This window comes from Algoriphagus sp. (assembly GCF_030694375.1).
Taxonomy (GTDB): domain Bacteria; phylum Bacteroidota; class Bacteroidia; order Cytophagales; family Cyclobacteriaceae; genus Algoriphagus.
In genome coordinates this window covers 1-115343 of sequence record NZ_JAUXYL010000044.1, presented here as the reverse complement: position 1 = coordinate 115343, position 115343 = coordinate 1, and the positions used below count along the sequence as shown (strand labels likewise).

Sequence of the window (115343 nt, the reverse complement as noted above, 5' to 3'; positions counted from 1 at the left end):
TAAAACAGTTTGAAGGCTCATTAATTTCAAAAGACGGGCAAAGTCTGCTATTTCTGATCAGAAATAATCCCAAGCTCAGCAAAGAACAGGGAGATACTTTATATCATCAGATTAAGGAAGTCTTTTTACAAAGTGAGCTCAAACCACTCGCAGTCGCAGGAAAAATACAGACTCAGGGTGATTTTGTCACCTTGATGCAGGAGGAGTTTAGTCTTTTTTTAGGTGCATCCCTAGTGTTGATTTTAGTGATGCTTGTATTGATTTTCCGGACTTGGTGGGGCGTACTAGTACCTGTTTTGGTTTTGAGCATTGGGATTTTTTGGGCTTTTTCGGTGATTTTGTATTCTGGAAAATCACTCGATATCATGTCGGTGATGCAGCCTACTATTTTTTTGATTGTGGGTTTGAGTGCGCTGGTGCATTATTTCACGCATCTGATAAAAAAAATCAGAATTGGAAAAGGTAAGGAGGAGGCAGTTTATGAGACTTTTCGTGAACTTACTTTTGCGGTAAGTTTAACGATCTTCACCACCGCTGTCGGTTTCTTCTCACTTTATTTTACTTCCATTCCAGCACTGAAAGCATTTGGACTTTGGACTGCCATTGGGATACTTGTCCTCTTTTTTGGGTTGATTGTGATCACCCCCGGATTACTTTATTTATTTCCCATAACAAAAGCGAAAGCCTTTCAGAAACCTGCAAGCCTATTTTGGCAGCGCCTATTTTCATGGATTATTTTGAAAAGGAAACTTGTGCTTTATACATTTTTGGGGATCACTTTGCTATCTCTTTTTTTTGGACTTCAACTCAAAGTCAATGGGTATTTGCTGGACAACTTACCTCTCGACCATCCTATTCAGGAGGATTTTGCTTTTTTTGACGAGCAGTTTGGGGGCTCTAATCCACTGGAGATTTACCTTTCGACAGGGGATAGTGCCAATTCCCTTTTTGATTACGCGGTACTCCGAGAAATAGAAAAATTGGAAACGAAGCTGACCGAGTCTTTTGGAGAAAGGCAGCTCATCTCTCCTGTAAGTCTTGTCAAATCATTAAATCAAGCTCAAAATCGAGGCAGTATTGCTGCCTACAGTTTCCCATCTCAGGGTCAGTTTCTTCGAATGAGCCGATATTTTGATCAGATTCTCAAACTGGATGGGCCGAAAGTGATCAGTTCGAACCAAAAAACAGGCAGGATCAGTGGTCGAGTAGGTGATTTGGGTAGTTTAGAAATGGGAAATAAGCGGGGGGAGTTTCTCCAGTTTGTGAAAAAAGAAATCGACCCTAACTTATTAAATGTTCGATGGACGGGTACAGCCTTTCTTATAGATCATGGACACGAATCCGTGACCCGACAAATGTTTCAAGGCTTGCTCTTTGCTTTTGTAGTGGTGGGAATAGTTGCGGGATTTTTATTCAGATCATGGAGACTTTCCTTCATTTTGCTGATTCCCAATGTTATTCCATTGGTTTGGATGCTGGGCTTAATGTATTTGCTTGGAATCGAATTTAAGCTTACTACCTCGATTCTGTTCACGGTGGCCTTTGGGATTGCGGTAGACGATTCCATTCACTTTATGACAAAACTTAAAACCGAATTGGATCGCGGAAAAAATCTGCTTTATGCAATCAAAAGAACATTTATGGAAGCGGGCCGGGCAATAATGCTTACTTCGGTAATACTGGTTGCAGGTTTTGCGTTGCTTAGTTTCAGCCAATTTGGAGTCACCCACTTCACGGGCTTGCTGATTAGTTTTACGCTTATTTTTGCACTTTTGGCAGATTTATTTTTGCTGCCCTTGTTGCTTTTTCCTCTGAAGAAGGTATGGGACAAAAAAACCGAATCCAGATCTAAGGATTAAAACTATCCCAGGTAAACGTAGCGGTGACAGGATAATGATCTGAGTAATCAACCTCCCGATGGGTATTAAAATGAATGGGTTTTAGACTAGGATCAGCAAAAATGTGATCGATTCTAAGAAAGAACAAGACTCGATTGTAGGTGAATTCAAAGCCTCTTCCGGCCTTTTCAAAGGCATTGACGAGTTTTTCGCTTGTCTTAAAATAGGCGTATGAATACGGAATCTCGTTAAAATCGCCCATTAGTATTACGGGATGAGGACTATTGCTCAGGTGTTCGTAAAGAATGGATAACTGTTGTGCTCTGGCAAGACTGCCGCGGTGCAATTTCCCTAAGGTTTGCCGGTATACCAATTTTGCCTTATCGTAATTATCCAGTGATTCAGCCTCAATCGCCATGGATTCCAGGTGGGTATTATATACTCTAATTGTGTCTCTTCCCACCTGAATGTCAGCAAAGATCGTCCCGTTGCTTCTTTTGTTGTCAAAAACCACTCCTTCGTTTACAATGGGGTACCGAGAGAAAATGATCATTCCAAACGATTTTCTTTTTTCATTCCCGTCTACTATGTGATAATAATGTTCATAGTCGCCATTTTTTCCAATGATTTTGATGGCATTTCTTCCAGCAGAGGTATTATCCTGGTAAAACTCTTGGAACACTTTCACGTCAGCTTGGTGATCCGCAAGCCAGGTAAAGACATTGTCATTATCGTCGGTACCCATGTCCCGGTAAAAAAAACCATGCGCGTTGTAAGTCAGGACTTTTAGCCCTTTGGCATCTTCATTTCTAGAATTTAGCTGGAAAGAAATAAGGATAAATTTATATCCGATTAATAGGGCTAGAAGGGGGAAGAAGGCTGATCTTCTCCATGCTAATGCCAAAACAGCAAACAAAAAGAAGTTGCCTATAATAATGACTGGAATTAAAAACGGAAGCAAACCGGCGTAAGCAAATACCTCCGGTGAGAAATAAACACTCGAGAATATGATAAGTGATATTAAAAATACCAGTCCGGCTATAAATTTCATTTAGGTTGGGTTGAGAGCATCAAAGGGACCCGAACCCAAAAGTGGCAATTTTCGATCCAATTTCCCCATCAATTACTTCAATTGCACTTTAAAGATCCGCTATGGGCAATGAAAAAACGTATCACAGCAGGCTATTCGTCTATCAATAATAAAAATTATCAATTTTAAGTTGAATAGTTGGAATGAGACGATTTGGATTAATTTTACGTACTCATCCTTTAAATTAATCATCTATCTAATGAAAAAGCTGTCCAATATTTGGTTGACTACCCTGATCTGCGCAACTTTTTTCGCTTGTCAGCCTAAGACGACCCAAACTACAGAAGATCAAAATTCAGAAAGCGCTGCGGCCGAAGCAGCAGAAGAAGAGCAAAGACCAAGTCCGCTCGAAATTAAAGAAGGTCAAATCGCCGGTAAGACGATTAAAGTTTATTATGGCTCTCCTTCAGTTAAGGGACGTACAATTTGGGGTGATCTTGTGCCGTATAATGTCGTCTGGAGAACAGGAGCAAATGAGGCAACCTATATTGATATCCCTCAAGACATCATGGTTGAAGGCAAGACTTTACGAGCTGGCAAATATTCCCTCTTCACTATTCCAAAAGAAAGTGGATCATGGACCGTGATTTTTAACTCAGATTGGGAATTGGAACACGGACATTTTCAATATGATGAAAAGAAAGATGTTATAAGAGTTGATGTTTTGCCTTCTTGGGAATCAACTTCTTCTGAAAGGCTTTCTATAACTATCGAGGCTCCCGGGTTGGTAATTCGCTGGGAAAAGCTGAAACTTCCAATTAAGATTCAATAAAAAAGCAATCTTGGACTCCCTAGTCGAACGGCTGGGGATTTTTTTGTGTATTTTTTTATTTAATTCAAATATTACAAAGTGCTTAAGGCACAAAGTCGAAAGTGTATTTATTCTAAACGCAATAAAGCTTATCTACCCATGAAGTATTTTTCATTCTTTCTGGTTTTGGCCATTACCATTGCTTTGGCGATGTTGGTCTCGAGACCTATAGGACAAATTCCCCCTTTGGCTCCTCTTTTGGACCCAAATCATGGGTTTTGGCAAAACACATTAAGCGAAGATCAGCTTGCCGAGGAAGAAATAAACATTGAAAATCTCAGTGCTCCCGTTGAGGTTGTATTTGACAAAAATCTCATTCCTCACATTTTTGCCCAGAATGAACTAGACCTTTATCGGGCTCAGGGTTATGTTACTGCTCAACACCGACTTTGGCAAATGGAGTTTCAAACAATGGCTGCTGCAGGTCGCGTTTCTGAAATCGTCGGGCCGATTGCTTTAGAGCTTGACAGAATGACCAGAAGGAAAGGTCTTGCTTTCGGTGCGGAAGTTGGATTAAAATATATCGAGGAAAACGATCCCGAAACGCTCCGACTGGTGGAAGCTTATACAGATGGGGTCAATCAGTATATTTCACAGCTTTCGGATGCAAAGCTCCCTGTAGAATACAAGATTTTGAATTATCGGCCAGAGCCATGGTCTGCCTATAAATCTCTGCTCCTTCTTAAGTATATGTCAGATATGCTGGTGGGAGATCGGGATTTGGAATATTCCAATCTTCGAAAGCTCCTGGGGGATTCTAAATTGAACAAACTTTTCCCCGATTTTCCAACTGAAAACGATCCTGTAATCGAGGCAGAAAAAGTATGGGATTTCACCCCGATTCCAGTAAATAAACCGGACTCCGTTACTTACCCCGATGATGCACTTCTTCTCGATCCGCTTAGTCAACCTGTTGAAGGAACTGGATCTAACAATTGGGCTGTGGCAGGAAAAAAGACCCAAAATGGGAATCCTATTTTGGCCAATGATCCACACCTAAGCTTGAATTTACCTTCGCTGTGGTATTCGATGCAATTGACCACGCCAACCTATTCAGTAAAAGGAGCCACCCTTCCGGGGGCTTTGGGAGTGATTTCAGGATTCAATCAGGATATTGCATGGGGAGTAACGAATGCGACTAAAGATGCCCGAGATTGGTACAAAATAACTTTTCAGGATGAAAGTCGAAAGGCATACAAATTCGGAGATGAATGGAGAGCAACTGATTTTCGAATTGAAGCAATCAAGGTAAAAGGGCAAGATACTTTTATCGATACTGTAGTCTACACCCATCATGGGCCTGTGGTCTATGATAAAAGTTTTCGAAGTGAAAGGCAAGACGTGAATTTTGCTTTGAAATGGACAGTTCACATGGGGTCCAATGAGCAACGAACCTTTATTCAAATGAATAAGGCTAAAGATTATGCAGACTATAATGAAGCATTGGATTTTTATACTTCGCCAGCTCAAAACTTCGTATTTGCTTCCAAATCAGGTGACATTGGGATGCGGATTCAAGGTAAATTCCCCTTGAAATGGGAGGGACAGGGTAAATTTTTCATGGATGGAGCTGATCCCAAAATGGAGTGGCAGGGATTTATCCCTAATGCGCATAATCCGGCAACCTTAAATCCTGAGCGAGGTTTTGTCTCCTCTGCAAATCAGCATCCGGTAGATCGATCCTATCCCTATTATGTTTTTGACAATTCATACGAACACTACCGAAACAGACGCCTCAATAGGAAGCTCCGAGAAATGAACCAAATCACGGTAGAGGATATGAAGATGCTCCAGTTTGACGATTACAATCTTCAGGCTGCTGAGGGGCTGCCAGTTTTGATCAAACTTCTGGGAACTCATAAAACTGAATCTCCGGATGCGGAGAAATACCTGAATGAACTTAAATCTTGGGATTATTTCGCAGATCCAAATCAAAAAGGACAGACTTTGTATGCGATTTGGTCAGCGGAAACATTTGAAAGTATCTGGAGGGAGTTTATGAATGGTGCTCCTGTTGTTCGTCCAAATAGTTACCAAACTGTGGAATTGTTAAACAAGTCACCCAAAGATTCAATTTTCGATGTCAAATCTCAGGAAGGCATTCAAACGGCGGAATACCATGTTAAGGCAGGATTTGATTCCATGCTTGTAGCGATGAAAAAATGGGAAGCAGAGGAGGGAGATTACACTTGGGCAAACTTTAAAAAAACCACAATACAGCATTTGGTGCCTAATTTTAAGTCTTTTTCCGCATCAAATGTCTACACCGGCGGCGGTTCGGGAATGTTGAATGCAACAGGAAGCAGGCACGGAGCGAGTTGGAGAATGGTTGTGGAACTTGGACCGGAAATTCAAGCTTTTGGGGTATACCCAGGTGGACAATCCGGCAATCCGGGAAGTAGATTCTACGCTAATTTTATACCCATTTGGGCAAATGGAGAATACTTGAGTTTCAATCTAAGATCGATTGAAAATCAAGAAGATGTGCTTTTCAAAACAATACTAAAATAGAATATTTATGAGATTTATATTTTTAACCATTTTGACAGCAATTGTAGTTGTTTTTCTTAACCCAATTACGCCATTTTGGGTAGTAATGATTGGGATAGCTGTGCTAAGTGCCTTAGTATATCCCAATGGTATTGGTGGGTTTTTAGGGGGTGGTCTTGGGATGGGATTAACCTGGCTTGGCCAAAGTATCTATTTGGGAATCACCTCTGCAAGCTCCCTTCCTGACAGGATGGGTGAATTGATGGGCTTGGGTTCTGGAATGACTTTGGTTGCTGTAACTGGGATTATAGGATTTATTCTAGGGGCCTTTAGTGGTTTGACAGGAGTTTTATTTCGTGATTTATTGCAAAAGTCCCCTAAAAACGTGTACAAGGGGTAGGCCAATAGCTCTCAAAAAAATCCTTTTTTTTATTTGAAAAGAGCATTTTAATTTTTTCGATTAACACGAATGAGTACCTTTGTTACTCATTATTTAAAGATTTTTTATGCTTGAATCCCTCATCACGTCAAAGACCCGATTACGTCTATTGATTAAGTTTTTTGTGAATTCAAAAAACCACAGTCATCTGCGCGGTCTTGCTGACGAATTTGGTGAGTCAACCAATGCGATTCGAAAAGAGCTTAACAATCTGACAAGCGCAGGGATTTTGGTCAAGCATTCTGATAAAAATAAAATCGAATACCAAGCCAATATCAGGCATCCATTTTACACCAATATTCGGGACATCATCAGAAAATATCTCGGATTGGATATGCTTTTGGAACAAATACTGGAAAGAATGGGTGAGGTGGAGCAGGTCATACTTACCGGTGATATAGCAAGAGGTAGCGACACGGGTACTATTGACGTATTAGTTACTGGAGATAATTTAAATACAGAATATATCAACCATCTCATCGCCCGATTAGAAGAATTAATTGAACGAAAAGTGATCTTTACCATGGCATCCGGACGGATTTCTTCCGGTGGATTGATCCTTTTTGACCGAGAGGCAGGAATTTAATTTCTACTTCTATAAACTATATGTTTTGCTAGGCGCAATTTGTGACTGAAAGGGCGAAGCTGTAAGTTATGCAAGAAATTACGGTAAAAGGTGTGATTTTAGTGGCGCAAAATGAAAATCAACAATTTTCAAAAAAAAAATAAAGTGAAAGACTCCTGCATGCATTACCTCTCAAGGGTAGTATTTCTCTGGGTTATTTTCTTTCTGTTTTTAGGTTCAGTTTGGGCCCAGAACTTAAGTAATCTGTCTACGCTGAAAGTAGACAATCTCTCGGATGCTCAGATAGAGCAATTGATCAAACGAGCTGAGTCCAGCGGATTGACTCCATCCCAATTGGAAGGAATGGCTAGGGAACAGGGACTTTCGCCTATAGAAGCTAATAAATTAAGGCAAAGGATCATGGGTTTACAAAAAACCACTAATCCACAGAGCGCACAAAATACAACATCAGGACTCAGAGAATCATCAGGCCAAACGCAAGGTGACCTCTTTGACTCTTTGCGAAGGTCAGATCCGTATTACGATCTCACTCCCTTTCAGAAAAAGATTTTCGGTTATAAATTATTTCATAATCGGGATTTGGATTTTAATCCTAGCCTTAATATTCCTACACCGCAGGGGTACATCGTAGGCTCTGGAGATCAGCTTTTAATTGATGTTTACGGGGCTTCCCAAGAGTCTTTTGACGTCAATGTTTCTCCAGAAGGAAGGATATTGATCCCTAATGTTGGTTCCATCCAAGTCGGAGGAGCCTCAATAGAGGCAGCCACTTCTAGGTTAAAATCCTCGCTTGGGCGCATTTATTCAGGACTTTTAGGCTCAAATCCCAACACCTTCATTCAGGTAAGATTAGGAAATATCCGATCGATTAAAGTTTCGATGGTCGGAGAGCTTTCCCGGCCAGGAACCTATACCTTGCCTTCATTTGCTTCGGTATTCAACGGACTTTTTGCCGCAGGCGGACCAAATGAAAATGGGTCTTTCAGGAATATTCAGGTTTACAGGGATAGCAGGCTTGTGGCCACTGTGGATATTTACGAGTTTTTATCAAAAGGGAATTCACAATCCAACATTACCCTCCAGGATAATGATGTGGTGATAGTGCCTCCGGTTCAGGCAAGGGTAGAAGTAGTCGGCCCAGTGAGAAGGGAAGGTTTTTTTGAAGTTAAACCCGAAGATACGCTTTCAGATTTGGAAGTCTATACCGGAGGATTCACCAGCCAAGCTTACAAAGAGCGACAGACGATTAGACGAATAGAGAATAATGAGCGAAAAGTAATTGATGTTTCAAGGGAAGATTTTAACTCCTTTAACCCAAAAGACGGAGATGAAATTCTAATAGGTGAGACCTTGGATCGATTTGTAAATCGTGTTCAGGTTTCGGGGGCCGTCATTCGACCAGGGGAATATGCCCTTGAAAATGGAATTTCTGTAAAGAATCTGATTGAAAGGGCGCAAGGACTCAAGCCAGAAGCCTTTCTCAATCGAGCCACATTATTCAGAACAAGTGAGGATTTGACCCTTGCTGCAATGCCATTGGATCTAAAAGGTATTATGGATGGAACTCAAGCGGATGTACAGTTAAAGAATGAGGATTTACTGTTTATTCCAAGTCGATATGATATTCAGGAAGAAACCTATGTGAAAATTTCCGGGGAGGTCAATATTCCTAGTACTTATCCCTATGCGACCTCTATGACAGTTGGTGATTTGATCCTTCAGGCTGGAGGTTTGCTTCAATCTGCATCGAATTCCTCGATAGAAATTGCACGAAGGGTAAGAGATGCAAGCTCAGGCAAATTGGCCGAACTGTTTACTATTTCAATAAATCCGGATTTAAAACTTTCTGAAGAAGAAAGCAGGTTGCCATTAATGCCATTTGACCATGTTTTCATCAGAAAAAGTCCGGGATTTGAGCGGGAAAAATTGATAAAAGTAGAGGGCGAAATAAATTATCCAGGAGAATTTGCAATTTCCTCAGCCAATGAACGGATTTCAGACGTGATCAAGCGCGCAGGTGGACTTAATCAATTTGCATATCCGAAAGGTGCAAGTTTGGTGAGAAGGACTGTCTATTTCAAAGATGTAACCCCCGAAGAAATTCAGGAGAAAAATATCAGAGCAATCCGGGAAAAAGTTGATCCTGAGCGAAATCTTCATCTTAATCAAGCTGAATTATTGCTTTTCGAACGCTTGGATGGTAAAATCAACGCCATTGAAGAAAAAAAGCTGATCGAAGAGCAAAAGAAAATCTTGGAGAATCTTAACAAAAACTCAATTAGTGACTCCCTTTCAAGGGATTCACTTTTTAACAAGGTTAGGTTTAAAAAACAGGACGTGATTGGAATTAATCTAGAGGAAATTTTGCGGAACCCTGGGACTGGTGAAGATTTGATTCTTCAGGAAGGGGATATTTTGAGGATACCTAAGGAGCTTCAGACCATTAGAATGGTGGGTGAGGTATTAATGCCAACCACCGCAAGGTTTGTCAGAAACAACAATCTTAGAAATTACATTTCCCAAGCTGGCGGCTTTACTGAAGAGGCAAGAAAAAGTAAAACCTATGTTATCTACGCTAATGGGGATGCCCGACGGACTCACTCTTTATTGATGATTAAATTTTATCCTCAAATAGAACCCGGAGCAGAAATTGTTGTTCCAAAGAAACCCCAAAGAGAACGATTGTCTACTGCAGCATGGCTTGGAATTGCTTCGAGTTTGGCAACGCTTGGAATTCTGGTTCAGAGTCTGGTTAATAGTAATTAATAGTTTATGAAAATCGCAGTAGTTGGAACAGGTTACGTTGGATTGGTGTCAGGTGCATGTTTTGCAGATGTGGGAATTCAGGTAACCTGTGTAGATATCGACGAAAAGAAAATCGAAAAGCTTAAGAATGGTATCATGCCGATCTATGAGCCGGGTTTGGAGGAACTAGTTGTCAGAAACTACAAAAGCGGGAGACTGAATTTCAGCACTGATTTGGGTGATGCTATCCAAGGCGCGGAAGTTGCGTTCATCGCTGTGGGTACCCCTCCGGGTGAAGACGGTTCCGCTGACTTGAAATATGTATTGGCAGTCGCAGATGAAATTGGGAGAAAAATGACTGATTACATTGTCGTGGCCACCAAAAGCACTGTACCGGTAACTACAGGTGAAAAGGTGAGAGCCGCCATCAAGGCTGCCTTGAAAAAACGAGGCGCTGATCTTCCATTTGCTGTTGCCTCTAATCCTGAATTTTTGAAAGAGGGAGCGGCTGTGGAAGATTTTTTGAAACCTGATCGAATTGTAATCGGGGTTGATGATGAACGAGCTGAGCAGATCATGCAACGGTTATATAAGCCCTTCCAATTGAGTGGAGACCGGATTATTTACATGGATATTCCTTCTGCCGAGATGACCAAGTATGCCGCCAATGCTATGCTGGCGACCAAGATTTCTTTTATGAACGACATCGCCAATCTCTGTGAGAAAGTTGGAGCCGATGCCAACATGGTAAGAAAAGGTATAGGTTCTGATCCCAGGATCGGTAATAAATTCATTTATCCCGGAGTGGGCTATGGAGGATCGTGTTTCCCCAAAGATGTAAAAGCTATCATCAAAACGGCAAGGCAATATGGCTATGAACTAAAAGTGCTTCAAGCTGTGGAGGATGTAAACGATGCCCAAAAGCATGTACTCGCCAATAAAGTAAAAGCACATTTCGGAGATGATTTGAGTGGACTGACCTTTGCAATGTGGGGTTTGAGTTTCAAGCCAAATACGGATGATATGCGTGAGGCACCTGCAGGTGTGATTATCGATGAATTAAGAGCTGCCGGTGCTAATGTGAAAGCTTATGATCCGGTAGCAATGGAAGAAGCTAAGGCGCATTACATATTTGACAAAGTAACGTATTGCAAAGATGCCTACGATGCATTGGTTGATGCGGATGCATTACTACTAGTAACCGAATGGTCTGAATTTCGAATTCCAAGCTGGCAAGTAGTAGGTAAATTGCTGAAGAATAAGGTTGTATTTGACGGAAGGAATATTTACGACAAAAATTACCTGAAATCCTTGGGCTTCGAACATTACGGAATTGGGTCCAAGTAAAGCAAATGTTTGTCCTCCATTTCATAGTGACATCTACTAAAAAGATATGGTGATAGCAGGAGCCGGAGGACACGGAATGGAAGTCTTTGAAGTATTGAAAAAGTCAAAATTCGGAAATTTCATTTTTTTCGATGAAAATCCTTCAAAATCTTCTCCTTATCCAGAAATCCCCATGATCTCGAATCCGGAAAATCTAAAAAATGCTTTAAAGCAAGATCCGTATTTTGTATTGGGAGTAGGTAATCCTGTGGCAAGAGAAAGATTACATTCCTTTCTTATTTATAGCGGAGGAAAATATAGAACCGTATTGTCTAACAGCTCTCATGTGAGTTCAGACCTTATTTCAAATGGATTTGAAGCGATGGAGTTCAGTTATATTGGCCCTAAATGTAAATTTGGAACTGGAGTACTAATAAATACTAGAGCCAATGTACACCATGAATGTGAGATTGGCTCATTTTCTGAAATAGGGCCAGGAGCAATGCTTTTGGGCGCGGTGAAGGTTGGTGCAAAGTGTAGAATTGGGGCAGGAGCAGTGATACTTCCTGGGTTGAAATTAGGAGATAATGTGGTAGTAGGTGCCGGTGCTGTAGTCACAAAAGACATCGGAGAAAATCAAACTGTAATTGGAATCCCGGCAGTATCACTTCGAAAAACATAAGCATGGAATCGAATTCTAAAAGCAATTCGCAGGATTATACACTGAATTATCTCAAACTTACCCAATCTGTTTTTAAGGATAGGAAGAGTTTGGTGATTTTCTCAGCATTGGGTTTGGTTTTGGGAATTCTGATTGCCTTTACTACACCAAAGGAATATCAGTCCTCTTCCTATATTTTACTTGAATCAGAAGGAGGGGGAAGTAGTTCTTTAGGCCAAATGGGTGCCTTGGCAGGTTTGGCGGGAATAAATATGTCCCAATTGCAATCGGGCCAAATGGCACTCACAGCAGAAATTTTCCCGGATGTGATTCACAGTCGTGATTTTTTGAGAGAAATCTCAAAGGAAAAGTTCAGGTTTGAGTCAAAGGAAGGTCAAATCCAAAGTCTGGAAGAGTACTATTACCAAGAGCAACCTTCCAATGTAGTTAAGAAGACCCTCAGTTTTGTGATCAATATTCCTGCAATGATTGTGGGATGGTTCGCCTCTCCTGACCCTCTTCCTGCTGATCTTGGAGAAGCTGTTGAAAAGCAGGAAGATTACCTCAATCTCACCGGACAGGAATTGTTTGCTGTAGGGGAATTGAAAAAAAGGATTTTGATTGAGCAGAAAGGAAAAATGATCCGTCTGAATGTTTCCATGCCGGAGCCGGTGATTGCTGCTCAGGTTAACTCCATGGTTTTGGACCGTTTGATCGCCTATGTGACTGAGTACAAAGTAGGAAGGCAAAAAAGAAACATGGAATTCATAGAGGAGAGAGTCATTGAAACAGAAAAAAAGTTTAATGAGGCTCAAATGAGATTGGCATCTTTTCGGGATTCCAATCAAGGTTTAATTTCCAGAAGGGTGAGTACCAAAGAGGAGCAACTTGAATTTGAGTTCAACATAGCCTTTAACATTTACAATTCGCTGAAGCAGGAGATGGAACAGGCTGCCATTCAGCTCAAAAAAGAAACCCCTATTTTTACTGTTTTGGAAAAAGCCGCCATACCTTTGGGAGCTTCAAAACCCAATAAGCCTTTGATTCTTATTTTCTCGATTTTTTTGGGATTGTTTGTGGGAGTATTGGTCAATCTTTATAAAGTTTTAATAGAAAATATCAAGTCGAATCAGTGATGACATCCATTCAAATGGTAGATCTCCGTACGCAGTACGAGCAGATCAAAGCAGAGGTTGATCAAGCAATCCAACAGGTATTAGACACCACTGCATTTATTAACGGTCCGGATGTTAAGGCCTTTTCGGCCGAGCTTGCGGACTATACCGGAGCCAGATTTGTTATTCCCTGTGCCAATGGTACCGATGCGCTTCAAATAGCGATGATGGCCTTGGGCTTTAAGCCAGGGGATGAAATCATCGTGCCTACATTTACCTATGTGGCTACGGTGGAAGTGATTGCACTTTTGGGGTTAAAGCCCAAATTTGTTGATGTCCTCCCCGATACCTATGAGTTGGATCCAAAAGCACTGGAAGATTCCAAGGGACCAAGAGTGGTGGGGATAGTTCCTGTACACCTCTATGGTCAATGCTCCAACATGGAATTCATTTTGGATTTTGCCCGGAAAAATAATCTTAAAGTAATCGAAGATACTGCACAGGCGATAGGAGCTGTTTACACATTCTCTGATGGACGTAAAGCACAGGCAGGCACCATGGGCAATGTAGGGACAACCTCTTTCTTCCCCTCTAAAAATCTGGGTTGCTATGGAGACGGAGGAGCGATGTTTACCAATGATCCTGACTTGGCTGAAGCACTCAGAATGATTGCCAATCACGGTCAGAAAAAGAAATATTACCACGATTCGATTGGAGTTAACTCCCGGTTGGATACTCTTCAGGCCGCTATTTTAAGGGTAAAGCTCCAACATTTGGATCGATACTCTGCCTCCCGAAACGAAGTCGCAGATCGGTACGACAAAGCTTTTGTGAACCATCCCAACATTAAAACTCCCAAGCGGGCTGCCAATTCGACCCATGTGTTTCATCAATATACAGTTCAGGTGGAAGGTGCCTCTAGGGACGAGTTGAAGGCTTATCTTCAGGAAAATGGAGTACCCACTATGGTTTACTATCCAGTTCCTTTGCATAGACAAAATGCCTATTTGGAGTATGGGTACAGCGATGGGGATTTTCCAATTGCTGAATCGCTATGCAAGAAGGTTTTGTCTTTACCTATTCACACTGAAATGAAAAGTGAACAACAAGAATTTATAATCAACACCATTAAGTTTTTTTTTACCAAATGAAGGAATATTACGCACATGAAACAGCAATCATAGATGAAGGCTGCGAAATCGGAAAAGGAACCAAAATTTGGCACTTTTCGCACCTGATGCCCAATTGTAAGCTGGGGGAAAACTGTAACATCGGCCAAAATGTGGTGATTTCTCCTGAAGTAGTGTTGGGTAATAATGTGAAAGTTCAAAACAATGTTTCCATCTACACTGGAGTGACATGCGATAATGATGTGTTTTTGGGGCCATCGATGGTTTTTACAAACGTGATAAACCCCAGAAGTGCTGTCAATCGCCGCGGACAATATTCCAAAACCCATGTGGGAAGAGGTGCCTCAATCGGGGCAAACGCCACGATAGTTTGTGGGCATGACATTGGGGAGTTTGCCTTTATCGGTGCAGGTACAGTCGTCACCAAGACAATTCCAGCCTTTGCACTCGTGGTAGGAAATCCATCGAAACAGATTGGCTGGATGAGTGAATTTGGTCAAAAATTGGTTTTTGATGCCCAAGGATTGGCCGCCTGTTCGGAATCTGGCGAAAAATATCAACTCAAAAACGGAGTCGTATCAAAAATTTAATGAGCGAGTCATCATCTATTCAAATAAGGACTTCTTCAGATGGATTTGGCAGAAATGAATTTCAAAAAAAAGTAAAATGAAAAAATTTGCATTAATAGGTGCCGCAGGATATATCGCACCACGCCACATGAAGGCGATCAGGGATACTCAAAACCAACTTTTGGCCGCTTATGATAAGTTTGACAGTGTCGGAGTGATGGACAGCTACTTTCCTGATGCCGATTTTTTCACGGAGTTTGAGCGATTTGACAGGCATGTAGAAAAGCTGAAGCGAAGTGAGCAGAAAATTGACTATGTGAGCATTTGCTCGCCCAATTACCTGCACGATTCACACATTAGGTTTGGTCTGAGAGTGGGTGCCAATGTGATCTGCGAAAAGCCGTTAGTGCTGAATCCCTGGAATATTGAAGCACTCAAAGAGGTGGAAAAAGAACATGGTACGCGGTTGTTCAATATTCTTCAACTTCGATTGCATCCTTCGATCATAGCCTTGAAAGAACGAATTGCCAATGGGCCTGCAGATAAAATTTATGACATAGATCTGGCCTATATTACCTCAAGGGGGCACTGGTATTATACTTCTTGGAAAGGAGATGTAACCAAATCAGGAGGTATTGCTACCAACATTGGTGTTCATTTCTATGATATGCTCACATGGGTTTTTGGAAAAGTGAAAACCAATGAGGTGCACATTCATACCCATGACCGCGCCGCGGGATACCTCGAACTGGAAAAGGCCAGAGTGAGATGGTTTCTGAGCATCAATGCAGATACACTGCCCGAATCGGTAAAAGCCCGTGGAGGAAGGACCTTCCGATCACTGTCCATGGAAGGGGAAGAGATTGAATTCAGTGATGGATTTACAGAACTTCATACACATAGCTATCAGCAAATCCTTGAAGGAAATGGTTTTGGCCTAGACGAAGCTATGAATAGCATCCAGTTGGTGCACGACATCCGGCACATGAAGCCTTTAGGCCTCAAAGGCAATTATCATCCTCTCGCCGCTGGTGAGTTGGCAAAGCATCCATTTGAAAATTAATCTGAATAGAATATGGAATTGAAAGATTCAAAAATCCTTGTGATCGGTGGTGCCGGATTTATCGGCAGTTTTGTTGTTTCCGAGCTGTTGAAAGAAGCAGTAAGTGAGGTGGTGGTATATGATAATTTTGCCAGAGGCAAAAAAGATTATTTGGAAGAGCAGCTCAAAGACCCAAGATGTTCTATTTTCCCAATCGGAGGCGACGTCCGAGAAATCGACATCTTAAATGCTGCCATGAAGGGCAAAGACTATGTAATATGTCTGGCAGCGATGTGGTTGTTGCATTGTAAAGACTATCCAAGGACTGCCTTTGAAGTGAATATTGCAGGAACATTCAATGTACTTGAGGCATGCGTGGCAAACAATATCAAAAAGCTGATTTGGTCATCTTCTGCATCTGTGTATGGTGATGCTGTTGAACTTCCAATGACAGAAAGCCATCCCTTTAACAATAAAAACTTCTATGGTGCAACAAAGATTGCAGGAGAAGCTATGGCTGCTGCTTTTCATGACCGATATGGTCTAGAAGTAATTGGTCTGAGATACATGAATGTATATGGCCCTCATCAGGACCAAACTGCTGCTTACACAGGCGTGGTTCCGATCATGCTCAATAAGATCGAAGCCAATGAACCGCCTACCATCAATGGGGACGGTAGTCAAGCCTATGATTTTATCTACGTAGAGGATGTCGCCAGATGCAATGTTCAAGCTTTGAAAAGCAATACGAAGTTTGGCATGTACAACGTAGGGACGGAAGTCCAAACCTCCATCCGTGAGCTATGCAATCTAATTTTGGAATTGAAAAATTCTAATTTGAAAGTGATATATAAGCCTTATTCTGCTGATGATGCCAGAGCATTGGTTCAAAACAGAATTGGTTCCAGAAAGAAAGCAGAGGAAGAACTGGGTTTTCTTTACCACTATGGTTTGAGAGAGGGATTACTCAAACTGATTGAATGGAGAATTACCACAGGAGTGGATAGAGGCTGATTAATTAATTAACAGATAATTCAGAACTGATGAATTTAACAGAAAAGCGAAATATACCCATTTCGCTACCTATGACTGGAATTGAAGAGTGGGAGGCCACTAAAGAGCCTCTGTTGAGTGGTTGGATAACCAGTGGTCCAAAGGTGCGTGAATTTGAAAAAATCTTTGCAGAACGTCATCAGGTTAAACATGCCTTAGCAGTGACCAGCGCGACTACTGCCCTGCATTTGGCTTTGGTCGCATTGGGGATTGGTCCGGGAGATGAGGTAATTGTTCCTGCATTCACATGGGTTTCTACCGCCAACGTGGTCCTCTATTGCGGAGCTAAAGTTGTCTTTGCAGATGTGGATCCAGTGACTTTTAATATTGATCCAAGTGACCTCAAAAAAAGGATAACATCTAAAACCAAAGCGATTATTCCTGTCCATTTGTTCGGCTTATGTGCTGATATGGATGAGATTAAGAAAATTGCAGGGGCTATTCCTTTGGTTGAAGATGGAGCTTGTGCAGCGGGAGCAGGATATAAAGGAGTTCCTGCGGGTGCTTTAGGCACGATCGGATGTTTTTCTTTTCATCCCAGAAAATCAATCACGACCGGTGAAGGAGGGATGATCACTACCAATGATGACAGATTGGCGGATCTGATGGGAATGCTAAGAAATCACGGTGCTTCCATTTCTGAAGAGCAGCGCCACCATGGTCCCCGACCCTATATATTGCCGGATTTCAATCTGATGGGCTTCAATTATCGAATGACAGACTTGCAGGGAGCTGTGGGTGTAGTTCAATTGAAAAAATTAGATCAATATATCGATGAACGCGAAATTTGGGCTGCTTATTACAAAAAAGAATTGGCGTCAGTGGAGTGGCTGCGCACACCAAGCTTTGGCCATGATTACAAGCACGGATGGCAATCCTTTGCCTGCTTTGTAGATGAAAGTAAGGCCCCTTTTTCCAGAAATGAAATCATGGAAAAATTGCAGGAAATGGGGATCTCCACGCGTCCCGGAACCCATGCAGTTCACATGTTGAATTTCTACAAAGAAACATACCAAATCAAACCGTCTGATTTTCCTGGTGCCCAAGCTGCCAACGATTATTCCATGGCAATTCCGCTACACAATAGAATGAGTAGAGAGGATTACGAATATGTAGTTGCAGCAATAAAGGCACTCTAAAATTATGTGTGGAATAGTAGGGGTCTATAATCTAAATGGAGAGCCATTTGGACTGAGTGCCTTAAAGAAAATGTCAGATGCCATTGCCCACCGGGGACCGGATGGAGATGGTTATTTTACCGAGAACTCTATTGCCTTGGCACATCGTCGCTTGGCAATTTTGGATACCTCTCCAAAAGGTGCTCAACCCATGACCTCGAAAGACGGGAATTGGGTAGTGGTTTTTAACGGGTGTATTTATAATTTCCTCCAACTCAAGCAGGAACTAAGGGCTAAAGGGCATGAATTCGTCTCTACCACCGATACCGAAGTTTTAGTGGAAGGGTTGGCCGCCTATGGTCATTCTTTTTTTGAAAGGCTCGATGGTATGTTTGCTGTAGGGGCCTGGAATAATGCCGAGCAGGCCTTATATCTTTCCCGTGATCGCTATGGCGTTAAACCTCTCTATTATTGGTATACAGGAAGAACGTTGGTATTTGCCTCTGAAATTAAAGCCATAATTGCTCATCCCTCCTTTTCGACTAAACTAAATCCTGAGGCACTGAATGAGTATTTCACATTTCAGAATATGTTCAGCTTTCGGACGCTTTTTGCGGGAGTAAATATGCTACCACCTGCCAATACAGTCAAAATTGATGCGCATACCGAGTCCATTAAACATCATTCTTGGTGGGATTATGACTTTACCAAAACTGATCCAAGTTTAGGCTTTGAGGATGCTATTTCTACAACTGAAAAGTTGTTCAAACAGGCTGTTTCCCGTCAAATGATAGCCGATGTGCCTGTAGGATCATATTTATCGGGGGGAATGGATTCAGGTTCGATCACTGCCCAGGCTTCCAAACACGTAAAGCGGCTTACCACATTCACTTGTGGGTTTGATATGAGTGAAGTCACGGGTGTGGAAGCAAATTATGACGAAAGAAGAGATGCGGAGTTAATGGCAAATTATTTCAAAACCGAACATTATGAGCAGGTTTTGAATGCCGGAGACATTCGATGGTCATTGCCTAGGGTAGTCTATCACCTTGAGGACTTGAGAGTGGGAATGTCCTATCCCAACTATTACATTTCTCGACTGGCCTCCAAATTTGTAAAAGTCTGTCTCCAAGGAACGGGAGGAGATGAACTTTTTGGAGGATATCCGTGGAGGTATTACCGAATTTTTAAATCGGTAAGTCAACGGGAGTTTTTCGACCTCTACTATGAGTTTTGGCAAAGATTAGTACCCGATCAGCAGCGGGAGGAGTTATTTGTTCCGGAAATTCGGAAACAAGTCGATTTTTCCGATCCCAAAAGAATCTTTGAGCGGGTTTTTACTTTTAATGATAAGCTTCAGTACAATACCCCTGAAGATCATATCAACAACTCCTTGTATTTCGAAGCAAAGACCTTCCTTCCCGGTCTTCTGTTGGTGGGAGATAAGCTGAGTATGGCCAATGGTTTGGAGGAGCGCTTTCCGTTTTTGGATAATGAATTGGTCAATTTTGCCCAAAAGATTCCCGTAAACTTTAAGCTGGGAAATCTTGAGCAGATGCTCACAATCAATGAGAATGACTTTAGAAAGCGCAGCAAATCCTATCAGGAATTTGATGACGGTAAAAATGTCCTGAGAAAGGCCATGTTGAAGTTCATGCCCGAAAAAATCATCAATCGCAAAAAGCAGGGATTCTCTGCCCCTGATGAAAGTTGGTACCGTGGGGAAAATGCGGCCTACATCAAAGAACTCTTACTGGATAAAAAGACTGTTTCCTCGGAGTTTATCAACCAAGAATACATACGCAAAATAGTGCATGAGCATATTGATCAGCATATCAACCACCGATTGCTAATTTGGAGTTTTATGAATTTCGAATGGTGGTGCAGGATTTTCCTCAACAATGAGAAAATTGAATGAATCGTAAGGAAAAACTGATTAATACACCCCAAGAATTGGACTTACTCAAGAAATTGGAGACACTCAAGGGTGAATTGGATCAGATGTTCAAGTCAGATTTAAACCGGTCACTTCCCTTTAATGAGTTATTGTTTGATCGCTGGGAGAGAGCAAAAAAACTCGGATTTGGCGAAGGTTCATCAATTTATGATTCCGCATATGTTTTCGGTAATGTGCAGGTGGGAGAAAGAACTTGGATTGGACCTTTTACCATAATTGATGGAAGCGGAGGTTTAGGTATTGGATCGAATTGCAGTATTTCGGCAGGAGTTCAAATTTACTCCCATGACACCGTACGATGGGCAGTCAGTGGGGGAGTTGAACCTTATGAATATGCTCCGGTATCAATTGGTAATAATTGTTATTTGGGACCCAATGTGGTTATCTCTTCAGGTGTATCTCTTGGAGATGGGTGTATCGTGGGTGCAAATAGCTTTGTGAACAAAAGCTTCCCTCCTGGAAGTAAAATCGCCGGAAATCCTGCAAAAGAACTAATAACATGATGAATTTCGCTGGATGAAACTCCTCAAAAAGTTGGTTACCTTGATAGTAACCTTTTTTTGGATCCCCCTTTATTTTATAGTGGCAACCTGTTGGGCAGCTACAATCGGGTTGAGGAAAAGAAGACAAAAACCTGCTTTGGTATGGGGTTCCACGCCTATAATTAATAATAGCTATTGGGCCCGAGCCATGAAAAGCAGCGGGTTTATTTCCGAAACTTATACCACTGATTTTTACTCAAGTATCAATAAGCGGGAAGACTGGGACAGATTGGTGTCAGAAGAATTTTCATGGGCTTTGCATCCGATGAAGCCCTATTTGGGTTTTCTCTCAGGTTTGTGGAGCTATGATTTATTCTTTTTGTCCTTTGATGGATTTTTTCTAGGGAATACCCCTTTTCAATTTTTCCAGAGCTTTTGGTTTCGTTTGGCAGGTAAAAAGGTTGTGGTGATGCCCTATGGTTCTGATTCTTATGTGTATCGAAATATCAGATCAACAGGATTGATTCATGGTTTGATGATGTCCTATCCAAAAGCAGCTTTAAAACAAGACACGATTCAAAAACAAGTTTCCTATTGGTCTAAAAATGCGGATGTTCTTTTCAGCGGAATTATGGGGCCAGATGGATTTGGAAGGTGGGATGTATTGGCACCTACCATTCTTTACATCGATTTGGACCAATGGAAACCCTCCAACCGCAAGAGTAATGCAGATGGGGTAAATGGTTCAGTTCGAATCGTTCACGCCCCAAATCACAGAGGATTCAAAGGTTCAGAGTTTATTCTCGATTCCATTAAAAAATTGCAAGCAGAAGGATTGAAAATTGAATTAATTCTGCTTGAAAAGCTTCAAAACTCCAGAGTAAAAGAAATTCTGAATGAGGAAGCGGATATTTTGGTTGAGCAGCTTATTGCTACCGGTCATGGGATGAACGGATTGGAAGGGCTAGCCTCTGGAATTCCGGTTATTTCCAATATAGAGGATGAATCCTACATGCTCCCGCTTAGAAGATGGTCCTATTTTGAAGAATGCCCAATAGTATCCGGTACCCCTGAAAACCTTGTAGATGTACTGAGGAAATTGATCACTCATCCACATTTGAGAAATCAACTCGGGGATGCGGGAAGGAATTATGTGGAGAAATATCATGGTCTGGATAGTGCCAGATTTGTATTCGGGGAGATTATAGAATTCCTCCAGGGAAATCGGGAATCACTGATCAATCTTTTTCATCCTCTCCTCGGGGAGTATCCCAACAGGAGTCCAAAGATTGTCCATCCCTTAGTTAAAAACAGAATCGTAGATTGAATGTAATCAGGCAATTAGCCAAAGATTCTGCAATCTATGGTGGTGCTGATTTGATTTCCAAGATCATCAGCTTTTTCACTTTTCCATTCATTGCCAAAGCTCTTTCACCTGAGTCATTTGGTTTTCTTGAATTGATTCTCACTTCTACTGCTTTACTTGGTGTAGTTTCAAATTTCGGGCTTAACAACGCTGTTCAACGCTTTTATTGGGACACAGATGTCACCGAAAACAAGAGAAAAGAGATAGTATCCTCTGGTTTGATAACACTCTTTTTTACTGTTTTCGGCGTTTTGTTTTTAACTTTTTCGGGTGTGATGGTGGCTAAAACCTTTTGGAAGCTGGAGGGATTCCCGTTTTCTAACTATGGTTTAACAGCCGCTTTGCTTTTAATGGGAGGTACCCAATGGACCCAGTTTATTCTTGATGTGATCCGGCTTCAATTTTCTCCCTGGAAGTTTTTGGTGATTTCCATGACCTCAAGAGTACTTTCCGCCTTGGCTGGACTATATATGGTTGTATCCTTGGCTTTGGGGATTGATGGTTTGCTGGGGGCCCAGGCTATTGTTGTTCTCTTGGTTTTGCCCATGGCTCTGAATTTTATTCGGAAAGATTTTTCGATCGGGAAGGTTTCCAAGAAATGGTCGAAGGAGTTAATTGAGTTCGGTTATCCCTTTATTTTTTCCTCCTTGGCGTACTGGATTTTCTCCTCTCAGGACCGTTGGATGCTTGCTTCCATTACAACGGTTGAAGAGGTCGGTATTTATTCAGTATCATTCCGTTTTGCCTCCATCATTTTGTTTGTATCAGCAGCATTTGGTCAGGCATGGAGTCCGGTGGCAATAAAAATCCGTACCGACAATCCGGAGAAATACCGAAAAATCTATGGTGATGTGCTCATACTTTTGGTTTTTTCCATAGCTGCACTTGCAGGTGGGCTTGCCTTGTTTTCCGGTGAAATCATCCATTTCATCATGGGTAATGATTATTTGAAGAGTGCTTTACCGATGGCAATTTTGGGATTTGCAATTGTTTTTCAGGCATCGCAACAAATTACCGGTATCGGGATCTCCCTTGAAAAGAAAACCAAATTGTTTGCACACCTCTCCTGGATTACTGCCGGGGTTAATTTTGGATTCAATTGGTTTTTAATTCCCATTTTCGGAGCATTGGGAGCAGCTATAGCGACAGCTTTATCTTACCTTTTTCTTTCCCTTGGGTATTTTTTCTTCACTCAGCGGTATCATCCCATTCATATTTCCTACAATAGGCTGATGGTCTTGATTTCTTTGATGGGGATTGTACTTGTTCTTTCTTTTTTAATGCAAAATGCTTCGATAGAGTGGAAATCAATAGTATTGAAACTTGGAATTCTTGCCAGTTTTGTGGGATTTGGATGGTTTTTATTGCCTATTAAGAATTTTAAAAATGTCTAAAAAAACAAGCGTTTTAGTCACAGGTGCCAATGGACTTCTCGGACGGGAAGTTTGTAATTTATTGATTCAAACTGGACATCAAGTTTTTGGAATAGTCCATTCTCTTCCCAAAATACCTCTCGAAGAAATGAATTATATTCCGATAGACCTTGAAACAAATTGGTCTTTGGAAATTCTTCCTGAAAAAGTAGAGGTGATAATCCATTTGGCACAATCTGCCCATTTCAGGGATTTCCCTGCAAAAGCACTGAGTGTGTTTCAAGTCAATATAGCCTCCACTGCAAAATTGCTCGACTATGGCGTAAAAGTTGGATTAAAATCATTCATATACGCTTCTTCGGGTGGAGTTTATGGAAATGGGGAGCATGCATTTCACGAAAATTCCGCAATTGTTCCTCCTGGACAATTGGGATATTATTTGGGAAGTAAACTTTCTGGTGAGGTATTGTCTCAAAGTTATTCTTCGGTTTTTCAGGTCAGCGTACTCAGGTATTTTTTCATTTATGGTCCAAATCAAAAGAAAGGGATGTTAATCCCCCGTCTGATGGACAGCATAGTTAGTCAAAAACCAATTTTATTGCAGGGAGAAAAGGGCATCCGAATTAACCCGATTCATGTAGAAGATGCTGCGGCGGCTACAGTTGCTTCATTTGCCAAGCACAAAAGCGCTACCTATAATATTTCAGGTCAGGACACACTTTCAATCAAAGAGATCGCTGACCGCATGGGGGAATTTCTCGGGATTTCACCCGTTTACCAGTTTATGGAAGGAGAAGCGAGGGATCTTATCGGAGACAACTCAGCAATGAAAAAAGACCTTCACCTTCCAGAGAAGAAGCTTTTCGACCATTTGCAGCAAATAAAGGACTTGATTGAAAAATCAGATAACTGAGCGTTTTTTTAAATCTTAGCAATGAAAGTACTTCACCTGCCGACAACTGTTGGGGGAAATCCGCAAGGCATCAGTAAGCATCTTCGCATTTTGGGAGTTGATAGTCAGACTTGGGCTTTAAGGCAGAACTATTTGGGTTATCCAGTAGATAAAGTTATTTGGAAGGATTCGGATAATTTTTTCCAACGGGAATGGAAAAGACTAAAAGCATTGGCCTACGTTTTTCAAGATTGGGATGCTATTCACTTTAATTTTGGAACCACCCTATTTATCCAGGAACCTTACATTCCCACTTCATCTCTGGCCCGAAATCTGTTTAGAAAATTCTATGCGGGATATTTGGATCTAATGCAAGGCATTGAACTTCGTGTGTTGAAATGGCGTAAAATTCCACTGTTTGTTCAATACCAAGGTGATGATGCGAGGCAGGGAGATTTTTGCCTGAGAAACTTCAAAATAACAGCAGCAACTCAAGTGGGTTCAGAGTATTATAACGAAAGAACTGACTCCCAAAAAAGAATCCAAATCGAACGAATGGCTCGATTTTGTTTTAAAGTATATGGACTAAATCCGGATTTGCTATATGTACTACCTGTAGGCGCTGAGTTTTTACCTTACTCACACATTTCATTTGAAGAATGGGAGCCTCATTATACGCAACTGCAGAATCGACCACTTCGGATTGGACATGCTCCAAGTAATAGAAAAGGAAAAGGAACTGATTTTGTCATTGCAGCTTTGGAGGAGCTCAAATCCGAAGGATATCAATTTGAATTTGTACTTATCGAGGGAGTATCCAACGCTGAAGCAAAATTAATTTATCAGGATATTGATGTATTGGTAGATCAACTGTTTTTTGGATGGTATGGAGGATTGGCAGTGGAAGCCATGGCCTTGGGTAAACCTGTCTTAGTTTACCTAAGGGAGGAAGATCTTAAATACATTCCAAACAAGATGAAAGAAGAACTTCCTTTCATAAATGTTCATTCTGAGAGTATCAAAGCAGGACTTAAATCCGTCCTAGAACTACCGAGACAGGATTTGTTTGAATTGGCTAAAAAAAGCAGGGACTTTGTCCTCAAATGGCATGATCCTATTGCCATTGCAAATCGTTTAGTGGAGGATTATAAATTGGGTAAACTAGAAAAAGAAAAGTAAATGTGCGGAATAGCAGGAATTCTATCTGATAACCCAAATTTGGTATCCAAGGAGAAGTTGGTGAAGATGACCGATGCGATTATCCATCGAGGGCCAGATGGTTCAGGTCATTGGATCAGCGAAGGAGGTCAAGTTGGTTTTGGGCATCGAAGACTATCCATTTTGGACTTAACCGAAACAGGTGCTCAGCCTATGCATTACCTGGATCGATATACACTCACTTTCAATGGGGAGATCTATAATTACTTGGAGATCAAATCTGAACTGGTCAAAAAAGGATACAAGTTTCGAAGTAATTCGGATACAGAAGTACTCTTGGCGCTGTATGACCTAAAGAAGGAAGCTTGTCTACAAGATTTGGATGGAATGTTTGCTTTTGCGCTGTATGACAACCAAACAGGAGAGGTCTTTTGCGCTCGAGATCGATTTGGTGAAAAGCCATTTTTCTTTACTCAATTTCAGGAGGCTTTTTACTTTGCCTCGGAAATGAAAGAGTTTTGGGCAGTGGGCGTGACAAAAAGTCCCGATCCAGAAATGATATTCAATTACCTGCACTTTGATCTCTTGGATAACCATTCAGATCTGGGGCAGACTTTTTTCAAGGGTGTAAGAAAATTGGCTCCAGGAAATTATCTGATCTGGAAAAAGGGATCCATCAGTGTGAGGAAATACTGGGCCATCAATCCCCTAGCGCAGAATAACTCGATTAGGCTCCAAGATGCCAAAGATCGTTTTCGTGAACTCTTCATCGAGTCGGTAAACCGAAGACTCAGATCGGATGTTTTGGTGGGTTCCAGCTTGTCAGGTGGAATTGACAGTTCATTAGTGGTCTGTGTGATTGATCATTTGCTTAGAGATCATCCTGAATCAATTCAAAATACCTTTTCGGCTAGGTTCAAGAATTTTCACAAAGACGAGGGATATTTCATCGAGAAAGTCAAAGAACAAACTCGGATAAACCCTCATGAGGTTTATAGCGAAATGGACGATTTTGAGGGAGTCTTTGATAAAATTTGCTACCATCAAGAGGAGCCCTTTGGATCTGCTAGTATTCTGGTACAATATCAGGTTTATGAATTGGCCAAAAAGAATGGAGTTACCGTCTTATTAGACGGGCAGGGAGCGGATGAGATTTTGGCAGGTTATCATCCCTATTTCACCACTTTTTTCAATGAAATTCGAAAGCGTTCCGGGAATCAATTCGAGAAAGAATTTTCTGCCTATCGCCAGCTTCACGAAGGGAATACTATCAATGCTAAAATATCTAAGCCTGGATTTAAGCAAGCAATTGCTGCTAATTTTCCAACATTAGTCAATAAAGTAGGAAGAAAAGTGTTGAATACTAAGATGAAAAACTCAACACTGATGGCAGATGATTTCTTCTCCGCTTTTCGCAAGTTTTCGCATAATGACTTCAACTTTGACTTGGGTCATTTGAATAGCCATTTGTATTTCTCGACTTTTGAAATAGGATTACCTACGCTATTGAGATATGCTGACAGAAATTCCATGGCACACAGCAGAGAAGTAAGACTTCCATTCCTGTCCCATGAATTGGTGGAATTTGTATTCAGTCTTCCTTCGGAATTGAAAATCAAAGATGGTTGGACCAAATATTTGATGCGGGCTTCATTTGAGGATTTATTGCCGGAGGAAATCGCATGGAGGAAGGATAAAATAGGTTTTGAACCACCACAAAAGTCCTGGATGGATAATCCCAGTACTCAGGATAAAATTAAGGCATCCAGAGAAATTTTGAGCAAGGAAGGAATTTTGAAAAAAGGGGCGGAGAATTTACCCATTCAGTCGCAGGTGGCTCACAACAAAGGGGATGGTAGCTGGAATCATTTAATGGTAGCTAATCTTTTCTGATATTGAAAAAGCGGGTCCTCATCTTATCTTTTTCCCGAATGCATTCTGATCCAAGAGTGCTTAGACAGATTTCTTTTTTTGAAAGACATGGATTTGAAATTGTGCTTAGTGGCCTTGAATACACCGGAGAAAAGTCTTTTTACCCACTCACCAAAGCAAAATCTCCCTTCTTCCGAGCCTTGAAATTAGGAATCATGGTAGCAAGATTGGCTCGAATTCGCGTGAAAGAATTTTTACGGCATAGCAGCCTGAAGGATTTGAGTTTGTTGCAGCCAACTTTTAATTTGATTTTGGCAAATGATGCCGAAACTTGGCCCTTAGCCGTGGCTTTAAGAAAATCTCATCCTCAGGCCAAAGTGATATTTGATGCGCATGAGCAATATGCCAAAGAATTTAGCGAGATGTTGCTCTGGAAATGGTTTCATAAACGATTTGTGAATTTTGTTTGTAAAAAATACATTCCCATGGCGGATAAGTTTATAACCGTTTGTGATGGGATCGCCCAAGATTATGCAAGAGATTATGGCGTCGAGGCTCACCTGATACTTAATACCCCGGACTATGAACCTAACTTGGAGCCAAGTATTGAGAAGGATAGAATTCAAATTGTTCATCATGGGATAGCCAACCGGAGCAGGAAAATTGAGAAAATGATCCGCCTTATGGACCATTTGGATGATCGTTTTGAATTGAAATTGATGCTAATACCCTCAGATCCTGTTTATTTTCTAGAATTAAAAGAATTGGCGAAGGGAAGACGAATTGAGTTTCTGACCCCGGTTCCCACTCAAGAAATTTCTTCATTTATCAATCGCTTCGATATCGGTCTCTTCATTTTGGAGCCTGTCAATTTTAATTATGCGAATGCCCTTCCCAATAAATTTTTCGAGTTTATCCAGGCCCGCCTGGCAATTGCTATTGGCCCTTCTCCGGAGATGAGCAAAATAGTCCTGGAAGAGCAAAATGGAATAGTAGCTCATTCATTTGATGAAAAAGAATTGGGTGAGGCTTTGAATGCTACTTCCTTGGAAGAGATTAGAGAAATGAAAAAAATCTCTCACCAAATCGCAGGGAAATATTCCAACCATCAAAACGAAAAAGTTATGGAAAGCTTACTTCAGGACTTAGGCCTATTGAATGCAGAGCCTTCTTTGGAATCTATTACTGAATCGAATTGAAAAAAATTCTTTTAGTTTCTTTTTATTTTTCCCCTTGTACACTCACTCCTGCACAAAGGCTAACCTACTGGGCACAGAATTTTTACAAATCCGGATTTTACCCTATCGTTGTAACGCGTATATGGACAAAAGACCTGAAAACTCATCAGGACACCAAAGTGCCCATAGGTGATAAAGTAATAATCGAAAAATTCCCTAATTACGAAGTTCATTATCTCCCTTTCAAACCGGGAATTCTTGACGAAGCTTATAGACGATTTGGTGAAGGAATACTCCGTCCCATTTTTTTAGTCACCAAGTTACTGGATGTATTTTTAGCCCAATTCACGTTGGGATTTACCTCTTTTTCCAATTTTCCAGCCTACTTAAGCCAACTGGTTAAAGCGGAAAAACCTGAAAAGCTCATAATTTCTGGCGAACCGTATTACCTGTTTCGATTAGGATACATGCTGAAAAAAAAGTTGGGTATATGTTGGATTGCCGATTATCGGGATGACTGGAGTACTAATGAGCTCCAGATGGAAAAAGAAGGTGGAGCGGTAAGAAGATGGATAGCCAAAGTGGAGTCTTCCTATGAAAAAAAATGGGTAAGTACGGCCGATTCAGTGATTTCGGTTTCGGAACCCTACACCAAACGAATTTCTGATTTTTTAAATAAGCCCGGAATAACAGTACAAAATGGCTTTGAAGAAAGCCTTTTGGATTTGCCGGAACTGCCACTTTACGATCAGTTTACGGTGATGTACAGTGGTGTACTTTATCCATCACAGGATATCAGGCTTATTTTAGATGTTCTAGAGATGTGTCATGGTGAAGGAAGGCCATTTCGTCTGATTTTTTTGGGAGCTGGATTTGATGTCAAGGAGAAAAGAAGAATTGAATCTTTGGTTCCTGATCAACTTCGATCGCTAGTGGAGGTCACTGATCGCTTTCCGAGACATCAAGCCCTTGAAAAGCTTCAGAAAGCTCAAGTTCTTTTGGGGATCGCCTATGGGTCAATGAAAGGTATTCCTTCCTCCAAATTATATGAATATTTGGCGCTTGGAAAACCTGTATTGCTTTGTCCGACAGATGAGGATGTGATGGAAGAAATTTTGAAGGAATCCGGGCTTGGTTTTTTTGCCAAAAATGCTGATCAGGGAAAAAGCTTGATTTTTGACTTGATGGATCTCTGTCACAAGGAGGGAAGTATTTCTGTATTAAAGCAAGCTTCGAGGAAATCTGTTGCTAAGTATTCAAGATTTCATCAGTTGGAAAAATTAGCGGATGATCTTAGAAAATAGCACTTCAATACCCGTATGGGTGGTCCGGAACTTTTCCAGGGCTGGACTAACATTGGTTCTTTTTTTGGTTTCCTGTACCCAGCTGGTCAGTTTTCAACTGGATAAGGCCCTAATGACTTTGTTGGTTGGGGCGTTGTTGTTTCATTTTTTCTTTTTGGGTAGGAGAGTTCCGTTGAATTCATTTTATGTTCTGATTTTAAGCTTAGGGCTGATTTTAATCTCCTATTTGCTAAACCTGCCGATGTCTTCACTGATCATATTTTTCCCGATTATAGGGTTGGCATTCATGACCCTGATCGCCGAAGAAGATGGGTTTTTGGATTTGATTTATTGGGCATTGTTCATACATATCGTATTGGGGATATTTTTTGTGATTTCAAGTTATGTTTCAGGCATGAATTCCTTTGTGCATCCGATGTATGATAAAGGACTCCCGTTTCTTCATGCAGCCAAAGGTTTCACTACTACTGTTCAAACTTTTGGAACCTTAATAATCGCCTGGTTTTTAATTTATTACTGGAGAAAAGATGAATCAAAACTCGGCTTGATGGATAAACTGGCTTATTTAATCGTTTTTCTAGGTTTGGTACTCACATTCAACAGAAACAGTCTTCTTATTTATTACATCATTTTATTTTTCAAGCATAAGAGAATCTTTTGGGTTAGTGTGATAGCAGGTTTGGGCTTTTTTATTTATTTCTTTGAATTCATCAATAAGCTGATATTCAATCTATCAACCCTTACTTCAAGATCGGATTTGTTGCAGGCATTCCGGATTGCTTTCTTTGAACAGACCGATTGGCTGGGGTACCTGATTGGGCATGGAAATAATATAGTGGATGAGAGTATAGCCAAAGGAACGTATTACAGTACGGGATATATAGAAAACGGGACCTCTGTTCTGCTCTATACCTATGGTTTTATGGGGTATTTCTTTTATTTAATTTCTGTTTTTGTTTTTTCAATTCTGTTTTGGATGAAAGGAAAAGCCTTTTATGCGACGTTGCTTTTTTACATTTTCATAATAGCACAGCAATTCACCCATGAGTTTTATTCAACCACCATCTATATTCTTCTGGCAGTATTCCTGTTGATTTTCAACAAATTCACAAAACTTGAAAGAAAAGCTCATCTTTTTTCACCTGCTGAATAATTACACAGGGAGTCCTCAAGTCCTGAGAAATACAATTCTTGTATCTAAGGAATTGGGTAAAGAGGTACACCTTTACACCAGCAGGGGAGAAGGATTTCTTTCGGGGATTGATGGGATTACCTATCATTCTAATTATTACCTCAGATCCAGGTTTAGAATTCTGACCCTTTTTACCTTTTTTTTAAGTCAGTTTTTTTTGATGCTTTTGTTAGTAAAGTACAAGCGTGATAACTGTACCTTTTACGTCAATACTATTCTGCCTTTTTCGGCAATATTGATGGGTAAATTTCTGAAGAAGAAGGTAATAGTACATGTTCATGAATACGAGATAAGTCCAGGATTGCTGAATGGATTTCTCTTTTGGGTCGTACGGAGGTATGCTGATGAAATAGTTGTGGTTTCAAATTTTTTGGCCCGCAATCCTTCTTTAAGAGGTCGAAACCCAAGAGTAATTTATAACAGTGTAAAGAAAGAATTAGAGTTGAGTGCGAAATCAGGAGACAGGCAAAGAGGCGAATTCAGAATTCTGATGCTTGCCTCTCTCCGTCCTTATAAGGGAATTACTGAATTTTTGGAATTGGCCAGAACTTTGCCTCAATTTGGATTCGACCTGATATTGAGCGATGCTGAACCAGATGTGATGCGTTGGAAATCAGAGCGGATTATACCCTTAAATCTTGCCGTACTGTCTGTCCAAAAGGATGTCATTCCCTATTACCAAAAAGCATCCCTGATTATGAATCTGACCAATAAGGATAAATGCCTGGAAACATTTGGGATGACTGTTCTGGAAGGAATGCAATTCGGACTACCTGCGATCGTGCCGACTGATGGGGGGGTGACCGAACTGGTCGTCAATGGAGAAAATGGGTTTCTTGTTGATTATATCGATCTGGATAATATCGAGGGATTAATTGTCAAAATGGACTCAGATCGTGGATATTGGAAGCAATTAAGCGAAAATGCCATCCGTCGTTCCAAACAGTTTTCCAGAGAAAATTTCGAAAATGAAATGACTAAGTTACTCTCATGAAGGAGTGTATTAAGATTTTTTTCTTTTTACTGTTTTCGACTGCCAGTTTTGGACAAAAGGCACAGATTTACAAATTGGAGAAACTGTATGATCCCCAGCCTTCCGACGGGAATTTCGTTTCCTGGAAAAATGATGGCGTACTTATTCCTATTCGTTATGATGCAAAATCCTCACAGCGGGTAAAAGTCAGCTATTCAGGACCGGATGCGGATATACAGCTGTATCAATTACATGAGGTTTTGGCCGATTTTTCGGCAGGGAACTGTGGGGAAGCTAAAACCAATGGAACCTTTGATCAGGTGAAAGTTCCTGACCGGGCAGAAAAAAGACCTGATTTGACCTTTGATGCTTCTGGGAAAAGTCAGTGGTTGATCCTACAGGTAAAGACGAAATCCAATGCTGCAACAGGAAAATTTCCTTTTGTAATTAATTTTTTGGAAGGGGGGAAAAAGACAGAAATTAAGGGCAGTTTTACTGTAAAGGACAGAGTACTTAAAGACCCTTTACTTTCTGATTTTTATACAGATTTCTGGCAATTTCCCGTTGCAATGGCAGATTATTATAAGCAAAAGCCCTGGTCAGAAGCGCATTGGTTGGAGATCGGTGAAATGTTTGAATTGCTTTGCCAGATCAATCAGCATTCTATTACGACTTCTGTTTTTTGGGATTTGTACAATACCCGAGTTCGTCCCTTGGAAGAAATGATGATTCAGGTAAAAAAATCTAAGTCGGGTGCTTTTTCCTATGATTATACTGTTTTTGATAAGTATGTGGAATTGGCACATTCCAAAGGAATAAAAGGCCAGATTGTGCTGCACAACTTATTTCCCTGGAATGGCTTCTTTTTCTTCTATGACGAATCAACATCGGCTGTCCAGTCAATTCAGACTCAACCGGGGACTCCGGAGTATCAGACTTTTTGGAAGCCGTTTTTGATTGATTTTTCAGCACATTTAGCTAAAAAAGGCTGGAAGGATAAAACTGTTTTATTTATTGATGAGCGAGATCCAAATGTCACCATGGAATTGGCGAAATGGGTAAAAAATATTTCTCCGGGGCTAAAAATGGGCTTTTCTGGTGATTTTTACCCTTTTTTATCGGACTGGATCGCCGATTATTCCATGCCGATGAATGTAGTAGTAGATCCCGGTGAAATGAAAAAAAGGATCTTAAAGTCTCAAACGACGTCCTTGTACACTTCGTGTTTTGAGAAACCCGGCCAACCCAATTTGTTGTTGACATCAGATTATCGGGATATTTATTTTCTTACCCATTTAGCTAAATCAAAAGGGTACAACGGGATGCTCAGATGGGCTTTCAATCTTTGGTCTTCTGATATTATGAACTCTGCTATCTATTCTGATTTGCCCTCAGGTGATGCACATCTGATCTATCCAAATGGCCAAGTTTCTGTAAGGTACCTAGTGCTGAAGGATGCTATCGAGGATTTGAGTAAGCTGGAGACCGTTGCCAAAGTGTCAAATGTGTCCGAAATGACTAATGCCTTGAACCGTTATTTTCTAATAAATATTGAAGCAGAGCGATACCAAATGCTTCAGGCAATGAAAAATTATCTAAATGATTAATAAAAAACTCGCTATTCTGGGGATCGTTGGGGTTCCTTCTAATTATGGTGGCTTTGAGACTTTGGTTGATAATCTGCTTGATCATTTACCCAAATTTTTTGAAGTCACCGTGTTTTGTGAAAGTAAATCTTATCCAGACAAACTGGAGAGTTACAAAGGGGCAAAACTTGTTTATCTAAATAAAAAGGCAAATGGAGCGCAAAGCATAATTTATGATTCTGTTTCGCTTTTGAAATCTTATAAAAATCAGGATTTTATCCTGCTATTGGGTGTTTCGGGAGCAATTATGATTCCTCTACTTATGCCTTTTACCAAAGCGAAGATCATCACCCATATCGATGGATTGGAATGGAAGCGGGACAAGTGGGGATGGTTTGCTAAAAAGTTCTTGAAGTTTTCCGAGTCACTTGCTGTTAAATACTCGGATGGCGTAGTAGCTGATAATAAGCACATTCAGGAATATATAACTTCTGAATATGGTAAAGATTCCTTTCTAATCGCATATGGGGCAAACCACGTAAGTCCCGTAGAGCCGGATTCTTACAGGAAAAAATTCTCATTTCTGGATTCGCCTTATGTTTTTACAGTTTGTAGAATCGAACCCGAAAACAACGTAGAGATGCAGCTGAGGGCATTTAAGGAATGTGAAATAGGCATGCCTTATGTTGTGGTTGGAAATTGGAATGCCAATGACTACGGAATGAAACTTTACCATGAGTATTCCAAAGTCAAAAACATCATTTTGTACAATCCCATCTACGAAATGGAGGAATTGAACGTCTTGCGGTCAAACTGCTTCTTCTATTTGCATGGACACAGTGCAGGAGGGACCAATCCTTCGCTGGTGGAAGCGATGTATTTGAGATTGCCTGTCATTGCATATGGTGTTAATTATAATAAAGAAACCACGTTTGGTAAGGCTTTATATTTCAATGATTTTGAGGAACTAAAGACCTTGCTATTGCAGATTAGGGAGTTGGATCGGGATCAAATGATGGAAGATCTTGCTAAGCTTGCAAAGAAGAATTATTCATGGAAAGCAATTTCGAAGAAATACGTTAAAATGTTTGAGTTATTTTGATCTGTCAATGATTATATGAGGGGTTGTAATTTTGTGTTGTGGATATTTATTTGGGTTTTACCTGGGGTAGTTTCGTCCCAGACTTTGCCTGCCGGTTTCCCGGTTTGGGAAGAAACCGCAAGAAGAAGTCAGCTACTTGGAACTGGATACCACAATTATTCTTTTGCTTCGCGACCATTGGTTTGGGAACAGGCGGTTTCAGATTCTTTATTTTCTCTGGAGGCGAATGACCCGGCAAGTGATGCGCTTTTAAAAGGCAAAAAACATGAAGTAAAAATTCTCCCTTTATTAAACACCACGGTATATAATTCCAATCGTCCCTTTGGCTGGGGTAATTATGGTTTGCAGAATGGGCGGGGGCTGCAAACTTTGATTTCTCCCGGGGCTTTTTATAAATTCCATTTTTTGGAAATCCTGTTTAGGCCTGAATTAGGATTGAGTCAAAATAAGGCGTTTAATGGATTTTCAGATCAATTTTCAGATAACTCAATATTCGCAAGGTTTAGGTATTGGAACTTTGGAGACAATCCGGAGCGATTTCAAGGTGGTTATAATCAGTTCGCTACATTGGGACAATCTTTTGTTTCTTTGACATTCGGGAAAGCAGAATTTGGATTCAGTACACAGAATATCTGGTGGGGGCCAGGGCAATTTTCAGCACTGATTTTTAGCGATAATGCCAGGGGGATGAAGCATTTTTTTCTGAAGACAAAATCACCTGCTAACATTGGAATTGGTCTTTTAGAAGCACAAATGATTTTTGGGAGAGCAGAGGATTCCGGATTGGATCCAACACAGAACGAATCACTCAATGCTCAATATTTTCGTCCTTTCTCAGGAGACTGGCGATATGTAAACGGAATTTCCATTTCTTACCAGCCGTCATTTTTAAAAAATCTTTCATTGGGATTTAACCGCACATTTCAACAATACAATGAAGATGTAGCAAAAGGGTTTCTTGCCAGAATTCCAGTTTTTGAAGCATTCCAGAAGGAGAGATTATTTCAAAGCGGCAATTCAGTAATTTATGATCAAGAAGCTCAGGATCAACAAGTATCTGTTTTTTTTAGATTCAAAAGTGTAAAGGGTAAATTTGAGATGTATGGCGAATTTGGAAAGAGAGATCACAACTTCAATTGGAGAGAATTTATTCTTAATCCAGAACATGCCCGTGCATACCTTTTTGGGTTTCAGAAATTGGTCCAGTTGTCAAGTCCGGAAAAACTTATTCAAATCCGAGGGGAGATAATCCATCAACAAGAATCCGTCAACCGGTATATCCGCTACCCAGAATTGGGAGTAATAAATACCAGTTGGCAGACCCACTATCAGGTTCGTGGATTTTCAAATTTCGGTGAATCTATGGGTGCAGGAATCGGTGTCGGGGGCAATGCTCAGATTTTGGAGTTTTCATATCTGAAAGGACTTTCCAAAGTAGGGCTATTGCTTCAGCGGATAGAAAATCAACAGGATTTCTATTATTTGATCCAGCGTGAGATACCCAATCAAGTTCCTTGGGTCGATTTTTCGGCAGGACTATTGTTGAATTTTCAATTGAAAAACCTGCTGGTCAGCACAAAAAACCAGCTAATCAACGCTACAAATTACCAATGGGCCGGAGAACCCAGTAGTACAGTGGATTTCAAAGGAGGAAAAAACAGTTTCACTTATTCTTCAACTGTCAATTTGATTTATAGTTTTTAACTGAATTGGGTTGATGTATTTCGAATATATTTTTCCATTCCATTCAAATGAGTAACTTTGGTACTCACTTTGATCCTGCTAATCGATCGTCGTTTAAAAGGTAAGTAGGATGTTTTTTTTTATTTAAAAATAGCCAAATTGCTAAGTCTTTGTGACTGAGAGGGCGAAGCTGTGTACAAAAGAATTGTTTAAGAATTAATAATAAATACAAAGTCATGTTGTTACCGAATAAAGAGGCCAAAATTGCCATCATAGGCCTTGGATATGTAGGGCTTCCTTTAGCTGTAGAATTTGCAAAGAAATTTCCCGTTGTGGGTTTTGATATTGATCAGAGGAGAATTGCAGAACTCCATTCAGGAACTGACAGAACCTTGGAAGTAGAGGATGATCTGTTACAGTCGGTTTTGTTGGGAGAAAATCCTAAACTGGGCACTAAAGGACTTTTTCCGACTTTTGAGTCCGAAAGTTTGGCCGACTGTCAGGTCTATATTGTGACTGTTCCGACGCCGACTGATAAACATAATCGGCCGGTTTTGACTCCTATGCTCAAGGCATCTGAAAATATAGCCAGATATCTTAAAAAGGGAGACGTCGTAATCTATGAATCGACTGTCTATCCGGGAGTTACGGAGGATGAATGTGTGCCTGTTTTGGAGAGGATTTCCGGGTTAAAGTTTAACGAAGATTTTTCAGTAGGGTATTCTCCCGAGCGGATCAATCCCGGAGACAAAGAACACACGGTATCGAAGATTCTAAAAGTGACATCCGGGAGTACACCAGAGGCTGCAGAGTACGTTGACCAACTGTATAAAGCTGTAATTACTGCAGGAACCCATAAAGCCTCTTCCATCAAAGTAGCCGAAGCGGCGAAGGTGATAGAAAATTCACAGCGGGACATCAATATTGCTTTTGTAAATGAGCTTTCGAAGATTTTCAATCTTTTGGGAATAGATACCCATGAGGTTCTGGAAGCCGCCGGTACAAAGTGGAATTTCTTGAAATTTAAGCCTGGACTGGTAGGCGGACATTGCATTGGTGTAGATCCTTTCTATCTTGCGCAAAAAGCTCAAGAAGTCGGATATCATCCTGAAATAATTCTTGCCGGTCGTCGGTTGAATGACAGCATGGGTAAACATGTCGCTACAGAGGTGATCAAGCTGATGATGCGAAAGGATTTAAAAGTAATCGATTCTAAAGTATTGATCTTGGGCTTCACCTTCAAGGAAGATTGCCCTGATGTGAGAAATACGCGCGTAATTGATATTTACAAAGAACTCCGATCTTTTGATATGGACGTTGAAGTGTATGATCCTTGGGCCAATCCTGTAGAAGTGAAGCATGAATATGGCATTGACATTCAGTCGGGATCTAAAGTCCCTTCTTTGGATAATTATTCAGCTATTATTCTTGCAGTGTCACATAAGCAATTTTCCACTTTGAATATTCATAAATCACAATCGAAAGTAGTTTTTGATGTTAAAGGGTTTTTGGAAAAAAGTAAAGTTGATGCAAGGTTGTAATTAATCAGGTATCACTCAAAAAAACAAATAGAAAAAAGTATTTTGGATCATTAATCATGAAAATTAACTCATCAAAACTTATGCTTATGAAAGACTTCTTCAAAAGGTTATTAATATTTTTTTTAATTTGTGGAGGACTTTTTTCATGTGTTTCCAATGAAAAGCTTATTTACATGCAAAATTTGGAAAATTCCTCTGGTCCACTCGTTGAGTCAAGCGAAAAATATCCCTATCTAACAGAAGATTACCTGTTGCAAATTAATGATATTGTAGAGATTAATATTAAAACTACGGACCCCGATTTAAATCTTATTTTTAGTGCCGTTTCCAATGACCCATCTAATATGGCTGCTCAGCAAGGAGGAGGTGTCCAAGGTTCTGGTGATGCGTTTTTTATGAATGGTTATACCATTGATGACAGAGGTATAGTAGAAATACCGTTAATAGGTGAATTAAAAATTACAAGTTTGACAACTAAAGAGGTTAAGGATTTAGTTGAAAAAGAGGTTCTTAAATATGTAAATCCTGGTGAATATTTTTTGAGAGTGAGATTAGGAGGAATTCGTTTTAGTGCCTTGGGTGAATTTAACAGATCAGGGAAATATACTATTTTACAAAACAGAGTGACGATATTTGAAGCTATTGCATTTGCTGGGGATTTGAACAGAGTAGCCAAAAGGGATGAGGTATTACTTGTCAGACAATATCCAGATGGTTCCCAAATCCACAAAATTAATCTTTTGGACAGAAAACTTTTGGGATCAGAATTTTATTTTTTGAAGCCAAATGATATGATTTATGCTGAGCCAATGAAAGTAAACGAGATAGGGACAGGTATTACCTTAATTGAAACTATAACTCTAATCACTTCCACTATCACTGCTTTAGCTTTGATTTTGACTGTAATAAAAAATTAATATACAAAATTTATGAGTTTAGATCAGGAGGAAAACGATTTGTTTCAAGATCAAGAGTCTGGAATCGATTTTAAAGTAATATTTCCAAAAATATTCAGGATTTGGCCTATTATTATCTTAAGTATTGGTCTGTTTCTCCTTGGAGCATACTACGTCACTCAAACAACACCCCCATCTTATCGTGTAACATCAAAATTTTTCATTAAAGAAAATGAAAAAGGGTTTTCTTTTTTTGAAAACCCAACAGTAAGTTCAGATGATGGAATGGGGATTACCAATGAGACTATTATTTTTAAATCAAGACCTATCGCAGAGGCAACTCTGAATAAACTCGATTTTCAGATTTCTTATTTTGAAGAGGAGACATTTATATTTAAAGAGATTTACAAACAAACTCCTATTATAGTTGAGGTAGATTGGAAATCACCTCAGTTACTCAATGGGAAGATAAAAGTTAATTGGGTTAGTTTAACTGATTTTACTTTAGAGTTTCCTGATGAATCTTATACTCAATTGTTCATAGATGGGAGTTATGAAGAAGTTAAAGATTTAATTCAAAAACAATATAAATTTGGAGAATGGATAGAGACTCCTAATTATAAGTTTAAGGTTAATAACACTTCAGGTCAAAGCACTGGATCATCCTTTTTTCTTTTGAGAGACATGAATTTTTTAATTAATCATTATTCCAATATACTTTTTGTAGAACTTTCACAAAAAAATTCTTCAATTCTTGACCTCAGTTTGATTGTTCAAAACCGACGAAAGGGGGAAGTTTATTTGAATACATTAATGGAGACATATTTGGAACTTGAGCTTGAGGAGAAAAATAAAATTGCTATGAGTACAATCAATTTTATAGACAGTCAAGTAGCAGGAGTTTCTGATTCTCTCACTAAATCTGAAAATCAGTTACAGAATTTCAGGTCATCCAATCAAATATTTAATCTAAGCTCCGAGAGTTCTTCTGTGTATGAGCAGTTAGTTTTAATTGAAACCCAACTTGCAAATGAAAAACTAAAAAGAAGGTACTATCAAAATTTAAAAGAGTATTTAGTACGTGAAAATTATAATGAAATAATTGTTCCTTCTGGTCTGGGGATTGAGGATCCTTATCTCAATGGTCTCATAGAAAATTTATTGGTTGTTCAGGTAGATAGGTCGCGATTAATGTCTACGCAGACTGAATTATCACCCCAAGTAATTTCCGCCAATAAAAAGCTAGCCGATTTAAATCAATCAATAAGAGAGATTTTAAATAATGTTGATTCCAATAATTCAATGACAATAAATGATCTTGAAAACAGGAAAAGAACTATAGAATCTTCTTTTAGGTCACTTCCCCAAGCTGAACAAAATTTAATCCAGATTCAGAGACAAACAACTTTAAATGAAAATATTTATAATTTTCTTTCTGAAAAAAGAGCTGAGGCAGCAATCTCAAAGGCCTCAAATACATCAAAAAATAAAATTATTGAATTTGCAAAAGCAGGAACTTTGCAAGTAAGTCCTAAACCCGTACGTAATTATTCTGCTGCTGTAATTGCTGGCTTACTTTTACCAATTTTATTTGTTATCGGGAAAGAATATTTTCGAACTAAAATAGAAGAGCCGAAGTATTTAGAAAGGAAGCTTAAAATACCAGTTCTTTCAACTATTTTATTGAAAAAAGGCGTTGAAAATCTTGTTGTTTTTAATTCCGGGAAATCTGGAATTGCTGAAGGATTTAGGTCATTAAGATCTAATATTAAATTTCTCGTCCCAAAAGAAAAGCAGTTAACTTTTATGATTACCTCAACTATTTCTGGAGAAGGAAAGACTTTCTGTGCTTTAAACTTGGCTTCTGTATATTCCCTTACCGGCAAAAAGACAATATTGATAGGTTGTGATATGAGGAAACCTAAGATTTTCGAAGATTTTAATTTGAAAAATGATATTGGTTTATCTACATATTTAAGTGGTGAAGAGGAGGATTTCCAAAAAGTTATAAAATATTCAAATCATGAAAATTTGGATATTATTGTATCCGGACCAATACCTCCTAATCCCTCCGAACTCCTGTTTTCATCAAATTTTGAAAAGCTTATAGGAGAGCTTAAAACAATTTATGATGTGATTATTTTGGATACTCCTCCAGTTGGATTGGTTTCTGAGACTTTGGATCTTTTAACTTTAGTTGATTTTACTTTATTTGTTTTTCGTCAAAATTATTCAGATAAATCTTTTATTGATGCGCTTAATCGGTTGAAAACACAAAATAAATTAAAGAACATGTACGCCATATTTAATGGAGTTGATGCAAGTAAAGTTGCCTATGGAGGATATGATTATTCCTATGGTTACGGTTATTATTTAGATTAGTATTTTTTTTAATAAACTTCACATATAAATTTAATTAAGGCTTTGAAATTTTTTAAAAATTCAGATTATGTAAGATACTTCAGATTATTTTATAAGTATCTTAATTTTCGTATTTTCAAATTACTACTACTTAGTTTTTTCGTTGGAATTTTAGATGGATTTGGTATTGCGTTATTTATTCCTTTGATTCAATCTTCGATAGATGGTATAGATGACTACTCACAATCCTTTGGTAATTTTAGTTTTATCTTTGATTTTTTTCAAAGTATTGGTTTTGAGATAAACATATATTTTATCTTATTTTTAATGATTTCTTTATTTTTTTTAAAAGGTGTTTTTAAGTTTTTCGATACTTATTATAAGGCTATACTTCAATCTTTTTTTGTTAAGAAGCTCAGACATCAAATGGTAAATTCTCTTGAAGAAATGAAATATTCTAGTTTCATTTCACTGGATTCAGGAGAGATTCAAAACACCTTATCCGGTGAAGTTTTTAAAGTGACAGCTTCATTTATTTCTTTTTTTAATGCAATCCAATCTTTGGTATTGTTGTTGGTTTATTTTGGTCTGGCATTTCTTTCAAATTGGCAGTTCGCTATTTTAGTTTCTATTGGCGCATGGTTATCTAATTTCCTTTTTAAAAAGCTTTTTTACTACACTGAATTAGCAAGTAAAAATATATCCAGTTCCAGCCATAAGTTTCAATCGTATATAATTCAAGCAGTACATCATTTTAAATATTTAAAAGCGACTTCATATTTTGAAAAATATAAACCTAAATTACTTGGAATTATAAATCTTATAGAAATAAAACAAAAGAAAATCGGGTATTATAATGCAATTTTATCTGGAGCCAGAGAACCTGTAATATTAATTGTCATCATTTTGGTTGTTTTTATTCAAATTAGATTCGTTGGAGCAGAAATTGCATCAATAGCTATGAGCTTGATGTTTTTCTATCGGGCGCTAACTTATGTTATGATGATTCAATCAAGTTGGCAAGGGTTCGTTTCCAACGTAGGGGGAATCTATTCTGCTGAGGATTTAATAACTCTTATGCGGGAAGGTAAAGAGATGGAGCTTGATGAAAAGTTGAATATAGATAAATTTGATTTTGTTTTAAGAAATGTATCTTTTGGTTTCAATTCCAATAAATCTGTATTAAATAATATTGATTTAAGGTTACCCGAAAAACAGACTATAGCTTTTGTGGGTCCAAGTGGATCAGGAAAATCTACTCTTGTTAATCTAATTGTAGGATTAATGAAACCAACATCTGGAAATATTTTTGTTGGGGGGAAAGATATTCATCAATGTGATTTAAGAGATTATAGAAAAAATATTGGTTATATTACTCAAGAACCTGTTGTTTTTAATGATACTGCATTTAATAACATAACTTTCTGGGCAGAAAAAACGCCTAAAAACATTGAATTGTTTTATGAGTCACTAGAATTGGTTAATCTTAAAGAATTTATAGATTCTTTAGAAAAAGGATACGACACAATACTTGGTGACCATGGTTCAATATTAAGTGGAGGGCAAAAACAAAGGATTTCTATCGCGAGGGAGATTTTTAAGAAGGTGAATGTATTGGTATTTGATGAAGCTACATCTTCGTTAGACAGTCGTACTGAGAAAGATATTCAAAACAATATTGACGCTTTAAAAGGGAAATTTACAATTTTTATAATTGCTCATCGACTTAGTACAATTAAGAATTGTGACAAAATTGTTATCATTCGAGATGGTAGGGTAACTGTAGAAGGGGATTTTAACTCTTTACTAGAGTCAAATAGTGAATTTAGAGAAATGATTAGTTATCAAAAATTTTAATAATGAGAGTCGGTCAAAATCCAAATAAGAATATTGATAAGGAAATTTCATCTTCTTCTTACCATAGGATCGTTGTTCCTGTATTTATACCAAATTTGGTTGATGAATATTTTAAGAATTCTTTTAATGTATTAAAGGTTTGTATAGAATCCTTATTATTGACTATTCATGATAAAAGTCGTTTATCAGTTATTAATAATGGTTGTTGTAATGAAGTTGAGGAATATTTGAACATGAAATATGTTTCAAATAGTAAATTTGATCAATTACTTCATACTAAAATTAACCTGGGAAAAATAAATGCCGCTTATTCTGTGATTAAAAGCAATCAGGAAGATTTAATAACTGTTACGGATGCTGATGTTTTGTTTAAAGAAGGATGGCAGCAAGGAATTGAATCTGTTTTTAAAAACTTCCCTGAAGCTGGTATGGTTTCTCCTGTGCCTCATAGTAGAGGTTTTGCAAACTTTGGGTATTCAAATGCATTTTTTGCTTTTTTTAAAGGGAAAATTTTTTTTGATGAAGTTAGGGATCCGGATGACCAGCTAAAATTTGAAGAAAGTCTTCAAAGAAATATTTTAAAACCAATTCATTTTAAGAAATATTTAGTTTTACAAAATACAAAAGGAAAAGCTGTTATGGGTTGTGGCCATTTTGTTGCAACTTATAGAAAAGAAGTATTTCTTAAGTCTCCCAATTTCCCTTCCAAGGATTTTTTATCTACAAAATCTGATTTTGATTATTTAGATCATCCCAATGAAAAGGCCGGTTTTTTAAGACTTGCCACATTGAATAATTTTGCCTATCATTTAGGGAATGTTTATGAGGATTGGATGGATGTGGAGCTTGAAAAGATAAGGAACTCCAATAGTATTTCTAAATTCACCGATATTCCAAAATTTAAATCCTTTAACCAAACTCAAATTTCTATTGGTAAATTTATAAATAGATTATTTTTTCATAAATTCCGAAAGTGGTATTTTAAATATCTCGGAGAAGAAACATATTAAGCTGCATGCGAATTCATAGAATAATGGTGTCCAATATTGCTTTGCCATCAAAAAAAATTGGGAGTTGGACAAATTTGTTTGATTTTTTTAATAGTAATGATTCATTTTTTGATTTTGTTTTGAGTCCTGGTGCTGAAGCTGGTAAATATATTCACTGTACTAAAAGAAGTTGGCCTTATTATTTCCATAAGTTTAAAAGATTCTTCTTAGTTAATTGGGTTGCAAGAGACTATTTAAAGACAATTCAGAATTTATCAAAAAAGAGTGATCTTTTGAAAATAGTTGTTCAAGATGATATAGCTCTATTAGAATCAATTTCTTTAAAAAAGTTTTCTTTTGACTGTAAGATTGAACTTATTTTATATTTTCATGGATTTCATCTTACACTTCCCAAACATGTTGATGAATTAGTGGATAAGGTTTTCTTTTTGTCAAATTCCAGCTACAAATACACTTTGAAGAATAATCTCCAGTTTACTCCTGAAGCATATATTGTAGGGAATTTTATTTTAAATACAAAATTTTTTATTCCAACTGTGGAACAAAAAGTAATGATGAAGGAATCATTAAATATTCCCTCTGATTCAATAGTCATTGTTTGGATGGCTAATGATAGACGAGTAAAAGGGTTGCATCTTTTTGAGAAAATTGCCAAAGATCTATTGTCTTCATTTCCTGAACTGTTAATCCTTGTTATTGGAAGTTCACAAGAATTTTCGGAAAATAATAGCCGACTGCGTCATGTAGGGAGAATTAATCATGATTTAGTACCCCAATATCTGCAGGTTTCAGATTTTTATTTTTTTCCTTCCTTATGGAAAGAGGGTTTTGGATTATCTGTTGTGGAGGCTCTTCTATGTGGTAATTGGATAATTACGACGAGTAGCGGTAGTTTATTTGAGATTCTTAATAATTCTTCAAAAATATTTTTTGTAAAAAATCCTAACATTATTCAAAATTGGATTGATGAATTTCATAAAGCTTATAAAATTTTTCAAACTGATAGATATCTTGGTCCCCCCCAAGAAATCACTGAATTTTCTTATGAAAATTGGCTTGTCAAATTCAAAACCGCTGTTGGTTAAGAGATGAAGATTGAGAAAAAAAATGTTTTATTGATTGTTCCTGATGGTGTTGGAGTAAAGAATTACCTATACTCAAATGTGTTTAAAGAATTAAGAAATTCTTCAAATCTTGAAATATGGTCAAACCTTTCCTCTGATTATTTAAAAGAAAATATTCCGAATTATTCAAATACTGTCAGAATTCAGAATTTCACCATTTTTGATCAACCGATTCTTTCAAGATTTTTTTGGGAAGCATCTTGTTGGGCAAGACTTGTTTATTTTTCAAAAAAATTATCCAATCCCACTTTACTTTTTAACAGGACTAGATCAAAGAAATACTCTTTTCTTTCTTTTTTCTTGTTTTTATCCCGTTTATTGGGATATATTATTTCTTTAAATTATGTTTTTATTTTATGGACCGAGAAATTAAGCCGTTTCCTGTGGGGAGGAAAGATGATTTCCTTTTACATTAATATCTTAAAGAAAAATAAATACGATTCCATTTTAATTACCCATCAACGTATAGTTAACCTTAATCCTTTGTGTTTGGCTGCTGAAAAATTAAATATCAAAGTTTTTTCAGTGATTTTTTCCTGGGATAACATTCCTAAAGCTAAATTGTCCATTAAAGCTGATTATTTTTTGGTTTGGTCTGATTTAATGAAAAAGGAACTTAATTTCTTTTACCCAGAAATAGATAATGAGAAAATTCTAATTACGGGGACACCTCAATTTGAATTTTACCTTGAACCGGAAAGAGTATTAGATAGAGAGGAGTTTGCAAAAATTTATGATTTGGATGCAAATAAAAAATGGATTTGTTTTAGTGGCGATGATCATTATACTTCCCCCTATGACCCTCTATATGTCCAGGATTTATTGGAATCTTTAATGTCTGTTGATGCTAATTCTCGTCCTCATATTATCTTGAGAAAAGCCCCCTCTGATTTATCTGATCGTTATGATTTTTTAAAAGAAAATTTCCCCGATTTAATCACGTTTATTAATCCAATTTTGTACACCAAAAATAAATTAAACTGGGATGGTATTTTGACCTCTTATAAAGATATTGATTTATTGGTTAATATTAGTTTCCATTGTGAATTAGTTGTCAATATTGGTTCAACAATGGCTTTAGACTTTGCGACTTTTAATAAGCCTTGCATTTTTATAAATTACAATACTATTGTATCAAGTGCATGGACTATAGATACTATTTACAAATTTCATCATTTTAATTCTCTTAGAGATTTGTCACCAGTTGTTTTTATAGACTCTAAAAATAATTGGTCAGAATTGATTTTAAAGATTTTTGAAAATCCTTTAGAATTTGCCCCTGATAAATTGACATGGTTTGAAAGAATTGTTCTACATCCTATAGATGAAGCCTCAAGGAATATTTCTTCGGCAATAACTAGTTGATTATCATGCATATTGTATTTATCACGAGTGAGTATCCTTTTAAAAATTTTAGTCATGGAGGTGTGGGTTCTTTTCTTAAAACCTTCTCTTCAGAACTTTTAAAAAATGGTTTGGATGTATCTATTGTTTTTTTCAATAACCATTGTGAAGGCAATTTTAACTTAGATGGAGTAAACCTAATTTTAATAAAAAACAGTAATGTTCGAGGTTTTTCATGGTATTTAAATTATAGAAAACTTAATAATACTCTTGAAAAGTTGCATCTAGAAAATCCAATATCCATCATTGAAGGTGCGGAGATGTCTTTTTTTTGGATTCGTAAATTACCCGGTGTCAAATATGTTATACGACTTCATGGAGGACATCATTTTTTTAGCACTGCTGAAAACAGGAATATAAATCTTTGGAAGGGTATTCAGGAGAAAATTTCATTCAAAAGATCGGATGCTTTTATAGGTGTCTCAAACTTTTCAGTTACTGAAACTTCTAAATATTTGAACTTTGGAAATAAACCCCTTGAAATTATTTGTTATTCAATCTCATCTGATCATTTTTATCCAAGGCCTGAAATAAAAGTCATTCCTTATTCATTGGCATTTGCTGGTACTGTATGTGAAAAAAAGGGAGTCAGGCAATTACTTTGTGCTTTGGAGCTATTGATTGTTGATTTTCCGTATGTTCATTTGAATTTATATGGCAGAGATTGGTCTTATCCAAACGGTGACTCCTATATGCAGGAAATGAAAAACTCATTTTCTCAAATTTCTTCTTTTTTTACATTTCACGGTTCCTTAAGTTATGATAAATTGCCTTTGGCATATGCCGAAGCTGAAATCTGTATTTTCCCATCTCACTCGGAAACACAAGGTTTGGTTGCTCCTGAGGCTATGGCTATGCAGAAACCTGTAATTTTCACATCTCTTGGACCTGGACCCGAGACAATTGAGCATGGAATTAATGGGTGGTTGTGTAATCCATTTGATCCGATAGATATTGCCAGCAAAATAAGGGAAGCATTTTATCAAAGAGAAAGTTTTTCTAAAATTGGTGAAAATGCAAAACGAAAAGCTTTGGAAAAATTTTCGACAAGTATCAATGTTAAGAAAAATCTTGATTTTTATCGTTCTTTGAGTTTCTAATAATGTCTATTGTTATTGTTACCCAAGTCTTTCATAAGCTGTATAAAAATGAAATTTATGCATATGGCCCTTATGCTAGAGAAATGAATATTTGGTTTAAAAAGTTTGATAATGTTTTTATTTTGTCACCTTTTATTGAAGTACAAGAATTAAATCCAATTGATATTCAACTTGAGGCACAATCATTTAATCTTATTAAAGTTCCAGATTTTGATTTAACTTCTGTATCTAATCTTATTCAATCCTTTTTTTTAGTCCCTTACATTTTTTTTAAAATTTTGGTTCTTTTTAGTAAAGTTGATCATATCCACCTCCGTTGCCCAGGAAATATGGGATTACTCGGTTCATTTGCCCAGATTTTTTATCCAAATAAAAAGAAAACAGCTAAATATGCGGGTAATTGGGATTTGAATTCCAAGCAACCTCTTTCCTACAGAATTCAACAAAAATTACTTAGATCCACTGTTTTAACCAAAAACATTAAGGTATTGGTTTATGGTGACTGGCCTGACCAAACAAAAAATATTTTACCCTTTTTCACCGCTTCATATAGTAGAAATCAGATCAGTCCATTCAAAAGCAAAAAGGAGGAAATAAAATCCGGGCTTATAAAATTTTTGTTTGTTGGGTCCTTGGTAAGCGGTAAAAACCCTGATTTTTCACTTGATTTTTGTGCTAAATTAAAAAGCGAAAATTTTCAGTTTCGTTTTGATTTTTTTGGAGAGGGGCCTCTTTTTCCAATATTGTTGGAAAAGCGAAACTTTCTTGGTTTGCAGGAAAATGTAATCTTTCATGGCAACGTTTCGAGTGAAATTTTAATTGATTTTTTCAAATCCAGCCATTTTTTAATATTTCTGTCGGATAGTGAAGGTTGGCCTAAAGCCGTTGCAGAAGCAATGTTTTGGGGATGTATTCCTGTTACATCAAGTGTATCCTGTGTTCCTCAAATGGTAAATTATGGTGAACGTGGGATTTTGGTATCAAAGGATTTGGATTTGGTCATCCAGGAAGTGACCCGTTTGATAGAAGATCCTGATAAATTTGATGAAATGGCATTATTAGCAAAGCAATGGTCAAATGAATTCACACTTGAGAAATTTGAAGAAGAAATTTTCTGTCTTGTTTAATTTTCGATTTTTCTAGCACAGGCGAAAGCTAACTAAATTAAAGTTTTGTTTAAATTGTTCTGTTTTATTTTAGGTTTCTTATTGAAAACAGGTAAATTTTTAGCTATTCATATAGTTTTAATATTGGTTTGGTTCTTGCTGATATGCGCATTAAGCATTTTAATTTCCTTACAGGATTATGGGAGCTTTTAAAAGCCTAAGATTAGTTTTCATTTTAACCCTTTTGTTTGGGCTGTTACCAGAACTTTATTCCCAACAAAATATTAAAATACCCCGAGAAGGTTTTCCTTTTTGCGAACCTTTTACATCTACGATTGGAAATACAAGAGCAGAAACAGTTCTTGGCGGTTCATCAAGTTTGACTAATTCTCCTGCGGGAGATGGGGCCTTGCAACTAACTCGAGCTGTCGGGGATCAAACCGGTTATGCTTTTATTGATATTCCTTTTTCGCCTAAATACGGCATTAAAGTTTCATTTGAATATTTTTCCTATGGAAGTACTACATCGTTAAGTGCCGATGGAATGATTTTCTTTATGTTTGATGGAAAGTATGGAGGTCCATCTTCTCCGTTGCCTTTTTCGCCAGGTGGTATTGGTGGTTCTTTAAGTTATTCTCCAAGGGAACTTCCGGCTAATCCAGGTATGTCAGGAGGCTATATCGCGGTATCATTAGATGAATACGGAAACTTTGCCTACTCTGCAGAAGGGAAAATTACCGGAATAGATACTTCTCCAAAAAATAGCGCCCCTGGAATTGCTCCGCCAAAACCCATAATAAGTCCAATTTTACATTCAATTTTGGTTAGAGGTCCAGAGTCTGTAGGATATCCATATCTCGAAGAGTTACACAAGTACACCAATGATATCTGCGTAATATGTGTTACACCTGGCCTCCAATTTACCATTGATTCACCTTACCCTCAAAGAGTAGAATCCTGTAATGATGATGGCTACAGGAAAGTGTTTTTAGATTTAAAGCCAGATGGGACGAATAAATATACACTGTCAATGTATATGTTGGTAAATACTGGTACAGGACCCAGAATTGTTCCGATTTTTGAAAACGTACCTTATCCCTATGAGGCCTTTTCTGATTTGAAAATTGGATTTGCAGCTTCCACAGGTGCTGCAAATAATATTCATGAGATTAAAAATGTGGTAGTTGAAGTTTCAGAAATAAGTGCTGCTTCCTTACCTGATACAGGGGATAAAGATTTTCAGCTATGTGTAGTAGAATCTGGTTTGGAGATTAAGTTTCCAATAGTTCTACCCGATGAAGATGCATTTATATTTATACGCTGTCTTCAACTATACCAGATAGGGGAACCCATTCCATCCAATAATAATTCTAATTCTTCTATCCCAACTGTGAATGACTGTGGTTTTGGAAATTCGGCCTGTGATGGATTATGTAATCCGATAAACTTTGAAAAACAAGTAACAGGTGGGACTTTTAAAGCTGATTTACAACCGCTTTATGACGATAATATTGATTTGATCGGAAATGAGGTACAAATTCAATTTGTTCCTGATCCGGGTTTTGTCGGCACTGCCGAGATTATCTATACCGTAACGGATAATTTTGGATTAACTTCAGATCCCAAAAAAATCACTGTTCAAGTTTTACCTCAGCCTGTTCTTGAGTCAGAAGATATTGTTTTTCCTACTTGCGATCTTCAGCAAGATGGTAGCATCTTTTTAATTGTAGGAGAATTATATGATAATTATACATTTAATTGGGTATATACAAGCCCAGGTGGGGTTCAAACCGATTTAGGACCTGCGGGAACTGTCCTTGATTTGGGAGGAAATCGAAGATCCTTTTTTCTCGACAATTTAAACTTAGGAACTTATAAGTTAATAGTTGATAATCCATCAGATGCCATAGGTTGCCCAATAGAAGTAGCTGAGATTTTTCTGGATAAAGAAAGAGGCACACCTGTGGAGCTCGACCTAAATGATCAAATAATTTGTGAGGGTCAGGATGTTACTTTCAACCCATTAATAGATGGCTCATTTGGTCCTGATTCGGGTGCGGAATTCTTTTGGTATGAATCTCCAAATAGAGTGGATTTACCAATCACTAATGGAAGTACTCGGATAATCGGAGGGCAGGTAGTTTCTTTCGAAATTATAAATGAAAGGGAAATCATAATTTCAAATTTACCCTCGGACGGAATTAATTTCAAAGATTACATTTTTTACGTGGAAGCGAAGCCGAAAAGCAATCCTAGTGGGAATTTCTGTCCTTTTCTGGGAGATGTGATCACCGAGGCAAGAGTAAGGGTATATCCTAAATTAGATTTTTCAGCAACAAAAACGGCCGATGATTGGTGCCTTGACAATTCAGGTAATATAATCGCGGAAGTTAAAGATCCAACCAGTGCGATTACCTATTCGTTAGTCAATTCTGACAATGGAGCTGTTTTAATGACCAATAATTCGGGAAATTTCTCAGGTCTGGCAAAAGGAAATTATGAAGTCTTTGCAACTTCGTCAAATCCGGTCTGTACCTCTGTTTCAGTGCTTATTGTTATTGAAGGGCCAGATCAACCCCTTACACTTACCCCTGGACCCACCGAAAATGCTTTTTGTAATGCTCCAACTGGAGAGATGCAATTTAATCTATCAGGAGGTAACCTGCCATATAAATCCATTACAATTGATGGTAGCCCAATCAGTAATCCAGCAATATCAGGTGAAATTTATACGCTATCTGATCTTTCTGCGGGTACTTACACCATTGTGGTAACGGATGATAAAGACTGTCAAGAAAGTATACAAATAACAATTGCCGGAGATGAGGCCTCTGTATTTGCTACAACCAACGACGAAATTTGTGAAGGAGAGTCTGCAATGGTTTCTCCTCAGACAATTACCCAGTCCACCAGCACCCCTATATTTAAGTGGTATTATTTAGCTGGAGGAAATCATATTGAAATCATTAACGGAGCCACCGCAGGTGGGGCTACTTTCACAATAGATGGAAGTAACAATCTTTCAGTTTCTGGACTTGCTCCTCAAGGAACGCCTTATGTTTACTTCTTGGAAGTCACCGGGCCTAAGGTTTGCGATCAGGGATATATTCCAGCTGAAATCAGAGTAAACCCAACACCAAAACCCAGTGATCCAATTTTGGATATGGTAAGTTGTAATGGAGGATCTGATGGATCAATTCAAATCCAACTTTCCGAGGGAAATCTTTCAGATTTTCAATATGCTTTAACAGGAAATAATGGGGTTAATATTGGATTCACTTCGAATTCCGGTCTTTTTTCGGGATTAGCAGCAGGAATTTACGAGCTGAGCATTAGAAGTAGTAGTGGATGTGAAACAATCCTTACGGGAATTACTCTATCTGAGCCCCCTGTTTTATCCCTAGCCATCACATCAAAAACTGATGCAACTTGTGCGGAGGAAAATGGAGAACTCAGCTTCACTGTAGGAGGAGGTACACTTGATGCTTCTGGCACTTACCAGATTGATATCAACGGAGCTGGTATATCCACCCTAGGATCCAATGTTACAGTGGGGTCAAGCAATGATTATACTATTACAAATTTGGCTCCTGGTAATTATTTGGTTGAAATTGAGGATACAAATGGATGCTTAATTTCTCGTACTGAAACCATTCTTGATACTGAAGTTCCAGTTTTTATTGTGCAAGATATTGAAGTTTGTGAGGGTGAAACTGCCATCTTAACTCCAGAAGTAGTCAGTAATACTATTGGGGCTAGTCCAGTTTATAATTGGTCCTTTGAGAACCCAACAAGCCCTGGACAATTTGTTCCAATTCAAAATGGAGATGTTATTAATGGTGTAACTTATTCCCTAACTAATGGAGTTCTTTCCGTTTCCGGACTTGTTTCATCAAATATTTCCTACAAATATTATCTTAGCGTAAGTGGAGATTTGGTTTGTCCTGGTCCACCAATAGAGTCAGAAATTCAAGTTCTCAATATTCCTAAGGCTGTTTTTCAAGAAGTTAACGTTAGCTGTTTCAATGGGAACGATGGCGAAATTCAGTTAGTATCTGTTGACCCCTCAGGTTCAAACACATTCACTCTAATTGAAACAGGCCAAAGCAACTCTACGGGGAGTTTTACAGGATTGACAGCAGGGACTTATACAGTTAGAATTCAGGAAACAGGTTCCCCATGTTTTTCGGATTTCCAAGTTACGATTACGCAACCAGAAAAATTAGAGTTGATCAATCCAAGCTCTACTGATCCAACTTGTGGGGAAGCAAATGGACAAATCACCTTTGAGATAATTGGTGGAACTTCTGATTATCAAATATTTATTAATGGGGATCTAATTTCAACCTATGCATTTGCACAGGCAGGGCAAGTATTTGAAGTTTCAGATTTGGCCCCCGGAACATATGCTATAGAAGTGACGGATGCCCAAGGCTGCGTTGTATCCTTACCAAGTGCATTTGTATTAATGGATGACCAAGGAGTTCAAGTTAATTTGAATCCTATTGATGTGGAATTTTGTTTTAAAGAAACTGTCGTTTTGGTCCCTGTATTTAATCCAGCACTTTCAACGAGTGCGGAGCTTAAGTGGTACAAAGATCAAGCTTCTACAGACCAAATTGTCTCTAGTACGAATCCGGATCCAAGTAATGTAATTTATCAAATTAATAACTCTGGTGCCCTGAGTATTCAAAACCTTGCTGTCGGTCAATACACATATTATCTGGAAATTTCCGGACCAGGGATTTGTACCAAACTTGAAGAAGTAAAAGTTCAAATTTTCCCTGAAATAGTTGCCACTTTTGATTTTGAAGATGTTTCTTGTTTCGGAGGAAATGATGGATCAATTAGGCTAACTTCTGTAGTTCCCTCAGGCCCGATCACTTATACAATAGTTGAAACTGGGGTAAGTAATACCACTGGGATCTTTGAAAATCTGATTGCAGGTACTTACACCGTACGGGCCCAGGAAGATGGTTCTCCTTGTACATACGATTTCCCTTTTACCCTTTCCCAGCCTAATGAATTAATTATTAATAATCCTCAGGGTACTAATCCTACTTGTGGCGAGTCAAATGGAAGTATCCAATTTGATGTAACAGGAGGATCACCAGACTATTCAATTTTGGTAAATGGAAATCCACTCACGGGATATACCGCCAGCATAAATGGGCAAACAGTTGAACTCAGGAACCTACCTCCGGGGACATATAGCGTAGCTGTAACTGATGCAAATGATTGCGAAGTGACAGCCCCAAATTTGTTGACTTTGGTAAATGATAACGGTGTAGATGTTAACATGAACCCGCTTGATGAGGTGATTTGTGTCGGTGGAGATGCTGTCTTGCTGCCTACTTATTCTACAGCATTACCTGTGGTACCTAATTTAAAATGGTATAAGGACGCAGCTTTGACCCAAAGTATAACTAATGGAACTGATGCGGCCGGTGTGATTTATCAAATAAACCCCACTAGTGGAGAGTTAACCATTCAAGGTCTTCAGATTGGAGATTTTACATATTATGTTGAAATATCGGGTTCGGGTATTTGTTCTAAAGTGGAATCCGCAACTGTTGAGGTATATCCTGAAATTACTGCTACCATTGCTGTAGAAAATATCATTTGCTTTGGTGATACTAATGGATCGATTTTAATAACTCCTTCTGGAGGGAACGGAAATTTTGAGACTAGTTTGAATGGATCACCCTTTGCAGTTTCCACCTCTTACTCAAATCTTGCCGCTGGTTCATACACCGTTTCAATTCGAAATGATCTGAGTTGTTTGACCGAGATAGATGTTGAAGTAGTGGGGCCAGCAGAAGCTATTTCCATCAATACTCCTACTATCATAAGAGCTTCTTGTGGCTTGGATAATGGAAGCATTGGAGATTTAGTCATTTCAGGGGGATGGGGTGGTTATAATGTTGAATGGAGAAAAGGTTCTGTTACTGGCACAGTTGTGACTGGAGGATTGACAGGTGCATCTGATTTGTCGCCAGATACTTATTTTTTATTAATTACAGATTCTGAGGGTTGTGATGCTGAGTTTTCCTTCGTAATTGGTCAGTCATCTGATCCAGTTTATGCAGTTGTTCCACCGATTAATGCTTGCACGGGTAATTCAGTCGAAATTCGTCCAATTCACATCGCTCCTAATCCTTCACTACCTCCAGCTGCTGCTACAGAGGTTAGATGGTATTCTGGTCCAAACCAAGCAGGTCTAATCCAGAATGGTCCAGATTCTTCCATACCAGGGGTTACTTATACTATTGATGATTCAGATTGGCTTAATCCTGAACTTCGAATAGACGGGCTACCTGCAGGGACTTACGAATTCTATTTCTTCGTGGAATGTACCGGGCAAGAAATCGAAATCGAAGTGATTGTTTTTGATACACCTGAAGTAGAAATTGAAACCCAAAATATTTCTTGTTTCGGAGATGCGAATGGGAAAGTCAGGATTTCAAAAGGTTCAAATTCATCCTACACCTACAGTGTTAATGGAGCTCCACCGGTAGATCAGTCAGCGTTGGAATCTCGTACTTTTTCTCCCGGAACTTACGATTTAACAATAGCAACTCCTGCCGGATGCGCACAAAACCTAAAATTTGAAATCAAGGGACCCAGTGCGCCATTGTCATCCTCTGCACTTACTAAAATTGACCCGGGATGCGGTGCATCAAACGGTAAATTAACACTCACTATCACAGGTGGATGGTTGCCATATACATTAGAAGTATTCAAAAACGGTGTAAGTGCAACTGTTATCACTTCTTCTGATCCCGCCATTACTTTGGACGGGTATTCTATTGGAGATTATGAAATTGTAATTAAAGATGCTGAAGGATGCAGTTTAACTACCAATTCTGTAAAAATGGTAGATGGACCCACTCAAGTTTTAGTTGATAATGAGGTCATATGCGAAGGAGAAATAGCAACTTTGCTTCCCACCTTGGATCCAGTAGCTACTGGTGCTACTTTCCAATGGTTTTTTGATCAATCATTAACTCAGCCTATCTCCAGTAGCCCGAATCCGGCATCTGACGGAAGAATATATCAAATTAATTCAGTAACCGGAGCCCTTACTATATCAGGTTTATCGGCAGCTAACACGCCATATCCTTACTTTGTAACGGCATCAGCTTCTACCGTTTGTCCCGGTTTTGTGGGAAGGGGAAATGTAACAGTCGCTAGTACTCCTTCAGTTTCTGTTGTGGTCATTGATGAGGCATGTTTTGGAGATGGAGGTACTATCACCGTTAGTGCAAGCGGGGGGTCTGGAAATTACACCTATAGTTTAAATGGTGGAACCTTTGTCAATACGAATGTTTTTGATGTTAAGCCCGGTACCTATGAAGTAGAGGTAAAAACAGCGGAAGGATGTTTGTCTACTCTAAGTTCAATTGAAGTGAAAGGACCTCAAGCCCCACTTGCAGTCAAAGATATAGAGCAGGATAATACCTCTTGCGAACTTGACAACGGCGAATTGAGGTTTACTTTGACCGGAGGATCGCCACCATATCGTGTCACGTATAGCAAAAATGGATCATCTGCAGGCAATGTAAACTCTGCTGACGGAATTATTGTCATTTCTGGACTTGGGCTGGGGAATTATATGTTCTTTGTTGAAGATGTCAATGGCTGTAGAGTTTTACTTCCTGATCAAATTGAAATCATTGAGGTATCGACCACTATCACATCCTCCGATAAAAAAATATGTGAAGGAGAGTCCGTAGAACTGGTAGCTTCTGTGCCGCAGAATATTACAGATGCGCAATTTCAATGGTACTTTGATGCTCAGGGAAATAACCCTATAATTCCAGGTACCATTAATGGCATCACCTATTCATTTACCTCTAATGGAAAAATCTCCATTACAGGATTAGCGTCCTCTGAAAATCCGTATTCTTATTTTGTCTCTGCAACGGGAACGGGGGTATGTGGAATAAATCCGAAGGAAGTTAAAGTTACTGTAAGCCGGATTCCAATACTTCGGGTGTCTAACCCTTCAATTGTGTGTGATCCATTGGGAACAGTTAATCTTACAGATTTTATTGAAGGATTTAATCCGAATGTTTATAACTATAGTGTTCTGAGTCCAGCTGGAGCCGCAATGCAACTAAATGATCTGGGTAAAGTGTCTGTATCCGGAGACTATAGAGTAAGCAGTTCTCTTAAAGGTACTAATTGTTGGAATGCACCCCAACGAATCAGAGTGCTTATTGCGGATAAAAAGCTTGAGGCTATGTTTGAGTACCTCGTTGACTATGGTGGGGGAAACATCTTCACTAATGGTGATATCCAGATTATGGAAGATGTTCAATTTCAGGATTTAACAGTGGGGAAAGCCATACTTTATAATTGGGATTTTGGGGATGGCCAAACAAGTTCTGAGAAAAATCCAATTCATAAATATCAGGAAAAGGGGACATATAATGTTATCTTATCCACAATTGATGAATTTGGATGCCAATCAGAATTCCAGCTTATTGTAAATGTTTTTGATGATTTTTTAATTATGGTGCCAAATGCCTTCACACCCGATGGAGTAAAAAACCAATATTTTAAGCCGCAATTTAGAGGAATAGCTAGTTTGGAGTTTTACATTTTCAACACTTGGGGAGAATTGATTTACCATGCAACATCACTTGAAGACCGAGGTTGGGATGGGACATTGAATGGAAGATCAGTTCCAAACGGGAATTACGTTTATAAAGCCAGGTTTGTCAGCAGATCCGGGGAAACTGGCGAAAAGGCCGGTGTATTTATTTTGATTCGATAACAGCGGACAAACTTTTATAAATCCCCGATAATATTTTATACAGATAAATTTAATGTCGCATCATCTCTTAAGTGCAGTGCAAGTACTGATTCCTGCAAGAAAAAACTCAAAACGGTTCCCTAAGAAAAATAAAGCACTTTTAGACGGTAAACCATTGATTGCATATTCCATTGAGTACGCAATCCAAGAGGGAATTCCTCTAAGTCAGATTTGGGTTAATTCAGATGATCAGGAAATTCTTGAAATAGCAAGAAACTATCATGTCCAGGTATTTACTAGAAATGAAAACCTTGCCCAGGATCTTACCCCAACTGTAGCCGTTTTACAGGACCATTTGGATTTTTTTGAAAGAAACAACATCATATGTGAAGCTGTAATTTTGCTTCAGGTAACAAATCCCTTTAGACCTAAAGGAGAATTGGCAAGACTTTTAGAGGAGTTTTATGTATCAAATAGGTCTAGTCTATGTACTTTTAGCCCCTTGAATAAAAAATTCGGAAAAATTATTGACAAACATTTTATGCCGGAAAATTATACCCCCGGTCAACGAATGCAGGACTTAGAACCCTTGTACTACGAAAATGGGTGCATTTATATTGCCAAAAGTTCGCTGGTTGAACAAGGAAAAATAATTGGGGAGGATGTCTTACCAATAGTGTTTTTTGATGTACTGTCAACCATCGATATAGATGAATATTCAGATCTTCAATTTGCAGAAGCGTTATTAAAAATTACAAATGAAAACATTTAAAATTAAAAATAGAGAAGTGGGTTTAGGGTGTCCACCGCTTGTTTTTGCAGAACTTGGGATTAATCATGAAGGAAGTCTTAAGACTGCTTTTGAAATGGTGGATTCTGCGGCAAGAGCTGGTGTTGAAGTAATCAAACATCAAACTCATATTGTTGAGGATGAAATGAGTGAAGAAGCACGGAAAGTGATTCCTGGCAATTCAGATATTTCTATTTACGATATCATGGAACGATGTTCTCTCAATGAGGAAGAAGAAATTCAATTGAAAAACTATGTGGAATCAAAAGGAATGATTTTTATTTCCACTCCATTCTCAAGGGCAGCGGCTGACAGGCTACAGCGGATGGATGTACCTGCGTTTAAAATCGGTAGTGGGGAGTGTAATAATATTCCCCTATTGGAGCATATTGCTTCTTTTGGTAAACCTCTAATTTTAAGTACAGGCATGAATACGATGGCTAGTGTACGGAATTCAGTTTCTGTATTGCGAAAGTATGATGTTCCATTCGCGCTCCTTCATACAACAAATTTGTACCCAACACCTTATCATTTGGTTCGATTAGGAGCTATGAGACAGCTTATGGAAGAATTTCCGGATATACCTGTTGGACTTAGCGATCATACAGTAAGTAATCATGCATGTTTTGCTGCTGTTGCCCTTGGGGCTTCAATTTTGGAACGTCATTTTACAGACCATATGGATAGAGTAGGGCCAGATATTATTTGTTCTATGGATGAAAAAGCAACTTTGGAACTTATTAATGGGTCTAATTTAATTTTTCAAATGTTGGGAGGTACTAAAGAGCCTGCTCGGGAAGAGCAGGTAACTATTGATTTTGCTTTTGCTTCAGTCTGTTCAATTCAGAATATCAAAAAGGGAGATTTCCTCACAAAAGAGAACATATGGGTAAAAAGACCTGGAACTGGTGAAATTAAAGCTGAATTTTATAATTCTATTTTGGGTAAAAAAGCCACAATAAATATTGAAGCAGGGAAGCAGATCAAATGGAGTGATTTTTCATGATAAGAAATCGAGTAGGCCTGAGATAGGAGGGTATGGTGCAAGGGGTCCGATCAAGACTGAATTTTTTCTAAAAGCCTTCAGTTTTGACCTTTGAAAAAATTATAAACACATGACAAAGAAAAAAATATTATTTCTAAGTGGTACAAGAGCCGATTTCGGAAAATTAAAATCCTTAATAAGGATATGTGTAGATTCAAGTCTTTTTGAGGTTCATATTTTTGCCACTGGGATGCATTTGCAAGGAAGATATGGGATGACAGTTAAGGAAATTGAAAAATCTGGATTTGAAAATATTTTCAGGTTTATAAATTACACTTCCGAAACTACCATGGATTTAACCTTATCAAAAACAATAGATGGATTGTCTTCTTTCATTAAAGAAAATCAACCTGACCTTATTATAGTCCATGGAGATCGTGTTGAGGCTCTTGCCGGTGCAATTGTTGGAGCATTAAATAATATACTGGTTGGACACATAGAAGGGGGAGAAGTGTCAGGTACAATTGATGAATTGATCAGGCATTCAGTTTCTAAGCTTAGCCATTTTCATTTTGTTGCTAATGATCTGGCAAAGAGAAGGTTAATTCAAATGGGAGAAGTAGAAAATCAGATCTTTGTTATTGGATCACCCGATGTAGATATTATGTTTTCAAACGATTTACCATCTCTTGAAAGGGCTAAGTCGTATTATCAAGTTCCTTTTGAAAAATATGCAGTTTTGATGTTTCATCCAATTACTACAGAGTTTGAAAAAATAGGAAATATAATAGAGACTTTGGTTGATGTAATTCTTGCTGACAATAGCAATTATCTTGTTATTTATCCCAATAATGATTTGGGAAGTTCGAGAATATTGGAAGAATATGCTAGATTAGATGGGAATGAACGAATTAAAATTTACCCTTCTCTTCGATTTGAATATTTTTTAACATTTTTGAAGAACTCAGAATTTTTGATCGGGAATAGTAGTGCTGGAATTAGGGAAGCTCCCTATTATGGATTACCTAGTGTTAACATTGGTACAAGGCAAAATAATAGGGCAGAAAGCCCGTCAATTATTCACACCTCTTATTCATATGAGTCAATCAAAGAAGGTATTTCCAAAGCTAAATTAAACCCAGTAGGGATGGTCCAAATGACATTTGGTGATGGCTCTAGTGATGAAAAATTTCTTTCGATTCTAAAAGAAGAGCCATTATGGGATACCTCTCTTCAAAAGCTTTTTAAAGACATATAGGATATATTTAACTAAATATCGGTTTGAGAATTATTCAATTTATAGACTCATTAAGTATTGGTGGTTCCGAAAGAATGGCAGTAAATATTTCTAATGTTCTCGCGAAAGATGGTCATAATGTTTTGCTTATATCAAGTAGAGAAAAGGGGCCATTATTAAATTTTCTTGAATCAAATGTAAATTTTTATTTTCTCGGAAAGAAAAATTCCTTAGATATATTTGCATTTTTAAAACTTATTAAACTAATAATAAGATTTAATCCTGAAGTTATTCATGCACATTCCTCTTCAGTATACTGGTGTTTAATAATTAAACAATTATTAAAATTTAGATTTAATCTCATTTTTCACGATCATTATGGTTTGAGTGAAAATCTTCAAAATAAAGACAGAAGGTTATTAAGATTATTATCCAGGAATTTATATGGATGTATAGCAGTAAATAATAGGTTGGTGACATGGGCTAAAAATAATTTATTAATTAATCCGAATCAGATTCTTCTTATTAATAATTTTTCTTTTTTGAAACCAAGTAATATTGAAAAAACAATTGATAATTCTGCTTATTTAACTATTTTATGTTTAGCAAATTTTAGGCCTCAAAAGGATCATTTAACGCTAATAAGAGCAATTGATTTATTGTCTCAACTTAATAGTGAGAATTCGTTTAAGGTCTTATTGGCAGGAGAATTTTTTCATGATGCCTACTTTCATTCTATTGTTAATGAGATAGGTTCTCGAAATTTAGAAAGTATAATTAAAATTCTTGGTCCTATTGATAACGTATCTGATCTTCTATTATCATCAGATATTGGAGTTCTATGTTCTATTTCTGAAGGACTTCCTGTCAGCCTGTTAGAATATGGTTTAGCTGGTCTAGCTGTAGTAGTTACCGATGTAGGACAATGCAGTGAAGTGGTGGGACATGGAGAATTTGGGAAAATAGTTGAGCCAAATGATTCTGAAGCTCTGGCAGAAACTTTGTTAGATTTAATTAATCAAACTGATAAACGGATTAATTTAGGTAAAAAATTAAAAAGTGAGATTGAAAAGAATTACGGACCCCAAATGTTTTTGGATAAATATTACCCTCTTTTGTCATATTAATGGTTAGATCATTATTTAATTATAAAAATCCATTCATTTGGATAATTATCCATATTGGAATAGGTGTTGTTTCAGTTTTTTCACCTTTTCCCCTAATTGTGTTTTTCTATCTATTTTTTATTTTATCAATTCCATATATTTTTGAAAAAGAAAAAATAAATTCAAAATTGGCTTTCATTATCGTCTATTTGAGTTCTTTTGAGATTATATCCAGAATGGCTAAGTCTTCTCCGTACATACCTTATGAATTGGGGAAATATTTAATGATGTTTTTGTTGATATTAGGATTGTTTAAAAAGAAACAACATAAGATAATTGGTATTTCGTTATTTTTGTTACTTCTCCCATCTTTTTTTTATGATTATTCCGGTTTTGTAGATAATTCAGACATTAGATTTAACGTTTTTGGTGCTATTAATATTGGTTTGGCTGTATGGTATTTCTATGGTAAAGAGTTTACCCCTAGGGGTTTTAAACTTATAATTATTTTATTGGTGTTGCCATTGATTAGTAGTTTGTCATATACAATTATAAAAACTCCTGATTTAGCCTCAATTGATTTTAATCTTGGCGCAAACTTTGAAACTACTGGGGGGTTTGGTTCCAACCAAGTTGCAACTGTTTTTGGTTTTGGTATGTTGATCACATTTTATTTGTGGTTAAATAAAATTTCCCTTTCTGGAAATAAGTATTTTGATTTGATTTTTTTTATTTTATTTACTTTTCAAGGATTGTTGAGTTTTTCAAGAGGGGGTATTATTGGTGGTGTTGTAGGGATTCTTATTGTAATTTATTTTCTGACTAGGAGTTCGGTTTCCTCACTTGATAATGCAAATATAAATCAAGTAAAAAAGTTTTTTATACCTGGAATTTTATTCCTAGGTATGAGTGCTTTTACTGCAAATTACCTAACAAATGGTCTTTTGCTTCTTCGGTATCAAGGTGAAACTGAAGGAACGCTTGCTGGTTCTAAGGTTAAGACTTTGAATACTTTAAGCTCTGATAGAATTTCTATTGTTGAAAGTGATTTGGAATTATTGTTTGATTATGGTCTTTTGGGAGTTGGTGCAGGTGCTTCTAAATATCTAAGAGAGGATCATCGGGGAGTTGTTGCGCATGTTGAGGCTAGTCGATTAATTGCTGAACATGGAATATTTGGTATTTTATTCATTGTTTTGATATTTTATTTATTTTGGGTAGTATATAGGATGAACAACAAAAATATTTTTAAGGGGCTATTGTTTTCATTTTTGTTTTTGGGATGGTTTACCACCTTTCATGCAGCGACAAGAACTTATATTACTCCCTTACTAATTGGAATTAGTTTAATTCAAGTGATTAATGAAAAGAAAATTACTTTACCTAGGTAGTAAAACCGGTGATTTTTCAAAAAGTCAAAGTGTAATTGACAATATGGTCCCATTATTGTCCGATTTTGCTGAAGTTTATTCAGCTTCTGGATTTAAAAACCAGTATTTCAGGTTTATTCATATGAATTTTTATTTTTTTAGATATGGTTTTTTATCTCATAGAATTATTATAGATGTCTATTCTACATTAGCATTTTACTACGCATTTTATTTTTCTTTATTATCATTTTTGTTTAATAAAAAGTATATTTTATACCTTCATGGGGGGAACCTTCCTCATCGTTTTGGTAGAAATCCTAGAATGTTGAAGTTTATGCTTTTGAATTCAAATAATAATATTGCTCCTTCAAATTATCTCACTTCTTTTTTTGTGGGTAAAGGATTTGAAATACAAACTATTCCAAATTTTATAAACCTGGAAAATTATGATTTTCTAGAGAGGAAGTGTCTTAGTCCTAATATTTTATCCCTGAGAGGTTTAAATAATCCTTACAACCCTTTGATGACTGTAAAGGCTATTCAAAAATTAAAAGTTAGATATCCTAATATTTATTTGTTAATTCTTGGCAATAGTAATGAGGAGTATTATGAGGAAATTTTAAGATTTATTAGTAGCAATAACTTGATAGGAAATGTAGAAATTAAATCGAAGCTCCACAAAAAAGAATGGATCGATTTAAGTATAAATTTTGATATCATGGTTTCCAATCCTACCATAGATAACACACCAATTTCTTTAATTGAAGGTTTGGCTTTAGGGATGTGTGTTATTTCTACTAGTGTTGGTGGGATTCCCGATCTATTTCCAAATAGCGAGGTAGTGTTTGTGGAAAATGATAATTACGAAGAACTTTCTGAAAGGATAGATTATCTTTTAAGGCATCCAATTGAGTCCAATAAGTTGAGTGTTTTGGGACGTAAAAAATCCGAGGAATTTGATTGGAAAAGGATTAGGGATCAATGGAAATTTATTTTGGGTTGCTATGAACATTAATAATTTGGTAAATAAGATATATGGTAATTTGCCGGTTCCAATTCAAAATTTTGGAATTTCCATTTTTGGCTTATATTGGTTTAATAGGAGGTTTGGTGGAGTTTTTTCTAAACAATTAAAATCATGTATGGATAGGGAATATTTTTCCTATTCTGAATGGAATAATTATCAAACTTATCTTTTAAGAAAATTACTTATTCATTCCTTTGATACTGTCCCTTATTATAAGGATTTATTTATTAGGCTAGGTATTGAAAAATATGATTTATCTCGGTTTTCAATAGAAGATCTAAGAAAAATTCCTTTTCTTAATAAAGAAATTTATAGAAAACAGGGAGTTTCTGATTTATTGTCTGATTCTTTGGAGCCTTCTGGTGAATTTTACAGTAGCAGTGGAAGCACAGGTACGCCTACCAAAACAAGATATTCTTTACGAATGCATCAAACTTATTTCTCCATTTTTGAATCAAGAATCAATTATTGGGCAAATATTGATTATAAAACTCCAAGGGGTGTAATCGGTGGGAGGAGAATACTAAAGGAAGGTAATGCTAAAGGACCTTATTACAGATATAATTTTATTGAAAAACAAACATATTTTTCTGCGTATCATATTTCTCCCTCTACTGTCAAAAATTATGTTGAAGGAATGTTTAAACATAAAGTAGAGTACATGACAGGTTATGCCAGTGCTAATTTTCATTTGGCAAAGATGATTGAAGAGAAAGGAATTGAAGCTCCGCGTCTAAAAGCTGTACTTACCTCAAGTGAACCATTGACAAATGAAATGAGGGAAACCTTTTTTAGAGTATATGGTTGTAAAACCTTCGATTCTTATAATGGGGTAGAAGCCTGTAATCTTATTTCAGAATGTGAATTTGGTACTCTACATATTGTGCCTGATGTTGGGATTGTCGAAATAATAAATGATGAAGGAGAGCCAGTTTTGCCCGGAGAAACTGGAGAAATCATATCTACTGGGTTGTTAAATTTTGATCAACCATTAATTCGCTATAGAATGGGGGATTTGGTTACTTTAAGTAAAAATCAAAATTGTGCTTGTGGTAGAAATATGATTGTTGTTGATGAAATTGTGGGTAGAATTGAAGATACTGTTGTAGGACTTGATGGTAGAAGAATAAATAGATTTCATGGAATTTTTGTAGATATTATGTCAATTAAGGAAGCCCAAGTTGTTCAAAATAGTTTAACTGATTTCAGTATTAATATTGTTTCTGAAGGCGAATTGAGTGTAGATGAAGTTAGTTTAATTGAAATGAGAATGCAATCTCAATTGGGACCTGTAACTATAGGCCTTAATTATATGAATGAAATCCCAAGGACAAAGAATGGGAAATTCAAATCTGTTATTTCTCTTTTAAATTCTTAAGAAAATGGAAGATGTTGTAATTATAGATTATGGAATGGGTAATTTGGGATCTATTAGTAATATTCTTAAAAAAATTGGATACTCATCCACTATTACAAATGATCTTCAAATAATAAATAATGCTAAAAAATTAATTTTGCCAGGAGTTGGTAAATTTGATAAAGCTATTTCAAATTTGGAATCTTTACATTTAATTGATTTGATTAGGTCTAAATCTTCTCGAGGAACTCCAATTCTTGGAATTTGCTTAGGGATGCAATTATTGGCTAAAAGCAGTGAAGAAGGGGTATTACCGGGATTAGGATTAATTGATGGTCGTGTCCTTAAATTTTCGAATGATGATGATTTAAAAGTTCCACACATGGGGTGGAATTTACTCAAATATAATTCTAATTGTCCATTATATTTAAATTTTGATATACTTAAAGAAGTTAAATTTTATTTTGTGCATTCTTATTACTTTGAGGCGGAAAATCCTATGTATATAGCTTCTGAATCAAATTATGGAATTTCATTTTCTTCTTCTGTTTGGAAAGATAACGTTTATGGTGTTCAATTTCATCCTGAAAAAAGTCATAAATTTGGCATGATGTTGTTAAAAAACTTTATGAATATTCCATGTTAAAATCAAGAGTTATTCCCGTTCTATTGTTGAAAAATAATGGCCTGGTTAAAACAATAGCATTTAATAAATCCAAGTACCTTGGAGATCCAATTAATGCTATAAAAATCTTCAATGATAAACAGGTTGATGAATTGATATTTTTGGACATTCAAGCTAGCAAAGAAGATAGAACTCCTGATTTTGAACTAGTAAAAAAAATTGCTTCGGAGTGTTTTATGCCACTTGCTTATGGTGGAGGTATATCTAGAGTGGAGCACATCCAAAAACTGTTTTCAATCGGCGTAGAAAAGATTATAATCAATTCCGCAGTTCTTGAAAACCAATCTTTAATTTCTGAAGCTGCCGAAATATTTGGAAACCAGAGTATTGTTGTCTGCATTGATGTAAAGAAAAATTTTTGGGGAAAAAATCAAATTTTCTGTCATGTGAATAACAAAACTATCGATTTGGATGTGTTGGAACATGCAATTTCTTGCCAAAACGCCGGAGCAGGTGAAATAATGATTAATTCTGTGGATAGAGATGGAATTATGAAAGGTTTTGACCTAGAACTTATTGCAAAAATTTCATCCGGTATATCTATTCCTTTAATTGTATGTGGTGGAGCAGGTTCAATAGAAGATTTTAAAAATGCCAAAGACAGAGGGGCGTCCGGAATTGCAGCCGGAAGTTTTTTTGTGTATCATGGTCCTCATAAGGCAGTGTTAATTAGTTATCCTTCACCTGAGACCTTGGAAGAGTATTTGTCCTGAGGTTATTATTATCACCAATCTATTTTTCAGTATTAGTTTTATTTGTCATCTATAATTTAAATTTAGTCAAATGCAAAATCCTTCTTATCAAATTTGCACAAAAACAGTTATGGACAACATATCGGATCCCGATATAACGTTTGATGAAAACGGTGTCTGCAATTATTATTATGAATTTACCGAAAAGCTAAAAATAAGAATTCCTTCTCCTGAAGTTGGAAAAAGACAACTTGATTTACTTGTTGATAAAATGAAAGCTTCAGGTAAAGGTAAAAATTATGATTGTATTATTGGTGTAAGTGGAGGTGTAGATAGCACCTATACGGCGTGGCTGGTAAAGAGTCTGGGGCTTAGGCCTTTGGCAGTTCATTTAGATAATGGATGGAATTCTGAGTTGGCGGTAAACAATATTGAAAATATTTTAAATAAACTTGGAATTGACCTTCATACTGAAGTCCTTGATTGGAATATGTTTAAAGACCTTCAACTTTCTTTTCTGAAGGCCTCTACTCCCGATGGTGAAATACCGACCGATCACGCGATATTGGCCTTAATGTATCAATCTGCTAAAAGGTTTGGTGTCAAGTATATCATTAGTGGAATGAATTTTAGGAACGAAGGGATGCTTCCTAAATCATGGGCAAGGGGTTATTTGGATTGGAAGTATATTAAAAACGTTCAAAAAATATTTGGGACTCAGAGCCTGGAAAATTTTCCTCATTTTAGTTTTACTAAATTTTTATATAGCAATATCTTTTTAGGAGTAAAAAATGTGTCAATTCTTAATTACATAGATTTTAGAAAAGGCGAAGCAATTAAAATAATCGAAAAAGAATTGGATTGGAGAAACTACGGTGGAAAACATTATGAATCTATTTACACCAGGTTTTTTCAATCCTATATTTTGCCGATAAAGTTCGGTATAGATAAAAGAAAAGCCCACTTATCCTGTTTGATAATGTCTACAGGAGAGGTTACAAGGGAGGAAGCCTTGAAATTACTTGAAGAACCAATTGCTGACCCCAAACTTGTGGCAGAGGATAAGGAATATGTTATTAAGAAATTCGGAATTAGCGAAAGTGAATTTGATGATATAATGAAACTCCCTGTCAAAAGCATATTGGATTACCCTAATATTTATTTTTTGGAATCAAAATTTCGAAAAGTTCTTTTGGCTTTTAGGAAGTTGAATATAATGCATAATTAAACTTACATTTCAATTTGTATAATTGATTTCTGATTGATGAAAAAAACAATTTGGGTAATTAACCAGTTTGCTGGAAGTGCAGATTCCGGTTGGGGAGAAAGGCACTTTTTTTTCGCAAAGTATTGGTTAGAAATGGGATATGAGGTTACGATTATTTCAGGCTCCTATAATCATATGTTTAAAAATCTTCCGATTGCACCGGGTCAATTTAATTTTGAGGAAATTGAAGGAAGAACGTTTTGTTGGATAAAGACACCAAAATACAAAGCTAATTCAGTGTTAAGGTTCTGGAGTTTTTTTATTTTTGCTATTAAAGTACTTTTTGTACCAATAGAAAAGGCGGGTAAACCAGATGTGATTATTGTATCATCTATGCCAATTTTCTCAATTCTATCCGGCTTTCTTTTAAAGAAAAGATACAATAGTTTTAAGCTATTGTTTGAAATAAGGGATATTTGGCCTCTTACTTTAATTGAATTGGGGGACTATTCCAGATTTCATCCCGCTGTAATTTTTATTGGTTGGTTTGAAAAATTTGGATATAAATACTCTGATAAAATTGTATCCTTGCTTCCTAATGCCAAATGTCACTTTGAGCAGGTAATTCCAGGTTCTTCCTATAAATTTGAGTACATTCCAAACGGTCTGGATTTTAATTCTATAAAACCTGAACCCCTTCCCATTGAAATAATTTCGAAAATACCTTCTAATAAATTCATAATAGGATATACAGGAACTATTGGATTAGCTAATGCATTGGAATACCTGGTACAGGCTGCAAGAATTCTCCATAGTAGGGAAGAGTTCTTTTTTATTATAGTTGGTGAAGGATCCTTAAAAATGGAGTTGAGAGAATTGTCAAAAGACCTAAATAACATTCTTTTTCTCGATAAGATAAAAAAAAATCAGGTGATGACTATTTTGAGTTATTTTCACATTTGTTTTGTTGGACGCAATGACAGTCCATTATATAAGCATGGTGTTTCGGCAAATAAATATTTTGACTATATGCTTGCAGGTAAACCAATTCTTGATTCAAATAATTTAATTAAAGACCCGGTAGAATTATCAGGTGGAGGTATAATTGTTAGGCCTGATTCAGCTGAGGCTATTGTGTATGGCATCAATCAATTTTATTCAATGTCAGATGATGAAAGGAATGAAATGGGCAGGAAAGGAAAAAAATATGTTGAAAAATTTCACAATATCAAGTCTCTTTCTAATGATTACCTGAGAATTTTTTCAAATGAATAAAGTATTAATAACAGGAGCTTCCGGATTTCTTGGAACTCACGTAGTTGAGGCTTTTAAGAGGGAAGGAATAAGTTTCACTACCCTGGGCAGGTCGAATTCCTGTGATTTAATTTGTGATCTTAGATCTCAAATTCCTGATTTGCAACCAGTAGAAAGAGTAATTCATTTAGCTGGAAAAGCTCATTCTATTCCTTCAACAGAATATGAGAAAAATGAATTTTTTTTAACAAATTTTGCAGGTACTAAGAGTTTGTGTGATGGATTTGATAGACTTGGTATTTATCCTAAACAGTTCTTATTTATTAGTTCAGTATCTGTATATGGACTATCTCAAGGAAATAATATTTTAGAAACGACTCCACTAAAAGGTGATTCCCCATATTCTGTAAGCAAAATAAGAGCTGAAAATTTTTTGAAAGAATGGGGAGAAAAGTATAATGTCAAAATATTGATTTTTAGATTGCCTTTAATAGTTGGGTATAATCCTCCTGGAAATTTAGGAAAAATGATTAGAAATATTAAAAATGGCAGATACTTTAGAATCGGTTCTGGGAGTGCCAGAAAAAGTATGGTTTTAGCTGATGATATAGCTGAATTTATTTTAAATACCTCACAGTATAAAGGAACCTATAATCTATGCGATGATAGTCATCCATCCTTTTTTGAATTGGAAAGGTATATATGTATTAAATTGAATAAACCCTACCCAAAAAGTATTCCATTTATTCTAGGAAAATTTTTAGGTAAAATTGGTGATTTTATTTCAAAATTTCCTATAAATAGCAATACTTTTCAAAAAATCACCTCAGATCTCACATTTTCTAATGATAATGCGAAAAGGGATTTAGGTTGGGATCCTAATAATGTGCTGTTAAATAAATGGGTTTAAATTATAATTATATTTTAATCTTTTATTTTCATTTTGTTCAAGGGAATTTGATTGATTAATATATGATATTCATTTTTATTTTATTGTATTTGTATTCATGATATAATGCTATATTACAATTATGTTTAAAAAAAATATTATATTAAACTCTGTAAAAGAATTTATTTTCAAAAGGTACAATATTAGTTTTTCTAAATCTGGTGAAGATTTAGTTTTAGCAAAAATTCTTCAAAAATATAAATCAGGGTATTTTGTGGATGTTGGGTGTTGGGATCCCATCAATTATTCCAATACATATTATTTTTATTTGAGAGGTTTTCAAGGGATTTGTATTGACCCTAATCCAAGATTAGTAGATGAGTATAGATTAATTCGTCCCAAAGATAGATTTATTCTAAGCGGAGTTGGAATGAATCTTTCAAAATTGAATTACTATTATATTAAGAAAGATTCTTCTCTAAATACATTTAATTATGATTTTATTAAGGAAAATAATTTGGAGGATAACATTGATATGATTGTAGAGGTTAATTTAAAACCTCTTTCACAAATTTTGGATGAAATTATTTTGGACGATTTACCATTGCTTTTTTTTGACATTGATGTAGAAGGATTCGATTTGGATGTTTTAAAGTCTAATAATTGGACTAAATACCGTCCCTATATTGTAATGGTTGAGTCTAGTAATAACCTTAAAGATGATTTAAATTCTGATATTTCCAGTTTCCTTCAAAGTCAAGGTTACCAGCTTGTTTCAAAAACCTTAACGAATCGTTCTCTTGGAAATTTAATTTTCCTAAGAACTGATTTTTATGACACTCTTTCCTAATTTTTTAGATTTATTGAAAAGGTTAATAAAACAACTGAATTAGGTTTAAAAAAAAAGTTTATTTAAAGTTTCAATTAATATTATTTTTTTTCATACGTTATTAAATTAAATCGAAATATGCTATTTCTAAAATTTTTTCTAAATTTATGTATGATAAATTTTCAATTATAATCTTTCAAACTTCTTATATATTACTAATATTAGTTTCTAAAATGAAAAGAATTTTAACCATAATTGGAGCAAGACCACAGTTTGTTAAGGCGGCGGTGTTAAGCAGATTGATCCAAACAAATATTTGGAATAAGAAATTTGAGGAAATTTTGGTTCATACTGGTCAACATTATGATAAAAATATGTCTGACATTTTTTTTGATGAAATGAAAATTCCTAAACCGGCCTTTAATCTAGAAGTAGGTTCCGGTAATCATGGAAAAATGACAGGTGAGATGCTTATTAAAATAGAAAGACTATTATTTAAAGTACAGCCTGATTATTTGTTAGTATATGGAGATACTAATTCTACATTAGCTGGTGCTTTAGCGGCTAGTAAATTGCATATACCAGTAATTCACATAGAGGCTGGTTTAAGAAGTTACAATATGCTTATGCCTGAAGAGCAGAATAGAGTTCTGACTGATCGTATTTCATCATTTTTATTTGCTCCAACGCAAGATGCAATAGATAAACTTAAAAATGAAGGTCTAACAAGAGGCGTTTATATGGTTGGAGATATTATGTTTGATGCTGCGCTCTTTTATAAGGAAATAATTAGTGAAAATATTCTTGGTTTCTTGAAGGGTAAATTTTATTTTGATAAGTTTGCTTTAGCCACTATTCATCGAGCTGAAAATACGGACAATAAATTTAGACTTTCTCAAATTATTGAGGGCTTGGGCCTAATTCCTTTGCCAATTATTTTACCACTTCATCCCAGAACAAAAAAGCAATTGGATTTATTTGGAATAAGTGTCCCTCAAAATATTATTGTCATAGAGCCTTTGGGTTACCTTAGTATGTTGGAATTGGAAAAAAATTCCGAATGTATTTTCACTGATTCTGGTGGTGTACAAAAAGAAGCTTATTTTTTTGGTATTCCATGCTTTACCTTAAGAGATGAGACTGAATGGATAGAGACAATTGAGAAGGGTTGGAATATTCTAGTCGGAGCTAGCAGGGACAATCTTTTAAATGCATTTTTAAATTTTAATAAACCTTCCAATTTGCCTCCGTTGTTTGGAGACGGTAATTCCGGAAGTAAAATTCTTGAAATTTTACATAATCAATAATTTTTTTTAAAAATGATGTTTTATTATTTTAATACTAAATCCATGACCAATAATGAATATTAATTGGGTTGTTATTTTTTCTTTGTTGTGTTTAAACTAAATTATTTTCCGAAATTTCTATCCAAATGACTTTATCTAATTTAATTGTTTTTTTATTTCTATTGCTTGTCGCAATTCTTTATCGACATTTTGCAAATAAATTCAACATAATTGACAATCCCAATGAGAGATCCTCTCATACCATTCCTACAGTCCGTGGTGGAGGAATCCTTTTTCCTGTTGCGGTAATTCTTTGGTGGGTTTCCTTTGATTTTTTAAACACTTGGATGGTGTTGGGTTTAGTATGGATTTCGGTGGTCAGTATGTTAGATGATATGTTCACCCTATCCAGAAAACTTCGGTTTGGGGTTCAATTTCTGGCAATTTCTATGGCTTTTTATGATTTGGGAGTCTTTGATCAAAAAGCTTGGTGGGTTTTACCCATCTTATATTTTGTGGCTTTGGGCATTATAAATGCCATCAACTTTATGGACGGCATAAATGGTATAACCGGGTTATATGGTTTGGTTTTTTTCGGATCTCTTTTGGCCATTCATGAATATATGCCTGTTTTTGATGAAAATTTGATTCAATATATCGTTTTGGCGATTTTGGTATTTCTGATTTTCAACCTTCGAAAAAAAGCATTTATGTTTGCTGGTGATATAGGAAGTATTTCTTTGGCATATTTGATGATTTACTTTCTAGTGCAGTGGTACTTGGCTTCAAATAATTGGACAATTATCCTCTTTCTTCTAGTATATGGTGCTGATAGCTTTATCACCTTGGGACAGCGCCTCATTCGAGGAGAAAATGTTTCTCAACCCCACCGAACGCATCTTTACCAGATTTTCGCAAATCAACTGAAAAAGGATCATGTCTTGATATCGTTAGTTTTTGCGGTCATTCAAATCGGGGTTAATGTGATTTTTTTCATTTATCCCCAATCTTACCCAACATCAATAGTAGCGGCAGTCATTCTGATAGCAACAGCCTTAATCTATTTGATGATAAAATTCCCACTTATTAAAAGGTATCAGGTTTTTGAAAAATAAAAAATCCTGAAAAGTTTATTCGAGTATGATTTAAAAAGTACCCGCTTCGCTAATTATTTGCTTGGCGAGTCAGTTTTTTGGTCTTATAAATAATAGCAAAAAATCCCTAATTGCGCTGATTGCCTGAATTGATTTGTCTCAACTTGATTTAGGTTACCCTCAAATAATAAAAAAGGCCTCTGGAATCCAGAGGCCTTTTAGTTTGGCTATTGCCTGATTTAAAACTTAACACGCTCCAAAGGTGGATTAAAAAAACTAGGATGTAAATACCCTATATAGGGTATTTTTTGAATGTTTTAAAAACTTAGGAAGCCTTTTTTGAGTAAAAAAACTCCTATGAAAATAGGGGAATTTGATTTTCTGTTTATTCCAATTCATAATTGAACAATGGAAAATAAGTCCTTCAGCGTTAATCTTTCCAATTACTGTCGATTCATCATTCCCTTTTTTCAAAATTCTGATTAAATATTTAATATTCACAAATTAAAAGTTCTGAAGTCATTCTAAACTGACAGATTCGGATTAATCAATTATCTTAATTGATAGAATGACCGACCAACCCTTATGAAGAAACTTATACTTGCAGGAGTTTTCCTGACACTTTCACTTTCTGCTTTTGCACAAAAAACCCTAATCCATGCGGGTCGACTGATAGACGTCAAAACTAAAAAAATCCTGAGCGAGCAAACCATTGTCATAGAAGGAGACAAAATTCTTTCTGTGAGTGCAGGCTATCAAAGTCCCGGCTCAGAAGACAAAACGGTCGATCTCAAAAATGCAACCGTAATGCCGGGATTGATGGATATGCATGTGCACATCGAAAGCCAAACCAGCCCGACACGCTATGTTGATGGATTTCGTGATAATGAGGCTGATGTAGCCTATAAGGCGCTTCCTTATGCTCACATTACCTTGATGTCTGGATTCACCACTGTTCGTGATTTGGGAGGCTCCGGAGTGAATATTGCCTTAAGAAATGCCATCAACAGTGGACTGGTAGTGGGTCCACGGATCTACACCGCAGGTAAATCCATTGCGCCGACAGGGGGGCATGCGGACCCAACTAATGGAGTAAGGCGGGACCTCATGCGTGATCCGGGACCGGACGAAGGAGTTATCAACGGAGAAGCGGATGCAAGAAAGGCTGTACGTCAGGCTGTAAAATTTGGATCGGATGTCATCAAAGTAACGGCTACCGGAGGTGTGTTATCCGTTGCCCGCGACGGATCCGCCCCTCAGTTTCAGCAAGATGAATTGGACGCTGTAGTACGGACGGCCAAAGATTTCGGAATTCATGTCGCGGCCCACGCACATGGAGACGAAGGGATGAAAAGAGCAATAAAAGCTGGTATTCATTCCATCGAACATGGCACGCTGATGACTGAAGAGACTATGGGAATGATGAAGGCGGCAGGAACCTGGTATGTTCCAACCATAACGGCAGGTATGTCTGCCGCAGAATATGCTAAAATCCCCGGATATTATCCTCCAGTCGTAAGAGACAAAGCGATGCAGATCGGAGCTCAGATTCAGCAGACCTTCGCGGCAGCCTACAAGAAGGGAGTCAAAATCGCATTTGGCACAGACGCGGGCGTATTTCCCCATGGAGAAAATTTCCGGGAGTTTCTATACATGACAGAGGTGGGGATGCCTAACCTAGAGGCCATTCAATCCGCAACCTTAAACGCAGCACAACTGCTCGGAGTAGAGGATAAGTTAGGGACAATTGAAGCGGGAAAAATTGCTGACATCATTGCTGTTTCCGGCAATCCAGGAGAAGATATTAAAGTTATGAAGGATGTGATTTTCGTGATGAAAGATGGGAAAATCTTCAAGCAATAGTCAGGACTCAGAGACTGAATTGGGTTAATAGTTTTCAGTCTAATCCAGGAAAAGTTTAAACCATTTCAAACCACCAAAATCTAACGTTTATGAAAATCCGATTTTTACTTTTGTTTGTGTTTTTTGGAAGCTTTGCATTTGCCCAGGATAAAAAGGATACTGTCACATCCCCACAACCAATCGCACAGGTCTTTGAATCCAAACAGTCCGTGACCATTGATGGGAAAGTGATCAGCCTCAATGCAAAAGCCGGAACTATGGAGCTTCGGGATGAAAACAACAAACCAATCGCACTTTTTGGTTTTACTGCCTATTTCAAAGAAAATCCGGAAAAAAATCGCCCGATCGTTTTTGCATACAATGGAGGCCCTGGCTCTTCTTCCTATTGGCTCCACATGGGTATCATGGGACCTAAGCGGATCGTAGTCGATGATCCAAATTACAATCAGGCGGCGCCATATGAATTAGTCAATAACGAGTTTTCAATCTTGGATGTAGCTGATGTGGTGATGATGGATCCGGTTGGAACAGGATTAAGCATTCCTATTGGTGAAGCCTCAGGAAAAGATTTTTGGGGTGTGGATCAGGATATCCGTAGTGTGAGTTTGTTTATTATGCAGTTTTTAAAGACGCACAATCGATTAAATTCACCCAAATATATCTTGGGCGAAAGCTATGGGACATTTCGAAACGCAGGTGTCATGAGCTACCTATTGGCGAATGGATATGCGCTCAATGGCGTGATCATGGTTTCAGCCGTTTTTGATTTGAGGTCACTTTTTTTCGCTCCAAATGAAGACATATCCTACATTGCCTACCTTCCTACGATGGCTGCCACAAGTTGGTATCATGATAAAGTTGCCAATAAGAGCTCCGATCTGCCTTCATTTGTTCAGCAAGTGAGAGAATTTACAGAAAATGAATACGCTCCGGCACTTTTCAAAGGAAACCGAATCACGGATGTGGAGAAAAGTGCAGTAGCGGACAAGCTCCAGCGTTTTACGGGTATTTCTGCTGACTTATGGAAAAGAGCGGACTTTAAGATGAAAGCAGGAGAATATTTTCAAGAGTTACTTCGTGGTACCGGTGAGACAGTGGGCCGCTTGGATTCCCGATATAAAGGAATCAATATCGATCCTCTGTCTATGGATTCATTCACTGATCCTCAGAGTGATGCGATTTCCCCTGCATACACCATGGGTTTCCTCGACTATTTCCATGGTAGTTTGAAGGTGAGTAAGGAGCTCCACTACGCCACTTCGGCCTATTCCAAAGAAGGCTTTAAATGGGACTGGAAGCATCAGGGTAACAGCTTCTGGGGCGCAGATGCGGCGGTGACAACATTGCCGGATATGGCTGATGCGATGAGTAAAGACCCGAATGTCAAGGTATTGATCATGAATGGATATTATGATTTGGCTACCGTCTTTTATGGAGTGGAGTATTCGATTTCTCATCTTGATTTACCAAAATCTGCTGTGGATCGAGTGATCATGACATACTATGAGGCAGGTCATATGATGTATACGCATTTGCCTTCTGCAAAGCTTTTCCGTGAAGATTTGAAAAAATTTATTGAAGACACGCTAAGAAAATAAGTCATGGACCACAGCATCTTTTCTCTTACACTGAACAATTCCATCAAGATCCTCATAGGATGCTGTGTGTTCTTTGTGTTCTCCTGTGTTGAGGCTCAAAAGCCCGAACCAGTCCCAGTGCCTAATTTGTATTTCCCCCCAAATGAATCCGCCTTATGGGAAAAGATGCCATTGGCAGAACTCGGTTGGGATCAGATGGCTTTGGCTGAATTGCTGGCTTGGCTACCTACTCAGGATACACGGTCATTCATCATTTTGAAAGATGGAAAAATCGTCGTGGAGGAGTATTGGGGAAGGAAGCTCACGGGGGCAGGGGAGATGGACCAAAACTCGCTTTGGTATTGGGCTTCGGCTGGAAAAACGCTCACTGCGGCACTAGTAGGTCTGGCACAACAGGAAAAGCTGCTCAGCACCAACGACCGTACTCAAAAGTTTCTTGGTGAAGGCTGGACCTCCATGTCCCGCAATCAGGAACGGGATATCAGATTGATTCACCAGCTCACTTTTACCACAGGGATTGATGACAAGGTTGCCAACCTGGATGATACATCACCGGCCGGTCTGAAGTATTTGGCAAAACCCGGTTCACGATGGAGTTATCACAATGCTACTTATACCTTATTGGAAAAGGTAGTAGAAAAAGCCTCAGGTAAACCCTACCAAACATTTTTCAAAGAGAAACTGGGCGATAAAATTGGGATGAAAGGCTTTTGGCAGCAAACAGGAATGAATAATGTCTTCTACTCCGATGCGAGGTCTTTTGCCAGATTTGGATTGCTGTTGTTGGCAAAAGGAAACTGGAACGGAACTTCCATTTGGTCGGGTGATTATTTTGAAAAATTACCCCAATCTTCTCAGAATCTGAATTTGAGTTATGGCTATTTGACTTGGTTGAATGGCAAAGCCTCCTATATGGTTCCCGGGTCACAGGCTGTGCTTCCGGGATCTCTAATTCCTCAAGCTCCTGCCGATATGTATCAGGCAATGGGGAAAAATGGCCAATTTTTGATGGTGATTCCTTCTCAGAATCTGGTAATCATCCGGATGGGAAGTTCAGGAGGGGATGCATTAGTGCCTTTTCTGCTGATGCGGGATATTTGGCAGCGACTTGATCAAGTGATTAAGTAGATAGCCCCTAAGTATATTTTTCCATTTGCCCGTTGATTTTATCAATAGTCAGGGGCTTTTCAAGAAATCCCGAAACGATCGAATATTCATTTGCTCGCTGTCGGTCTTGGAAGTCAATTGAACTAGAGAGAATCACAATTTTGTCCTCCCGATCAGGAAAAATTTCACAGTATTTGTCTAGAAACTCCCAACCATTTATCACTGGCATATTGATATCCAGAAAAATCAATAAACTGTCATGGGGATTTAATTCACTGATTTTTTCCAAAGCTCTCTCACCGCTTAAAAATTCGTCTATTTGATCGCCAATCCCCACTTTACCCAAAAGTCTCCTATTAATAAGGTTGTTTATGGGGTCATCATCCACTAAAAAAATGGCATCAAAGTGAATCATTAAAATTTTAAGTATGTGGTCGAGATCTGTTAATCTTCCAAGATACAATTATTCCTCTACCTTAGAAAAGTATTTTCCTCCTTTTTATTTTTTTCATTGATACGAAGCCTATAAATCAGGCCAATAAAAAAGGAGGCCCATTGGACCTCCTTCGTTTTTTGTGGAATTTGGATTACATCATGCCACCCATTCCGCCACCGCCCATTGGAGGCATAGCAGCAGAATCCTCTTTTACATCCGCTACTACACACTCGGTGGTCAATAGCAATGCTGCAATAGAAGCGGCATTTTCAAGTGCCAAACGAGTCACTTTGGTAGGATCGATAACACCGGCTTTAAACAGATCTTCGTAAACGTCTGTTCTTGCATTGTAGCCATAATTCCCTTTGTTATCTCTGATCTTGTTGATCACTACAGAAGGCTCTCCACCTGCGTTGGATACGATTGTTCTCAACGGAGACTCGATCGCCAAACGGATGATGTTGATACCCGTGTCCTGATCTTCATTTTCACCTTTCAGATCGATAAGTGCGTCAGCTGCTCTTACTAGCGCTACACCACCACCTACTACTACACCTTCTTGTACTGCAGCTCTTGTTGCATGCAATGCATCGTCAACTCGATCTTTTTTCTCTTTCATCTCCACTTCAGTGGCAGCACCGATATACAGGATGGCTACACCACCGGAAAGCTTGGCAAGTCTTTCCTGAAGTTTTTCTTTGTCGTAATCAGAAGTAGTCTTCTCAATCTGAGCTTTGATTTCAGCTATTCTGCCTTTAATTGCAGCTGAATCTCCAGCACCGTTTACGATGGTTGTATTGTCTTTGTCGATGTTGATCTTCTCAGCTCTACCCAACATATCCAGCGTTGCATTCTCCAATTTGAAACCTCTTTCTTCAGAGATTACAGTTCCACCGGTCAGGATAGCAATGTCTTCCAACATAGCTTTTCTTCTGTCACCGAAACCAGGAGCTTTAACTGCAGATACCTTCAAAGCACCTCTGATTTTATTTACTACCAAAGTTGCCAAAGCTTCTCCGTCAACATCTTCGGAGATGATCAACAAGGGCTTGCCTGACTGCGCCACCGGCTCAAGAACAGGAAGCAATTCCTTCATGGAAGAAATCTTCTTGTCATAGATCAAAATGAACGGTTGATCCAATTCTGCTTCCATTTTCTCAGTGTTGGTCACAAAGTATGGAGATAGGTATCCTCTGTCAAACTGCATTCCTTCTACAGTTTTCACATCAGTTTCAGTACCTTTTGCTTCTTCTACAGTGATGACACCGTCTTTTCCTACTTTGTCCATTGCGTCAGAAATCATCTTACCGATTTCTTCGTCGTTGTTAGCAGATACAGTGGCTACCTGTGCGATCTCCTTAGAAGTAGAGATTGGCTTGGAGTTTTCTTTGAGTCTAGCAACAACAGCTGCAACAGCCTTATCGATACCTCTTTTAAGGTCCATTGGGTTTGCTCCTGCAGCTACGTTTTTAATACCTACATTGAAAATAGACTGAGCCAAAACAGTCGCAGTCGTAGTTCCGTCACCTGCATTATCAGCAGTCTTGGATGCTACTTCTTTCACGAGCTGGGCGCCCATGTTTTCAATTGGTTCTGACAATTCGATTTCTTTTGCTACTGACACACCATCTTTGGTGATCATTGGAGCTCCGAATTTCTTGTCAATGATTACATTTCGACCTTTTGGTCCTAAAGTTACTTTTACTGCGTCTGCCAATGCATCAACGCCTTTTTTCAGACGATCTCTCGCGTCTGTATCGAAAAACAATTGTTTAGCCATAATATTTAATGTTTTCTGGTTTTTGATTCAGGTTGATTGATTAAAGGATAGCGAAAATGTCAGACTCTCTCATGATGAGGAAATCCTTGCCTTCTACGCTAAGTTCAGTACCGGAATATTTTCCGTACAAAACAGTGTCTCCCACTTTTACAGTCAAGGGCTCATCTTTTTTTCCGTTGCCTACTGCGACTACAGTGCCTTTCTGAGGCTTTTCTTTTGCAGTGTCCGGGATATAAAGTCCGGAAGCAGTTTTCTCTTCAGCTGCAGCTGGTTGTACCAAAACTCGGTCTGCAAGAGGTTTGATGTTCACGTTTGACATAGTATTAATTTGTTTAAGGTTAGATTTTGAATTAAATGCTACTGCCCTAATAGCACTTCCTGTGCCAAGGGCTTTTGTGTCAAAAAGGCTGACAAATCGGCTGAGAAAGTCTGAGGTTGACGGGGATTGTTGTTACTTTTTTGTCAATAAAGTCTGTCATTTTTTCCCTCAGCCGTGTAAAAAATGTCAGAAATTACTATTTTGATACAAACCAACATTACCTATTTAAACTTCGCTTCATACCCATGAAAACATTGCCTAAAAACTGGATCACCGAAGGGTTGATCGATTTCGAATACAAAAAGTACCAATTGCTAGCCTACCTGCAGGAAGCAAACCGGGAATTTCAGGCCGTCAAACTCTATCCGGTTCTTTCGGATCTGATTGATCATCACCGGGTCTTGCACGAGTTAAATTCCGGAAAAACTCAGCTGAGTAACCTTTTTCCAAAAGCAATTAACGGCATTGATTTTCAAAGTGCCCAACTTCAGTATCAGCCCAAAGTTGAGGACGGGGAAGTAATGAAGGAAATTTCACAGATCACCGATTTTGCCCTGCCTCGAATCACACGACAAATCGAAGAAGGAAAATCTATTTATGATTTTGTGGAGGAACAAGTGGAATTTGAACCGGTTGGTATTTTGCCAATCTACAATCGGGAAGGATTTGTGCTGATGACAAGAGAGTCAAGCTCCGACGTGCATGCTTTTCGATATAAATCCAATATGCTGCAGATGGCGGGTGAAAAATTCAGAAGCATTACCTTTTGGTTGCTTGGCATTTTTCAAAAAAACCTTGTCAACACCCTCGAAAAGCTAAAAATGCAACTGATTCGTGAAGTTAAAGAACTCCCGAATCCAGCGACTTGGAGAGTCCACAGTCCTCATGTTTTTCCAATAGAGGAGACCCTGATCCCGCTGAGTAAAAGGCTTTTGCTTAAGTCTGTGTCTTAATTTATCTGCATCAGTGAGTACCCGCCTTAAGAAGGTACCTCAGCAAGTATCTCCACTCACTGAACTCCTGTTGTGAGTGATGACACTCACAACGGCACAAAAAAAGTCTGACCTTTTGGCCAGACTTTTTAATATCAAATAAACTTAAGCTTAGTTTCCTGTAGTATCTCCTTCAACCGGAGTTTCTACTGCCGGAAGAGCATTTTGTGGTTCTCCAAATGCAGGTGCTACTACTTGCTGTTTCGCACTTTCAATATTTGGAGAGGAGAATTGGTTAGGCTGACTGGTAGTGTAGAATGCTGAAGATGCCAAAGACAATACCAAAATAGAGACTGCCAAAACCCAAGTAGCCTTTTCCAAAACATTTCCTGTTCGGGTTACCCCCATGATTTGGGAAGCACTGCCTCCAAAAGCCGCTCCGGCTCCACCTTTTGAATTTTGACCCAGGATTACTAAAATCAGTAATACTGCAAGGATTAAGATGATGGTAATTAATACGGTAAACATATGGTTTATATTATTCTTTCAGTTTTTCAATTAAGTCCGCAAAGTAAGCCCTTTTCTCGGGAAACTTCAAAGCCAGCTTCTCATATATTTCCTTAGCCATCCCTTTTTTGCCTTGCTGGGCCAAAATTTTGGCAAATGACTCGGAAAGTAGATTTTCGTGAAGTTTGGTGCTGGTCTCCGCCAGGTTTTCGGTATTCTTGTTTGCTTCGATTTCTTTGATCGTTGCCAGCTTGAATTCCTTCTTGCTGAACGCCTTGATCATATCAATCTGCTCTTGCTTCTTGGAGTCAACGATTTCCCGCTTTTCCTTTCGTTTGATGGTTTCGATCAGATCGTCTTGAGGTGGCTTTCGTCTTTTAGGTTTTGGCTTTTCGACTTTTGATTCATCCTCTACAGGAACTTGTCCTTTCAGTTGAAGTCCCAGATTTTTCAGGGACGCTGTTCTTTTCGCAGCATCCAGTCCGCTTTCAGATTCTTCAGGAAGAAGGTCGTCATTGACTTGGAAGGATCTGAAATCTTCAGGGACCTGCTTTTCGATGAGTTTTTTAAGCCAAATCCGATCCGGGCTGGTGATAGCTGCCTGAGCTAAATGTTGACTTTTGGCACCCTTACTTTTCAAAAACTCATACCTCGCTGCCAACACATGGGGAATCTGAAAGTAGGGGAAGTTCTCCTGAACTTTTTTCAGTTGAAGATAATCCGCCTTTTCCAGTTGATCTGCTTTTTGGATTAAGTCGAGGAATTGGGTTGCGTTCACTTTCCGGGTTTTGGATTGAAGATAGTAAAATTACCAATTGGCAACGGTCGCAGTGAAGATATCCTGGATAATTACCTCGAAAATTTCTTCCACCAATTGATTTTCAACATCCAATAAGGTCACTGTTCGGGGGTCGTAATCTTTGAAAAAGGAAAAAGTCTGTTTTTTGCTTTCCTCCTCATTGCTGAGATTAATGTAATCTACATCTACTACGATTGTCAATCGCATCTGACCTGCACGGTCAGGTAGATTGGAGTCACCACTGGACACTGCGGCCTGTGGCGTAAGTGAATACCTGCTGATCGCCCCTGAAAACTGCAAATCCCCATTATTCCGAACCAGTTCAAGTTGGGTGTTTCGCTGATAGTATTCTTTGATTGCTTCTGTGAAGCGCTGCTCCATATTGGCAGGTCCTCCACCCGAGTCGTTGAAGAAATTTTCTACTGAAAAGGTCTTCACCAACTCATAGTTTATGTTCGTTCCAGTGAAGCTATATTTGACAGAGCATGACTGGAAAAGGAAAAGACTCAATCCTGCAAAAAGGGTGAAAAGCCTATTCAATTTCATATTGTTTGATTTTTCGATAAAGCGTACGTTCTGAAATCCCCAAATCCCCCGCTGCATATTTCCGCTTGTTATTGTGTTTTCGCAAAGCTCTGAGAATCATTTCTTTTTCTTTTTTCTCCAGAGAAAGCGAATTATCGTCCTCCTCATGAATGATGTCTTCGATAACGTCCTCTTCGTAGTCCTCATTGTTGTGAGATGCGTTTTTCTGAGATTCCAAGACTAATGGAACCTTGTAAGATGAACTGCTGTCTGTCGGTTCTTTCTGAGAATAACCCGTCTCCAAATCTTCGAAAAGTCCTTGATGCTTCTGCATGATGTTGGAGTTGATGCCACCGCTTTGGTAAGATTCCAACACTAGTTTTTTGAGATCATTCATATCCTTTTTCATATCAAAAAGGACCTTGTACAAAATGTCCCGCTCTGAAAAATCAATATTCTCAGATCCAGAACCATGGTTTAAGGCCATTGGAAGTCGCGAAGAATCCGCCGGAAGGTATTTTGCAAGTGTCTGAGCATTGACTTCCCGGGTTTCTTCCAGCAAAGAAATCTGCTCTGCAATGTTCTTCAACTGGCGGATATTGCCCGGAAATGCATACCTCATTAACAAAACCTGAGCTTCCGAATTCAGAGAAATCGGGCGCACGTGATATTTTTCAGAGAAATCGCCGGTGAATTTTCGGAACAAAAGCACCACATCTTCCCCACGCTCACGAAGAGGCGGAACATAAATAGGAACTGTGTTTAGTCTGTAATAAAGGTCCTCCCGAAATCTTCCTTTTTCCACAGCCTTGAGCAAATTGACATTCGTCGCGGTGATCACTCGGACATTTGTTCGGAGTACTTTGGAGGACCCCACTTTGATGAATTCCCCGTTTTCAAGGACACGAAGTAGGCGGGCTTGAGTTCCAAGTGGTAATTCCCCAATTTCATCAAGAAAAATCGAACCTCCATCAGTGACTTCGAAGTAACCTTTTCGAGCCTCATGGGCACCGGTAAACGATCCTTTCTCATGTCCGAAAAGCTCCGAGTCGATCGTTCCCTCAGGTATTGCGCCACAGTTGATGGCGATGAATTTGCCATGCTTTCTCAAGGAAAGCGAATGGATGATTTTCGAGAAACTTTCCTTTCCACTACCGCTTTCTCCTGTGATCAACACAGTCATATCAGTAGGAGAGGCTTGCATGGCTACCTGAATCGCATGATTCAGCAAAGGGCTGTTGCCAATGATGCCAAAGCGCTGCTTGACACTTTGAATTTCCTGAGGAGTGATCATGCCAAGACAGGATTTACTTCCAACACCTCACCGAATAAAGTGGCTTGAGATACTTCAGAGATTCTCACTCTTACATAATCGCCTTTCTTGGCTTTATCGGCTGGAATGATGACCACTTTATTTGCAGAGTTTCGACCCTTCAGTTGCTGATCAGATTTCTTAGCTGTTCCCTCGATGAGAATGAGTTGCTCTTGATGGAGGTCTTGTCTATTTCGCTGGAAAGAAAGTTCTGCTTGCTTGGAAATGATCTCGGCGAGTCTTCTTTTCTTGGTTTCCAATGGAATATCATCCGCATATTTCTTAGCTGCCAAAGTTCCCGGACGCTCAGAATAATAGAACATGTAAGAGAAATCGTACTTCACAATGTCCATCAAAGATAGGGTGTCCTGATGCTCTTCTTCTGTTTCAGTACAGAATCCGGTGATCATGTCGGAAGAAATTCCACATTCTTCTCCAAGAATAGCACGAATTGCCCGAACTCGATTGAGATACCATTCCCGATCGTAAGTTCGGTTCATCAGTTCAAGGACACGGCTGTTCCCGCTTTGTACGGGCAGGTGAATGTAATTACAGATGTTGTCATACTTTTTGATGGTATGCAAGACTTCATCAGTAATGTCTTTAGGATGTGAAGTGGAAAAACGTACCCTGAGGTAAGGGCTGATCTGTGCAACCATCTCCAACAGATTGGCAAAGTTGACGACCTGAGTCACTTCGTCTTCCTTTTTGTTTAGCCTTGCCTTATTATTTTCTTCAGGAGACCATTTGTAGCTGTCCACATTTTGACCGAGAAGGGTTACTTCTTTGTAGCCTTTTTCAAAAAGATCTTTGGCTTCGGCAAGGATGGAATGCGGATCTCGGCTTCGTTCTCTTCCTCGGGTAAAAGGAACCACGCAAAATGAGCACATATTGTCACAGCCGCGCATGATGGAAATGAATGCGGTGACACCGTTGGAATTCAGTCTAACCGGCGCGATGTCAGCATAGGTTTCCTCTCTGGAGAGGAAAGTGTTTACTCCTTTTTCCCCGTCTTCTGCTGCCGAAATTAGGTTGGGTAGGTCACGATACGCATCCGGGCCGACGACTATGTCCACGATTTTCTCTTCCGTCAGCAGGTTTTCTTTCAATCGCTCTGCCATACAACCCAAAACGCCAATTGTTAGCTCTGGCTTATTCTTTTTGGCTTTTTGAAATTGGCTGAGTCGCTTTCGGACTGTCAATTCGGCTTTTTCGCGGATCGAGCAAGTGTTTAAAAAAATCACATCAGCTTGCTCAAAATCCGAAGTGGTGTCAAAACCATTCTCCTTCATGATTGAAGCGACGATCTCGGAATCAGAGAAATTCATCTGACAGCCGTAACTTTCGATGTAGAGTTTTTTTGTTTTGCCGGTGTTTTCGTCTTCAGTGGTCTTGAAGTCGCAGGCTTGTGCCTCCTCTGCAGAAATAATGTCAATATCTTTAATCAGATCCATGAACTGAAGTTTTCTTGTCTAAAGGGAAACAGGATAAGGTTTGAGTACTTACAAACCCAAATCCTCGTAATGAGTTCGCGAAATTACAAAAATGCGGACAAAATGGCAGTTTCATTCTGTAAATTTCTAGAAAGAATAAAGCATGAGTAATAGTTTGAAATGTTACTCTAAAATTTTGCAAGTCATTCAGAAACCAAACCTAGAAATCCTGGTATATTACACTAAACTGAATTTAAAATTGAAACTGCCAAACTAAGAGAAGAACTTCATTCCTTGATCGATCGTGGGGATGCAGATTTACTAAGAATACTTTTGGACATTGCAAAAGAACTTTCTGCGGAAGATTTTTCAACTAATGGATTTCGTATTTCTAAAGATGAATTAATAGAAAGAGTTCGATTAGCAAAGTTTAGAATCAATGCTGGAAATTTCCTGACCATGGAAGATTTGGAGGAAGAAATTAAAAAATGGTAGCCCATTCCAGAAAAACACTTTGGGATCAAAAAGCAGTTGATTCAAAAGGTATCCTCAACTGTACCCCAAAATGAACCTGCTCTTCGGTAATATTCAAATTGGATAGCCCTAATCCTAAAAGTCGAACCGGTTGCAGAATCTCCTCCTGATGCAATAATTCGAGGGCGATCTTCCAAAATGTATCTTCGTCTGGATATTGTTCAAGCGTACGGCTGCGAGTCTGAAGGGTGAAATCAGCATGTTTGATTTTTAAAGTGATCGTTCTCCCTTTGATTCCATTCCGCTCGATTCGTTTGATGACTTCCTCAAAGACAGGCCGAAGGTAGTCTTCCAACTCTTGAATCGTGATCAGGTCTTTTTCGAAGGTATTTTCAGCACTAAGCGATTTTCTGACCCGATGTGGTTGAACTTCGGATAGGTGAATTCCACGGACGATGTTGAAATAGTGAAGGCCTGATTTGCCAAATTTCTTGCTTAGAAACTGAAGTGAATATTCTTTGAGATCCTTACCTGTGTGTATGCCCAGATTTTGCATCTTCTCCGCGGTCACTTTACCGATACCGAAGAATTTCCCGATGGGCAACTTTTCCAAAAATGCGGCTGCTTCTTCAGGAAGAATTACAGCCTGTCCGTTGGGTTTGTTGAGATCTGAGGCGGTTTTTGCCAGGAACTTATTGTAGCTGACACCTGCTGAGGCATTGAGCCCTGTTTTTTCCTTGATTTTGGCCCTGATTTGCCTAGCGATCAGAATTGCAGATTTCAATCCCTTTTTATTTTCGGTAACATCCAGAAAAGCTTCATCCAAAGATAGTGGCTCGACTAAGTCCGTGTATTCGTAGAATATCTCCCGGATCTGATTTGAAATCTCCTTGTAGCGATCAAACCGTGGCCTTGCAAAGATTAGATTTGGACATTTCTTTGCCGCCAATGCAGATGACATAGCAGAATAGACGCCGAACTTCCGGGCTTCGTAGCTTGCCGCAGCTACTACACCCCGTCCTTCATTTCCTCCCACTGCAAGCGGTTTTCCTCTCCATTCCGGATGATCCAACTGCTCCACGGAGGCATAGAATGCATCCATATCCACATGGATGATTTTGCGAATAGAGGGGAGGTTTTCTTGATTAATTTCCACGAAGCAGTTCCAAAATGGCTTGGGCTTTCAGCTCGCATTCTTCATATTCCTGCGCTGCTGACGCATCAATGGTGATCGCGCTTCCCACTCCAAAATAGAGCTTTTTAGCTTCCAAATCAGCAATGATCGATCGGATGATCACTGAAAAATCAAAGTCTCCAGATTCATCAATCCAGCCAAATGCTCCCGAAAACCAGCCCCGCCTGAAGCTTTCCTCCCGTTCAATGATTTTCATCGTGCTGATCTTCGGCGCTCCGGTCATACTGCCCATCGGAAACGTTGCCCGGATGATTTCATTTAGAGAAGTGTCAGGCTTTAGTTCTGAGCACACCGTACTGATCATCTGCAAAACTCTCGGAAAAGGATAAATCCCAAAAAGCTCCTCTACTCGGACTGATCCTGTTTTGGAAACGCGTGCAAGATCATTTCGCATCAAGTCAGTGATCATCAGGTTTTCGGCACGCTCTTTTTCACTTGCCAACAATTTTTTTTGGTTTTCCAAATCTTGAGACGCTGTTTCACCTCTTCGGATTGTCCCTTTGATGGGTTGTGCGATCAGCGATGACCCGGATTTTTTTAAAAAACGCTCAGGTGATGCTGACACCAGCCAGTTGTTTTTGGCCTTAAAAAGTGCTGCAAAGGGCATTCTTGAAAGTTGATTCAATCTCAAAAATGCAGCAATCGGACTCCATGTTTCAAATTCACCGGAGTAGGCCTGACAGAAATTGGCTTCGTAGGTATTACCTTCCGAGATTTCATTTTGGATGCTTTGGACACTTTTGAGGTAACTTTCTCTGGTAATCTGCGGAGAAATTTTGCAGGTGACGGATCCCGTTTCCGGAATGACTTGAGTCTCGATTTCGCTCAAAAATTCCGCGGAAAGCCTGCTTGAGGCATATATTCCTTCTGAATCAATTTTGAAAATCAACTCAGGTACAAAAAAACATAGATCAGGCAAACTGAAAAATTCCGGATTGTTGCTTTCCAATTTTTCAATTTGATTTTTGAAATCATAGCCAAGGACTCCAACTTTAAAAGCTCTTTTCTGCCATAAATCATTTTTCGACAGCTCTTTATTACCCGCAAATAAACAGGAGTCAAAAGGATTCTGAGGATAGCTGTGCTCATTCCCTTGTGTAAGTGCGAAATAGGAAAACCTGCTATCAGCCCAGTAGAGTAATTTTTCCTTCCATTGCGGAAAGGTAATCGGATAGAAAAAGGGATATGCGCTCATTTTGATACAAAAAAAGGAGGAATCCCTTAGAATCCCTCCTTTTAACATTGGGTAGTTGGTATTTATTGAGCAGTTACATCCAATACAAGGGATACGGTATTGTAGATAAACTGGTCTTTTGCTTTGTCAACAGCAGTAGCTTCGTCACCGTAAGCAAGACCCCAAGCAGTTCTGTCTATGTTGAAACCTGCCTTTGCTTTTACAGTTCCGTCAGCAATTGTAACTGCAGCAGGAAACTTAATGTTTTTGGTAGTGCCTCTCATAGTCAGGTTTCCGCTGATCCAATGTGTAGGTGCCTGAGGAGACAAAGAACTTGCGGAGCTAGGTGTGTTTGCAGAAGTGAATTCTTCTTTGCTTTCAACCACATCAGTGGCAGAAAATGGCTCAGCACCTGTAATTTCGAAAGTAGCAGTTGGATGATTTCCTGCATCAAAGAAATCCGCAGACTGAAGGTGACCGTACAATTTGCCGTGATTTTCTGAACCTGCTTCCAAGTCTTCAATAGTCAGACCTGTAATATCAAAGGTTACAGTGCCTCCTTTGATTGTTCCGTCGGCTACTACAAGAGAACCTGTAGTGGCTGGGATTTGACCAAAGTGTTGGCCTGTTGGCTTATAACCTCTCCAGGCGATAGTTGATGCATCTGTTTTTAGTGCCAATACTTGGCCTGTGGATTCTGATACTTCTTGAGCATCGCCAGTTTCTACAGTGTCACTTGGAGCGCCACAGGCAAAAGCCATCATTGACGCGGCTACGAATAGTCCGATTTGTTTGGTTAATTTCATTGTGCTTTTTTTGGATTGATTTCTCAATTTTGTATGTATATACATGTAAAACCCAGTAGGATCAAAAAAGTTCATTCAGAAGAAAAATAATAATTCAGATTTGCATTAAGTTTTTGTTACTAAGAAGATAAGAAAATTGAATCAATGGCATTAATCATGAAAGTAAAGGGCAAAATGCCTGAATTTGGAGAAAACTGTTGGTTGGCTCCTAACGCAACTGTAGTCGGAGATGTGGTGATGGGAAAAAACTGTACTGTCTGGTTTAATGCGGTGGTACGGGGAGACGTTCATGAAATCCGTATCGGCGATGATACCAATATTCAGGACGGGGCCATCATTCATTGTACCTATCAAAAAGCGCCAACTCATATTGGAAGTCAAGTCTCAATTGCGCATAATGCTTGCGTCCACGGCTGTACGATCCATGATCGAGTGCTGATAGGAATGGGTGCCATCGTAATGGATGGGGCCGTGGTTCATTCAGGAGCAGTGATAGCTGCCGGTGCGGTGGTACTCGCAAATACTGTGGTGGAAGCTAACTCGATCTATGCAGGAATGCCTGCAAAAAAAATGAAAGAGACGAGTCCTGAGTTGGAAGCGGTCATACTCCGTACAGCCAAGAATTACCCGATGTATGCAGCTTGGTTTAAGGAGGAGGAAAAAACATTTAAACTGTAATTCTGCGCTGGTTTTTCCGGATTATGGATTTTGTGGGAGGAAAGGTTGACTAATTTTTTATCCGATCGATAAAAAACAAATAAATAGTTTGAAAATCATTTGTTTTTTTTGACCTTAACCATCGAACCCTGCGCTACATCACCCATGAATTCTGTTTATTCCTTCCTCAGCAAATGGAAGAATCTTCTGCTTCTGTTTTGTCTATTTATACTAGCCAATGTCCTTCTGGGACAGTTTATGCCAAAAGACCACGCTTTGGACTTGATGTTTGCCTATTCTCCCGATGAAGCTTATGCCTCATTGGATCAATTGAGTGCAGAACAGCGCAGGCTGTATAGTTTTGGACTTTGGGCACTGGATATGCCCTATTTGTTAATCTATGGTCTATTCTTTTCAGGTATTTTGATAAAGCTTTGGGGCAGGAGGGGTTTTGTCTGGATTCCGATTTCCATTATGATTATGGATTTTTTTGAGAATATTTTAGCGCTGAATATCCTTTATTTTTTACCTGAACGACATGATAGTCTCGCCTTTTTAGCATCCATTTTTACTACTTCCAAATGGATTCTTGTTGGAGTTTTGGCCATTGCAGTCATTTTGGGACTGTTTTACCTGATGGTTTCCAGATTCTTTTCAAAAGAATCTTCTGTGAAGGCAGGTAATTAACAATTCCTTCACAAAGCCTTTTCGTTCATTCTTTTCTTTTTAATGAATTTTGACTAGTATTTGGAACAAGTATCAACACCAGGGTTTTTAGTCAAAATTAAACATATGAAATCGAGCTTGTCTGCCACAAGCTTGTCTGCCACAAGCAGGCCTGCCTGAGGCAGACAGGCATGACTAAAAAGTCACACACTGGAATGATTATCAAACTTGCGAGATTCCCTGTTCGAATACAGGCGGGCATCTGACCAAAAAAATCAAATTATAAACAGATGAAAGAAGAATATTTTAAATGGCATTCACAGTACCTCAACCGGGATGTTGAAATGTTGGTTTTTGGGCACGCCGGCTATCCGATCGTGCTTTTTCCAACCTCCAAGGGTTCATTTCACGAAAATCGGGATATGGGATTGATTGGTTCTGCCCATTGGTTTATCGAACAGGGATTGGTACAGATCTTTTGTCCTGAGAGCAACGATGCGCAGAGTTTCTATCACAAAGGCATCCATCCTCATCAGCGCATTCAAAATCATGTCGCTTACGATAAGATGATCTGCCACGAAATCGTAGAGCGAATTCGCCTGAATACCCCTTCTGCAAAAGTGGCTATGGCCGGTTGCAGCTTTGGAGGATATCATGCAGCCAATTTTGCCTTTCGCCATCCGGGATATGTCAGTCATATGTTCAGCATGAGCGGAGCTTTTGACATCAGGAATTTCATGGATGGATATCAGCACGATGATATTTATTACAATAGCCCACTTGAATACCTTCCCGGTCTTCAGGATCAAGAGCTTTGGAATATGAAAATTGTGTTGGGGACTTCCAATTGGGATATCTGCTATGACGCCAATATCAAACTTCATCACGTGCTGGAAGGCAGAAACATTCCGCATTGGTTTGATGTAAGACATGAGAAAAAACATGATTGGCCTGTATGGAAAGAAATGTTTCCACACTATTTATCAACTATCAAATTCAATTAAATCGGATCAATTTTAATAGACGAGGATTATGAAAAAAATCGGAATACTTTTCGGCATGGAGGATACTTTTCCTCATGCCTTTGTGGAGCGTGTAAATCAAATCGCAGGGAAAGGAATAATGGCGGAATTTGTCCAAATAGACAAAGTTGTCCAAAATAAGCTGACCGAATATGCGGTGATTATTGACCGGATTTCTCAGGATGTCCCTTTTTACAGGGCATATCTCAAAAATGCCGCACTTACCGGTACCGCGGTCATCAATAATCCATTCTGGTGGAGTGCTGACGATAAATTCTTCAACAACTGCCTGGCGGATCAATTGGGAGTTCCCCTGCCCAAGACGGTGTTACTTCCCTCTGCAAAGCATCCGGATGACACCACCGGAAAGTCATTCCGAAACTTGGTCGCTCCCCTGGATTGGGAAGGAATATTTAATTACACCGGCTTTCCTGCTTACATGAAGCCCTACGCGGGAGGGGGTTGGAAGCATGTGTACCGTTTGGAAAATAAAGAGGAGTTTTTCCAAAAACACCCCGAAACAGGGCAATTGGTCATGCTCCTTCAGGAAGAAATTCTGTTTGACGAATACTTCAGAGTGTATTGTCTGGGAGGGAAGGCTGTGAGAATTATGGAATACGAGCCACGTAATCCGCATCACCTGCGCTACGTCGTTGACAAAGCCCCCGCATCAAAGAAATTATTGAATACCGTGAAAGACTATACCATCAAGCTGTGCACCGGTTTGGGTTACGATTTCAATACGGTGGAATTTGCGGTACGGGACGGAATTCCGTATGCGATTGATTTTGGTAATCCAGCACCTGATGCCGATATTAACTCTGTAGGCCAAGCGAACTTTGACTGGGTGGTGGAAGAAGCCGCAAAAATGGCGATCGCTTACGCAAAAGCCCAAAAGCCCGGAAAGATGAACTTGACCTGGGGCACTTTTATGAAGAATTCGGTCGAAATGGCTAAGAGATTTTAAGACACAGCTTATGGCAAACGCGCAGAAAAAGCTCCCGCAATTCACCTTGGGAGTAGAAGAGGAATACATGATAATCGATCCCGTGACCCGGGATCTTCGCTCACACATGTCAAAGATAGTGGAGGGGGGAAAAATCACTTTGAAGGAACAAGTCAAGGCTGAGATGCACCAATCTGTGGTGGAGGTGGGGACAAATATCTGCCAGAATGTGGCTGAAGCTCGAAGGGAAGTATCCTTGCTGCGCAATAAGATATTTGAGCTTGCATCAGCCCAAGGCTTGGTGGTCGGGGCCTCGAGTACTCACCCGTTTGCCAAGTGGCAGGATCAAGAAATCACCGATGATCCGCGCTATCACATGATTGTCAACGAGCTAAAAGATATCGCCCGCTCCAATCTCATCTTTGGTCTGCACGTCCATGTGGGAATCGAAAACCGAGAGACTGCACTTCAGTTGATGAATCAGGCCTGCTATTTCTTACCCCATATTTATGCACTGACTACAAACTCCCCGTTTTGGGAAGGAAGGAATACGGGGTTTAAGGCATTTAGAGCAAAAGTCTTTGCAAAATTCCCGAGAACAGGCTTACCGGAATATTTTGATTCAGTCCAGTCTTACGACAATTTTCTGGAGACTTTGGTCAAGACAAATTGTATCGATAACCCAAAGAAAATCTGGTGGGACCTGCGCATGCATCCCTTCTTCAGCACCATTGAGTTTCGCATTTGTGATATGTGTCTGACAGTCGATGAGACGATCTGTATAGTGGCATTGATTCAGGCAGTGGTAGCCAAACTTTACAAGTTGCTGATGAGCAATACCAGCTTTAATATTTACAGGATTGCATTGATCAGAGAGAATAAATTCAGGGCCGCAAGAAATGGAGTTGAGGGGCTTTTGATTGATTTTGGACGAAAAATAGAAGTTCCAACCAAAGAATTGATCATGGAACTGTTGGATTTTGTGGAGGATGTGGTAGACGAATTGGGCAGCAGGGAAGAGATCAACTACGTCCACAAAATCCTTGAAAGAGGTACCGGAGCGGATCAGCAACTCGCTGTTTTTGAAAAGACAGGCAGTCTGGAGGCCGTGGTTGATTTTATTACCGGAAAGTTTACCGAAGGGATATAAGGGTTTGATTACCTTTGTGACAAACGAATCGATCAATTTATTGTGGGAAATAAAAAAGTAAATCTGGCTATTTTGGACATGTATGACGGCGAGCCCAATCAGGGAATGCGCTGCATCCGTGATATTCTATCCAGATTTTCCGTTGAAATCAGTTACAGGGAATTCGATGTCCGTGGGAAAGCCGAAATTCCCGATGTGCGGAATTTTGACATTTTCATTTCCACAGGCGGACCGGGAAATCCCACTGAAGGCGATGGTCATTGGGATCTTTTGTACAATGAGTTTTTGGATCAAATCTGGATTTGGAATCTTAACCATTCCCGGAAGAAGCAACTGTTGCTCATCTGCCATTCCTTTCAGATGGCCTGTAGGCATTTTGGTTTGGGGCAGATTACCCAACGAAAATCTACCTCTTTTGGGGTGACTACTATCCATAAGACTCCTGAGGGCATGCAGGATCCACTTTTCCTGAATTTATTGAACCCTTTTTGGGCAGTAGACTCCAGGGACTACCAGGTGGTGCAGCCAGACAAGCGAAAGTTCAAATCATTAGGCGCAAAGCTCATCGCACTGGAAAAAATACGCAATCATGTGGAATACGAGCGGGCGATTATGGCCATTCGCTTTTCGGATGAAATAGTAGGTACCCAATTTCATCCTGAAGCAGACGCAGTAAGCTTTTTAGAACATTTGAAAAAGCCGATGGTTAGGGAAAAAATCATTGAGCTTAAAGGAAAGGCAAAATTCCGAACCATGCTGGAAGACCTCGTTGACGAAAACAAAATTTACAAAACCAACGAAACCTTGATCCCGAACTTTCTGGGGCAGGCAATCCGAAAACTCCGATTGTTAAATACTCCATCGTTGATCTGATTATCCATGATTGAATCCCTCAGAAATCAATTCAATGCCAATTTTTCTCAGGAAAAATATCAGATATTTCTAGATGACATCGCCTCTGACTTCGACTATAGGCCTACATTTCGAATTGCAGAAACTCCGTTCTTCATTCCTAAAAGTCTGAAGAATCAGATTTTCGAAGCGAGTCAGCAGGTGATCGAGTTTATCAAAAGACCCGATTTCAAAGCCTTGACGCAACGATCTGTTGAGTTGAATACATCAGTTCCCGGAGAGGATGCCCACACGCAATTTTTGGCAATTGATTTTGGGGTTTGCGAAGCGGAGGGTCAAATTATTCCCAAGCTGATCGAAGTGCAGGGATTCCCTTCTATTTTCAATTTTCAGTTTAACCTTTACCGGAAGATTCTGAAATATTACCCGTTTTTAAGCAGTGTCTCCCCTTATCCGGATGGAGTGGACGACACGGTATATCTCAGTCTTTTGAAAGACGTAGTATTTGGCCGCTTTGCCCCGCATGAAGTGGTTTTGTTGGAGATCGAGCCTGAAAATCAAAACACCAAAATAGACTTTTACTACGCCCGTCGTGACTTGGGAATTCCGATTGTTTGTGTGTCTGATGTCATTAAAGAAGGGCAGCAACTTTTCTACAGAAATTCTGAAGGTGAAAAAATCAGGATCAGAAGAATCTACAACCGGGTGATTTTCGACGAGCTGAATCTCAGAAAGGATTTAAAGCTTGATTTTAGTTTTGAAGAGGAGTTGGATGTGGAGTGGGCTGGGCATCCCAATTGGTACACGCGCATTTCCAAATTTATTTTACCATACCTTCAGGGACCATATTTCATCGAGACTACCTTACTCAGTGATTTGGAATCGATCCCCGAGGACCTGGAAAATTACGTGCTTAAACCACTTTTTTCCTTTTCAGGAGCAGGTGTAATTTTCCATGTCAAGAAAGAAGACGTGGAAGCTGTCACCGACAAAGACCTGTATATTTTACAGAAAAAAGTACACTACGCTCCTGTAGTCAAATCTCCCGATGGCAACGTGAAAGTTGAAGTCCGGATGCTCTGTCTTTGGCCCGAAAAGGATGAAAGTCCGACGATTGTGGGCAATTTGGTCAGATTAAGCAGGGGAGAAATGATTGGTGTCAAATTCAACAAAGACAAGGACTGGGTAGGCGGTACCTTGGGCCTGTTTGAAAAGTAAAAAAGCCGAAATTCTCGGCTTTTCATTGTCGGACTGAGTCGAAATCTTTTTGTTTACAAGTAAAGCTACTTTTCGATTTCGCTTAATTTGATAACTAATTTAGAGTTGACCGATCATTTTTACTGTTTCCACCCTCCCGGATCTTTTCGCCACTCTTCGAGTGATTGCAGCGTTTCGGGGGTAATGTATTTCTTTTTCACAGCCATTGGCAGCAGTGCATCATAGTGACTCAGGCAGACTAATTTGATGCCTGCATCCGCGAAGTTTTTGGCTGCCACATCAAATCCGTAACTGAATATAGCAACCATACCGAGTACTTCAAATCCTGCGTTTTTGAGATCCTCTGCCGCCTTGAGCGAACTTCCTCCTGTAGACACCAAATCCTCGACGACGACAACTTTCTGTCCCGGGGTAACCTTACCCTCGATCATATTTTCCATTCCATGTCCCTTAGGCTTGGATCGAACATAAATAAAAGGGAGTCCAAGTTCATTGGCTATCAAAGCACCCTGGGGAATCCCCGCGGTAGCAACTCCTGCTATGGCCTCTACCTCCTGAAAAAAATGACTGACACTCTTCACCAAGTGATCCCGAATCAGATTTCTGACTTCAGGAAAAGAGAGTGAAAGTCTGTTGTCACAATAGATAGGTGATTTCCAGCCGGATGCCCAAGTGAAAGGTTTTTCAGGTTGAAGGCGGATCGCTTGGATTTCGAGGAGTTTGTCTGCCACTTCAGCGGCAATGCTTTGGTCTAAAATTTCCATGGGCTCAAAAATAGCAGATTCATTTGCCTTAAGATTGTACTGCCTGATTTTTTTATGCATTTTTGACCGCAACACGTTTGTTATCCAGTATCAGTTATGAAAATCTTTGTCAATGACAAGCCGGTAGAGTTGATCAGTTATGAGGAACTTGATCCTGCTAAGTCCTACGATTTTATTTTTTCAAATTTGGAGGAGTTGCCCTCGGATATCAATTGGGAGGAAGATATCCTGTTTCATGAACCCAGTCATGACACGATCATCCGCCTGCTATACCTGCTCCGGACTCGAAAAATGAAGGAATTGGATTCAATTACGCTGGTGACCAAGGACAAAAAGGCAATGAAGGACTTTATCAAGAGTCGTTTCATGATCATCAAAGCCGCGGGGGGGATTGTCTCCAAGAAGGATAAAGTCCTGATGATTTTCCGATTGGGGAAATGGGATTTTCCGAAAGGAAAATTTGATAAAGGCGAGACACCCGGTGATTGCGCCAAGCGCGAGGTAGAGGAAGAAACCAATGTAAGGGTAAAATTGGGTCCGCATATCTGTAACACCTGGCACACCTATACCCAAAATAGGAAGAGTATTTTGAAAAAGACCTATTGGTTTGCCATGGATTCGGTCAATGATTCAGCCATGAAGCCACAAGAGGAGGAAGGAATTGAAGAGATTTTATGGTTATCTGAGCCTGATGCGAAAACTGCCCTGATCAATTCCTATCCGTCTATGAGATACTTATTCAAACAATACCTCAAAAATCACATTAAGATCTAAATCGGGAAAGGAAGAAATTCACTGACATCGCCACCATAGCGGTGAACCTCCCTGATGACGGTGGAACTGATGGCTGCATATTGTGGTGAAGTGATCAAAAAGACCGTTTCCAACTCCGGGTTAAGGTAGCGGTTCATCTGACTGATGGTGTTTTCGTATTCAAAATCAGTCGTGTTTCTGAGTCCTCTGATCAAAAATTGGGCACTGTAATTTTTTGCCAGGGTAGAGGTCAATTCATTGTAAACAATCACCTTGACCCGAGGCTCATTCGTGTATACACCTTTGATTTTAGAAACCATCAGATCTATCTCAAAGTACCGGTTTTGCTTGGTGGAATTATACCCGACACCGATGATCACTTCATCAAAAAGGTTGAGACTCCGCAACACAATATCGTGATGCCCCATGGTGAATGGATCAAATGAACCGGGAAAAACAGCTATTTTTTTCATTATTAGTCGTATTGCCAATAGGTTTCTAGGACGTTTTCTGATTTGAGGTGTTTGAAACCGTGCGAATAATTTTGGTTGGCATGCGGATTTTGCAATTTGAAATTTTGAAAATAGCTTTTTCCCCAGGCCTCGGTAATTCCACTCGGTTCAGTTGCTCCAAATATGCTTACCCGGACATGGTTTCGATCGTATTTGAGCTGGTCCATGGCGATCAGGATATACTTGAGAATATCATCCTTTCCCGAAATTTCAAAAATATTGAACAGACTCAAATCCTGATCAGTAAATGAGGCAAGGTAGATGTGTGATCTGAAATAGTTCACCAATATTTCCTGACCTATAAGATTAAACCTTTCTTTGAATAAATAGGAAAGAAAGGTACAGCCACCATGATGCAGGGTAACTTCGGAAAACCGGGCATCCAGATTTTTTTTGAGTTTGGAGGAAATAAAACTAACGATCTGGAGATTGTTACTATCCAAAGGAGAGAAAAAAAACTTGGCATCCTCAGGTACTTCCTGAGCAAATTTCAGGTACTCTTTTTCTTTTCCAGGCTGAAAAAGTACTCCCGGAACTAAACTGAATCCGGACTGATGGAAGTAAAATTTGACCGGTACATCTTGTCTCAACAAAGGATCGCTACTAAAAAGGCTTTCCAAATCAGGTAATGAAAATTCATCATAATGATGGATACCTATGTTTGCCTGATTTTGATCTTTTGCAAAAATAAAGAGTGAACGGGGGTAAACAAAAAGTGATAAGCCCGATATGTCATCCACATCAAACTTATCACTTTTATAGACCTTAAGGTTGTTTTCCAAAATCCAAGGGGATTATTTCCAGTTGCCCTCGGTAGATGCGTCAGTTCTGGAACCTACTTTCAATGCTTTTTCGTTGTTGTTAGCTCTTCTTGCAGGGTTTACCGGTGATGGATCTCTGATTTCGAAGACGTTGACCAAATAACCGCCTGTCTTTTCAACTTTATCTGCGAAGAATTCAAACTGCTTTCCTCCGGAACCCGGAACAACAGGCAATAAATCAATATTGAAGTCAGGGTATTTTCTTGCGTTGAAAAGCGAATCCATTACGCCTACAGAACCCAGGGTGTCAAATTTAACGGTGATTTGTTCTGCTCCGTAGTCCAACAATTTTGTGGTTTCAGTTCGTTGTACCAACCAGATTGTTCCACCTTCAATAAACATTCTCAACGAATCCCAAGAACTTGCATATTTGCCGTTTGAAGCCTGATAGGCTAGTTGGGCATCACGCAGCATGGTGAGCTTTTCGATAGTGACGGCTTCCAGCAAAGCAATTCTTTTTTCTTCTTCCACTACGTCGTTCACACCCTTCCAAAGAAGGTATCCAAAAAACATAGCTATGATGAAGAAAACTACTGAGAGGATTTTTGTAAGATTCATTTTGATAGAGATTTAGAAATCTGATTAAGGTTGAGGTTTGTTTAACGTGCTATTTTATGGAAATATTTTCAAAATTAAAATATCCTTTCCATAATCCCAGCTCGGAAAGTGATTTAATTCCCCAAAAGACCTGATGTAAGGAATCATTTGGGATGGTATTTATTTCTGAGATGGATTTCCAGGAAATTTCGAGCAGAATTTGATTGTTAATCGAAAGCTCGGGGTCTTTTCCCAATTTCACATTGCCGTTTATCCTTTTTACCTCAAAAAAAAGTTCCATGGCATGAAGAGGAGGGTGGAGGTACTCGTGAACGAATAAGTATTTGCCTACCGCTATATGAAGATGAGTCTCTTCAAAGTATTCCCGCTTGAGGTTTTCGGTGGCTGTACTACCAAAGTTCATCCCACCACCCGGAACTGACCACAGTATTCTGCCGTTGCCCATCTGATGCTTGACCATCAGGAGTCTGTCATTTTCAATGAGGATTCCGTTGACTCGCGTGCGGAGTTGGTTTCCAAACTTTGCTTCAATTTCTTTGCTGATTTCGTCTTTTGGCATTTACATTCGTGACTATGGGTAAAGATAATCAGGCTGAGTTTAAGCCTTCGGTACTGCTTGGTAAATATTTTCCGTTTGCGCCCACGCTAGGGCAAGCCGAATTTTTTAAGCGGATGGATTTTTTTCTTTTGAAAAGAGCTGAGGAAAAACCAGTATTTGTGCTCAAAGGCTATGCAGGCACAGGTAAGACCTCGCTAACCTCTGCCTTGGTCAAAGTCTTGCCAAAAATGGAGCTGCGGTCTCTTCTTTTGGCTCCAACAGGGAGAGCCGCCAAAGTCATGAGCAATTACTCGGGGCGCGCGGCATATACCATCCACAAGATCATTTATAAGCCAAAAGGTGACCCCGGCACAATGGGAGGAGGATTTATCCTTCAAAAAAACTATTACAAAGACACCGTATTTATTGTGGATGAATCTTCCATGCTGGCAGATGATGGAGGTATGTCCGGAAATCTGCTTTGGGATTTGATTCAGTTTGTCTTTTCGGGAAAAGACAACCGACTCCTCTTAATCGGTGATACTGCCCAACTTCCGCCTGTCGGGAGCGAATACAGTCCTGCTTTGGATGCAGGATATTTACTTAGACATTATCGATTGGAAGCTGATCAGTTGGAACTCTCCGAAGTAATGCGGCAACGCTTGGAATCCGGAATTCTTTTCAATGCCACAGCCTTGAGAGATCAGCTTTTGCTCGATGAGCCGAAAGTGAAAATTCAGACAAGTACGTTTCAGGACATATTTAAAATGACCTCAGAGAGACTGGAAGAGGGACTTCGGTATGCCTATGGTAAATATGGAACTGAAAACTCAACTATCGTGACCCGCTCCAATAAGTCTGCGGTCCAATTCAATCTTTACATCAGGCAGGTCATACATTTCTATGAAGAAGAGATCAACTCAGGTGATTTGCTCATGATTGTGAAGAATAACTACACCTACATGGCCGAATCTGAAAAAGTTAATTTTTTGGCAAACGGGGATATGGTTGAGGTGATGAAGATCCGAAATTTTGAAGAGATGTATGGACTTAGATTTGCGACTTTGGAGCTCAGACTGTTGGATTATCCCGAAGAACCTTTTTTCGAAGCCAAAGTCATTCTTGATACACTTTACTCCCCCAGTCCTTCACTGTCGAGAGAGCAATACAGAAGCCTCTATGATCAGGTTTCCCAAGATTATGCAGATGTAGCCAATAAGACGGAACGGATGGAATTGATCCGGAAAGACCCCTATTTGAATGCCTTGCAAATCAAGTTTGCCTACGCGTTGACCTGTCACAAGGCGCAAGGAGGGCAATGGAAAGCTGTATTTGTAGATCAGGGATATCTGAATGATGAGCAAGTGGATCGGGATTTTGTCAGATGGCTCTACACAGCCATTACGAGAGCCACAGAAGAGTTGTATTTAGTGAATTTTTCGCCTACATTTTTTGTAAAACCAGCGGGCAAGACCCCTGAGTAATGGTTTTTGCATTTGTTCACAATATTTAACGCGGAGGAACTTTTATATTGGCATGTTATTTTCACATTTGGAATCAAATCATGCAGCTTTGCGTTGCTTTGATACGAAAAGAAAAATTGAAATATTTGAAAATCAATATTTATAACCAATCATGAAAAAACTAGGATTTCTACTGACACTGTTTGCATTTGCACTTGTATTTCATGCCAATGCACAAGATCAAGCTTCCGGGCCGGTGATTACTTTCAAAGAAACCTCCATTGATTTTGGTGATATCGTACAAGGAGCCAAAGTGGAACACACCTTTGTTCTGACCAATTCAGGCACAGCTCCTTTGGTGATTTCCAATGTGGCCGCTACTTGTGGATGTACTGTCCCAAGCTGGCCAAAAGAGCCTGTGGCTCCAGGTAAATCAGCTGAAATCAAGGTTTCTTTTAATTCTACCGGAAAAATGGGAAAACAAAATTCGGTGGTGAGAATCTACTCCAATGCCTCCGAGCCGATTGAAAAAGTTTCGCTAATCTCCAATGTCCTGCCAAAGACAAATTGATTCCCTCGATTTGAAAACGATTGAACCTGTCCTATTGGGCAGGTTTTTTTTTGCCCGAGCTGTTTAAATGCCCTCACCGTTTTTGTTGCATTTGAAATGCTATGATGAGCGGACAACACACAGGGGGATGCCCCCCGATATCAGGGCTATCGGGGATTAGGACATTCTCCCGATGAAAGATCGGGACAGGCTATCTGACCGCTAAAAAACAATTATATACAGATGAAATCAGTTCAACAGGTTGAAGGAATCATATTTTTTGGAAATCTGAAAATATCAATAAAAGACAAGCATAACTTGATTGCTATGATAGTCAGTTTTTTAGGGGTAAACTGGAGCGAAGAGAAGCAGAAAATGAACTGTTTTTGACTTTCATGTTTTCTTCTATTTAAATTGACTTCAGCAACCTCTCACCACTGCCTATTTTTCATGAATCAGACAAAATCAAAAGTCACCATGGGTCAGGTCTTCAAGACCATTATTTGGCCAAGACGAAAGCACTTATTTTTGGGGCTATTTCTGATAATCATCAGCCGACTAGCGAGTCTAGTCCTGCCTGGGGCGAGTAAATACCTCATTGATGACGTAATTCCGAGCAATGACCTGAATATGCTCAAGTGGCTAATCATAGCCGTGGTTGTGGCGATCATCATCCAGTCAGTCACTTCCTACAGCCTCACGCAAATCCTGAGTGTAGAGGCTCAACACCTCATCGCCAAGCTTCGGTCTCAGGTACAGAAGCATATTATCAAGCTTCCAATCCGATACTTTGACAATGCCAAAACAGGTGAGTTGGTCTCACGGATCATGACCGATGTAGAGGGGGTAAGAAATCTGGTTGGGACGGGATTTGCCCAAATGGTGGGAGGGGTTCTCACGGCAGTGATTTCGCTCTTTCTCTTGATTAATATCAGTCCGATGATGACACTTTATGTGCTGCTTCCGGTGGTTGTTTTTGGATTGGTGTCCCTGAAAGCTTTCGGGAAAATCCGTCCGATCTTCAGAGAACGGGGAAAAATCAATGCGCAGGTCACCGGCAGACTCACCGAAACGCTTGGAGGAATCCGGGTGATCAAAGGATTCAATGCAGAAGCCCAAGAGATAAAAACGTTTGAAAGAGGCGTAGATGAGCTATTCCAAAATGTAAAGGCAAGTCTCACAGCAACAAGTTTTGTGACTTCTGCAGGGGCACTCCTCTTGGGCTTGGCTTCTGCCGGCATCATGGGAATCGGAGGCTACATGATTATGGAAGGGGAGATGACTTTCGGGGATTTCCTGGCATTTACCCTTTACCTGGGCTTTATGATTGCCCCCATAGTTCAAATGTCCAATATCGGCAGTCAGCTGACAGAGGCTTTTGCCGGTTTGGATCGGACGGAGGAAATCATGAATACACCTCTGGAAGCAGACGATCGCAAGCGAACTCAAGTATTGGATAAAATCGTCGGTGATGTGGAATTTAGAGATGTTTCTTTTGCCTATGAGTCCGGAAAGGAAGTAGTAAAAGGAATCAACTTCAAAGCTCCCGCTGGGTCAGTGACTGCATTAGTGGGGACATCAGGCTCGGGCAAAACAACCATTGCGGGTCTTGCGGCCACTTTTTTAAATCCAGATTCGGGCCAAATCCTCCTTGATGGTCATGATCTTCAATCTGTCACCTTAGACTCCTTCCGTTCTCAGTTGGGGGTTGTTTTGCAGGATGACTTTCTTTTTGAAGGGACAATTCGGGAAAATATTCTCTTTCCACGGCCTGAAGCCACGGAGGAGGAAGTCCAGAAAGCGGTGAAGGCTGCGCATGTACAGGAGTTTTCCGACAGATTTGAGAAGGGATTGGATACGCTGATCGGGGAGCGTGGCGTAAAGCTTTCGGGGGGGCAAAGGCAACGGATAGCAATTGCAAGAGCAATCCTGGCAGACCCAAGAATATTGATTTTGGATGAAGCTACCTCCAATCTGGATACGGAATCAGAAACCCTGATCCAGGCAAGTCTGAAAGAATTGATGAAAGGAAGAACCACCTTTGTGATTGCGCACCGATTAAGTACAATTCGGCAGGCAGATCAGATCTTAGTTATTGAGCAGGGCAAAATCGTGGAGCGGGGAATGCATGACCAACTCATCGAATCAAAGGGAAGATATTATCAACTCTATACCTATCAGGCAAGAATTTAGCCTTTCTTCTATTTATTTGTTTTAATTCTTCCAGAAATCCCCAAACTTTATTTTGTATTTCAACAAGATATAACTACATTTTGGTGTAATGATTTTTAACATATGATCCATATATGAATCTGATTATTGCGGGAGCAAATAAATTGGGCGAATACATAGCAAATAACTTTTCACAATTTCGACTCCGGCATGAATTGCTTGGATTTGTTGACGATAATCCCAAGTTACATGGAAAAGAGTTTGCAGGGCATCCTGTGTTGGGGTCGATAGAGGCTGTGTTGGCCCATGAAAAAATCGCTCTGGTATTGGCTGTTGAGAGCCCGTCCGAAAAAATCGAAATCGTGCGGAGGTTGCTTTATCACCCCTCCATAGATTTCCCCAACTTGTTTTCCAGTGATTCATGGATTTCCCGGGATTGTATTTTTGGAAAAGGGAATCTGATATTGGAAGGCAGTCTCATTAATTTTGGGACCATGATTGGAAACTTCAATCTGATCGGGGAAAATTGTTCGATTGGACATGAATCTGTCATCAGCAACTATTGCTATTTGGATCAAGCTGTAAATTTTGGTGGCTACAGTTTTTTGGAGGATGAAGGTAAAATCGGAAAAGAAGTAACGATTTCCCATGGTGTCAGAATCGGGCGGGATTGTGAAATAGCTTCAGGGGCACGAGTGGATGAGGATCTTCCCCCCGAATCCCGGGTTAAAAAGTAAGTCCTTTACTATTTGACTGGGAATGAAACATAAAACGTCGATCCCATTCCTACTTTACTGGCAAACCAGATTTCCCCATTTAATTTTTTTGTCAATTCCTTGACAATATTTAATCCCAAGCCCGTCCCCTTGATATTTCCTACATTTTTTGCCCTATAGAATGATCCAAAAATATGCTCGTGGTCTTCTTTTGGAATTCCCATACCATAATCCTTGATGGTAACTTCAAAGTAATTTCCACGGAATACCAAGTGAACCTCCGGTTCTAATGCATTCTCGGAGTATTTCAGCGCATTCAAAATAAGGTTTCTGAAAATATGGGTCAATAGACTTGGGTCTGACTGAATGATTTTATCCACTTCCGGCCCAGAATAGTTAACTCTTCGCCGATCAAGATTTTCATGATTGATAACGTCCACTACTTCCTTAAGAAAACTGGAAATTTGGATTTTTTTTCGCAGGATTTTACTGTCGATTTGGATACTTTTTTCCAATAGGAGTACGTCGCTGGTGATGTTTGTCAGGCGGTTGGTCTGTGCTATTATTTTTTTAAGGTGATTTTGAATTCTTTCCTTAATCTCTGGGCCAAAGTCTTTCTGCAAAAGAATTTCTATCAGCATGGTACTGCTGAGAATCGTGGCAAGCGGTGTTCTGAACTCATGCGAAGCCATGGATACAAACCTGGACTTGAGTTGATTCAATTCCTTCTCTTTAAATGCTGTGTCTTTAAATTTCTTCAGTGATAGTTCACGGTCTGTGACATCTTTTCCGATGGCAAAAATTGCCTGAATAGTACCCGCTGCGGTGTAGATCGGTTTAAACTGAAATTCAATCAGATATTTTTGTTTGGTAATTGAGGTGATCAAAGGAATCACCATTTTCTGATTGGGTTTCATCAGCGGCAGGGAAGGGAAATTTTCCATTACGCTGTTGATTTTTTTTCCGATAAAATCTGAAACTTCAATTTCAAGCATACTTTCCAGCGACTGAGAAACATATTCCAAGACCATTTCGGAATCTGTCAAAATCAAAATATCCTCAGAGTTTTCAACAAACAACTGAAGGATCTCTTCCTCAGTGATTCCGGAGGATATGATTTTCTTTATTGAATTTTTGGAAGAGGTATTCAAAATATGGGCGTATGAATGATTAAGAAAGAAAGATAATACGACAAATTACAACGATTTCGGAGGTAATTTAACAGCCCAGCCTTGGCTATCGATTCGAAATTAGGTTGCTTGAGTTTGTTTCCAAAATTAGGGTAGTACCGTACGTTTACTTTTGTCTGCACCTTGATTGCATTTGTAAATCATTCGCTCTTCAAACCTGAAATTCTTGGGACAAGTTCTTTAAATTGGAGCATGAAAAAAATACTGATTGTCGAAGACGAAGAAGAACTTGCCCACAACATCAGTGAGATTCTTTCCAATTTGGATTATAAAGTAGCTGCAATAGTAGACAATGCTAAAAGTGCGCTAGACTTTTTGGAAGAACATGAAGTGGACCTCGTATTGATGGATATTTTGATCCATGGAGATTTGGATGGGATAGATTTGGCCTACAAGATTCGTGAAAAGTATAATCTCCCGATTGTATTCAGTACTGCCTATTCAGGGACGGAATATTTGGAGCGGATATCTTCAGAAATCCATGAGGGATATTTACTGAAGCCATTTACCCTGGACAGCCTAAAAACAGCTGTTTTCTTTGGATTGAAGCGTCATGAGGAAAAATCGGGAAAAGAAAAAAAGCCAAAAGGTTCGCTTAAAATCATGGATAAGGGATACCTCGTGCCCGTCCCGCATTCGGAGATTGTGTACTTAAAGGCCGACGGACTCTATACCAAGGTGTATACCAAAGCGAAATCCTACATCGTGCGGGATATTTTAAAAGGCTTCGAAGAAAAATTACCCCCAGCGCAATTTCTCAGAGTGCACAAGTCCTTCTTGGTCAATACGGCTTACATCGCATCATTCAATGCCAAAAAGGTAAACTTGGGAGAAACGAGTATTCCAATCCGTCGGGGATTGTACAAGGAATTAATTGAAAAATTGAATGTGTAATGCTAGCTTTGTGATAAAATACTTAATTATGGGTAAATAAAGCATTTTATAATCCTTGAAATCATTAATCGGATAAAATTGGAAGCTATGAAGAAGTTTAAAGTGTTGATGATTGAGGATAACCCGGGGGATGTGCTTTTGACATCAGAAGCGCTCAAAGAAAGTAAATTTGTGGTAGACATTGAGGTCATTAATAATGGAAAAGAGGGTGTTGACTTTTTGTTCCAAAGAGGTGATTTTCAAACTAGTATCCGTCCCGACTTGGTCTTGCTGGATATCAATTTACCACTCAAAACCGGACATCAGGTGCTGCAGGAAATCAAGGCAAATCCTTCCACTCGAGATATCCCGGTGATTATGCTCACGACCTCTTCTATTCAAGATGATATATTGACTAGCTACCAAGAGCAGGCGAGCTGTTACATTGTAAAGCCTTCTGAAGCACATCAATACGTGGAGTTTATTCAGGTATTTGATAGGTTCTGCGGGACTTTGGCAGATTGATTTTAGGCTTTTGTCTTTTCACACCATTCCACTGATGGGACTACCTTCAAGAAGAGATTTTTTAAAGACAAGCGCGCTTTCAGTATTCAGCATGGCTATTCCTGAGCCAGTCTTGGGTCTTTTTTCGGGACGGAAAAAAATAAAATTGGGGCTTATTTCCGATCTGCATGCAGATATAATCCACGACGGAGAATTGAGACTGCAAGCCTTTTTGATGGAGATGCAAAAAGAAAAACCCAATGCGCTGATTCAAATGGGTGATTTCGCAATTCCAAAATCCGAAAATTCCCAACTCATCCTCAGATTCAATTCTGCAAATCCCAGCTCATTCCATGTGATTGGAAACCATGATATGGATGAGGGATTTTCCAAAGAAGAGGTGGTAAAAGCTTATGGGATGCCGGCACTTTACTATGCGGTAGACCTTGAGTCCATCAAAATGATTGTATTGGACGGAAATGATCCGGGCTCTTTAAATAAACAGGGTGGATACGATTCTTACATCGGCCCAAGCCAGCAAGCTTGGCTACTGCAGGAGCTGGAAATGGCCGATAAGCCGGTATTGATTGTTTCTCACCAGCCTATCGCCGGAATTTACACCATCGACAACGCACTTGAAATCCAGGAAATCCTGAGCCGATTTGCTTCAAAGATCCTGCTCGCCATCAACGGACACGCCCATGTGGATCAGCACGTTTTGCTTGGGGGAGTGAATTATGTGCACATCAATTCCGCCTCCTATTATTGGGTGGGGGAGAAATTGGCGCACGAAAGTCTTTCTGCAGAGATTCATCAAACTAATCCTTCGCTCAAGTTTACTTGCCCTTATTTGGATCCGCTTTTCGCCTTGTTGACTATTGATCCCAAGCTTGGAAAAATTTCCGTTCAAGGCCGAAAATCAAAATGGATAGGCCCATCCCCATTGGAATTGGGGTATTCGATCCTGAATGAAGCGGAACAGCAGCGCTTTGTAAATCCAAAAATCAGTAATCGAAAGATCGATTGAGCTAGGCGGGTTTGGGCTTTTTGTTTTTTGTCCCCAAAGTGAGCAATACAATCGTCAGCAGAATGAACAGCGTACCCAGCCAATCCATCGGTCCAAAGTAGATCCCCAGCCAAACCACAGCCACTCCGGCGGCAGCCAAAGGCTCGACACTGCAGAGTAAGCTTGCGGTGGTTGCTCCGATGATCGTGACAGATTTCAGGAAAAAGTAAAAGGCAAGTACGCTTCCAAAAAGAATAATGTATGCAAAAGCCAAAGTGGCTTCCATATCCCAAATTCCCTGCATTTCCCAAGGCTGAGTAAAGGGGGAAAATGCAATTCCTCCAACGAGCATTCCCCAGCCGGTGATGGTGGCCGGTGAATAAGTGCGGAGTAAGCCTACAGGCTGAATGGTGTAAAATGCCAAAGCAACAGCTGACAAAAATCCCCAAAATAATGCGGCTTCGGAAATCACCAAAGTGTCAAATGAACCATGCGTCACCAACAGGAAGATCCCGACCAAGGCCAGGGCTAATGATGCATATTCCACAAAAATCGGCCAGCGTCTGTGCTTGATGGCATAAAATGCGACGACAAATAAGGGTCCTGTGTATTGCAAAATCGTGGCTGTGGCCGCATTGGAAAGGGAAATGCTGTAAAAATACGTGTATTGGACCGCTACCATTCCCAAAATGCTAAACAGGAGCAACTTGATCACGTCCATCGGCTTTTTCCAGATCCGGAAGGTGTCGGGATCTTTTTTGCTCATGGAAAACAGCACCAAAATAAATCCGGCCAGCAGCATTCTCCAGCAGACCAACCACCCGGGATCGAAGCCTTTCTGCTCAAAAAGAAACTGCGCACAGGTCCCCGAAATCCCCCAAAATATGGCTGATCCGATAGCCATGATCAAGCCGGGAATTTTCTGATATTTGGTAGGTATGGACATGGTGGGTGGAGGCGGTCAATCGATTTGCGAAGATATTGGCTATTTTTAGATTTCAGTTTCGCTATGGGGAAAATCAACTTTTATCATTCCCCCCAAGAGTTGGAGTAAAGCACCTTTATATGACCTTGAATTTTAGACTTGCCTCTCCCTCAGATTCGGAATCGCTTTGGGAAATCATCGAACCGATCATCCGGGAGGGGAGTACGTATGTTTTTTATCCTGATTCCTCCCGGGAGAAAATGCTGGGATACTGGATGGATGCCGACAAGGTAACGTATGTGGCTGAAGAGAATGGGGAGCTGGTCGGGACATTTTACCTCAAAGCCAATCAAGCGGATCGGGGATCCCATGTCGTGAATGCCGGCTATATGGTATCTCCACTAGTTGCCGGCAGAGGAATCGGTAAAGCCATGGCCGAATTTTCCTTTTTGGAAGCTAAGCGAATGGGCTTCCATGCTATGCAGTTTAACTATGTACTGAAAAGCAATGTAGCGGCAGTCAGGCTATGGCAAAAGCTCGGGTTTGAGCTCGTCGGAGAGATTCCGGAGGCGTTTTCCCATCCAAAAACAGGCCTGAGCAGTGTCTTGGTCATGTATCGGAAGCTTTGAAAGGACAAGACACCAGGGAAAGAGACAAGAGGCAAGAACCAAAAGGTAAGGCGCAATTATCAATGTTCAATAAATGGTGTTCGGGTAAAAAAATAACACATGGTTCTATCCTTTTAACTTGATCATTGAATTTGAAAATTGTGCATTGAATATGCGGTTTCCTTTGTAGCTCTGATCATTCGGAGTTAATTTCCACTTTCAATTCCTAATTCTTAAATCTTTATGCTCTCAAACCAAAAACCCGTTTGGATGGGTGTGGCCCTGATTTTTTCGGTCCTGTCTGTTCAAGCTCAAACCAAGCTTCAGCTTTCTTCCTTTGAAAACAACAGGGGAAGTTGGTCTGAAGTAACCAAAGTATGGGCAGATCCGCTTCAACCCAATCAGGTACTGCTTTCTGAAGGAAAAGGAAGCATCCTCCTCAACGCCCCAGATAAGAAAAAACCCGGAACTGACATCGTCTCCAGGGAAAAATTCGGAGATGCCGAAGTGACCCTGGTTTACATGATGGCTCCCGGCTCCAACTCCGGCCTGTACCTGCAGGGGCAATACGAAATCCAACTGCTCGACAGCTGGTCCAAAGCAGAAGTCAAAGCCGGAGACAACGGCGGTATTTATGAGCGTTGGGACGAAAGCAAGCCCGATGGGCAAAAGGGCTATCAAGGCTATGCTCCTCGTCAAAATGCCAGCAAGGCTCCTGGAGTTTGGCAGACTTTGAACGTGCAATTCAAAGCACCGAGATTTTCCCCGTCAGGAGACAAAATAGAAAATGCACGGATCGTGTCTGCTACCTTGAATGGGGTGACAATCCACGAGGATGTGGAGCTTTTTGGACCGACAAGAGGAGCTATGGCAGGAGGAGAAGTGGCAGAAGGGCCGATTCGGATCCAGGGAGATCACGGGCCGATAGCCATCAAGTCTCTGGAAGTAAAGCCATTTGACAGGCCTGCGCCTGAATTTAAGTCGATTTCCTATCAAGTCTTCCCTGGCTCTTATACTGAATTACCTAATGAAAGTACCCTGAAAGCTTCCTCTTCAGGAAAAATCGCGAGTTTTGATGAGTTTGTCGCAGGACTGACCACTTCCTCACTGAGCAAATTTGATGGGACGATCTCCGTGCAAAAAGCCGGAAATTACACCTTCCGAATGGCCGTGCCAAGCAATGGACTGGGCGCCATTCAGATTGGGGATGCTTCAGAGCCCATGCAGCTGAGGCAGGGAATGATCCTCGCTGCAAAAGCACTTCAGCCGGGAGAAGTTCCCTTTGTGATTTGGGTTTCCAAGCCCACTGACTGGACAGCACAGGGATTTTACCTGACCGCAAATTCAGACGCGATGTGGCAAAAGACCTACAGCGAACCTGCCGGAATGGATTTTTGGGCGAGCGATCCGATCCTGGTGGACACCCGCGAGACTCCCGTTCTTCGCTCCTTTATCGAGTTGCCCAACAGGCAGAAAGTTTCGCACGGCATATCGGTTTCCTCCAAGTCGGGTTCGCATTTCTCCTATGATCTGAATACCAATCAGCTACTCCGGGTCTGGAGAGGGGGATTCCTCGATGCGACTCCGATGTGGAATGACCGCGGAAACGGAGTTTCTAGACCCTTGGGAGCGGTTACCGATTTGAGTCTGAATACCCCATTGCTTCATAACCCTGATTTTAGCCCGGTTTCCAAGGAATGGCAGGCCAAAGGCTATCAGGTTTTGGGAGATGGTGGGGTGAGTTTTTCCTCTAAATCCGCTGATGGAATGGAGTTGAAAGATCAGATTCAGGTGAAAGCTGACGGAAAGGGAATTGATCGCAGCGTGTCGCTTTCGGGAAATTCCGCACCGATGATGATCCGTGTGGCACCAGGAAAAATTCTTACTCCTGTTTCTGACACCTTGTACTGGATCGAGGACTCCGGACTTTTTCTCCAGATGAAAGTCTCCGGGCAAAAACCTCAAGTGGGTGCAGAGGGGATCTTTTTACCCATCACCTCGGCCTTGAATTATAGTCTCCTGTTTTAATTTTTATAAGAAAGAAAAGATATGTTTCGGTTGAATTATAAGTTGAAATCATTGACGCTGAGTGCGATCGCACTGGGAATGAGCCTTTCTTTGATTGCTCAGGAGTCACCCAAAGAAGAGGATTTTTTCAAAATCCTCAAAGTGCCCGCACCGGAAGGAACCTTATTGGAAGTCGGCGGACTGGCCATGCTTCCAAACGGAAGTTTGGGCGTATCTACCCGTAGGGGGGATGTATTTATCGTGGACAATCCCACTTCCCAGCGGCCCTATTTCCGGAAGTTTGCCTCGGGCCTGCACGAAATCCTCGGACTGGCTTACCACGAGGGATCGCTCTACATGGTGCAGCGGGGGGAATTGACCCGGCTGACCGATCTGAATTCTGATGGCAAAGCGGATTGGTATGAGACAGTCGCAAGCTGGCCACTATCCGCCCACTACCATGAGTACAGCTTTGGACCCAAAATCACCCCTGATGGTGCATTTATCGTCACGACCAATGTCGCCTTTGGCGATCAGGAATGGTGGAGAGGGGAGAGTCGTGTTCCCTACAGAGGATGGACCCTGAAGATCTATCCTGACGGAAAAATAGAACCCTATGCCACCGGCATGCGCTCTCCCGCAGGTCCGGGAGTCCTGAACGGAGAAGTGTTCTACACCGAAAACCAGGGCGACTACATGGGTTCGGGCGGATTGTGGCATTTGGAAAAGGGGGACTTTTCCGGTCATCCTGCCGGACTCAGCTGGTCAGAATTGCCCAATTCCCCGGTGAAGATGACTGCGGCCCAGTTTAATGCAGTAGTCGATCCGATGAAAAATAAGGATGCCAACGGTCGCTTTATCAAGCCTGAAAACGAGGTAAATACCTCCTTTATCACCTTGGCTGAAGCCAAGAAACTTCTTCCTTCCATCAAGCTTCCCGCGGTGTGGCTGCCTCACGGGATCCACGGCATTTCCAATTCCGAGCCGATTGTGATTCCTGAGGGCTATTGGGGGCCTTTTGGAGGGCAGATTCTGGTCGGGGATCAGGGCCAAAGTAAGATCATGCGGATCATGCTGGAGAAAGTAAACGGCGTCTATCAGGGCGCTTCGATTGACTTCAGAAGCGGTTTCCAGTCCGGAGTTTTGCGGATGGTATTTGCAGAGGATCAATCACTTTTTGTGGGCGAAACCAACCGGGGTTGGGGTTCGGCCGGTGATGCCAATGAAGGCTTGCAGCGCTTGGTTTGGAATCGGGAGGCGCCGTTTGAAATGCGTACAGTGAAAGCGAAGCCGGATGGTTTTGAGATTGAGTTTACCAAGCCGGTGGATAAGAAGTCAGCGGAGGATTTGACTTCCTATATGATTTCGAGCTTTACCTATAAGTATTTTCCGGTCTATGGAAGTCCGCCTGTGAAGGCCAGGGAGCATGAGATCTTGGGTGTGGAGGTTTCCGAAGACGGGAGAAAAGTGCGGGTAGCCATCAGTGATCCACAGCAGTATCACGTCCACCGCATCAGCCTATTGGGCATTCGCGAAGCCGTTAATTCCCATGAATTGGTGCATTCCGATGCGTACTACACCTTGAATGAGATCCCTTCCGGAGATAAAATGCTGATCAAGCCCAAGCCTGTAGTGGCAGCAGCTCCTGCGGCAAAGTCACCTGCCCCACCAAAAGCAGCCGCCACGCCAGCCAAACCTGCTGCTCCGGCCATTCCCACCGAAACTGAAATCAAGGCCCTGCTGACCAAAAACACCTGCACGGCCTGTCATCAGAAAGACAAGAAGCAGGTGGGTCCTGCCTATGTGGATGTGGCCAAGCGGAACTATACTCCCGAGAAAATCGTGGAGCTGATCTACAATCCCAAGCCGGAAAACTGGCCGGATTATGCGACACCGATGGCCCCGATGCCTCAGGTACCGCGGGAGGAAGCCCTGAAGATTGCAAGATGGATTAATTCATTGAAGTGAAAAGAAAAAAACCGGAGTGATCGCTTCGGTTTTTTTTGTGGGGAAGGTGGACCTCATAGAATCGGTCCTGAATATTCATGGAATAGATCAAGAGCGCCTTATTTCAATTTGAAGGGTTAGAATTTGCTGTTTTCTAAGGTCAATAGAGGAATGCAAAGCAAGAATTGCATTTAGAAAAGGTTTTTTTAAATTCATCCTTAAACTTTTTCAGACCATGAAAACGATTTTTATCAGGAACGCTGAAATTAAAATGAAGCCTGTCGCTTTGTTGGAATTTCCGTTTGACCAGCAACTGATCGATCTGGTGAGGACAATTCCCGGGTCAGCATGGCAGCCGGACTTAAGAGCATGGGCAATTCCCTATTCAGATGAACTGATCAGTCAATTACTTCCACTATTCAGGGGAAAAGCCTGGCTGGACTATACGGAATTCAAACGGGTAAAAGTGGAACTTAAACCTGCGCCAATTTCGCTACCGGAACTATCCGAAAAGCTAGTCGGAGAAATCGGAAAATTTTCAGACTGGATGCGCAATCTGCGGTATTCCGAATCCACTATAAAAAACTACAGTCAGGGAATTGGATTGTTTTTCAGATTTATGGGAAACAAAAATCCCGAACTAATTACCAATGAGGACTTGGAACTATTCAATAAAGATTATATCATTAGTAATAAATACTCGGCATCGTTTCAGTCGGGGGTGATCAATGCAGTCAAACTCTTTTTTTCAAACCGGCTAAATCGAAAACTGGAACCAGCACTGATCGAACGACCGAAGCAACCGAGGATTCTGCCACATGTACTAAGCAAAGAAGAAGTGAAAGCCATCTTACAAGCCCACCAAAATATCAAGCATCGCGCCATGCTGAGCCTGATTTATGCCTGTGGGCTTAGAAGGAGTGAATTGTTAAACCTGAAAATTAATGATATCGATTCCAAACGGGGAACAGTAAGAATTCACCGAGGCAAAGGAGCCAAGGATCGAGTCGTTCCGATCAGTGAAAAAATACTGGAATTGCTGCGGGAATACTATAAATACGATTATCCAAAAGAGTATTTGTTTGAGGGAGAAAAATTGGGGGAGAAATACAGCGAAGGAAGTATTCAAAAGGTACTCAAATCGGCATTAGTAAAAGCAAAAATAAGGAAGCCGGTAACACTTCATTGGTTAAGACATTCATACGCCACGCATCTTTTAGAAAGTGGTACTGACCTTCGGTTTATTCAGGAATTATTGGGACATAATTCGAGTAAAACAACTGAAATCTACACCCACGTCAGTCAAAAGAGTCTTCAAAAGATCAAAAGTCCATTTGATGATCTTTAGAAAATAACATAGCAAAAAGGTGCATCTATGCAGCCATAATTGGTCAATAAAAATACCAAAGGTGCACAAATAAACAAGTTGAACTAAACCGACTGCGTCGGCAGTCCATTTCAAAGCAGGACGTATTGTTCTCATTTTGAGGCATAAAGCTTATTTTTATTCCATGTTTCATTCTAAATCTTAATCAATCATGGAAAAAAAAGCCTCAGACAGCGTAT

Annotated in this window: 96 protein-coding genes (1 of these 96 running past the window's edge); 77 read left to right on the top strand and 19 right to left on the bottom strand. The window is 39.4% G+C overall.

Annotation, left to right across the window (positions count from 1 at the left end):
- Nucleotides 1–1859: the 3' portion of an RND family transporter gene (locus tag Q8M62_RS18485; RefSeq protein ID WP_304901259.1), read on the top strand. Its footprint begins 403 nt before the window's first position; only the last 1859 of its 2262 coding nucleotides appear in the window; the start codon falls outside the window, past its left edge; the stop codon is at nucleotides 1857–1859.
- Here Q8M62_RS18485 and Q8M62_RS18480 read toward each other — a convergent pair.
- Nucleotides 1849–2889, bottom strand: a complete 1041-nt coding sequence (locus Q8M62_RS18480; RefSeq protein WP_304901258.1) for an endonuclease/exonuclease/phosphatase family protein — start codon at nucleotides 2887–2889, stop codon at nucleotides 1849–1851. The two genes, Q8M62_RS18485 and Q8M62_RS18480, sit on opposite strands and share 11 nt — an antisense overlap.
- A gap of 238 nt (nucleotides 2890–3127) precedes the next feature.
- Here Q8M62_RS18480 and Q8M62_RS18475 point away from each other — a divergent pair, with 238 nt between their 5' ends.
- From Q8M62_RS18475 to Q8M62_RS18205, 55 genes are all read left to right on the top strand, one after another.
- Nucleotides 3128–3700 (top strand): DUF2911 domain-containing protein, encoded by a 573-nt coding sequence (locus Q8M62_RS18475; protein WP_304901257.1) that lies wholly within the window; start codon nucleotides 3128–3130, stop codon nucleotides 3698–3700.
- Between the two features lie 138 nt (nucleotides 3701–3838).
- Nucleotides 3839–6250, top strand: a complete 2412-nt coding sequence (locus tag Q8M62_RS18470; RefSeq protein WP_304901256.1) for a penicillin acylase family protein — start codon at nucleotides 3839–3841, stop codon at nucleotides 6248–6250.
- Nucleotides 6251–6257: 7 nt separating this feature from the next.
- Nucleotides 6258–6629: a hypothetical protein gene (locus Q8M62_RS18465; RefSeq protein WP_304901255.1), complete on the top strand. Its 372-nt coding sequence runs from the start codon at nucleotides 6258–6260 to the stop codon at nucleotides 6627–6629.
- A gap of 106 nt (nucleotides 6630–6735) precedes the next feature.
- A complete protein-coding gene (locus tag Q8M62_RS18460; RefSeq protein WP_304901254.1) occupies nucleotides 6736–7254 on the top strand; it encodes an ArsR family transcriptional regulator in 519 nt (172 codons plus the stop codon).
- A 144-nt stretch (nucleotides 7255–7398) separates the two neighbouring features.
- Entirely contained in the window at nucleotides 7399–10020 is a 2622-nt protein-coding gene (locus Q8M62_RS18455) for an SLBB domain-containing protein (RefSeq protein ID WP_370690563.1), read from the top strand.
- Between the two features lie 6 nt (nucleotides 10021–10026).
- Nucleotides 10027–11346 carry a UDP-glucose/GDP-mannose dehydrogenase family protein gene (locus Q8M62_RS18450; protein WP_304901253.1) on the top strand — a complete coding sequence of 440 codons (1320 nt, stop codon included), beginning with the start codon at nucleotides 10027–10029 and terminating at the stop codon, nucleotides 11344–11346.
- A gap of 46 nt (nucleotides 11347–11392) precedes the next feature.
- A complete protein-coding gene (locus Q8M62_RS18445; protein ID WP_304901252.1) occupies nucleotides 11393–12007 on the top strand; it encodes a NeuD/PglB/VioB family sugar acetyltransferase in 615 nt (204 codons plus the stop codon).
- A 2-nt stretch (nucleotides 12008–12009) separates the two neighbouring features.
- Nucleotides 12010–13122, top strand: coding sequence for a GNVR domain-containing protein (locus Q8M62_RS18440; RefSeq protein ID WP_304901251.1), 1113 nt, complete (start codon nucleotides 12010–12012; stop codon nucleotides 13120–13122).
- Complete coding sequence (locus Q8M62_RS18435; protein WP_304901250.1) at nucleotides 13122–14252, top strand: DegT/DnrJ/EryC1/StrS aminotransferase family protein; 1131 nt, start codon at nucleotides 13122–13124, stop codon at nucleotides 14250–14252. The genes Q8M62_RS18440 and Q8M62_RS18435 overlap by 1 nt, the downstream gene beginning before the upstream one ends.
- Nucleotides 14249–14821 carry an acyltransferase gene (locus tag Q8M62_RS18430; RefSeq protein ID WP_304901249.1) on the top strand — a complete coding sequence of 191 codons (573 nt, stop codon included), beginning with the start codon at nucleotides 14249–14251 and terminating at the stop codon, nucleotides 14819–14821. The genes Q8M62_RS18435 and Q8M62_RS18430 overlap by 4 nt, the downstream gene beginning before the upstream one ends.
- A gap of 76 nt (nucleotides 14822–14897) precedes the next feature.
- Entirely contained in the window at nucleotides 14898–15863 is a 966-nt protein-coding gene (locus Q8M62_RS18425; RefSeq protein WP_304901248.1) for a Gfo/Idh/MocA family protein, read from the top strand.
- 12 nt (nucleotides 15864–15875) lie between these two features.
- Complete coding sequence (locus tag Q8M62_RS18420; protein ID WP_304901247.1) at nucleotides 15876–16856, top strand: NAD-dependent epimerase/dehydratase family protein; 981 nt, start codon at nucleotides 15876–15878, stop codon at nucleotides 16854–16856.
- 29 nt (nucleotides 16857–16885) lie between these two features.
- Nucleotides 16886–18034 carry a DegT/DnrJ/EryC1/StrS aminotransferase family protein gene (locus tag Q8M62_RS18415; protein ID WP_304901246.1) on the top strand — a complete coding sequence of 383 codons (1149 nt, stop codon included), beginning with the start codon at nucleotides 16886–16888 and terminating at the stop codon, nucleotides 18032–18034.
- Between the two features lie 4 nt (nucleotides 18035–18038).
- Nucleotides 18039–19931, top strand: coding sequence for an asparagine synthase (glutamine-hydrolyzing) (gene asnB / locus Q8M62_RS18410; protein WP_304901245.1), 1893 nt, complete (start codon nucleotides 18039–18041; stop codon nucleotides 19929–19931).
- Entirely contained in the window at nucleotides 19928–20473 is a 546-nt protein-coding gene (locus Q8M62_RS18405) for a DapH/DapD/GlmU-related protein (protein ID WP_304901244.1), read from the top strand. Before asnB (Q8M62_RS18410) ends, Q8M62_RS18405 begins: the two co-directional genes overlap by 4 nt.
- Nucleotides 20474–20486: 13 nt before the next feature.
- Nucleotides 20487–21779, top strand: a complete 1293-nt coding sequence (locus tag Q8M62_RS18400) for a glycosyltransferase (protein ID WP_304901243.1) — start codon at nucleotides 20487–20489, stop codon at nucleotides 21777–21779.
- Nucleotides 21776–23212 carry a flippase gene (locus tag Q8M62_RS18395; protein WP_304901242.1) on the top strand — a complete coding sequence of 479 codons (1437 nt, stop codon included), beginning with the start codon at nucleotides 21776–21778 and terminating at the stop codon, nucleotides 23210–23212. The genes Q8M62_RS18400 and Q8M62_RS18395 overlap by 4 nt, the downstream gene beginning before the upstream one ends.
- Nucleotides 23205–24104, top strand: coding sequence for an NAD(P)-dependent oxidoreductase (locus Q8M62_RS18390; RefSeq protein ID WP_304901241.1), 900 nt, complete (start codon nucleotides 23205–23207; stop codon nucleotides 24102–24104). The genes Q8M62_RS18395 and Q8M62_RS18390 overlap by 8 nt, the downstream gene beginning before the upstream one ends.
- 21 nt (nucleotides 24105–24125) lie before the next feature.
- Nucleotides 24126–25262 carry a hypothetical protein gene (locus Q8M62_RS18385; protein ID WP_304901240.1) on the top strand — a complete coding sequence of 379 codons (1137 nt, stop codon included), beginning with the start codon at nucleotides 24126–24128 and terminating at the stop codon, nucleotides 25260–25262.
- Nucleotides 25263–27134: an asparagine synthase (glutamine-hydrolyzing) gene (gene asnB / locus Q8M62_RS18380; protein WP_304901239.1), complete on the top strand. Its 1872-nt coding sequence runs from the start codon at nucleotides 25263–25265 to the stop codon at nucleotides 27132–27134. It begins immediately after the preceding gene.
- Between the two features lie 2 nt (nucleotides 27135–27136).
- On the top strand, nucleotides 27137–28312 hold the full coding sequence (locus Q8M62_RS18375; protein WP_304901238.1) for a hypothetical protein: 1176 nt from the start codon (nucleotides 27137–27139) through the stop codon (nucleotides 28310–28312).
- Nucleotides 28309–29595 (top strand): hypothetical protein, encoded by a 1287-nt coding sequence (locus Q8M62_RS18370; protein WP_304901237.1) that lies wholly within the window; start codon nucleotides 28309–28311, stop codon nucleotides 29593–29595. Before Q8M62_RS18375 ends, Q8M62_RS18370 begins: the two co-directional genes overlap by 4 nt.
- 241 nt (nucleotides 29596–29836) lie before the next feature.
- Nucleotides 29837–30748: a hypothetical protein gene (locus Q8M62_RS18365; protein WP_304901236.1), complete on the top strand. Its 912-nt coding sequence runs from the start codon at nucleotides 29837–29839 to the stop codon at nucleotides 30746–30748.
- Nucleotides 30711–31781 (top strand): glycosyltransferase family 4 protein, encoded by a 1071-nt coding sequence (locus tag Q8M62_RS18360; protein ID WP_304901235.1) that lies wholly within the window; start codon nucleotides 30711–30713, stop codon nucleotides 31779–31781. Before Q8M62_RS18365 ends, Q8M62_RS18360 begins: the two co-directional genes overlap by 38 nt.
- The gene (locus Q8M62_RS18355) at nucleotides 31778–33367 is read left to right on the top strand and encodes a DUF4091 domain-containing protein (protein ID WP_304901234.1); all 1590 of its coding nucleotides are present in this window, start codon (nucleotides 31778–31780) and stop codon (nucleotides 33365–33367) included. The genes Q8M62_RS18360 and Q8M62_RS18355 overlap by 4 nt, the downstream gene beginning before the upstream one ends.
- The gene (locus Q8M62_RS18350; RefSeq protein ID WP_304901233.1) at nucleotides 33360–34448 is read left to right on the top strand and encodes a DUF1972 domain-containing protein; all 1089 of its coding nucleotides are present in this window, start codon (nucleotides 33360–33362) and stop codon (nucleotides 34446–34448) included. The genes Q8M62_RS18355 and Q8M62_RS18350 overlap by 8 nt, the downstream gene beginning before the upstream one ends.
- 33 nt (nucleotides 34449–34481) lie before the next feature.
- Entirely contained in the window at nucleotides 34482–36152 is a 1671-nt protein-coding gene (locus tag Q8M62_RS18345) for a capsule assembly Wzi family protein (protein WP_304901232.1), read from the top strand.
- A gap of 215 nt (nucleotides 36153–36367) precedes the next feature.
- Nucleotides 36368–37672 (top strand): nucleotide sugar dehydrogenase, encoded by a 1305-nt coding sequence (locus tag Q8M62_RS18340; protein ID WP_304901231.1) that lies wholly within the window; start codon nucleotides 36368–36370, stop codon nucleotides 37670–37672.
- A gap of 86 nt (nucleotides 37673–37758) precedes the next feature.
- Nucleotides 37759–38589 carry a polysaccharide biosynthesis/export family protein gene (locus tag Q8M62_RS18335; protein ID WP_304901230.1) on the top strand — a complete coding sequence of 277 codons (831 nt, stop codon included), beginning with the start codon at nucleotides 37759–37761 and terminating at the stop codon, nucleotides 38587–38589.
- A 12-nt stretch (nucleotides 38590–38601) separates the two neighbouring features.
- Nucleotides 38602–40950, top strand: coding sequence for a tyrosine-protein kinase (locus Q8M62_RS18330; RefSeq protein ID WP_304901229.1), 2349 nt, complete (start codon nucleotides 38602–38604; stop codon nucleotides 40948–40950).
- Between the two features lie 42 nt (nucleotides 40951–40992).
- Complete coding sequence (locus tag Q8M62_RS18325; protein WP_304901228.1) at nucleotides 40993–42786, top strand: ABC transporter ATP-binding protein; 1794 nt, start codon at nucleotides 40993–40995, stop codon at nucleotides 42784–42786.
- Nucleotides 42787–42788: 2 nt separating this feature from the next.
- Nucleotides 42789–43796 carry a glycosyltransferase family A protein gene (locus Q8M62_RS18320; RefSeq protein ID WP_305668236.1) on the top strand — a complete coding sequence of 336 codons (1008 nt, stop codon included), beginning with the start codon at nucleotides 42789–42791 and terminating at the stop codon, nucleotides 43794–43796.
- A 23-nt stretch (nucleotides 43797–43819) separates the two neighbouring features.
- Nucleotides 43820–44881 (top strand): glycosyltransferase family 4 protein, encoded by a 1062-nt coding sequence (locus tag Q8M62_RS18315; RefSeq protein ID WP_304901226.1) that lies wholly within the window; start codon nucleotides 43820–43822, stop codon nucleotides 44879–44881.
- 3 nt (nucleotides 44882–44884) lie between these two features.
- Nucleotides 44885–46285, top strand: a complete 1401-nt coding sequence (locus tag Q8M62_RS18310; protein ID WP_304901225.1) for a hypothetical protein — start codon at nucleotides 44885–44887, stop codon at nucleotides 46283–46285.
- Between the two features lie 5 nt (nucleotides 46286–46290).
- Nucleotides 46291–47424, top strand: coding sequence for a glycosyltransferase family 4 protein (locus Q8M62_RS18305; RefSeq protein WP_304901224.1), 1134 nt, complete (start codon nucleotides 46291–46293; stop codon nucleotides 47422–47424).
- A 2-nt stretch (nucleotides 47425–47426) separates the two neighbouring features.
- Nucleotides 47427–48551: a glycosyltransferase family 4 protein gene (locus Q8M62_RS18300; protein ID WP_304901223.1), complete on the top strand. Its 1125-nt coding sequence runs from the start codon at nucleotides 47427–47429 to the stop codon at nucleotides 48549–48551.
- A gap of 178 nt (nucleotides 48552–48729) precedes the next feature.
- Nucleotides 48730–57312 carry a PKD domain-containing protein gene (locus tag Q8M62_RS18295; RefSeq protein WP_304901222.1) on the top strand — a complete coding sequence of 2861 codons (8583 nt, stop codon included), beginning with the start codon at nucleotides 48730–48732 and terminating at the stop codon, nucleotides 57310–57312.
- A 52-nt stretch (nucleotides 57313–57364) separates the two neighbouring features.
- The gene (locus Q8M62_RS18290; protein ID WP_304901221.1) at nucleotides 57365–58063 is read left to right on the top strand and encodes a cytidylyltransferase domain-containing protein; all 699 of its coding nucleotides are present in this window, start codon (nucleotides 57365–57367) and stop codon (nucleotides 58061–58063) included.
- Nucleotides 58050–59087 carry an N-acetylneuraminate synthase family protein gene (locus Q8M62_RS18285; RefSeq protein ID WP_304901220.1) on the top strand — a complete coding sequence of 346 codons (1038 nt, stop codon included), beginning with the start codon at nucleotides 58050–58052 and terminating at the stop codon, nucleotides 59085–59087. The genes Q8M62_RS18290 and Q8M62_RS18285 overlap by 14 nt, the downstream gene beginning before the upstream one ends.
- A 109-nt stretch (nucleotides 59088–59196) precedes the next feature.
- A complete protein-coding gene (gene neuC / locus Q8M62_RS18280; protein WP_304901219.1) occupies nucleotides 59197–60324 on the top strand; it encodes a UDP-N-acetylglucosamine 2-epimerase in 1128 nt (375 codons plus the stop codon).
- A gap of 23 nt (nucleotides 60325–60347) precedes the next feature.
- The gene (locus Q8M62_RS18275; RefSeq protein ID WP_304901218.1) at nucleotides 60348–61430 is read left to right on the top strand and encodes a glycosyltransferase; all 1083 of its coding nucleotides are present in this window, start codon (nucleotides 60348–60350) and stop codon (nucleotides 61428–61430) included.
- Nucleotides 61430–62800 carry a hypothetical protein gene (locus Q8M62_RS18270; protein WP_304901217.1) on the top strand — a complete coding sequence of 457 codons (1371 nt, stop codon included), beginning with the start codon at nucleotides 61430–61432 and terminating at the stop codon, nucleotides 62798–62800. The genes Q8M62_RS18275 and Q8M62_RS18270 overlap by 1 nt, the downstream gene beginning before the upstream one ends.
- Nucleotides 62772–63794 carry a glycosyltransferase family 4 protein gene (locus tag Q8M62_RS18265; protein ID WP_304901216.1) on the top strand — a complete coding sequence of 341 codons (1023 nt, stop codon included), beginning with the start codon at nucleotides 62772–62774 and terminating at the stop codon, nucleotides 63792–63794. Before Q8M62_RS18270 ends, Q8M62_RS18265 begins: the two co-directional genes overlap by 29 nt.
- Nucleotides 63736–65184 carry a phenylacetate--CoA ligase family protein gene (locus tag Q8M62_RS18260; RefSeq protein ID WP_304901215.1) on the top strand — a complete coding sequence of 483 codons (1449 nt, stop codon included), beginning with the start codon at nucleotides 63736–63738 and terminating at the stop codon, nucleotides 65182–65184. The genes Q8M62_RS18265 and Q8M62_RS18260 overlap by 59 nt, the downstream gene beginning before the upstream one ends.
- A 4-nt stretch (nucleotides 65185–65188) precedes the next feature.
- Nucleotides 65189–65809 (top strand): imidazole glycerol phosphate synthase subunit HisH, encoded by a 621-nt coding sequence (gene hisH, locus Q8M62_RS18255; RefSeq protein WP_304901214.1) that lies wholly within the window; start codon nucleotides 65189–65191, stop codon nucleotides 65807–65809.
- Nucleotides 65803–66561, top strand: a complete 759-nt coding sequence (locus tag Q8M62_RS18250) for an AglZ/HisF2 family acetamidino modification protein (RefSeq protein WP_304901213.1) — start codon at nucleotides 65803–65805, stop codon at nucleotides 66559–66561. Before hisH ends, Q8M62_RS18250 begins: the two co-directional genes overlap by 7 nt.
- A 70-nt stretch (nucleotides 66562–66631) precedes the next feature.
- Nucleotides 66632–67768, top strand: a complete 1137-nt coding sequence (locus Q8M62_RS18245; RefSeq protein ID WP_304901212.1) for an N-acetyl sugar amidotransferase — start codon at nucleotides 66632–66634, stop codon at nucleotides 67766–67768.
- A gap of 36 nt (nucleotides 67769–67804) precedes the next feature.
- Nucleotides 67805–69022 carry a glycosyltransferase family 4 protein gene (locus Q8M62_RS18240; protein ID WP_304901211.1) on the top strand — a complete coding sequence of 406 codons (1218 nt, stop codon included), beginning with the start codon at nucleotides 67805–67807 and terminating at the stop codon, nucleotides 69020–69022.
- Entirely contained in the window at nucleotides 69015–69911 is an 897-nt protein-coding gene (locus tag Q8M62_RS18235) for an NAD(P)-dependent oxidoreductase (protein ID WP_304901210.1), read from the top strand. Before Q8M62_RS18240 ends, Q8M62_RS18235 begins: the two co-directional genes overlap by 8 nt.
- A gap of 121 nt (nucleotides 69912–70032) precedes the next feature.
- Nucleotides 70033–70740 (top strand): FkbM family methyltransferase, encoded by a 708-nt coding sequence (locus tag Q8M62_RS18230; protein WP_304901209.1) that lies wholly within the window; start codon nucleotides 70033–70035, stop codon nucleotides 70738–70740.
- Between the two features lie 146 nt (nucleotides 70741–70886).
- Entirely contained in the window at nucleotides 70887–72026 is a 1140-nt protein-coding gene (wecB, locus tag Q8M62_RS18225) for a non-hydrolyzing UDP-N-acetylglucosamine 2-epimerase (protein WP_305668235.1), read from the top strand.
- Nucleotides 72027–72151: 125 nt separating this feature from the next.
- Nucleotides 72152–73120: a glycosyltransferase family 4 protein gene (locus Q8M62_RS18220; protein WP_304901207.1), complete on the top strand. Its 969-nt coding sequence runs from the start codon at nucleotides 72152–72154 to the stop codon at nucleotides 73118–73120.
- Nucleotides 73121–73684: 564 nt separating this feature from the next.
- A complete protein-coding gene (locus tag Q8M62_RS18215) occupies nucleotides 73685–74962 on the top strand; it encodes an amidohydrolase family protein (protein ID WP_304901206.1) in 1278 nt (425 codons plus the stop codon).
- A gap of 89 nt (nucleotides 74963–75051) precedes the next feature.
- Nucleotides 75052–76560 (top strand): S10 family peptidase, encoded by a 1509-nt coding sequence (locus tag Q8M62_RS18210; RefSeq protein WP_304901205.1) that lies wholly within the window; start codon nucleotides 75052–75054, stop codon nucleotides 76558–76560.
- Between the two features lie 3 nt (nucleotides 76561–76563).
- Nucleotides 76564–77688: a serine hydrolase gene (locus Q8M62_RS18205; protein WP_304901204.1), complete on the top strand. Its 1125-nt coding sequence runs from the start codon at nucleotides 76564–76566 to the stop codon at nucleotides 77686–77688.
- Nucleotides 77689–77695: 7 nt separating this feature from the next.
- On the opposite strand, the gene Q8M62_RS18200 is transcribed toward Q8M62_RS18205, so the two are convergent.
- The 3 genes from Q8M62_RS18200 to groES all read right to left on the bottom strand — a co-directional run bounded on the left by Q8M62_RS18200 (nucleotide 77696) and on the right by groES (nucleotide 80202).
- Nucleotides 77696–78082 (bottom strand): response regulator, encoded by a 387-nt coding sequence (locus Q8M62_RS18200; RefSeq protein ID WP_304901203.1) that lies wholly within the window; start codon nucleotides 78080–78082, stop codon nucleotides 77696–77698.
- Nucleotides 78083–78254: 172 nt separating this feature from the next.
- Nucleotides 78255–79883, bottom strand: coding sequence for a chaperonin GroEL (gene groL, locus Q8M62_RS18195; RefSeq protein ID WP_304901202.1), 1629 nt, complete (start codon nucleotides 79881–79883; stop codon nucleotides 78255–78257).
- Nucleotides 79884–79923: 40 nt separating this feature from the next.
- Entirely contained in the window at nucleotides 79924–80202 is a 279-nt protein-coding gene (gene groES / locus Q8M62_RS18190; protein ID WP_026970168.1) for a co-chaperone GroES, read from the bottom strand.
- Between the two features lie 245 nt (nucleotides 80203–80447).
- On the opposite strand from groES, the gene Q8M62_RS18185 reads away from it, so the two are divergent.
- Nucleotides 80448–81155 (top strand): hypothetical protein, encoded by a 708-nt coding sequence (locus Q8M62_RS18185; RefSeq protein ID WP_304901201.1) that lies wholly within the window; start codon nucleotides 80448–80450, stop codon nucleotides 81153–81155.
- Nucleotides 81156–81305: 150 nt separating this feature from the next.
- Here Q8M62_RS18185 and secG read toward each other — a convergent pair whose 3' ends face one another.
- The 5 genes from secG to miaB are packed head-to-tail and all read right to left on the bottom strand — an operon-like array spanning nucleotide 81306 to nucleotide 85731.
- Nucleotides 81306–81662, bottom strand: coding sequence for a preprotein translocase subunit SecG (secG, locus tag Q8M62_RS18180; RefSeq protein WP_304901200.1), 357 nt, complete (start codon nucleotides 81660–81662; stop codon nucleotides 81306–81308).
- Nucleotides 81663–81672: 10 nt separating this feature from the next.
- Nucleotides 81673–82419, bottom strand: a complete 747-nt coding sequence (locus tag Q8M62_RS18175; RefSeq protein WP_304901199.1) for a hypothetical protein — start codon at nucleotides 82417–82419, stop codon at nucleotides 81673–81675.
- A gap of 30 nt (nucleotides 82420–82449) precedes the next feature.
- On the bottom strand, nucleotides 82450–82986 hold the full coding sequence (gene lptE / locus Q8M62_RS18170) for an LPS assembly lipoprotein LptE (RefSeq protein WP_304901198.1): 537 nt from the start codon (nucleotides 82984–82986) through the stop codon (nucleotides 82450–82452).
- Nucleotides 82973–84259 (bottom strand): sigma-54-dependent Fis family transcriptional regulator, encoded by a 1287-nt coding sequence (locus tag Q8M62_RS18165; protein ID WP_304901197.1) that lies wholly within the window; start codon nucleotides 84257–84259, stop codon nucleotides 82973–82975. Before Q8M62_RS18165 ends, lptE begins: the two co-directional genes overlap by 14 nt.
- Nucleotides 84256–85731 (bottom strand): tRNA (N6-isopentenyl adenosine(37)-C2)-methylthiotransferase MiaB, encoded by a 1476-nt coding sequence (gene miaB / locus Q8M62_RS18160; RefSeq protein WP_304901196.1) that lies wholly within the window; start codon nucleotides 85729–85731, stop codon nucleotides 84256–84258. Before miaB ends, Q8M62_RS18165 begins: the two co-directional genes overlap by 4 nt.
- A 273-nt stretch (nucleotides 85732–86004) precedes the next feature.
- Here miaB and Q8M62_RS18155 point away from each other — a divergent pair, with 273 nt between their 5' ends.
- On the top strand, nucleotides 86005–86205 hold the full coding sequence (locus tag Q8M62_RS18155) for a hypothetical protein (RefSeq protein WP_304901195.1): 201 nt from the start codon (nucleotides 86005–86007) through the stop codon (nucleotides 86203–86205).
- A 25-nt stretch (nucleotides 86206–86230) separates the two neighbouring features.
- On the opposite strand, the gene dinB is transcribed toward Q8M62_RS18155, so the two are convergent.
- The 3 genes from dinB to Q8M62_RS18140 all read right to left on the bottom strand — a co-directional run bounded on the left by dinB (nucleotide 86231) and on the right by Q8M62_RS18140 (nucleotide 89359).
- Nucleotides 86231–87334 (bottom strand): DNA polymerase IV, encoded by a 1104-nt coding sequence (dinB, locus tag Q8M62_RS18150; protein WP_370690565.1) that lies wholly within the window; start codon nucleotides 87332–87334, stop codon nucleotides 86231–86233.
- Nucleotides 87330–88574 (bottom strand): anthranilate synthase component I family protein, encoded by a 1245-nt coding sequence (locus tag Q8M62_RS18145; RefSeq protein WP_304901193.1) that lies wholly within the window; start codon nucleotides 88572–88574, stop codon nucleotides 87330–87332. The genes dinB and Q8M62_RS18145 overlap by 5 nt, the downstream gene beginning before the upstream one ends.
- A gap of 62 nt (nucleotides 88575–88636) precedes the next feature.
- Nucleotides 88637–89359, bottom strand: a complete 723-nt coding sequence (locus Q8M62_RS18140) for a YceI family protein (protein ID WP_304901192.1) — start codon at nucleotides 89357–89359, stop codon at nucleotides 88637–88639.
- Nucleotides 89360–89503: 144 nt separating this feature from the next.
- On the opposite strand from Q8M62_RS18140, the gene Q8M62_RS18135 reads away from it, so the two are divergent.
- The 7 genes from Q8M62_RS18135 (at nucleotide 89504) to Q8M62_RS18105 (ending at nucleotide 95870) form a co-directional block, all read left to right on the top strand.
- Complete coding sequence (locus tag Q8M62_RS18135; RefSeq protein WP_304901191.1) at nucleotides 89504–90037, top strand: gamma carbonic anhydrase family protein; 534 nt, start codon at nucleotides 89504–89506, stop codon at nucleotides 90035–90037.
- A gap of 144 nt (nucleotides 90038–90181) precedes the next feature.
- Nucleotides 90182–90703 (top strand): hypothetical protein, encoded by a 522-nt coding sequence (locus tag Q8M62_RS18130; protein WP_304901190.1) that lies wholly within the window; start codon nucleotides 90182–90184, stop codon nucleotides 90701–90703.
- A 269-nt stretch (nucleotides 90704–90972) separates the two neighbouring features.
- Nucleotides 90973–91686, top strand: coding sequence for an esterase family protein (locus Q8M62_RS18125; protein ID WP_304901189.1), 714 nt, complete (start codon nucleotides 90973–90975; stop codon nucleotides 91684–91686).
- Nucleotides 91687–91714: 28 nt separating this feature from the next.
- A complete protein-coding gene (locus Q8M62_RS18120; protein WP_304901188.1) occupies nucleotides 91715–92671 on the top strand; it encodes a RimK family alpha-L-glutamate ligase in 957 nt (318 codons plus the stop codon).
- 10 nt (nucleotides 92672–92681) lie between these two features.
- Nucleotides 92682–93800, top strand: a complete 1119-nt coding sequence (locus Q8M62_RS18115; RefSeq protein WP_304901187.1) for a carboxylate-amine ligase — start codon at nucleotides 92682–92684, stop codon at nucleotides 93798–93800.
- A gap of 42 nt (nucleotides 93801–93842) precedes the next feature.
- Nucleotides 93843–94673, top strand: a complete 831-nt coding sequence (locus Q8M62_RS18110; RefSeq protein ID WP_370690562.1) for a type 1 glutamine amidotransferase — start codon at nucleotides 93843–93845, stop codon at nucleotides 94671–94673.
- 6 nt (nucleotides 94674–94679) lie between these two features.
- Nucleotides 94680–95870, top strand: a complete 1191-nt coding sequence (locus tag Q8M62_RS18105; RefSeq protein WP_304901186.1) for a hypothetical protein — start codon at nucleotides 94680–94682, stop codon at nucleotides 95868–95870.
- Nucleotides 95871–95989: 119 nt separating this feature from the next.
- Here Q8M62_RS18105 and pyrE read toward each other — a convergent pair whose 3' ends face one another.
- On the bottom strand, nucleotides 95990–96634 hold the full coding sequence (pyrE, locus tag Q8M62_RS18100) for an orotate phosphoribosyltransferase (protein ID WP_304901310.1): 645 nt from the start codon (nucleotides 96632–96634) through the stop codon (nucleotides 95990–95992).
- A 96-nt stretch (nucleotides 96635–96730) separates the two neighbouring features.
- Here pyrE and Q8M62_RS18095 point away from each other — a divergent pair, with 96 nt between their 5' ends.
- Nucleotides 96731–97408 carry an NUDIX hydrolase gene (locus tag Q8M62_RS18095; RefSeq protein WP_304901185.1) on the top strand — a complete coding sequence of 226 codons (678 nt, stop codon included), beginning with the start codon at nucleotides 96731–96733 and terminating at the stop codon, nucleotides 97406–97408.
- On the opposite strand, the gene coaD is transcribed toward Q8M62_RS18095, so the two are convergent.
- From coaD to Q8M62_RS18075, 4 genes are read right to left on the bottom strand one after another with little or no spacing between them, the layout of a single operon-like run.
- Nucleotides 97405–97860 carry a pantetheine-phosphate adenylyltransferase gene (coaD, locus tag Q8M62_RS18090; RefSeq protein ID WP_092734231.1) on the bottom strand — a complete coding sequence of 152 codons (456 nt, stop codon included), beginning with the start codon at nucleotides 97858–97860 and terminating at the stop codon, nucleotides 97405–97407. The genes Q8M62_RS18095 and coaD overlap by 4 nt on opposite strands.
- 2 nt (nucleotides 97861–97862) lie before the next feature.
- Complete coding sequence (locus Q8M62_RS18085) at nucleotides 97863–98681, bottom strand: DUF3822 family protein (RefSeq protein ID WP_304901184.1); 819 nt, start codon at nucleotides 98679–98681, stop codon at nucleotides 97863–97865.
- 12 nt (nucleotides 98682–98693) lie between these two features.
- Nucleotides 98694–99278, bottom strand: a complete 585-nt coding sequence (locus Q8M62_RS18080) for a hypothetical protein (protein ID WP_304901183.1) — start codon at nucleotides 99276–99278, stop codon at nucleotides 98694–98696.
- 49 nt (nucleotides 99279–99327) lie between these two features.
- Entirely contained in the window at nucleotides 99328–99837 is a 510-nt protein-coding gene (locus Q8M62_RS18075; protein WP_304901182.1) for an NUDIX domain-containing protein, read from the bottom strand.
- A 14-nt stretch (nucleotides 99838–99851) separates the two neighbouring features.
- Between Q8M62_RS18075 and Q8M62_RS18070 the strand changes: the two genes are divergently transcribed.
- The 4 genes from Q8M62_RS18070 to Q8M62_RS18055 all read left to right on the top strand — a co-directional run bounded on the left by Q8M62_RS18070 (nucleotide 99852) and on the right by Q8M62_RS18055 (nucleotide 104738).
- Nucleotides 99852–101300: an ATP-dependent RecD-like DNA helicase gene (locus Q8M62_RS18070; RefSeq protein WP_304901181.1), complete on the top strand. Its 1449-nt coding sequence runs from the start codon at nucleotides 99852–99854 to the stop codon at nucleotides 101298–101300.
- Nucleotides 101301–101451: 151 nt separating this feature from the next.
- Nucleotides 101452–101850 (top strand): DUF1573 domain-containing protein, encoded by a 399-nt coding sequence (locus Q8M62_RS18065; RefSeq protein WP_304901180.1) that lies wholly within the window; start codon nucleotides 101452–101454, stop codon nucleotides 101848–101850.
- Nucleotides 101851–102279: 429 nt separating this feature from the next.
- Nucleotides 102280–104022 carry an ABC transporter ATP-binding protein gene (locus tag Q8M62_RS18060; RefSeq protein WP_304901179.1) on the top strand — a complete coding sequence of 581 codons (1743 nt, stop codon included), beginning with the start codon at nucleotides 102280–102282 and terminating at the stop codon, nucleotides 104020–104022.
- Nucleotides 104023–104135: 113 nt separating this feature from the next.
- Nucleotides 104136–104738: a hypothetical protein gene (locus Q8M62_RS18055; RefSeq protein ID WP_304901178.1), complete on the top strand. Its 603-nt coding sequence runs from the start codon at nucleotides 104136–104138 to the stop codon at nucleotides 104736–104738.
- Between the two features lie 8 nt (nucleotides 104739–104746).
- Here the strand turns inward: Q8M62_RS18055 and Q8M62_RS18050 are convergent, their stop codons facing one another.
- Entirely contained in the window at nucleotides 104747–105868 is a 1122-nt protein-coding gene (locus Q8M62_RS18050) for a PAS domain-containing sensor histidine kinase (RefSeq protein ID WP_304901177.1), read from the bottom strand.
- Between the two features lie 231 nt (nucleotides 105869–106099).
- On the opposite strand from Q8M62_RS18050, the gene Q8M62_RS18045 reads away from it, so the two are divergent.
- The 3 genes from Q8M62_RS18045 (at nucleotide 106100) to Q8M62_RS18035 (ending at nucleotide 108311) form a co-directional block, all read left to right on the top strand.
- The gene (locus Q8M62_RS18045) at nucleotides 106100–106801 is read left to right on the top strand and encodes a LytTR family DNA-binding domain-containing protein (protein WP_304901176.1); all 702 of its coding nucleotides are present in this window, start codon (nucleotides 106100–106102) and stop codon (nucleotides 106799–106801) included.
- Between the two features lie 87 nt (nucleotides 106802–106888).
- Nucleotides 106889–107305, top strand: a complete 417-nt coding sequence (locus Q8M62_RS18040; RefSeq protein WP_304901175.1) for a response regulator — start codon at nucleotides 106889–106891, stop codon at nucleotides 107303–107305.
- A 34-nt stretch (nucleotides 107306–107339) separates the two neighbouring features.
- On the top strand, nucleotides 107340–108311 hold the full coding sequence (locus tag Q8M62_RS18035; RefSeq protein WP_304901174.1) for a metallophosphoesterase: 972 nt from the start codon (nucleotides 107340–107342) through the stop codon (nucleotides 108309–108311).
- Nucleotide 108312: 1 nt separating this feature from the next.
- Here the strand turns inward: Q8M62_RS18035 and Q8M62_RS18030 are convergent, their stop codons facing one another.
- On the bottom strand, nucleotides 108313–109236 hold the full coding sequence (locus tag Q8M62_RS18030; protein WP_304901173.1) for a DMT family transporter: 924 nt from the start codon (nucleotides 109234–109236) through the stop codon (nucleotides 108313–108315).
- A gap of 119 nt (nucleotides 109237–109355) precedes the next feature.
- Here Q8M62_RS18030 and Q8M62_RS18025 point away from each other — a divergent pair, with 119 nt between their 5' ends.
- The 4 genes from Q8M62_RS18025 to xerA all read left to right on the top strand — a co-directional run bounded on the left by Q8M62_RS18025 (nucleotide 109356) and on the right by xerA (nucleotide 115125).
- Complete coding sequence (locus Q8M62_RS18025; RefSeq protein WP_304901172.1) at nucleotides 109356–109844, top strand: GNAT family N-acetyltransferase; 489 nt, start codon at nucleotides 109356–109358, stop codon at nucleotides 109842–109844.
- Nucleotides 109845–110066: 222 nt separating this feature from the next.
- Entirely contained in the window at nucleotides 110067–111851 is a 1785-nt protein-coding gene (locus Q8M62_RS18020; RefSeq protein ID WP_304901171.1) for a DUF1080 domain-containing protein, read from the top strand.
- 21 nt (nucleotides 111852–111872) lie between these two features.
- On the top strand, nucleotides 111873–113798 hold the full coding sequence (locus Q8M62_RS18015; RefSeq protein ID WP_304901170.1) for a c-type cytochrome: 1926 nt from the start codon (nucleotides 111873–111875) through the stop codon (nucleotides 113796–113798).
- A gap of 214 nt (nucleotides 113799–114012) precedes the next feature.
- Nucleotides 114013–115125, top strand: a complete 1113-nt coding sequence (gene xerA / locus Q8M62_RS18010) for a site-specific tyrosine recombinase/integron integrase (protein ID WP_304901169.1) — start codon at nucleotides 114013–114015, stop codon at nucleotides 115123–115125.
- The last annotated feature ends 218 nt before the right edge of the window (nucleotides 115126–115343 follow it).

Coding starts and splice junctions, on each gene's coding strand:
- Q8M62_RS18480 (WP_304901258.1), bottom strand. CDS start 2,889: ATGAAATTTATAGCCGGACTGGTATTTTTAATATCACTTATCATATTC.
- Q8M62_RS18335 (WP_304901230.1), top strand. CDS start 37,759: ATGAAAGACTTCTTCAAAAGGTTATTAATATTTTTTTTAATTTGTGGA.
- Q8M62_RS18430 (WP_304901249.1), top strand. CDS start 14,249: ATGAAGGAATATTACGCACATGAAACAGCAATCATAGATGAAGGCTGC.
- Q8M62_RS18115 (WP_304901187.1), top strand. CDS start 92,682: ATGGCAAACGCGCAGAAAAAGCTCCCGCAATTCACCTTGGGAGTAGAA.
- Q8M62_RS18365 (WP_304901236.1), top strand. CDS start 29,837: ATGTCTTCACTGATCATATTTTTCCCGATTATAGGGTTGGCATTCATG.
- Q8M62_RS18415 (WP_304901246.1), top strand. CDS start 16,886: ATGAATTTAACAGAAAAGCGAAATATACCCATTTCGCTACCTATGACT.
- Q8M62_RS18130 (WP_304901190.1), top strand. CDS start 90,182: ATGAATTCTGTTTATTCCTTCCTCAGCAAATGGAAGAATCTTCTGCTT.
- Q8M62_RS18200 (WP_304901203.1), bottom strand. CDS start 78,082: ATGATTCACTTTGATGCCATTTTTTTAGTGGATGATGACCCCATAAAC.
- Q8M62_RS18205 (WP_304901204.1), top strand. CDS start 76,564: ATGGACCACAGCATCTTTTCTCTTACACTGAACAATTCCATCAAGATC.
- Q8M62_RS18440 (WP_304901251.1), top strand. CDS start 12,010: ATGGAATCGAATTCTAAAAGCAATTCGCAGGATTATACACTGAATTAT.
- coaD (WP_092734231.1), bottom strand. CDS start 97,860: ATGAAAAAAATAGCTGTTTTTCCCGGTTCATTTGATCCATTCACCATG.
- hisH (WP_304901214.1), top strand. CDS start 65,189: ATGGAAGATGTTGTAATTATAGATTATGGAATGGGTAATTTGGGATCT.
- Q8M62_RS18390 (WP_304901241.1), top strand. CDS start 23,205: ATGTCTAAAAAAACAAGCGTTTTAGTCACAGGTGCCAATGGACTTCTC.
- Q8M62_RS18385 (WP_304901240.1), top strand. CDS start 24,126: ATGAAAGTACTTCACCTGCCGACAACTGTTGGGGGAAATCCGCAAGGC.
- Q8M62_RS18355 (WP_304901234.1), top strand. CDS start 31,778: ATGAAGGAGTGTATTAAGATTTTTTTCTTTTTACTGTTTTCGACTGCC.
- miaB (WP_304901196.1), bottom strand. CDS start 85,731: ATGGATCTGATTAAAGATATTGACATTATTTCTGCAGAGGAGGCACAA.
- Q8M62_RS18300 (WP_304901223.1), top strand. CDS start 47,427: ATGTCTATTGTTATTGTTACCCAAGTCTTTCATAAGCTGTATAAAAAT.
- Q8M62_RS18305 (WP_304901224.1), top strand. CDS start 46,291: ATGCATATTGTATTTATCACGAGTGAGTATCCTTTTAAAAATTTTAGT.
- groL (WP_304901202.1), bottom strand. CDS start 79,883: ATGGCTAAACAATTGTTTTTCGATACAGACGCGAGAGATCGTCTGAAA.
- Q8M62_RS18445 (WP_304901252.1), top strand. CDS start 11,393: ATGGTGATAGCAGGAGCCGGAGGACACGGAATGGAAGTCTTTGAAGTA.
- Q8M62_RS18405 (WP_304901244.1), top strand. CDS start 19,928: ATGAATCGTAAGGAAAAACTGATTAATACACCCCAAGAATTGGACTTA.
- Q8M62_RS18270 (WP_304901217.1), top strand. CDS start 61,430: ATGGTTAGATCATTATTTAATTATAAAAATCCATTCATTTGGATAATT.
- Q8M62_RS18060 (WP_304901179.1), top strand. CDS start 102,280: ATGAATCAGACAAAATCAAAAGTCACCATGGGTCAGGTCTTCAAGACC.
- Q8M62_RS18315 (WP_304901226.1), top strand. CDS start 43,820: ATGGTGTCCAATATTGCTTTGCCATCAAAAAAAATTGGGAGTTGGACA.
- Q8M62_RS18080 (WP_304901183.1), bottom strand. CDS start 99,278: ATGAATCTTACAAAAATCCTCTCAGTAGTTTTCTTCATCATAGCTATG.
- Q8M62_RS18015 (WP_304901170.1), top strand. CDS start 111,873: ATGTTTCGGTTGAATTATAAGTTGAAATCATTGACGCTGAGTGCGATC.
- Q8M62_RS18045 (WP_304901176.1), top strand. CDS start 106,100: ATGAAAAAAATACTGATTGTCGAAGACGAAGAAGAACTTGCCCACAAC.
- Q8M62_RS18435 (WP_304901250.1), top strand. CDS start 13,122: ATGACATCCATTCAAATGGTAGATCTCCGTACGCAGTACGAGCAGATC.
- Q8M62_RS18125 (WP_304901189.1), top strand. CDS start 90,973: ATGAAAGAAGAATATTTTAAATGGCATTCACAGTACCTCAACCGGGAT.
- Q8M62_RS18250 (WP_304901213.1), top strand. CDS start 65,803: ATGTTAAAATCAAGAGTTATTCCCGTTCTATTGTTGAAAAATAATGGC.
- Q8M62_RS18400 (WP_304901243.1), top strand. CDS start 20,487: ATGAAACTCCTCAAAAAGTTGGTTACCTTGATAGTAACCTTTTTTTGG.
- Q8M62_RS18245 (WP_304901212.1), top strand. CDS start 66,632: ATGCAAAATCCTTCTTATCAAATTTGCACAAAAACAGTTATGGACAAC.
- Q8M62_RS18230 (WP_304901209.1), top strand. CDS start 70,033: ATGTTTAAAAAAAATATTATATTAAACTCTGTAAAAGAATTTATTTTC.
- Q8M62_RS18330 (WP_304901229.1), top strand. CDS start 38,602: ATGAGTTTAGATCAGGAGGAAAACGATTTGTTTCAAGATCAAGAGTCT.
- secG (WP_304901200.1), bottom strand. CDS start 81,662: ATGTTTACCGTATTAATTACCATCATCTTAATCCTTGCAGTATTACTG.
- Q8M62_RS18105 (WP_304901186.1), top strand. CDS start 94,680: ATGATTGAATCCCTCAGAAATCAATTCAATGCCAATTTTTCTCAGGAA.
- Q8M62_RS18040 (WP_304901175.1), top strand. CDS start 106,889: ATGAAGAAGTTTAAAGTGTTGATGATTGAGGATAACCCGGGGGATGTG.
- pyrE (WP_304901310.1), bottom strand. CDS start 96,634: ATGGAAATTTTAGACCAAAGCATTGCCGCTGAAGTGGCAGACAAACTC.
- Q8M62_RS18140 (WP_304901192.1), bottom strand. CDS start 89,359: ATGAAATTAACCAAACAAATCGGACTATTCGTAGCCGCGTCAATGATG.
- Q8M62_RS18145 (WP_304901193.1), bottom strand. CDS start 88,574: ATGAGCGCATATCCCTTTTTCTATCCGATTACCTTTCCGCAATGGAAG.
- Q8M62_RS18075 (WP_304901182.1), bottom strand. CDS start 99,837: ATGCCAAAAGACGAAATCAGCAAAGAAATTGAAGCAAAGTTTGGAAAC.
- Q8M62_RS18185 (WP_304901201.1), top strand. CDS start 80,448: ATGAAAACATTGCCTAAAAACTGGATCACCGAAGGGTTGATCGATTTC.
- Q8M62_RS18095 (WP_304901185.1), top strand. CDS start 96,731: ATGAAAATCTTTGTCAATGACAAGCCGGTAGAGTTGATCAGTTATGAG.
- Q8M62_RS18135 (WP_304901191.1), top strand. CDS start 89,504: ATGGCATTAATCATGAAAGTAAAGGGCAAAATGCCTGAATTTGGAGAA.
- wecB (WP_305668235.1), top strand. CDS start 70,887: ATGTATGATAAATTTTCAATTATAATCTTTCAAACTTCTTATATATTA.
- Q8M62_RS18165 (WP_304901197.1), bottom strand. CDS start 84,259: ATGATCACTCCTCAGGAAATTCAAAGTGTCAAGCAGCGCTTTGGCATC.
- Q8M62_RS18310 (WP_304901225.1), top strand. CDS start 44,885: ATGAAGATTGAGAAAAAAAATGTTTTATTGATTGTTCCTGATGGTGTT.
- Q8M62_RS18340 (WP_304901231.1), top strand. CDS start 36,368: ATGTTGTTACCGAATAAAGAGGCCAAAATTGCCATCATAGGCCTTGGA.
- Q8M62_RS18295 (WP_304901222.1), top strand. CDS start 48,730: ATGGGAGCTTTTAAAAGCCTAAGATTAGTTTTCATTTTAACCCTTTTG.
- Q8M62_RS18420 (WP_304901247.1), top strand. CDS start 15,876: ATGGAATTGAAAGATTCAAAAATCCTTGTGATCGGTGGTGCCGGATTT.
- Q8M62_RS18055 (WP_304901178.1), top strand. CDS start 104,136: ATGAATCTGATTATTGCGGGAGCAAATAAATTGGGCGAATACATAGCA.
- Q8M62_RS18265 (WP_304901216.1), top strand. CDS start 62,772: ATGAAAAGAAAATTACTTTACCTAGGTAGTAAAACCGGTGATTTTTCA.
- Q8M62_RS18460 (WP_304901254.1), top strand. CDS start 6,736: ATGCTTGAATCCCTCATCACGTCAAAGACCCGATTACGTCTATTGATT.
- Q8M62_RS18220 (WP_304901207.1), top strand. CDS start 72,152: ATGACTTTATCTAATTTAATTGTTTTTTTATTTCTATTGCTTGTCGCA.
- asnB (WP_304901239.1), top strand. CDS start 25,263: ATGTGCGGAATAGCAGGAATTCTATCTGATAACCCAAATTTGGTATCC.
- Q8M62_RS18030 (WP_304901173.1), bottom strand. CDS start 109,236: ATGTCCATACCTACCAAATATCAGAAAATTCCCGGCTTGATCATGGCT.
- Q8M62_RS18425 (WP_304901248.1), top strand. CDS start 14,898: ATGAAAAAATTTGCATTAATAGGTGCCGCAGGATATATCGCACCACGC.
- Q8M62_RS18065 (WP_304901180.1), top strand. CDS start 101,452: ATGAAAAAACTAGGATTTCTACTGACACTGTTTGCATTTGCACTTGTA.
- Q8M62_RS18290 (WP_304901221.1), top strand. CDS start 57,365: ATGTCGCATCATCTCTTAAGTGCAGTGCAAGTACTGATTCCTGCAAGA.
- Q8M62_RS18320 (WP_305668236.1), top strand. CDS start 42,789: ATGAGAGTCGGTCAAAATCCAAATAAGAATATTGATAAGGAAATTTCA.
- asnB (WP_304901245.1), top strand. CDS start 18,039: ATGTGTGGAATAGTAGGGGTCTATAATCTAAATGGAGAGCCATTTGGA.
- xerA (WP_304901169.1), top strand. CDS start 114,013: ATGAAAACGATTTTTATCAGGAACGCTGAAATTAAAATGAAGCCTGTC.
- Q8M62_RS18285 (WP_304901220.1), top strand. CDS start 58,050: ATGAAAACATTTAAAATTAAAAATAGAGAAGTGGGTTTAGGGTGTCCA.
- groES (WP_026970168.1), bottom strand. CDS start 80,202: ATGTCAAACGTGAACATCAAACCTCTTGCAGACCGAGTTTTGGTACAA.
- Q8M62_RS18235 (WP_304901210.1), top strand. CDS start 69,015: ATGAATAAAGTATTAATAACAGGAGCTTCCGGATTTCTTGGAACTCAC.
- Q8M62_RS18025 (WP_304901172.1), top strand. CDS start 109,356: ATGACCTTGAATTTTAGACTTGCCTCTCCCTCAGATTCGGAATCGCTT.
- Q8M62_RS18070 (WP_304901181.1), top strand. CDS start 99,852: ATGGGTAAAGATAATCAGGCTGAGTTTAAGCCTTCGGTACTGCTTGGT.
- Q8M62_RS18350 (WP_304901233.1), top strand. CDS start 33,360: ATGATTAATAAAAAACTCGCTATTCTGGGGATCGTTGGGGTTCCTTCT.
- Q8M62_RS18210 (WP_304901205.1), top strand. CDS start 75,052: ATGAAAATCCGATTTTTACTTTTGTTTGTGTTTTTTGGAAGCTTTGCA.
- Q8M62_RS18465 (WP_304901255.1), top strand. CDS start 6,258: ATGAGATTTATATTTTTAACCATTTTGACAGCAATTGTAGTTGTTTTT.
- Q8M62_RS18120 (WP_304901188.1), top strand. CDS start 91,715: ATGAAAAAAATCGGAATACTTTTCGGCATGGAGGATACTTTTCCTCAT.
- Q8M62_RS18470 (WP_304901256.1), top strand. CDS start 3,839: ATGAAGTATTTTTCATTCTTTCTGGTTTTGGCCATTACCATTGCTTTG.
- Q8M62_RS18020 (WP_304901171.1), top strand. CDS start 110,067: ATGCTCTCAAACCAAAAACCCGTTTGGATGGGTGTGGCCCTGATTTTT.
- lptE (WP_304901198.1), bottom strand. CDS start 82,986: ATGAAATTGAATAGGCTTTTCACCCTTTTTGCAGGATTGAGTCTTTTC.
- Q8M62_RS18450 (WP_304901253.1), top strand. CDS start 10,027: ATGAAAATCGCAGTAGTTGGAACAGGTTACGTTGGATTGGTGTCAGGT.
- neuC (WP_304901219.1), top strand. CDS start 59,197: ATGACAAAGAAAAAAATATTATTTCTAAGTGGTACAAGAGCCGATTTC.
- Q8M62_RS18035 (WP_304901174.1), top strand. CDS start 107,340: ATGGGACTACCTTCAAGAAGAGATTTTTTAAAGACAAGCGCGCTTTCA.
- Q8M62_RS18475 (WP_304901257.1), top strand. CDS start 3,128: ATGAAAAAGCTGTCCAATATTTGGTTGACTACCCTGATCTGCGCAACT.
- Q8M62_RS18215 (WP_304901206.1), top strand. CDS start 73,685: ATGAAGAAACTTATACTTGCAGGAGTTTTCCTGACACTTTCACTTTCT.
- Q8M62_RS18240 (WP_304901211.1), top strand. CDS start 67,805: ATGAAAAAAACAATTTGGGTAATTAACCAGTTTGCTGGAAGTGCAGAT.